The sequence below is a fragment of the Candidatus Binatia bacterium genome (assembly GCA_023150935.1).
Classification (GTDB): domain Bacteria; phylum Desulfobacterota; class Binatia; order HRBIN30; family HRBIN30; genus JAKLJW01.
This window is the reverse complement of sequence record JAKLJW010000011.1, coordinates 1-113,869: the sequence shown is the minus strand read 5'-3', so window position 1 is coordinate 113,869 and position 113,869 is coordinate 1. Positions and strand designations below refer to the sequence as shown.

General features: G+C 66.9%; 106 protein-coding genes and 1 pseudogene (1 of these 107 cut by a window edge). 73 read left to right on the top strand and 34 right to left on the bottom strand.

The genetic code is table 11. The features are described 5' to 3' along the window. Positions 1-464: the 3' portion of a lipo-like protein gene (locus tag L6Q96_09175; protein ID MCK6554735.1), read on the top strand. 385 nt of this gene lie to the left of the window's left edge; 464 of the gene's 849 nt are visible here — the last part of the coding sequence; its start codon lies beyond the left edge, outside the window; it ends in the stop codon at positions 462-464. 86 nt (positions 465-550) lie between these two features. Here the strand turns inward: L6Q96_09175 and L6Q96_09170 are convergent, their stop codons facing one another. After that, a complete protein-coding gene (locus L6Q96_09170) occupies positions 551-889 on the bottom strand; it encodes a helix-hairpin-helix domain-containing protein (protein MCK6554734.1) in 339 nt (112 codons plus the stop codon). 252 nt (positions 890-1,141) lie between these two features. On the opposite strand from L6Q96_09170, the gene L6Q96_09165 reads away from it, so the two are divergent. Next, the gene (locus tag L6Q96_09165) at positions 1,142-2,944 is read left to right on the top strand and encodes a DUF1302 domain-containing protein (GenBank protein ID MCK6554733.1); all 1,803 of its coding nucleotides are present in this window, start codon (positions 1,142-1,144) and stop codon (positions 2,942-2,944) included. An 18-nt stretch (positions 2,945-2,962) separates the two neighbouring features. Here L6Q96_09165 and L6Q96_09160 read toward each other — a convergent pair whose 3' ends face one another. From L6Q96_09160 to L6Q96_09135, 6 genes are all read right to left on the bottom strand, one after another. Beyond that, on the bottom strand, positions 2,963-3,337 hold the full coding sequence (locus L6Q96_09160; GenBank protein ID MCK6554732.1) for a cupin domain-containing protein: 375 nt from the start codon (positions 3,335-3,337) through the stop codon (positions 2,963-2,965). After that, positions 3,334-4,251 carry a decaprenyl-phosphate phosphoribosyltransferase gene (locus L6Q96_09155; protein MCK6554731.1) on the bottom strand — a complete coding sequence of 306 codons (918 nt, stop codon included), beginning with the start codon at positions 4,249-4,251 and terminating at the stop codon, positions 3,334-3,336. The genes L6Q96_09160 and L6Q96_09155 overlap by 4 nt, the downstream gene beginning before the upstream one ends. 127 nt (positions 4,252-4,378) lie before the next feature. Further along, positions 4,379-5,233, bottom strand: a complete 855-nt coding sequence (trxA, locus tag L6Q96_09150; GenBank protein ID MCK6554730.1) for a thioredoxin — start codon at positions 5,231-5,233, stop codon at positions 4,379-4,381. 125 nt (positions 5,234-5,358) lie between these two features. Further along, on the bottom strand, positions 5,359-6,162 hold the full coding sequence (locus L6Q96_09145; protein MCK6554729.1) for a methyltransferase domain-containing protein: 804 nt from the start codon (positions 6,160-6,162) through the stop codon (positions 5,359-5,361). Positions 6,163-6,178: 16 nt separating this feature from the next. Beyond that, positions 6,179-6,640 carry a DUF3237 domain-containing protein gene (locus L6Q96_09140; GenBank protein ID MCK6554728.1) on the bottom strand — a complete coding sequence of 154 codons (462 nt, stop codon included), beginning with the start codon at positions 6,638-6,640 and terminating at the stop codon, positions 6,179-6,181. 41 nt (positions 6,641-6,681) lie between these two features. Further along, complete coding sequence (locus tag L6Q96_09135) at positions 6,682-7,710, bottom strand: LLM class flavin-dependent oxidoreductase (GenBank protein MCK6554727.1); 1,029 nt, start codon at positions 7,708-7,710, stop codon at positions 6,682-6,684. A gap of 174 nt (positions 7,711-7,884) precedes the next feature. Here L6Q96_09135 and L6Q96_09130 point away from each other — a divergent pair, with 174 nt between their 5' ends. The 4 genes from L6Q96_09130 to L6Q96_09115 all read left to right on the top strand — a co-directional run bounded on the left by L6Q96_09130 (position 7,885) and on the right by L6Q96_09115 (position 11,965). Beyond that, entirely contained in the window at positions 7,885-9,729 is a 1,845-nt protein-coding gene (locus L6Q96_09130; protein ID MCK6554726.1) for a hypothetical protein, read from the top strand. A 120-nt stretch (positions 9,730-9,849) separates the two neighbouring features. Further along, complete coding sequence (locus L6Q96_09125) at positions 9,850-10,878, top strand: hypothetical protein (protein MCK6554725.1); 1,029 nt, start codon at positions 9,850-9,852, stop codon at positions 10,876-10,878. A gap of 113 nt (positions 10,879-10,991) precedes the next feature. Next, a complete protein-coding gene (locus L6Q96_09120; protein ID MCK6554724.1) occupies positions 10,992-11,480 on the top strand; it encodes a DUF2269 domain-containing protein in 489 nt (162 codons plus the stop codon). Next, complete coding sequence (locus tag L6Q96_09115; protein MCK6554723.1) at positions 11,480-11,965, top strand: nitroreductase family deazaflavin-dependent oxidoreductase; 486 nt, start codon at positions 11,480-11,482, stop codon at positions 11,963-11,965. The genes L6Q96_09120 and L6Q96_09115 overlap by 1 nt, the downstream gene beginning before the upstream one ends. Before the next feature lie 108 nt (positions 11,966-12,073). Here L6Q96_09115 and L6Q96_09110 read toward each other — a convergent pair whose 3' ends face one another. From L6Q96_09110 to L6Q96_09095, 4 genes are read right to left on the bottom strand one after another with little or no spacing between them, the layout of a single operon-like run. Further along, a complete protein-coding gene (locus tag L6Q96_09110; GenBank protein MCK6554722.1) occupies positions 12,074-13,222 on the bottom strand; it encodes an acyl-CoA dehydrogenase family protein in 1,149 nt (382 codons plus the stop codon). Continuing rightward, positions 13,215-13,991, bottom strand: coding sequence for an enoyl-CoA hydratase-related protein (locus L6Q96_09105; protein MCK6554721.1), 777 nt, complete (start codon positions 13,989-13,991; stop codon positions 13,215-13,217). The genes L6Q96_09110 and L6Q96_09105 overlap by 8 nt, the downstream gene beginning before the upstream one ends. Positions 13,992-14,024: 33 nt before the next feature. Continuing rightward, positions 14,025-15,173 (bottom strand): acyl-CoA/acyl-ACP dehydrogenase, encoded by a 1,149-nt coding sequence (locus tag L6Q96_09100; protein ID MCK6554720.1) that lies wholly within the window; start codon positions 15,171-15,173, stop codon positions 14,025-14,027. A 1-nt stretch (position 15,174) separates the two neighbouring features. Next, positions 15,175-16,047 carry an amidohydrolase family protein gene (locus L6Q96_09095; protein ID MCK6554719.1) on the bottom strand — a complete coding sequence of 291 codons (873 nt, stop codon included), beginning with the start codon at positions 16,045-16,047 and terminating at the stop codon, positions 15,175-15,177. A gap of 139 nt (positions 16,048-16,186) precedes the next feature. Here L6Q96_09095 and L6Q96_09090 point away from each other — a divergent pair, with 139 nt between their 5' ends. From L6Q96_09090 to L6Q96_09070, 5 genes are all read left to right on the top strand, one after another. Continuing rightward, positions 16,187-16,810 carry a TetR/AcrR family transcriptional regulator gene (locus L6Q96_09090; GenBank protein MCK6554718.1) on the top strand — a complete coding sequence of 208 codons (624 nt, stop codon included), beginning with the start codon at positions 16,187-16,189 and terminating at the stop codon, positions 16,808-16,810. A gap of 189 nt (positions 16,811-16,999) precedes the next feature. Continuing rightward, positions 17,000-17,245: an AbrB/MazE/SpoVT family DNA-binding domain-containing protein gene (locus L6Q96_09085; protein MCK6554717.1), complete on the top strand. Its 246-nt coding sequence runs from the start codon at positions 17,000-17,002 to the stop codon at positions 17,243-17,245. A gap of 246 nt (positions 17,246-17,491) precedes the next feature. Next, positions 17,492-18,067, top strand: coding sequence for a hypothetical protein (locus tag L6Q96_09080; protein ID MCK6554716.1), 576 nt, complete (start codon positions 17,492-17,494; stop codon positions 18,065-18,067). Positions 18,068-18,314: 247 nt separating this feature from the next. Further along, the gene (locus tag L6Q96_09075) at positions 18,315-18,899 is read left to right on the top strand and encodes a hypothetical protein (protein MCK6554715.1); all 585 of its coding nucleotides are present in this window, start codon (positions 18,315-18,317) and stop codon (positions 18,897-18,899) included. 193 nt (positions 18,900-19,092) lie between these two features. Continuing rightward, positions 19,093-21,864 carry a molybdopterin-dependent oxidoreductase gene (locus L6Q96_09070; GenBank protein ID MCK6554714.1) on the top strand — a complete coding sequence of 924 codons (2,772 nt, stop codon included), beginning with the start codon at positions 19,093-19,095 and terminating at the stop codon, positions 21,862-21,864. 200 nt (positions 21,865-22,064) lie between these two features. Here L6Q96_09070 and L6Q96_09065 read toward each other — a convergent pair whose 3' ends face one another. After that, on the bottom strand, positions 22,065-22,556 hold the full coding sequence (locus L6Q96_09065) for a methylated-DNA--[protein]-cysteine S-methyltransferase (protein MCK6554713.1): 492 nt from the start codon (positions 22,554-22,556) through the stop codon (positions 22,065-22,067). A gap of 230 nt (positions 22,557-22,786) precedes the next feature. Between L6Q96_09065 and L6Q96_09060 the strand changes: the two genes are divergently transcribed. Continuing rightward, entirely contained in the window at positions 22,787-23,626 is an 840-nt protein-coding gene (locus L6Q96_09060) for a transferase (protein ID MCK6554712.1), read from the top strand. Positions 23,627-23,681: 55 nt separating this feature from the next. On the opposite strand, the gene L6Q96_09055 is transcribed toward L6Q96_09060, so the two are convergent. Further along, complete coding sequence (locus tag L6Q96_09055) at positions 23,682-24,728, bottom strand: hypothetical protein (GenBank protein MCK6554711.1); 1,047 nt, start codon at positions 24,726-24,728, stop codon at positions 23,682-23,684. A gap of 251 nt (positions 24,729-24,979) precedes the next feature. Here L6Q96_09055 and L6Q96_09050 point away from each other — a divergent pair, with 251 nt between their 5' ends. From L6Q96_09050 to menE, 9 genes are all read left to right on the top strand, one after another. Next, a complete protein-coding gene (locus L6Q96_09050) occupies positions 24,980-25,735 on the top strand; it encodes a MerR family transcriptional regulator (protein MCK6554710.1) in 756 nt (251 codons plus the stop codon). Further along, positions 25,726-26,424: a ubiquinone/menaquinone biosynthesis methyltransferase gene (locus L6Q96_09045; GenBank protein ID MCK6554709.1), complete on the top strand. Its 699-nt coding sequence runs from the start codon at positions 25,726-25,728 to the stop codon at positions 26,422-26,424. Before L6Q96_09050 ends, L6Q96_09045 begins: the two co-directional genes overlap by 10 nt. Continuing rightward, the gene (locus L6Q96_09040) at positions 26,421-27,863 is read left to right on the top strand and encodes an isochorismate synthase (protein ID MCK6554708.1); all 1,443 of its coding nucleotides are present in this window, start codon (positions 26,421-26,423) and stop codon (positions 27,861-27,863) included. The genes L6Q96_09045 and L6Q96_09040 overlap by 4 nt, the downstream gene beginning before the upstream one ends. A 133-nt stretch (positions 27,864-27,996) precedes the next feature. Next, the gene (menD, locus tag L6Q96_09035; GenBank protein ID MCK6554707.1) at positions 27,997-29,790 is read left to right on the top strand and encodes a 2-succinyl-5-enolpyruvyl-6-hydroxy-3-cyclohexene-1-carboxylic-acid synthase; all 1,794 of its coding nucleotides are present in this window, start codon (positions 27,997-27,999) and stop codon (positions 29,788-29,790) included. Beyond that, positions 29,790-30,641 (top strand): 2-succinyl-6-hydroxy-2,4-cyclohexadiene-1-carboxylate synthase, encoded by an 852-nt coding sequence (gene menH, locus L6Q96_09030; protein ID MCK6554706.1) that lies wholly within the window; start codon positions 29,790-29,792, stop codon positions 30,639-30,641. Before menD ends, menH begins: the two co-directional genes overlap by 1 nt. A 19-nt stretch (positions 30,642-30,660) precedes the next feature. Continuing rightward, positions 30,661-31,479 carry a 1,4-dihydroxy-2-naphthoyl-CoA synthase gene (gene menB / locus L6Q96_09025; protein MCK6554705.1) on the top strand — a complete coding sequence of 273 codons (819 nt, stop codon included), beginning with the start codon at positions 30,661-30,663 and terminating at the stop codon, positions 31,477-31,479. Between the two features lie 172 nt (positions 31,480-31,651). After that, positions 31,652-32,530, top strand: coding sequence for a 1,4-dihydroxy-2-naphthoate polyprenyltransferase (locus tag L6Q96_09020; protein ID MCK6554704.1), 879 nt, complete (start codon positions 31,652-31,654; stop codon positions 32,528-32,530). Further along, positions 32,527-33,642: a mandelate racemase/muconate lactonizing enzyme family protein gene (locus L6Q96_09015; protein ID MCK6554703.1), complete on the top strand. Its 1,116-nt coding sequence runs from the start codon at positions 32,527-32,529 to the stop codon at positions 33,640-33,642. The genes L6Q96_09020 and L6Q96_09015 overlap by 4 nt, the downstream gene beginning before the upstream one ends. 11 nt (positions 33,643-33,653) lie before the next feature. Next, complete coding sequence (gene menE / locus L6Q96_09010) at positions 33,654-35,138, top strand: o-succinylbenzoate--CoA ligase (GenBank protein MCK6554702.1); 1,485 nt, start codon at positions 33,654-33,656, stop codon at positions 35,136-35,138. Between the two features lie 283 nt (positions 35,139-35,421). On the opposite strand, the gene L6Q96_09005 is transcribed toward menE, so the two are convergent. Next, positions 35,422-36,096, bottom strand: a complete 675-nt coding sequence (locus L6Q96_09005) for a class I SAM-dependent methyltransferase (protein MCK6554701.1) — start codon at positions 36,094-36,096, stop codon at positions 35,422-35,424. Positions 36,097-36,450: 354 nt separating this feature from the next. On the opposite strand from L6Q96_09005, the gene L6Q96_09000 reads away from it, so the two are divergent. Further along, positions 36,451-36,702 carry a hypothetical protein gene (locus tag L6Q96_09000; protein MCK6554700.1) on the top strand — a complete coding sequence of 84 codons (252 nt, stop codon included), beginning with the start codon at positions 36,451-36,453 and terminating at the stop codon, positions 36,700-36,702. A gap of 124 nt (positions 36,703-36,826) precedes the next feature. Here the strand turns inward: L6Q96_09000 and L6Q96_08995 are convergent, their stop codons facing one another. Next, positions 36,827-37,981: an ATP-binding protein gene (locus L6Q96_08995; GenBank protein MCK6554699.1), complete on the bottom strand. Its 1,155-nt coding sequence runs from the start codon at positions 37,979-37,981 to the stop codon at positions 36,827-36,829. A gap of 131 nt (positions 37,982-38,112) precedes the next feature. Here L6Q96_08995 and L6Q96_08990 point away from each other — a divergent pair, with 131 nt between their 5' ends. The 3 genes from L6Q96_08990 to L6Q96_08980 all read left to right on the top strand — a co-directional run bounded on the left by L6Q96_08990 (position 38,113) and on the right by L6Q96_08980 (position 39,329). After that, positions 38,113-38,613, top strand: a complete 501-nt coding sequence (locus L6Q96_08990; protein ID MCK6554698.1) for a hypothetical protein — start codon at positions 38,113-38,115, stop codon at positions 38,611-38,613. Further along, positions 38,610-38,795, top strand: coding sequence for a hypothetical protein (locus L6Q96_08985; protein ID MCK6554697.1), 186 nt, complete (start codon positions 38,610-38,612; stop codon positions 38,793-38,795). Before L6Q96_08990 ends, L6Q96_08985 begins: the two co-directional genes overlap by 4 nt. Positions 38,796-39,179: 384 nt before the next feature. Next, entirely contained in the window at positions 39,180-39,329 is a 150-nt protein-coding gene (locus L6Q96_08980; GenBank protein ID MCK6554696.1) for a hypothetical protein, read from the top strand. 87 nt (positions 39,330-39,416) lie between these two features. On the opposite strand, the gene L6Q96_08975 is transcribed toward L6Q96_08980, so the two are convergent. Then, positions 39,417-39,920 carry an SMP-30/gluconolactonase/LRE family protein gene (locus L6Q96_08975; protein MCK6554695.1) on the bottom strand — a complete coding sequence of 168 codons (504 nt, stop codon included), beginning with the start codon at positions 39,918-39,920 and terminating at the stop codon, positions 39,417-39,419. 213 nt (positions 39,921-40,133) lie between these two features. On the opposite strand from L6Q96_08975, the gene L6Q96_08970 reads away from it, so the two are divergent. After that, positions 40,134-40,703 carry a Uma2 family endonuclease gene (locus tag L6Q96_08970; GenBank protein MCK6554694.1) on the top strand — a complete coding sequence of 190 codons (570 nt, stop codon included), beginning with the start codon at positions 40,134-40,136 and terminating at the stop codon, positions 40,701-40,703. A gap of 100 nt (positions 40,704-40,803) precedes the next feature. On the opposite strand, the gene L6Q96_08965 is transcribed toward L6Q96_08970, so the two are convergent. Continuing rightward, positions 40,804-42,312, bottom strand: coding sequence for a prolyl oligopeptidase family serine peptidase (locus L6Q96_08965; GenBank protein ID MCK6554693.1), 1,509 nt, complete (start codon positions 42,310-42,312; stop codon positions 40,804-40,806). Between the two features lie 689 nt (positions 42,313-43,001). On the opposite strand from L6Q96_08965, the gene L6Q96_08960 reads away from it, so the two are divergent. Beyond that, positions 43,002-43,310 carry a type II toxin-antitoxin system prevent-host-death family antitoxin gene (locus L6Q96_08960; protein MCK6554692.1) on the top strand — a complete coding sequence of 103 codons (309 nt, stop codon included), beginning with the start codon at positions 43,002-43,004 and terminating at the stop codon, positions 43,308-43,310. Next, on the top strand, positions 43,307-43,675 hold the full coding sequence (locus tag L6Q96_08955) for a type II toxin-antitoxin system VapC family toxin (protein MCK6554691.1): 369 nt from the start codon (positions 43,307-43,309) through the stop codon (positions 43,673-43,675). The genes L6Q96_08960 and L6Q96_08955 overlap by 4 nt, the downstream gene beginning before the upstream one ends. Before the next feature lie 168 nt (positions 43,676-43,843). Here the strand turns inward: L6Q96_08955 and L6Q96_08950 are convergent, their stop codons facing one another. The 4 genes from L6Q96_08950 to L6Q96_08935 form a co-directional block, all read right to left on the bottom strand. Further along, positions 43,844-48,433, bottom strand: a complete 4,590-nt coding sequence (locus L6Q96_08950) for a DUF4215 domain-containing protein (GenBank protein ID MCK6554690.1) — start codon at positions 48,431-48,433, stop codon at positions 43,844-43,846. A 544-nt stretch (positions 48,434-48,977) separates the two neighbouring features. Further along, on the bottom strand, positions 48,978-49,280 hold the full coding sequence (locus tag L6Q96_08945; protein ID MCK6554689.1) for a DUF86 domain-containing protein: 303 nt from the start codon (positions 49,278-49,280) through the stop codon (positions 48,978-48,980). A 134-nt stretch (positions 49,281-49,414) separates the two neighbouring features. Next, positions 49,415-49,819, bottom strand: coding sequence for a nucleotidyltransferase domain-containing protein (locus tag L6Q96_08940; protein MCK6554688.1), 405 nt, complete (start codon positions 49,817-49,819; stop codon positions 49,415-49,417). Between the two features lie 946 nt (positions 49,820-50,765). Further along, the gene (locus tag L6Q96_08935) at positions 50,766-51,206 is read right to left on the bottom strand and encodes a dienelactone hydrolase family protein (protein MCK6554687.1); all 441 of its coding nucleotides are present in this window, start codon (positions 51,204-51,206) and stop codon (positions 50,766-50,768) included. Between the two features lie 92 nt (positions 51,207-51,298). Between L6Q96_08935 and L6Q96_08930 the strand changes: the two genes are divergently transcribed. From L6Q96_08930 to L6Q96_08905, 6 genes are all read left to right on the top strand, one after another. Further along, positions 51,299-51,550: a hypothetical protein gene (locus tag L6Q96_08930; protein ID MCK6554686.1), complete on the top strand. Its 252-nt coding sequence runs from the start codon at positions 51,299-51,301 to the stop codon at positions 51,548-51,550. 386 nt (positions 51,551-51,936) lie between these two features. Next, positions 51,937-52,605 carry a hypothetical protein gene (locus tag L6Q96_08925; GenBank protein ID MCK6554685.1) on the top strand — a complete coding sequence of 223 codons (669 nt, stop codon included), beginning with the start codon at positions 51,937-51,939 and terminating at the stop codon, positions 52,603-52,605. Between the two features lie 207 nt (positions 52,606-52,812). Beyond that, positions 52,813-53,325, top strand: coding sequence for a hypothetical protein (locus L6Q96_08920; protein MCK6554684.1), 513 nt, complete (start codon positions 52,813-52,815; stop codon positions 53,323-53,325). Positions 53,326-53,657: 332 nt separating this feature from the next. Continuing rightward, positions 53,658-54,143 (top strand): type II toxin-antitoxin system VapC family toxin, encoded by a 486-nt coding sequence (locus tag L6Q96_08915; GenBank protein MCK6554683.1) that lies wholly within the window; start codon positions 53,658-53,660, stop codon positions 54,141-54,143. Further along, entirely contained in the window at positions 54,140-54,337 is a 198-nt protein-coding gene (locus L6Q96_08910) for a hypothetical protein (protein ID MCK6554682.1), read from the top strand. Before L6Q96_08915 ends, L6Q96_08910 begins: the two co-directional genes overlap by 4 nt. 52 nt (positions 54,338-54,389) lie before the next feature. Beyond that, positions 54,390-54,578, top strand: a complete 189-nt coding sequence (locus L6Q96_08905) for a hypothetical protein (protein ID MCK6554681.1) — start codon at positions 54,390-54,392, stop codon at positions 54,576-54,578. 880 nt (positions 54,579-55,458) lie between these two features. On the opposite strand, the gene L6Q96_08900 is transcribed toward L6Q96_08905, so the two are convergent. Together L6Q96_08900 and L6Q96_08895 are read right to left on the bottom strand one after the other, a co-directional pair. Continuing rightward, positions 55,459-57,093: a DUF3459 domain-containing protein gene (locus tag L6Q96_08900; protein MCK6554680.1), complete on the bottom strand. Its 1,635-nt coding sequence runs from the start codon at positions 57,091-57,093 to the stop codon at positions 55,459-55,461. Position 57,094: 1 nt separating this feature from the next. Beyond that, positions 57,095-57,355 (bottom strand): hypothetical protein, encoded by a 261-nt coding sequence (locus L6Q96_08895; protein ID MCK6554679.1) that lies wholly within the window; start codon positions 57,353-57,355, stop codon positions 57,095-57,097. Between the two features lie 118 nt (positions 57,356-57,473). Here L6Q96_08895 and L6Q96_08890 point away from each other — a divergent pair, with 118 nt between their 5' ends. Both L6Q96_08890 and L6Q96_08885 read left to right on the top strand, forming a co-directional pair. Further along, complete coding sequence (locus L6Q96_08890; protein MCK6554678.1) at positions 57,474-57,923, top strand: Csp1 family four helix bundle copper storage protein; 450 nt, start codon at positions 57,474-57,476, stop codon at positions 57,921-57,923. A gap of 69 nt (positions 57,924-57,992) precedes the next feature. Next, positions 57,993-58,919 carry a lytic murein transglycosylase gene (locus L6Q96_08885; protein MCK6554677.1) on the top strand — a complete coding sequence of 309 codons (927 nt, stop codon included), beginning with the start codon at positions 57,993-57,995 and terminating at the stop codon, positions 58,917-58,919. A gap of 34 nt (positions 58,920-58,953) precedes the next feature. Here the strand turns inward: L6Q96_08885 and L6Q96_08880 are convergent, their stop codons facing one another. Both L6Q96_08880 and clcA read right to left on the bottom strand, forming a co-directional pair. After that, the gene (locus tag L6Q96_08880; GenBank protein MCK6554676.1) at positions 58,954-59,763 is read right to left on the bottom strand and encodes a hypothetical protein; all 810 of its coding nucleotides are present in this window, start codon (positions 59,761-59,763) and stop codon (positions 58,954-58,956) included. Continuing rightward, the gene (gene clcA / locus L6Q96_08875) at positions 59,760-61,097 is read right to left on the bottom strand and encodes a H(+)/Cl(-) exchange transporter ClcA (GenBank protein ID MCK6554675.1); all 1,338 of its coding nucleotides are present in this window, start codon (positions 61,095-61,097) and stop codon (positions 59,760-59,762) included. Before clcA ends, L6Q96_08880 begins: the two co-directional genes overlap by 4 nt. 68 nt (positions 61,098-61,165) lie before the next feature. On the opposite strand from clcA, the gene L6Q96_08870 reads away from it, so the two are divergent. The 6 genes from L6Q96_08870 to L6Q96_08845 all read left to right on the top strand — a co-directional run bounded on the left by L6Q96_08870 (position 61,166) and on the right by L6Q96_08845 (position 68,551). Then, entirely contained in the window at positions 61,166-64,885 is a 3,720-nt protein-coding gene (locus L6Q96_08870; GenBank protein MCK6554674.1) for a nitrate reductase subunit alpha, read from the top strand. Further along, positions 64,882-66,402 carry a nitrate reductase subunit beta gene (gene narH / locus L6Q96_08865; GenBank protein ID MCK6554673.1) on the top strand — a complete coding sequence of 507 codons (1,521 nt, stop codon included), beginning with the start codon at positions 64,882-64,884 and terminating at the stop codon, positions 66,400-66,402. Before L6Q96_08870 ends, narH begins: the two co-directional genes overlap by 4 nt. Beyond that, entirely contained in the window at positions 66,399-67,064 is a 666-nt protein-coding gene (gene narJ / locus L6Q96_08860) for a nitrate reductase molybdenum cofactor assembly chaperone (GenBank protein ID MCK6554672.1), read from the top strand. Before narH ends, narJ begins: the two co-directional genes overlap by 4 nt. After that, positions 67,064-67,801, top strand: coding sequence for a respiratory nitrate reductase subunit gamma (narI, locus tag L6Q96_08855; protein ID MCK6554671.1), 738 nt, complete (start codon positions 67,064-67,066; stop codon positions 67,799-67,801). The genes narJ and narI overlap by 1 nt, the downstream gene beginning before the upstream one ends. A gap of 150 nt (positions 67,802-67,951) precedes the next feature. Next, complete coding sequence (locus L6Q96_08850; GenBank protein ID MCK6554670.1) at positions 67,952-68,110, top strand: hypothetical protein; 159 nt, start codon at positions 67,952-67,954, stop codon at positions 68,108-68,110. Next, the gene (locus L6Q96_08845; GenBank protein ID MCK6554669.1) at positions 68,111-68,551 is read left to right on the top strand and encodes a PIN domain-containing protein; all 441 of its coding nucleotides are present in this window, start codon (positions 68,111-68,113) and stop codon (positions 68,549-68,551) included. A gap of 844 nt (positions 68,552-69,395) precedes the next feature. Here the strand turns inward: L6Q96_08845 and L6Q96_08840 are convergent. Both L6Q96_08840 and L6Q96_08835 read right to left on the bottom strand, forming a co-directional pair. Continuing rightward, complete coding sequence (locus tag L6Q96_08840; GenBank protein MCK6554668.1) at positions 69,396-69,614, bottom strand: BrnA antitoxin family protein; 219 nt, start codon at positions 69,612-69,614, stop codon at positions 69,396-69,398. Then, positions 69,611-69,907 carry a BrnT family toxin gene (locus tag L6Q96_08835; protein MCK6554667.1) on the bottom strand — a complete coding sequence of 99 codons (297 nt, stop codon included), beginning with the start codon at positions 69,905-69,907 and terminating at the stop codon, positions 69,611-69,613. The genes L6Q96_08840 and L6Q96_08835 overlap by 4 nt, the downstream gene beginning before the upstream one ends. A gap of 612 nt (positions 69,908-70,519) precedes the next feature. Here L6Q96_08835 and L6Q96_08830 point away from each other — a divergent pair. The 13 genes from L6Q96_08830 (at position 70,520) to L6Q96_08770 (ending at position 82,802) form a co-directional block, all read left to right on the top strand. After that, positions 70,520-71,014: a hypothetical protein gene (locus L6Q96_08830; protein ID MCK6554666.1), complete on the top strand. Its 495-nt coding sequence runs from the start codon at positions 70,520-70,522 to the stop codon at positions 71,012-71,014. 118 nt (positions 71,015-71,132) lie between these two features. Beyond that, positions 71,133-72,002: a hypothetical protein gene (locus L6Q96_08825; GenBank protein MCK6554665.1), complete on the top strand. Its 870-nt coding sequence runs from the start codon at positions 71,133-71,135 to the stop codon at positions 72,000-72,002. A gap of 17 nt (positions 72,003-72,019) precedes the next feature. Next, a complete protein-coding gene (locus L6Q96_08820) occupies positions 72,020-73,594 on the top strand; it encodes a phage tail sheath subtilisin-like domain-containing protein (protein MCK6554664.1) in 1,575 nt (524 codons plus the stop codon). A 13-nt stretch (positions 73,595-73,607) separates the two neighbouring features. After that, positions 73,608-74,135: a phage tail protein gene (locus L6Q96_08815; protein MCK6554663.1), complete on the top strand. Its 528-nt coding sequence runs from the start codon at positions 73,608-73,610 to the stop codon at positions 74,133-74,135. 471 nt (positions 74,136-74,606) lie between these two features. Then, positions 74,607-75,365 carry a phage baseplate protein gene (locus tag L6Q96_08810; protein MCK6554662.1) on the top strand — a complete coding sequence of 253 codons (759 nt, stop codon included), beginning with the start codon at positions 74,607-74,609 and terminating at the stop codon, positions 75,363-75,365. Then, positions 75,362-76,231 carry a hypothetical protein gene (locus tag L6Q96_08805; GenBank protein ID MCK6554661.1) on the top strand — a complete coding sequence of 290 codons (870 nt, stop codon included), beginning with the start codon at positions 75,362-75,364 and terminating at the stop codon, positions 76,229-76,231. The genes L6Q96_08810 and L6Q96_08805 overlap by 4 nt, the downstream gene beginning before the upstream one ends. Then, on the top strand, positions 76,228-77,439 hold the full coding sequence (locus L6Q96_08800) for a DUF4255 domain-containing protein (protein MCK6554660.1): 1,212 nt from the start codon (positions 76,228-76,230) through the stop codon (positions 77,437-77,439). Before L6Q96_08805 ends, L6Q96_08800 begins: the two co-directional genes overlap by 4 nt. Continuing rightward, positions 77,436-79,547 carry an ATP-binding protein gene (locus L6Q96_08795; GenBank protein MCK6554659.1) on the top strand — a complete coding sequence of 704 codons (2,112 nt, stop codon included), beginning with the start codon at positions 77,436-77,438 and terminating at the stop codon, positions 79,545-79,547. The genes L6Q96_08800 and L6Q96_08795 overlap by 4 nt, the downstream gene beginning before the upstream one ends. Next, entirely contained in the window at positions 79,544-79,834 is a 291-nt protein-coding gene (locus tag L6Q96_08790) for a hypothetical protein (GenBank protein MCK6554658.1), read from the top strand. The genes L6Q96_08795 and L6Q96_08790 overlap by 4 nt, the downstream gene beginning before the upstream one ends. Next, positions 79,831-80,337 (top strand): hypothetical protein, encoded by a 507-nt coding sequence (locus tag L6Q96_08785; protein MCK6554657.1) that lies wholly within the window; start codon positions 79,831-79,833, stop codon positions 80,335-80,337. The genes L6Q96_08790 and L6Q96_08785 overlap by 4 nt, the downstream gene beginning before the upstream one ends. A 100-nt stretch (positions 80,338-80,437) precedes the next feature. Next, on the top strand, positions 80,438-81,424 hold the full coding sequence (locus tag L6Q96_08780) for a DUF4157 domain-containing protein (GenBank protein ID MCK6554656.1): 987 nt from the start codon (positions 80,438-80,440) through the stop codon (positions 81,422-81,424). A gap of 42 nt (positions 81,425-81,466) precedes the next feature. Then, the gene (locus L6Q96_08775; protein MCK6554655.1) at positions 81,467-81,994 is read left to right on the top strand and encodes a hypothetical protein; all 528 of its coding nucleotides are present in this window, start codon (positions 81,467-81,469) and stop codon (positions 81,992-81,994) included. A 154-nt stretch (positions 81,995-82,148) separates the two neighbouring features. Then, a complete protein-coding gene (locus L6Q96_08770) occupies positions 82,149-82,802 on the top strand; it encodes a hypothetical protein (protein ID MCK6554654.1) in 654 nt (217 codons plus the stop codon). A 389-nt stretch (positions 82,803-83,191) separates the two neighbouring features. Here L6Q96_08770 and L6Q96_08765 read toward each other — a convergent pair whose 3' ends face one another. After that, positions 83,192-83,638: a transposase gene (locus tag L6Q96_08765; GenBank protein ID MCK6554653.1), complete on the bottom strand. Its 447-nt coding sequence runs from the start codon at positions 83,636-83,638 to the stop codon at positions 83,192-83,194. 261 nt (positions 83,639-83,899) lie between these two features. Between L6Q96_08765 and L6Q96_08760 the strand changes: the two genes are divergently transcribed. Both L6Q96_08760 and L6Q96_08755 read left to right on the top strand, forming a co-directional pair. Beyond that, positions 83,900-84,190, top strand: coding sequence for a LysM peptidoglycan-binding domain-containing protein (locus L6Q96_08760; protein MCK6554652.1), 291 nt, complete (start codon positions 83,900-83,902; stop codon positions 84,188-84,190). 72 nt (positions 84,191-84,262) lie between these two features. Further along, on the top strand, positions 84,263-85,309 hold the full coding sequence (locus L6Q96_08755; GenBank protein MCK6554651.1) for a hypothetical protein: 1,047 nt from the start codon (positions 84,263-84,265) through the stop codon (positions 85,307-85,309). A gap of 131 nt (positions 85,310-85,440) precedes the next feature. On the opposite strand, the gene L6Q96_08750 is transcribed toward L6Q96_08755, so the two are convergent. Further along, a complete protein-coding gene (locus L6Q96_08750) occupies positions 85,441-85,887 on the bottom strand; it encodes a transposase (protein ID MCK6554650.1) in 447 nt (148 codons plus the stop codon). A gap of 173 nt (positions 85,888-86,060) precedes the next feature. Between L6Q96_08750 and L6Q96_08745 the strand changes: the two genes are divergently transcribed. From L6Q96_08745 to L6Q96_08710, 8 genes and pseudogenes are all read left to right on the top strand, one after another. After that, positions 86,061-86,576, top strand: a complete 516-nt coding sequence (locus tag L6Q96_08745) for a phage baseplate assembly protein V (GenBank protein ID MCK6554649.1) — start codon at positions 86,061-86,063, stop codon at positions 86,574-86,576. Then, complete coding sequence (locus tag L6Q96_08740; GenBank protein MCK6554648.1) at positions 86,576-86,890, top strand: hypothetical protein; 315 nt, start codon at positions 86,576-86,578, stop codon at positions 86,888-86,890. Before L6Q96_08745 ends, L6Q96_08740 begins: the two co-directional genes overlap by 1 nt. Next, positions 86,887-87,249: a GPW/gp25 family protein gene (locus L6Q96_08735; GenBank protein ID MCK6554647.1), complete on the top strand. Its 363-nt coding sequence runs from the start codon at positions 86,887-86,889 to the stop codon at positions 87,247-87,249. The genes L6Q96_08740 and L6Q96_08735 overlap by 4 nt, the downstream gene beginning before the upstream one ends. Next, positions 87,246-89,858, top strand: a complete 2,613-nt coding sequence (locus L6Q96_08730) for a putative baseplate assembly protein (protein ID MCK6554646.1) — start codon at positions 87,246-87,248, stop codon at positions 89,856-89,858. Before L6Q96_08735 ends, L6Q96_08730 begins: the two co-directional genes overlap by 4 nt. After that, positions 89,855-92,722 (top strand): putative baseplate assembly protein, encoded by a 2,868-nt coding sequence (locus L6Q96_08725; GenBank protein MCK6554645.1) that lies wholly within the window; start codon positions 89,855-89,857, stop codon positions 92,720-92,722. The genes L6Q96_08730 and L6Q96_08725 overlap by 4 nt, the downstream gene beginning before the upstream one ends. 2 nt (positions 92,723-92,724) lie before the next feature. Further along, positions 92,725-95,037, top strand: a pseudogene (locus L6Q96_08720) (hypothetical protein). 9 nt (positions 95,038-95,046) lie between these two features. Further along, a complete protein-coding gene (locus L6Q96_08715; GenBank protein MCK6554644.1) occupies positions 95,047-96,420 on the top strand; it encodes a DUF6519 domain-containing protein in 1,374 nt (457 codons plus the stop codon). Between the two features lie 111 nt (positions 96,421-96,531). Further along, positions 96,532-97,017: a hypothetical protein gene (locus L6Q96_08710; protein MCK6554643.1), complete on the top strand. Its 486-nt coding sequence runs from the start codon at positions 96,532-96,534 to the stop codon at positions 97,015-97,017. A gap of 977 nt (positions 97,018-97,994) precedes the next feature. On the opposite strand, the gene L6Q96_08705 is transcribed toward L6Q96_08710, so the two are convergent. From L6Q96_08705 to L6Q96_08695, 3 genes are all read right to left on the bottom strand, one after another. Next, positions 97,995-98,243, bottom strand: a complete 249-nt coding sequence (locus L6Q96_08705) for a hypothetical protein (protein MCK6554642.1) — start codon at positions 98,241-98,243, stop codon at positions 97,995-97,997. A gap of 238 nt (positions 98,244-98,481) precedes the next feature. Continuing rightward, positions 98,482-98,718: a YgiT-type zinc finger protein gene (locus tag L6Q96_08700; GenBank protein MCK6554641.1), complete on the bottom strand. Its 237-nt coding sequence runs from the start codon at positions 98,716-98,718 to the stop codon at positions 98,482-98,484. A gap of 360 nt (positions 98,719-99,078) precedes the next feature. Next, on the bottom strand, positions 99,079-99,540 hold the full coding sequence (locus L6Q96_08695; GenBank protein ID MCK6554640.1) for a hypothetical protein: 462 nt from the start codon (positions 99,538-99,540) through the stop codon (positions 99,079-99,081). A gap of 265 nt (positions 99,541-99,805) precedes the next feature. Between L6Q96_08695 and L6Q96_08690 the strand changes: the two genes are divergently transcribed. Next, complete coding sequence (locus L6Q96_08690; GenBank protein ID MCK6554639.1) at positions 99,806-100,891, top strand: tellurite resistance/C4-dicarboxylate transporter family protein; 1,086 nt, start codon at positions 99,806-99,808, stop codon at positions 100,889-100,891. 157 nt (positions 100,892-101,048) lie between these two features. Here L6Q96_08690 and L6Q96_08685 read toward each other — a convergent pair whose 3' ends face one another. Next, positions 101,049-102,461, bottom strand: a complete 1,413-nt coding sequence (locus L6Q96_08685) for an MFS transporter (GenBank protein ID MCK6554638.1) — start codon at positions 102,459-102,461, stop codon at positions 101,049-101,051. Positions 102,462-102,702: 241 nt separating this feature from the next. Between L6Q96_08685 and L6Q96_08680 the strand changes: the two genes are divergently transcribed. Together L6Q96_08680 and amrS are read left to right on the top strand one after the other, a co-directional pair. Continuing rightward, positions 102,703-104,208 (top strand): alginate export family protein, encoded by a 1,506-nt coding sequence (locus tag L6Q96_08680; protein MCK6554637.1) that lies wholly within the window; start codon positions 102,703-102,705, stop codon positions 104,206-104,208. 570 nt (positions 104,209-104,778) lie between these two features. Then, positions 104,779-105,867, top strand: coding sequence for an AmmeMemoRadiSam system radical SAM enzyme (amrS, locus tag L6Q96_08675; GenBank protein ID MCK6554636.1), 1,089 nt, complete (start codon positions 104,779-104,781; stop codon positions 105,865-105,867). Positions 105,868-105,932: 65 nt separating this feature from the next. Here amrS and recQ read toward each other — a convergent pair whose 3' ends face one another. Further along, positions 105,933-107,837 (bottom strand): DNA helicase RecQ, encoded by a 1,905-nt coding sequence (recQ, locus tag L6Q96_08670; GenBank protein ID MCK6554635.1) that lies wholly within the window; start codon positions 107,835-107,837, stop codon positions 105,933-105,935. 233 nt (positions 107,838-108,070) lie between these two features. Between recQ and tilS the strand changes: the two genes are divergently transcribed. From tilS to glmM, 5 genes are all read left to right on the top strand, one after another. Further along, complete coding sequence (gene tilS, locus L6Q96_08665; protein ID MCK6554634.1) at positions 108,071-109,090, top strand: tRNA lysidine(34) synthetase TilS; 1,020 nt, start codon at positions 108,071-108,073, stop codon at positions 109,088-109,090. Positions 109,091-109,137: 47 nt separating this feature from the next. Then, positions 109,138-110,976 (top strand): ATP-dependent zinc metalloprotease FtsH, encoded by a 1,839-nt coding sequence (gene ftsH / locus L6Q96_08660; protein ID MCK6554633.1) that lies wholly within the window; start codon positions 109,138-109,140, stop codon positions 110,974-110,976. 241 nt (positions 110,977-111,217) lie between these two features. Next, positions 111,218-111,967, top strand: coding sequence for a diadenylate cyclase CdaA (gene cdaA / locus L6Q96_08655; GenBank protein ID MCK6554632.1), 750 nt, complete (start codon positions 111,218-111,220; stop codon positions 111,965-111,967). Continuing rightward, entirely contained in the window at positions 111,964-112,971 is a 1,008-nt protein-coding gene (locus L6Q96_08650; protein ID MCK6554631.1) for a hypothetical protein, read from the top strand. Before cdaA ends, L6Q96_08650 begins: the two co-directional genes overlap by 4 nt. 152 nt (positions 112,972-113,123) lie before the next feature. Next, positions 113,124-113,869: phosphoglucosamine mutase (gene glmM, locus L6Q96_08645; protein MCK6554630.1), on the top strand; the 746-nt coding region annotated here is incomplete at its 3' end.

The following is a 113,869-nucleotide window of genomic DNA, read 5'->3' as shown; positions in this document are numbered from 1 at the left end:
TGGTCGCTCAGCTCGGCCGTCCTTACAGCATTCGTCACGTCGTCGCTTTGGCACTGTATTTCTTCCCCGTCAGCCTGATCCCGGGGCGCTTTCGACGTACCGCGCTTAACTTCAAACCCGACCAAACGCTGGTATGTTCGACCATGCTGGCTCGCGCCTTCGCCAGAGTCGGATATCCGGTTCTACCCCGGGTGACGCTTGCGGATAGCCCCGTCGGCATCGGGTGGGTGGACCGGGTGCTGCGGCGCAACGGCAACGGCCGCCGCGCCGTCTACGAACCCGAGGATCCGGCACTCATTACCCCGCGCGACTTCGACCTGTCCCCGTATTTCGACGTCCTCAAGCTCCACCTCGCGGCCACTACCGGATTCGACTACCGCCGCATCGAATGGACGAACGGAAACCACCCGAGCGCCGGGACCGCCGAAGAGCCGGGGCGCGAAGACCTGCGCCACGCCAGCTAGCAGGACTCGCAATTCCGGTGCGGAGCGCAATAACCGTGCGGACGCGGGTCTGTGCCGGCCGGGTCCGCCTGATGGGTTGAACGGGGTTACTTCTTTCCAGCCGCCGCCGGAGCCCCGGGCGCCAGCGCGGCCGCAGCAGGCCCGACCGTAATCTGCGGGCGCAGCGTGGCGAGCAACTTCTCTCCGATCCCGCTTACCTGCTGCAGATCGTCTACCGACTTGAACGGCCCGCTCTTGTCGCGAAAGGCCACAATGGCCTCGGCCTTGGCGGGTCCGATGCCCTTCAGTTCGGCCAATTGCCCGACCGAAGCGCTGTTGATGTCGACGAGTCTTTCCTCCGCCATCGCGACGGATACCGGCGCCGTGGCAACGGCCGCCAGCAACATCGCTCCCACGATGGCCACTATTGTCTTGCTCCTGGTCATCTTCATCCTCCTTCTGCGCCCCGAGGGGCGCTGCCGTCACCGGCGTCCCCGACCGACACGATACGATCCTATACAGGATTTGTGTAATAAAGCAAGTTAAGGACTTATTCCGTTGTGACGGCTTGCGGCGGCAGTTGCGCGGCGGACACCGTGGCTTGACAGCGGCGTGCGCCCGCGACACAAGACGCCCCGGCAGCTCGCACTACCCGCTGCCCGGCAACCGCGTTAACCCGGCGAAACGGAAGGCAGGGCGTGAACGACTTGCGACAGCGCACAACGATCATTCCAGCGCGCCGGATCGGCGTCGTACTGGTCGTCATCGTCGCTCTCCTTGCGCTGGCTCCGGCCGCCGGGGCCCTCTATCTGGACGACGCGCAGAATTGGGTCCTTCGCGCCCGGGTGTACAGCCAATTCGGCGTGCGTACTCTCGACTCGGAAGGCGACACTCAACCGGTCACCAAGGCGGGCCAACTGGTTCAGAATCGCAATTTCTACAACCCCGAGCTCGACGCCAAACTGACGCCATACTTAACCGGTCTCCGCGGCACCTTCCTCGCCTGGATCGTCCCCGACGAATTCTCCGGTCGGCTGGCGGCGTGGGGTTTCTATGACGGCGTCTACGACTACGGTGCCGCCGAATTCGCCACCGCCGCCAGCCAGACCAACAAGACCTTCGACGACTTCACCGCGAGGCCGCGGCGCGCGTGGTTCATAGAAGGATCCAGCTTCCGGTGCCCCGTCCGCGCCGGCCGCAATCAAATCTGCATGCCGGCCCCCGGTAAGCGCTTCGAGTCGATTTACGATGTCTACCCCGGCCTCGAGGTCAAGAACGCACGCAGCGTTTATTCGAACCGACAACGCATCAACGAGCTCTACCTGAGCTACAGCAAGGGACCGGTGTTCGTCCGCATCGGCCGCCAGGCGATCTCCTGGGGCGAGTCGGACACGATTGCGCTGCTCGACCAGAACAACCCCTTCGACCTGACACTGGCCGTGCCAGGCATCTTTCAGGGCCTCGACGAAGCGCGCATCCCGCTCTGGACGTTGCGGACGAGCGTCAACCTGTTCAGCACCCTGGGGCCGCTTTCCAGCGGGTTCGTCGAGGCTTACTGGGTACCCGGCGATCTCGACACGAATACGGGAATAACGCCCATTCTGGGCGCCAGTCCGTACTCGCCACCGGGCCAGGACCCGCAGTCGTTTATTCCTTCCATCGTCAACGGGCAGTTCGTCCTGCTCGACCGGCAGCCTTCCAAGAACATCGAGAACAGCCGCTGGGGCGTGCGCCTACAAAGCGTCGTCGCCCGCGATTACACGGTCAGCGCCTGGTACTACACGACCTTCCCGAACGTCCCGGTGCCGCAAGCCCTTGGCCTTGCCGCCACCACCCAGGGAAACGTCTTCACGGTACAAACGGTGCACAAGCTCGCCGACGTCGTCGGCCTGGGAGCGACGTTCTTCTTCGAACCCGCCGACGGCATTGTGCGTCTGAACGCCGTCGGGTTTCTGAACGAGGCGGCGTTCGTCCCCGAGAAGAACCTCTCCATCCCCGAGAACGACCCGGCCTCGCTGCAGCCGTTCACCAAACCCGGCACCGTGCCGCGCGCCGACTTCTTCCGCTGGGAGGTCGGCTTCGACCGCTTCTTCTTCATCCGCCCGCTCAATCCGTCCAACAGCTTTACGCTCATCAGTGCCGTCGTCGGGTCGTGGAACATCTCCGAGTCGAGCACGGGACAGGACTTTCGTTACAATGGCCAGCTCAAACCCGGCCGGAGCGGAACCTCGCCCGGCGATTACGTCGACTTGCCAACCGTGCAGGCCTTCGGCCAATTCAGCCTGCAGACGGATTACCTGCACGGTCGCCTGACGCCGCGCCTGACCTACATTCAGTACGTCAGCGGCACCTACGCCGTCGTTCCTACAGTGACCTATCGCTGGCGGGACTGGCTCCTGCTCGGTCTCGACGTCGTCCAGATCGGCGGGGCATTTCAGGGGCCGGGTTTCTTCGGCGATCGGGGCCAAATCTCGGCCCGATTGACGTATCAGCTCAACTAGTCTCGCCGGCGCCGTCGTTCATCCGCCGGCCCGACCGTAGCGGTCTTCGAGGCGCACGACGTCGTCTAGCTCGGGCGTGGATACTTCTAATACGACGCAGTCTTCCACTGCGGTCATTCGGTGCCGCAGGCCCGGCGGTATGTGATAACTGTCGCCCGGCGCGAGCTGTATCTGCTGCCTTTCCTCGTCCCCCGTTGCCACCTCCAGCGCCAGTGCGCCGCTGAGCAGGTAGATGGTTTCCTCCTTGCAGCGGTGGTATTGGAAACTGAGCTGACAACCGCGCTTGATGTGCAGCAACTTGCCGGCGTATCGCGTCCCTTCGGCCCAGATAAGCTCGTGGCCCCACGGTTTCTCGACGCGCCGCCCGCGCGATATGCGAGCGAGGTCGCTCATACCTGGGCGTACAGCAACACGGCCGCCGTCACGATCCACAGCACCACGTCCACCTGCAGCGGCCGATCGCTCAACAGCAACTGCGTCGGATTCCCGCCTTCCTCCTTTTGGTGCACCAGGTAGAGGTAGCGGAATATGCCGAACAAGACGAAAGGGATGGTGAGGTAGAGTTTCTCCGTGCCGAGCTTCTCGCGCACTTCCGGCGAGACGGTGTATATCGCGTAGGCCACCACCGTCGACGCCGTGACCACGGCGATCATCTGATCGAGAAAGTACGGACTGTACTCGCGCAGGCTGGTGCGGTGTTCGATGGCGCGGTCGTCAAGCAGGATGAGCTCGTGGCGCCGCTTCGAAAAGCCGAGGAACAGCGCCAGCAGGAACGTGCAGATGATCAGCCACGGAGACACCGGCACGTGGATCAGCACCCCCCCGGCGACCGCACGGATGACGAAGCCGCTGGCGATCGCCATCACGTCGAGGATGACGGCTTCCTTCAGCCAGAACGTGTAGGCCACTTGCAGGATCACATAGAGCAGCGTCAAACCGGCGAAGGCGGGATCCAGTAGCGCCGCGCCGAGAAGTCCGCCGGCAGCGAGCGCCAGGGCGAGAAAGACCGCCGCACGCTGACTCACGCGGCCGGCCGGCAGCGGCCGCAAGCACTTCAAGGGGTGTTGCCGGTCGCGCTCGCAATCGCGCAGGTCGTTCATGACGTACGCGCCGCTGGAAACGCCGCAGAAAGCGAAAAATCCCAGCACCGTCACCAGAACGTCCCACGGGACGAACAGATGCTTCGAAAATATCAGCGCCGCAAACAGGACGGCATTCTTCGCCCATTGCGTCGGCCGCAGGAGTTTGACGACGTCGCGCAGGGTTGCGGCGCCGGTAGCCGCCAGGGGCGCAGTATTCGCTGTCACTTGGTCCATCGGTGGCCGAACGATAGGCGGTCCACAGTCGTTTTTCCACACCGACCTCGCGGCGGACGGCGGGCGCGTACGGTCTTCGCCGCCACGCAGCACCCCCTTGACCCGGCGATGCCGCGGTTCAACTAAACAGGATCTTCGCCAGTTCCGACCGGTACCTGCCGGTCAGCGGGTCGTCACCTCCGAGAAGATCGAAGATGTCGATCATGGCCTTACGTGCCGCGCCGTCATGCCAGGCGCGGTCGCGGCGCACGATCTCGAGGTATTCCCGCAAGGCCGCTTCGTACTGCCTGCCGCTCCCCAGCGCCTGCGCCAGGGAGAAACGCGCCTCGAAATCGGCCGGCGCCACCGCGACCCGCGCGCGCAACGCCGCGAGATCGGCTCCGCCGCCCGATTGCCGCACCCGGATTTCTGCCGCCAGACGGTCGGCCTCGTGGCGCAACCATCCGAGGGTGACGCGCTCCAGCACGTCCAATGCCTCGACGTACTCGCCACGATCGCGGAGGAGGGCGGCCAGTCCGACGCGCGCCCGATCGCAACGCGCATCCAACTCAAGGGCGTGCCGGAACTGCATTTCGGCCTCCGCGTTCCGGCCCGCCGCCAACGCCTCGGCCGCGGCCGCGGCCGCCCGATCGGCCTCGCCGGGCAGCACCTGCTCCAGAAACTGCCGGATGACACTTTCCGGTTGCGCGCCGACGAATTCGGCAACGACCTGACGATCGCGAAATCCGAGAACGGTCGGGATGCTCTGAATGCCCAGCGCCGACGCAACCGCCGGGTTCTGATCGATGTTGCACTTCGCGAGCACGAAGGCCCCGCGATGCTCATCCGCCAGCCGTTCGAGCATGGGAGCCAACTGCCGGCACGGCGCACACCACTCCGCCCAGAAATCGACGACGATCGGAACCGCGCTCGAACGCTCGACGACTGCCGTCTCGAAGTCCGCGTCGCCCACGTCGATCTGCCATTGCGTCATCTCTTCGTGTCCTATCCGCAACCCACCGCCCGCGCGGGCCGCGGGCGCAGCCTAACTGGGCCAGGGTCGTGCCTGCAAGCCGATCTCCGGCCAGCCGGACCTTCCCCGGTCGCCGGAACGCCGCTTCAGACACTGCGGCGCGCGGCCACCAGGACGAAGTAATGGTCGAGGTAGGGCTCGCCGTCCACGTCGCACAGGTTCAGGGCAACGCGCTCCTCCGCGGTGAGCGCGTCGAGCAGAGCATGAATGCCCGCAACATTGGCCGCCGAGACCCCGTTCGTGAGGGCCGTGAGCGGGCGGTGTTTACGATACGGCTCCGAGACCTCGACGACGAAACCGGCGCTTTCGAGCATCTGTACCCACTCGTCGGCGCGATACTCGCGGACGTGCGACTCGTCGTGGTACACATCGAGCCGATTCATACAGGCGTCGACGAAATCGTCGGACGGAACACTGCGATCGTCGATGACCAGACGACCCCCCGGCCGCAGCACGCGGTGCATCTCTCCGATGGCGCGTGCGATGTCGGAGAAATGGTGCGCCGCCCGTCGGCAGGTGACCAGCGCGAAGGTGGCGGCGGGAAACGGCAGCGCGTGCACGTCGGCAACCACGAAGCGGACGTTCGAACGGCCCGACGCCGCGCGGAGCCGCGTCGCTTCGGCAAGCATGGCCGGGGTGAGGTCCGTGCCCACTGCGTCGCGGACGTGGGGGGCCAGAGCGAAAGCCGTGTGCCCCGAGCCGGTGGCAACGTCGAGCACTGACCAATCCGGCGCCGGCTCTGCCAGCGCAACGACGCGGGCGAGAACCTGCGGATCCGTGTGCGCCACGCTGGTGGTATAGAACGCGGCCCGCTCGGCGAAAATGCGCCGCGCCGTCTCCTCGATCGAGGGGGTTCCCTTGCGCTTCTCTTGCTTGACTTTCCTCGCCATCGACGGCCCCCGGAAGTCACTTCACCTCGAACATCCGGTACTCCACGCGACCGGGTCCGACCCTGCCCTGGTTGAGAAGGAAGGCCCCATTGAGCCAGGCGTAGCGCGGATCGCCGGTTTCGACACGCGGATTCACGTAGAAGATCGTCTCGCCGAACTCCGTCATTCGGCCCGCCGCCATCGCCGCCATGGTCGCCTCGTTGAGGTGCAATACCCCGACGTAGTGCACGTAAAGCACGGCGCCGTCGTGCGTCTCCATGGCGGCACGAACGTCCAGCCGGCCAACCCCGTCGGCACCCAGCAGAATCCAATCCGCACCGCTCGGGAGCACCCGACCGCGCAGCCTCGGACCGGTCACCTCCCCGCCGGTAACGTGGAAGATCTGCCGCATCCCGTAGGGGCCGTTACCGACCACCAGCGGTTCGGCAAGCGTGGCGTAGTATTCGCAGAGGAGCTCCAGTTGCGGTGGGTTTCGCATCGCATCGCCTCCATCCTGGGTGCAGCCGCAGACCGTGTCGATCACGAACCGTACATCGCCGCGGCGACAGCGGCGCCGTACGCCATCACCTTTTCCGGGGGTAGCGTGTAAACCGGCGGCACGATGCAGAGGGAGTCGGCAAACTCGGCAATCGGCGCGAAATGAGCACGGATCTCCTCCGGGCCGCCGATCGCGACGAACGTACGGACCATCTCGTCGGGAACCAGTTGCGCGGCCTTCCGATAGTCCCCCTGCTGCACGGCGACCTGCAGCTTGCGCGCCACCTCGGCAAAGCCGTGCGCGGCAAAAAACGGCTCGTACTGCGCGACACCGCCGTAAAAGGCCATCGTCGGCCGCGAGTCGTCGAGCGCCTGGCGAATGTCGGACCCCGGGGCCGCCCAGTACCAGAGGTTCACTTCGACGTCGGCGCGGCGACGTCCGGCCTTCGCCAGCGCCGTCTCGAATGCCGGCCGCATGTGCTCGATCGTCCACGGCACGGACCACATCGGATGGCCCATCAGGCCGTCGCCGACCTCGGCGGCAAGCTGCACCATCCGGGAGCGCAGCGCAGCGATCCAGATCGGAATTCGGTCCCGCACGGGCGGCGCCGTCGGCTGCAACTCGCGGAAATCGGCACGGTAGAACTCGCCCTCGAAGGGCGCCAGACCGCAGTGGGCGCCGGCGACGATGTGACGTATGGCGTCTACCGTCTCGCGCAGGTGGGAAACCTGCTTTTCGACGGTGGAGCCGAAGATGCCACGGGTCCACGCCAGCACACTCGTACCCAGGCCGAGGACGAAGCGGCCGCCGCTGAGCCGATCCATATCGATCGCGGCCATCGCGGTTTCGAACGGGCTGCGGGCGGCCGCGATGGCGATGCCACTGGCGAGAAGGATGCGCTCGGTGGCGGCCGCCGCCGCTGCCAGCGGAATCCACGGCGGTCCGAGCACCTGCGGGGCGAACACACCGTGGATGCCGGCGGCCTCGAGCATTCGGCACATGCCGGTGAGCTCGGCAACGGGCGCGGGACCGATAACCGACCAGTGACGGGGCCGCCTGGATGTCATCATGCGCGCACTACGCCACGCCTCGCCAGGCATTGGCAAGAGGCACCCGGACGGCCCCACGCGCCGGCGGAAGATGCGACAATTTGCCTCGTCCCGCTAATCTCGTCCGACTGGTACGGTTGCCGCCACTAACGACGAGGCGGATCGCGATCGATTCCGCCCCGAGGAGGTGATGCGATGGAGAGAACTACGGCGTGGCGGCGCGCCGCAAGATGGCCCGGCCTGACGATGGCACTGACGCTGGCGATCGCCACGGCGGCTGGTTGCGGGGGCGACGGTAACGGCAGCAAAACGGACCCGACCCCAACCCGCCCACCCGCCCCGACGGCGACCGCCTCGCCGCTGCCCTCGGCGACAGAGACCTCGCCTCCCGTTTCTTCGCCCACTCCTACGCCGACCCTGGTGCCCGTCGGTGGCGTGGTGAGCTTCTCGTTTGCGCACGTGGTCGGACTCACCGGACCGGTGGTTATCGGGCCCGACACGCCATACACCAATGCCGCCGGCAATCGTTACGGGGTGATGCGACTGCAGTACTTCGTCTCCGATTTCGTGCTCGAGCGCGAGGGCATGGATCCCGTGCGGCTCGACGACATCCACTACGTGGACCTCGCGGAGCCGGCCACGCTGCAGTACACGCCGTCGACACCGATTCCACCCGGCTCGTACACGGGCGTGTCGTTCGTGTTCGGTATCCCCAGGGCCAAGAACGTCAGCAACGCCTTCGTGCGACCGCCCGAATCGCTGATGGAGTGGCCGGACATGATGGGCGGCGGCTACCACTATATGAAGCTCGAAGGCCGGTTCGTCGACCGCCAGCAGCAAATCGCCAACTACAAGCTCCACACCGGCATGCTGATGGGCATGGACTACTCGGTGCCGGTGGCACTGCCCGATCTCGCCATCGACGTGGACGACGACGAAGTCGAGGTCGAAATCGCGATGGACATCGCGGAGTGGCTGCAGGACCCGAACGTCTACGACTTCAACGACTACATGCCGGGCATGATGGGCAATGCCCCGGCGCAGCGGACCGCCCAACAGAACGGCTGGAACGTCTTTGCGCTCGGCTACGTCGGTCCGCCGGAACAGCGTCCCCCGGCGGTCGTGCCCGAGCCCTACGTCATCGAGTTGCCCGCCAACGTGCCCATACCGATGATCGTGCCGGCCGACAACCCGACCACCGTCGAAGGCGTGGCCCTCGGGCGCCGGCTGTACTACGACAGCCGACTCGACGGCATCGGAAACCGCGCCTGTGCAACCTGCCACCTGCAGCAAACGGCGTTCACGTCGAACCGAACCACGGGGATCCTGGCGCACATCAACCTGGCGTTCGCCGACGCCTTCCTGTGGGACGGGAAAGTCCAGGGCACGCTCGAGGAAGTCATGCGCTTCGAGGTCGAGGAGTTTTTCGAAGCGGACATGAGTCGGGTGGCGGCCGATCCGGTGTACCTCGATATGTTCACGCGGGCTTTCGGGCCGGGTCCGATCACGACCCGGAAGGCGGCCTACGCCCTCGCCCAGTTCCAGCGCACGCTGGTTTCGTTCGACTCGAAGCTCGACCGCTACCTGCGCGGAGAGGAGTCGTTGACCGACGCCGAGCGGCGTGGGGCCATGCTGTTCTACAGCGAGACCGGCGACTGCTTTCACTGTCACGGCACGACGCTATTTACGGATAACCGGTTTCACAACACCGGGCTCGATACCGAGCCGCCACGCAAGGGGCTGGCCGACATAACCGGCGACGCGGCCGACAACGGCAAGTTCAAGACGCCGACATTGCGCAATATCGCCCTCACGGCCCCCTACATGCACGACGATCGCTATGCGACGCTGGCGGAAGTGATCGACTTCTACAGCGAAGGGCTGCAGTACTCCGCAACCGTGGACCCGCTGATGAAGAACGTGGCGCAGGGCGGGGTTCGCCTCACCACGGAGGAAAAAGCCGACCTCCTCGCCTTCCTTCTCACCCTCACCGACCTCTCGTTCACGACCAATCCCGCACTCGCCTCGCCGTTCGAGTGAGGTCGACAGGATCGCGGTAGAAACCCGTTGACGGTGTGCGCCCTCGGGGCGCATAATCCGCCGCCGATAGCGGATGATGATCGGTGGTGTGGATGTGAAGCAGCCGACAGGGGGTCTGCGATGAAAGCTTTCTTTGTCCGTGGTGCGTTGCTCATCGGTGCATTCGTGCTGGTGACGAGCGGGACGGCGCGAAGCGCGTCGGCTCAGATTACCGGCTGCTGCATCGGCACGGCCTGCACCAACAAGACGGCGCGGAGTTGCACCGCGTCTGGCGGCACGGCGCTCGCCAGCACCTGCACGTCGTCGCAGGACCCGCGTTGCAGTGGCGGCGGGGGCGGCGGCGAGTGCGCGGGCCTTTCTGGTGCGGCGGCCGGCCTGTGCAGGGCCTACTGCAACGGCCTTCGGTGTGCGGACGGTCATCCGGGCCGCGCCTGCGACGCGCTGCGCGAGAACTGGCGCAGGGCAACCGGCCTGCCGTACTTCCCGTGCGATCCGGTGTGTTGCGAGTGCCCGGACGGTGCCCGGCAGTGCGCCTCGGCACGGCGCTGCGAGCGGGCCGGCTGCGCCGTGGTCGACCGCTGCGTGAACGGCCAGTGCCCCGAGCCGGTGTGCTGCCAGTGTGCCGGCGGATGCGCGATGGAGACACCGCGGCAGTGTTGGCGCCATGGTTGCGCGGCCGCGCCCGGGGCCATGTGCACGACGGCCGGAACCTGCGAACGGCCGTGCGGCCCGATCGGCTTCCACCAGTGCGGCGGAACCTGTCCGAATCCGGGCGAGGCGTGCCAGCCCGACGCCGCCGATCAGGGGTGCGTGTGCGTGTCGGATTGCCCGTGCGGGGCGACCTGCACGGATCAGGCGAGCGGCGCAACGGGACTGTGCAAGCAGATCGACCCGGCGAGTCCCGCGTGTTCGTGCGTGGTGACGCCGCCGGAACCCGACTGCCCGTGCGGCACTCCGTGTCAGGTGGGCGGCGCTGTCGGCGTCTGCCAGCCGACAGCCGCAAATCCGAATGCTTGCACGTGTGTGTTTATCGTCCCGCCGGTGTGCCCCTGCGGCGCGTCGTGCCAGATTAACGGCGCTCTCGGTGTGTGCCGGCCGGAGGATCCCTCCGTTCCGAACGATTGCAGCTGCGGGTTGCTCGAAGAGTGAGGCGTTGACCAGCCCGGCCCCGCCCTGAGGAGACTGCGGCACGCCGCAGCCCTCTCTCAGGGTGGGCTGGCGCCCGCAGCAACCGCGCGGGCTGCCCCCTGCGGCGCCCAGCCATGACAACTTTCCTTGTGCTGCGGCTCGTGCACCTGCTGGCCATGGCGCTGTATGTCGGTGTCTCGCTGGCCAACGGATACGCCAAGACGCGCGCCGATCGCAGCCGTAACGTGGCCGAAATCGTCTCGGCACTGACCTGGATCGCTCGCTTCGATCGCGTCTTTCTGATCCCCGCCTCGGTGATCCTCCCGGTGACCGGCCTCTGGATGGCCCACCTTCAGGGCCGCGCGTGGAACGACCCGTTCGTCCTGACTGCCCTGTTTCTGTTCGCTCTGCTGTCGGCGATCCTGATCTTCGCGATCGTCCTGGAGGATCGGCTGCACGCCCTGGCCGTCGGTGCCGCAACGACGGCCACGCGTCTGCCCGGCGCCTACCGGCGGCTTTCCCGTATTTGGGCCGCCACCGGCGCCGTCGCGACGGCGTTGATCGTGCTCACGCTCGTGGTGATGGTCGCCAAGCGGCCGCTGTTGTTCGGGAGCCCGGATTGATGCGGCAGGTACGGCCCCAGGCGCCGCCGCGCGGCCTCGTGCGGAGCATCTACCGCGTGCCGATATGGGTCTTCCGGCTGGGATTCGGGTCTCTTCTCAGCCGCCGATTCCTGCTCCTGCGGCACCGGGGCCGGCGTTCCGGCAGACCGCGTGAAACAGTGCTCGAAGTGATCGACCGCGATCCGGCGACCGGAACCGTCATTGTCGCGGCGGGCTTTGGCCAGCGCGCCGACTGGCTGCAAAACCTCGCCGCCAGGCCCGCCTGCGAGGTAAGGATCGGACGACGTGATTTTCCCGCTCGCGCCCGACGCCTCGATCCCGGTCAAGCGGCGGACGTGTTGGTCGAATATGGCCGCCGCCACCCCCGTGCCGTGCGGGTCGTCGCCCGCATGTGCGGCTTCGAGGTGGACGGCAGCGACGAGGACCTGCGATCGCTGGCTTGCCACCTGCCGATGGTGGCACTCGAGCCGCAGGTGCGCGCGTAACGCGTTTCCCACGTTACACGCGGGAAACGCGCCGTCGCACCGTCGCTTCCGGGCCCGCCTCGGAGGGTATCCGTGCTCGGCAACCGCCGCGAACCGCCTGACGCGCGGTCACGGGCGATGGCCGGCAACGGCGGCGCTGAAGATCATTTCGCGCTGCACCTCGTTGGCGCCTTCGCCCCACTCGAAGACCTTGCTGTCGCGATAGTATCGCTGCACGGCGCTCTCGATCATGAAACCCTGGGCACCGTGCAGGTGGAGAGCCCGCTCGACCAGCCGCGTCGCGGTCTCTGACGCGACCAGCTTGGCGATCGAGGCTTCGACATCGAACTTCCGCCGTGCAACGACCCGCGCCGCAGCGGCGTAGACCAGTGTTCGCGCGGCGGTGAGCTGCGCCGTCATATCGGCGATCGAAAACCGCACCGCCTGCAGTGCGGCGAGCGGCGCACCGAATTGCTCGCGCACCTGCACATGCGCCAGCGCCGCGTCGAGCGCTGCCCGGGCGAGTCCGCAGGCGAGCGCGGCGCCGTAGATGCGTCCCTGCGACAGCACGGCCAGAGCGGCGCGGAAGCCCTCGTGTTCGGCTCCGATCAGCCGTGCACTCGGTACCCCGCAGTCGGTGAAGTGCAGTTCGCCCATGTCCGAGGCCCGCATGCCCAGCTTACGCATCGGCGTGCGGGCCAGACCCGGGGCATCGCCGTCGACCAGGAACAGAGAAAGACCCTTCAGGCGACCCGGCTCTCCCCCGGTTCTGGCCACGACGACGATGCGGTCCGCGATCGTACCGTTGGTGATGTACAGCTTGGTGCCGTTGAGCACGTAGCGGTCACCGTCGCGGCGCGCGCTCAGCCGAGCCCGTGTCACATCGGCGCCGGCGTCGGGCTCGGCGTACGCCCACGCACCGATGCGCTCGCCGCGCAGCAGGGGGGGCAGCTCCTCGCCCGTCAGGGACGGCGCGGCGAGGGTCGCGAGCGCGCCCGCCGCAAGCACGGAATGGACGTAGACTCCAAGAGCCACGGCGGCCGAGGCGCGGGCGAGTTCCTCGAGCAGAAGCGCCCGTTCGATCGCGCTGCCCCCGGCGCCGCCAAGTTCCTCGGGGATGCCGACGCCGAGCCAACCGAGTTCGCCAAGCGCCTCGAACACCGCCCGCGGGAAGCGTTCGGCTTCGTCCCATTGGCGCGCGTAGGGCGCGATCTCGCGCGTCGCGTAACGCTCCACTGCGGCGCGCAGTGCGCGCTGAGCCTCGTCCGGCTCAAACACCGCGGAACTCCGGAGCGCGTTTCTCCCGAAAAGCGCGCACACCCTCGGCATGGTCCTCGCTCAGAATGCAGTGCACTTGGGCAAAGATCTCGAACTCGAACTCCTCGTCCATGCTCGCACTCAGCGACCGGTGAAGCGCCCGCTTGGTCCACCGGTGCGCGATCGGTGGGCCGACGGCGAGCTGCTGCGCCCACCGGGTTACCTCGTCGTGGAACTCCACGTCCGGCACCACACGATGGACGAGCCCGAGGGAGCGGGCTTCCGCGGCGGTGACGAGACGTCCGGTGAACATCAGTTCGGCGGCGGCGCCGAGGCCGATCAGTCGCGGCAGGAACCAGCCCGTCGCCATATCGCAGCCGGCGAGGCCGATACGCGTGAACGGAGCGCCCATCCGCGTGCGCTCGGCGGCAAGGCGCAGGTCGCAGGCCATCGCCAGTCCGAAGCCGCCGCCAACGGCGTCGCCGTGCAACGCGGCGATGACCGGCTTCTCCATGGCGACGATTGCGCGGATGGGGTCCAGATAGCGGCGGACGATCGGCTCCCAGTCGGTCGCCGCGCGCGACACCATCTCTGCCTGATCCGCACCGGCACAGAAGACGCGCCCGGCCCCCGCCAGAACCACGACGCGGGCGGGCGAGCGAGCTGCCTCGTCGAGGCGGGTGACGAGCCGATCGATCGTGTCGATGGCCAGAGTGTTGAGCCGTTCCGGTCGGTTGAGCGTGATCGTGGCGACCCGGTCGTTGACTTCGAGCAGCACCGCTTCGGTCATGGTGGTACGTCTCCTCTGCTGATTACGGACGCCTCATCCCAGTCCGAGACGCCGGGCGATGATGTTGCGCTGGATCTGGCTGGTGCCGCCCCCCAGCTCGCCGCCCCGCGCTTCGAGCAGGCGGCGCACGAAGTGCGACTCGGCCTCGTAGCCGACCGCACCCGCGGTCTGCATGGCCGCCGTGGCCACCCGCGCCGCCATGTTGGTGGCGAACAGCTTGGCCATCGACGCCTCCAGCGGACACGGGCCTTCGAGGTCGCGCTTGCGGGCGGCCGACCAGATCAGCATGCGTGACGCGTTGATGTCGGTGAGAGCGTCGGCGAGCGGATGGGCGATGCCCTGGAAGCCGCCGATCGGCTTGCCGTACTGCCGGCGCTGCTGTGCATAGGCAACCGCATCGTCGAGGGCGGCCTGCGCCACACCGACCATCTGTGCCGACGCCGCCGTACGTTCGATGTCCATGAGCCGTGCGAGATTGAGCCAGCCCTCGTCGAGCGGGCCGAGCCGAGTGCTGTCCTCGACGCGAACGCCGTCGAAGGCGACGTTCGCCACCCAGAGCGCTTTCATCGCGGCAAAGTGGCGGCGTTGAAAGGTAACGCCCGGCGTGTCGCGCTCGACCAGGAAGAGCGTGATGCCGTGCTGGCGAGAGGCGCCGCCGCTCGACGTGCGGGCCGCGGTGATCAGCACGTCCGCGCGTTCGGCGCCGGAGATCGGCCCCTTCAGACCATCGATGCGCCAGGCGTCGCCGTCACGTTGCGCCGTGGCGAGCATACCGGCAAAGTCGGAGCCGGCGGCCGGTTCGGACATCGCCAGCGCGAAACGGGTCTCGCCGCGGGCGATGCGCGGCAGCAGTCGCTTGCGCTGCTCCGGCGTCCCGCAGATGTGCAGGGCGTGGCTGCCGAAGATCGTGCCCGCGATGTACAGGGTCGAGAGCGAAATGCAGGTCCTGGCGACTTCCTCGACGAACACGCAGAGGTCGAGCACGCCGCCGCCACGGCCACCGTACTCGATGGGAACGGGAAGACCGGTCCAGCCACGCCGGCCGCACTCGTGCCAGAACTCCTCGGGGAATTCCCGGTCGCGCTCGATCTGCAGCACGCGCTCGGGCGGGTAGGCACCGTCGAGGTACTCGCGCACCTCGGCCTTGAGGGCGCGCTGTTCCGGGCTGAGGAAGATGTCCATATCAGGCCTCGCTGCGTGGCGCGATCTTGAACACGCGCAACGCGTTGTCGCGCAGGATCTTGCGGGTTGCCGCCGGCGAGAAGCCGCAGGCGTGCACGTCGTCCACCGTGCGTTTGAAAGGCAGCAGCGGATAGTCGGTGGCCCAGACGACCTTGTCCTGACCGTAGCCGCCGGCGAATTCGCGCAGGCGCTGCGGCCAGTGCCGGGCGGGCCGCGCGGAGGTTTCTACGTAGACGTTCGGGTGCTTCCAGGCGAGGATCATCATCTCCTCCTCCCACGGATTCCCTACGTGCGTGCCGAGAATCCGCAATTCGGGAAAGGTGAGCGCGACCTCGTCGAGATAGATCGGGCGGCCGCACTCGGAGGGTAGGAGGGGACCGGTGTGACCGACCTGGATGGCGACCGGTATGTCGTACTCGCAACAGGCGACGTAAAAGGGCCAGTACATGCGATGGGTGGGGGGCGGCGCCGTCGTGCGCCCGTCGCCATACTGGTAGGGTTCCAGGCGGAAGGCGCGCATTCCGAGTTCCTCGACGCAGCGGCGAAACTCGCGCATCGCGGGCATGGGATCGCGAATGTCGACGGTGAAGCAGCCGAAGAAGCGATCCGGAGCCTGCGCCACGTAGCGTGCGTTTTCGTCGTTGGAGACAATCCAGGTGTCGAGGAACTTGAACGACGAAATCACCGCGAGGTCGACATCGGCTTCGTCCATTTCGCGGAGCACCTCGTCGACGCTGAACCCGCGGCGGAAACGCTGCTCGACGCCGTACTTCCGGAAGATGTGCCAGAACGAGTCGGGCCACCGTGCTGCCGTCTCGGGGGCCATGATCGACGCCCAGGCGTCGACGGCTCCAATGCGCGTGCTCCCTGCCATGAGACCTCCGTTGGGTTCAGCTTCGGGTTGCCGCCGACCTTCCGGGACGATTGGCCGGCCACGACCCACCCGATAATTGACCAGAATGCTAGATTGGTCAATGGTCGACTTGTAAGAATTTCAGGGATATGCTGCGGCCATGGCCGAGGTCCAGTCAGAGACCCCATCATTAGATGCGCGGGCGCGGTTGCTGAAAGCCGCCGAGGCCCGTTTCCGGCGCTTCGGGTTCAAGCGCACCACGGTCGAGGACATCACCCTCGACGCGGGCACCGGCAAGGGCAGTCTCTACCTCCACTTCCCATCGAAGCAGGCGATCTACCTTGCCGTGGTCGAGGCGTCGCTGGAAGCTTTCGTAGAGAAGGCGACCGCGGCGGTGCGCGGCGCCGGCGACGCGCCGCAACGCCTGCGCCGTCTCGTCGAGGTCACGGCCGAGCACTACGGCAACGACGAACTGCTGCACGCATCGTTGTTCGGCGGCGACGAACTCGTGGAGGGCGAGGTCTCGCGCCGCGCCGCGGCGCTCCAGCGCACGCGCATGCGGGCCCTGCTTGCCGAAGCGCTGCGCGCCGGACAGCGCGAGGGCAGTGTGCGAACCACGATCGATGCCGACACGGCAGCGGCGGTGCTGTTCGAGATCGGCTGGGCGGTCGTACGCGCCGAGTTGGAGGGCGAAGGTGATTTGCCGCTGGCTGTGGCCCTGCACAGCCTCAACGAAATCGTCGGCCTCGGGTTGCTTGCGCGTGCCGGTGGCGGGGTGGATTGAGGGCCGGCGCCCGCAACCCAAAGCGAACAACCAGCCCGTTCGTGCGGGCGCTGCCGATCCATCGTGCCTTCGCCCTCGACGCCCACTTCGCCATGGCGGGCTTTGTCGGGATTCCGCGCGACGTCATCCCTTCGGGACTCAAGCCCAACATCTTGTTTTGCCGGGGCGTAAAGAAGTCAAGAAGCGTCAATGATTCGGAGCCGAATATCTCCGAAGGGACAGATTACGTTGCCGAAGGCGGTCCGCAAGGCGATCGGAGCCGGTCCCGGCGATACGCCGCTGGCGGACCACGCCGAGGCGGGACTGCCGACCGCGAGCACGGTACGACTCAAGCTGTTCACGCTCGATAACCGACTCGTTACCAGAATTGCCGGCCGGCTCTCCTCCCGCGACCGCAAACGCGTTGCGGAACAACTGGGTCCCCTTCTGACGTGATGACCCACCCGCCGTAACCGCACGAGCCCGCTCAACGGGCGCGGAGAGCGCGCGTCGACCACGGTGGCAGGTGGAACGTGCGCGCCCACGGTCCTGGCAACATGCGGCACCCAGCAGCGCATCACGGGCGTGATATTGCGTGCTACATCATTTCACGAATTACTGTTCACGAATTACTTGACACGTCGCTCGCGAAGGTGGTACGGCGCGATCATCCCAGATAGGCACGGCGAAGGGAGAACTTCGATGTCCGCTATTTTTTGCAACTGTCGGATGCAGGTGCTTCGGACGATTTTGCTGGGAACGGGGGCAGCGCTGCTCTTCTTGCCAACTGTCGCCGGTGCCACCACCTGGAACCAGGTCGCCTCGTACTACGACGGAGGCACCTACGTGTGGGGCAAGTTCAAGTTGATGTCGAACACGTCAGGCTCCGTGAAGAAGCTCAAGTATAAGGTCAAGAGTGACGTCATCCCATTGTCGGACGGGCTTCCATGCACGCTCGACGAAGTCGTCTGCGAGACTTCGGCGCTCTTCAACTTCAGCGGTACGCCCAGGTGGATCGACATTATCACTCGTCCCGACAGCGGCTCCGCACCGTGGATGTGGAGGGTTGTCGACCTCTGCGTGGAGATGCCCGCCCTGTGCGCGCCGGGTGTCACAGTCATCGGCGGGGTGACGACCTTGTGTTACGCCCCCGATCCCTTGAACCTTCCGCCACCGGCGTTCACGTACCCGATGACGACCTCCACCTGCGAAGGAGCGTACGACCGGCCCCTGCTGACCTTGCCATTGATCCCGTCGACGCTGCTGATCATTTACTAGGATTCCCGCCGGCCGGTGGGTGTCGGAGGCCGCGGGGCCGGCACTCACCGGGCACGGGCACGGCCACAGCGTGCTGGCGATGATTACGACGAAGGTCGCCCAGCCTGGCCCGGCGATACGCCGCTTGCGGAGCGCGCGCGCAACTGTGGGGCGGCGCGCATGCGATGCCGCATGCTACTTGACAATAGAGCCGAGGGAGTGGTAGGGCGCGATCATCCCACATAGGCACGGCGAAAGGAGAACGTCGATGTTAGCCATTCTTCGCAACCGTCGGGTGTCCGCGCTTCGAAGGGTTCTGCTGGGAACGGTGGCGGCGCTGCTCGTCTTGCCCGCGGCGGCGCAAGCCATCAGTTGGACACAAGTCCCGTCGTATTACGACGGGGGGACTTTTGTGAAGGGCAAATTCATCTTGTCCTCGAATGCTTCGGGATCGGCGAAAAAACTCCGGTATAAGATCAAGAGCGACGTTATCCCCCCGACCGACGGACTTCCGTGCACCGGCGACGAAATCGTGTGCGTAAGCACCGCGCTCTTCAATTTCAGCGGTACGCCCACATGGGTCGACTTCGTCACCCGGCCGGGTCCCGGGCCCGGGTATGCCTACCGGTATATCAACATTTGCATGGAGTTCCCCGCCCTGTGCGTACCGGGCGTAACCGTCATCGGCGCGTTCATGAACTTCTGCTACATGCCCGACCCGACGACGCTGCCGCCGCCTGCGTTCACGTATCCGATGGCGGTGACAGTCTGCCCCTTAGAGGGGGCGTACACGCGCCCGTTGATACCCTTCACGCCGCCGCCGTCCCCAGTGTCACCGCTGATCATCTACTGAGACCAACCCCCGCACACGGCGGGTGTCTCGCGCGACCCGTAAGGCCCCCCGCGCAGGTCGCGCGCGCGCACGCCGGCCCTGGACCGTCCCCGGTCCACGACCGGCGTGCGCACCGTTTCTCGCCCCGGGCCCACTTGACCCTCGCAGCCGTCCGTAGTTCTACATCCTCATCCCAGACGCCGGAGGGTCATCCATGACCGACGCCGAACAGAACCCGACCCGTGCCGCGTGGGCCGACGCCTACCGCGACAAATTCAAGTGGGACCGCATCGCCTGGGGCACCCACTGCGTCGACTGCTATCCGGCGAACTGCCCGTACCGTGTCTACGTTCGCGACGGCCGCGTCGTGCGCGAGGAGCCGGCCGGTAACTTCGAGACCGTCGAACCCGGCGTGCCCGACATGAATCCCGCCGGATGCCAGAAGGGCGCCGCCTGGAGTCAGATGCTCTACGGCAAGGAACGTGTCCTTCATCCCCTGCGTCGCGCCGGCGAACGTGGCGAAGGCCGCTGGCAACGCATCTCCTGGGACGAAGCCCTGACCGAAATCGCCGACGCCATGCTCGACGCCGCCGAGGAGGCGGGCCCGCGCTCCATAGTGCGCCTCGGCTCCCCCGAAGGCGGCACGCAGGCCATCACCCTCGCCAGTAACCTCTTCATGCGGCTCGGCATCACCTCGACCGACGTCCAGTCCGAAATTAACGACTTCAACCCTGGACTCTACACCACCTTCGGGCGCTTCGATCCCGTTCCCAGCAGTGACGACTGGTTCCACTCCGAGCTCCTGCTGATCTGGGCGAACAACCCCGCCTACAGTGCCATTCCCTGGTACCACTACATCGTCGAGGCCCGGTACAACGGCGGCGAAGTCGTGACCATCGCCCCCGACTACAGCCCATCGGCGATCCACGGTGACGCCTTCGTCCCCGTCGTCATCGGCTCGGACGCCGCCCTCGCTCTGTCGATGTGCCGGGTAATTATCGAAGAGGGCCTCACCGACGAGCCGTTCGTGCGCGAGCAAACCGATCTCGGACTCCTCGTGCGCACGGACAACGGGCGCTTCCTGCGCCAGTCGGACGTTCAAGAGGGCGGCGCCGCCGACATCTTCTATTTGTTCGACGAGCGCGACCGCCGCATCGCCGAGGCGCCGCGCACTCTCGCGCTCGGTGGGATCGAGCCGGCGCTGCGCGGGGCCTACCGCGCCCGGCTGCACGATGGCGCCGAGGTCGAGGTGGAACCGGCCTTCATGCGCCTCCTCCGTCGGCTCGACGCCTACGCCCCCGAAGACGCCGCGAAGGTTTGCGGCGTTCATCCGGACATCATCCGCCAGCTTGCCCGCAAGGTGGCGCGGAAGCGCACCCGCGTCCTTCTCGGTTGGACCACCGGCAAGGCGTACCACGGCGATCTGATGGAACGGGCGATCTGTCTCGTCCTGGCCCTCACCGGCAACTGGGGCAAGAAAGGCGCCGGCATCCGCAGTTGGGCAGTGGGCATGTTCGACGGCCCGTTTCTCCTACCCTTGAAGTCCGCGCCCGGGCAGGAAGTCACCGCCGCGATGGCGGAAGGCCAGCGAGCGATGGTCGAGGCACTGCTCGCCGAGGACCCGACGTTGACCGAGGAGATCCTCATCGCGCGCCTGAGCAGTGGCGGCGCTCTGCCCGTCGGCATGAGTCCGTCGGCGTTCTTCTGGTACTACCACTGCGGCTACCGTGAACTCTGGAACAACGCGGCGTGGAGCGACCCCGCGATGAAACGCACCTTCGACGAGTATGTCGAGGAAGCCATGACACGCGGCTGGTGGAACGGACAGGCATTGCCACCGCCCGACCAACCGCCGCGTGTCCTCATCGAGATCGCCGGCAACCTCCTCCGCCGCCAGCGTGGCGGCCAGCGCATGCTGCTCGAGCACCTCTGGCCGAAGCTGCGCCTCGTCGTCTCGATCGACTGGAGGATGTCGACCACAGGCCTGTATTCGGACATTGTTCTTCCCGCCGCGCAGCACTACGAGAAGCCGAACTTCCCCTACACGACTCCGGACGTGATGAACCTGACGTTCTCGGATCGTGTCGTCGACCCACCCGAGGACGCCCGTTCGGAGTGGCAGATCGTGCTCATGCTCGCCCGCAAGCTCGCCGAGCGCGCGCAAGCGCGTGGCCGCACCGAATGGCGCAGAGAGGACGGCTCGACGGTTCGACTGGACACCCTGTACGACGACATGACCCTTGGCGGCGCGGTTGCCGACGACGATGCCGTAATTGACGAGGTCGTCCGCGATTCGGCCGTACTCGGGACCCTGCCCCCCGGGACGACGCTGGCAACGCTACGCGAGAAGGGCTGGGTGCGTTTCACGGGTTGGGGACGCTCGCCCATGGCCCTGGCGCAGGCGTCCGATTTGCTCCCGAACGAGACGCACTCTCCGTTCCGCTGGCAGACGGAAAAGAAGCAGCCGTTCCCCACTCTCACGCGCCGTGCCCAGTTCTACATCGACCACGACTGGTTCCTCGAAGCGGGCGAGGAATTGCCCGTCCACAAGAACCCCCCTCCCCATGGCGGCGATTACCCGCTGCAGATCACCAGCGGCCACCCGCGCTGGAGCGTGAACTCCATGAACAGCACGAGTTCGATCATCCTCGGTACGATCCGGGGCGAGCCGGTGGTGCATTTGAACGACCGCGACGCTGCCGCCCGCGGCATCGGTAACGGCGACTCCGTGCGCGTGTTCAACGATCTTGCGTCGATTGAAATGCAGGCCCGCGTGACCCCGACGGTCCAGCCTGGACAGTTGGTGATCTACAACGGCTTCGAGCCCTATCAGTTCCCCGGCTGGCGGGACGTTTCTAACGTCGAGCCGGGAATGGTGAAATGGCTCCACTTCGCCGGCGGTTACGGCCATCTTCAGTACCGCAACCTGCACTGGCAGCCAGTGCAAATCGACCGCGGCGTCCGCGCCGATGTGGAACTCAGTTAACCGGGCCGGCAATAAGCGCTGATTTACGATTTCCGCGTTTGTATGCACGGTGCGGAGAAATCGGATAGGGAGGGCGAGCCGCGTCGGCTTGAGGACGGCTCGGCGGGAGCCTCGTCCTCCCACCGTAGCCTCGCCCTCTCAAAGGTACGTCCGATCAGGTGGGCGTCAGCCCGCGCTGAGCGGTACCGCGTCGAAGGGGGTCACATCCGGTGCTTCCGGCGTTCGTGCGCGAGCAACCACCGCTTCCGTTCCAAACCGCCGCCATAGCCGGTCAGCGCGCCGTCGGCGCCGATCACGCGATGGCAGGGTACGACGATCGAGATCGGATTGCGTCCGTTCGCCGCGCCGACGGCGCGCGCCGCCGCGGGATTGCCGGCGCGCCGCGCCTGGTCGCCGTAACTGATCGTCTCGCCGTAGGGAATCGTACACAGCGCCCGCCATACGCGCCGCTGGAAGTCGGTGCCGATGGGTTCGAGCGGCAGCTCGAATGCGAACAACTCGCCGGCGAAGTACGCCCGCAATTGCTGCCCCGCCGCGCGCAGGGCGGCAGAGTCGCGCCGCCAGTCCTCCGCCGGCTGCGGGCCGCGGCGGTGTGGGTCCATGTAAAGCCCGGTGAGCGCACGTCCATTAGATGTCAGCAAGAGCTCGCCAAGCGGGCTATCGAGCAAATCGTACCTGACACGATCCGTCATCGGCGTTCCTCCTCCGTCGGTGGGAGTGCGTCTGCGTTTCGACGTTCGGTGGCACTCGCCTGGCCGCTACCGCCTCCCGACCGATAAGCGTGCAGCTATTCTATTGCACCACCCGGCGGATACTCGCCAGATTCGGCCCTGAATTCGCCCCGCGGCAACCGGTCGACGTCCCCTTGAGAGCGGCCGCCAAAGGGCGGAGAATTCGGCGGCAATCCCGAACGACGGCGCTCATGTCAGACCACCCGTCAATATGCGCTTTCACCGGCACCCCGGTGCTCACGGAAGAAGACGACGGGCTGGTCCTGCGTTTCGACGACGGCACCTTGCACAGCCGGATGCTGCGCAACGACCCGGTGCGACTGGTGCTGGAATACACGCGCCTGGCGATGGGCTTTCTCCTGTTCCAGCCCGCGCCGGCGCGGATCGCGATGATCGGCCTGGGCGGCGGATCGCTCGCCAAGTACTGCGCTCACTATCTCCCGGACGCCAACTTCACGGCCGTCGAGATCTCCCCGGCGGTAATCGCCCTGCGCGACGCCTTCGGGGTTCCACCCGATGGCCCGCACTTCCGCGTTCTGTGCGAAGATGGTGCGGAGTTCGTTCGGCGGCACTTCGATCCGCTCGACGTGTTGCTGGTCGACGGGTTCGACGTCGGCGGACACGCGGAAAACCTGTGCGCACAGGCATTCTATGACCGCTGCCACGACCGCCTCGCGTACGGTGGTGTCCTGGTGGTCAATCTATACGCCGACGACCCGGCGTTCGGTCTGCGGGTCGACCGAATTTGGAACGCCTTCGCCGGAAAGATCGTTGTCGTCGAGGCCGGGGAGAGCCAGAACGCCATCGTCTTTGCCGGCACCCGATCTCCGTTCCCGCCGTCGGTCGACGAACTTGCGGCACGACGTCGCGTGCTCGAAGCGTCCCACCCGGTCGATCTCGAAATAACGCTGCGAAAGATTCTGGCCTATGAAGGCCGGCGCGACGGGGCGGGCCGCGATCTCTACGGTTCGCCCACCCGGCGGAAGCGAAGCCGCCGGCGCGGAGCCTCGCCCTCCCGGAGGCTTGGCTGATCAGGGCACGAGTTGCGGATAGCGGCCCGTGCCGAGAGAGCGACTCTTCGTCCGCTCAGGACCCACCAGATTTCCGTGCGCGCGCCGCGCGCCGGCCGGCGGCGGCGAGCAGCGCCATCGTCGGCTGTACCAGTGCGACGTTGGCGATGTGTGCGACGCTGGTGCGTCCGGCACCGAGTAGCCGCTCGCGCAGCGGACGCCCCTCGAAATCGAGCGACAGGCCCCCCGCGCCCTCGATGACGGCGACGGCGGGGATCAGGTTGGGCAGGTTCTCGTTGATGACGACAAACGCCACCCCCTGCGACTCGTGCCACACCGGCGCTTCCCGCCAACCGAGCATCGTACGCTGTAACGCACTCAGGCTCCCAAACTGCCGAACGACGTCGAAGGCACCCCCCTCGTGGCGATTGATCAAGCCGCGATACACCTCGATAGCCAACTCCTCGTCGCCCGGAGCGCGCGTGTCACGGTCGAAGGCCTGAAACGCATCGAAGTAGGCCCAGCCGTGAGCCAGCGTGGAGGCCGATGTCGTGAACACCCGCCGCCGCCGATCGCCGCCGACGTCGAACGCGCACGGGCGCCCGGTCGCGTCCGGCAGGGCGATAACCTCCTGCGGGTACGTCTCGAAGCGGGCCGGGTTGCCGTCGACAATGGCTGCGACCACGAAGTCGCCGATCAGCAGCTCGCCGAGTCGTTTGCGGGTCGGCAGCGTGAACGCCAGCGTCGCTCCCCAGCAGCCGTCGTTAGCGGCGGCCAGACGGCGCGGATCGTAGGGCTCGATGCCGGCGACCTTCTTCGTACCGTCGATGGCGTCGAGCACGGCCCATATGATCGCCGCGGAAGGCGAGCCGAAGGCCTGGAACGTCCCGGCCGCGTCGAGAACGAGATGAAGACGCTGGTCCACGGTCATGGCCAGCCGTTCGAGGTGTTCGAGCCCGATCTGCTCGCCGAGTTCGTCGGCGCGCACGTTAACGCGCTTAAGGGTCGAACTGCACGGCTGCGCCCGTTCCCCGAGTGCCATCGCGTGGACGGCCTCGCGAATGGCACGCCCCGCCGCGATGCCGGCCCGTGCGCACGCCGCCGCGATGTCGTCCGTGGTCATACTCGCACCGCCACCCGCGTCATCCATCCCGACATCGACCCACTTTCGCTTCGGAAGTTCCCGCTGGCAACCGCGAAAACCGCCCGCCCCCGACCGGGTCGGACTTTTCCGGCGGCCGCCACCCGGCAACCCCGCTCGCAGGCTCGTCCCAACCTCGTCATCCGGGGTGTGCGTCCCCGGGCGATCGCCTGCGCAATTCGCCGCTCAACCGGGGTTGATTCCGTGAGCGATTACTCTAAGAGTCATCGGTAATGGATTATCGGATCGAGGCACTGGCGGCGGCCGCGGGCGTATCGGTCGACACGGTTCGCTTTTACCAGGCCAGGGGTTTGCTGCCGCGGCCGCGCCGGGTGGGACGCACTGCCGTTTACGGACGCGGTCATCTCGACCGCCTGCAGCGCATCCGCAAGCTACAGGGCCAGGGGTTCAACCTCGCCGCCATCCGGCAGATGCTGGCGGCCGCACCGCGCTCGAAACGCGCGTCTCTGCTGGCCGCGGTGGCCGAACAGCGCGGCGCGCCCGCGTTTACCCGTGCGCAACTCGCTGCGGAGTCCGGCGTACCCGAGCCCCTCCTCGCCTCGCTCGAAGCCGCCGGTCTGCTTGGCGGTAGTGCGCCCGGAGCCGACGCCCGGCGCTATACCGCGGCGGACGCCCAGCTTCTGCGCACCGGGCTGTCGCTGCTCGAACACGGCCTGCCGTTGCCCGACCTGCTCGCGCTGGCCGCGCAACACGACCGTAACACCCGCTCGGTCGTAGATGCCGCGGTAGACCTCTTCGATCGCTTCGTCCGCCGCATCGACGGTGACCCGGCGGCCTCCGGGCAGGTCGCCGAGACCTTTCGGCAGATGCTTCCGGCGGTCACCGGTCTCGTCGCTCTTCATTTCCAACGCACCTTGCTCGCGCGCGCCATGCAGCGCTTGCGTGAGCGCGGCGACCAGGAGGCGTATTCGGTCGCCGAAAAAGTGCTGCGGTCGGGTCGCCTGGACCTCGACATCTCATGGCGATGACCTCTCGTCTGCCGGCGCCTCCCGATAAGGCAGCCGCGGTACAGGCGATGTTCGACCGCATCGCTCCGCGCTACGACCTGCTCAACCGATTGCTCACCTTTCGTCTCGATCGGCGCTGGCGGCGACTGGCGCTGCGGCTGATCGCCGTCGGCCCGGCAGATGTGGTCGTCGACATCGGCTGCGGTACCGGGGACATGTGCGCCCTCGCGGCCGCCGCCGGGGCCCGCGTCATTGGCGTCGACTTCTCGGGCCGTATGCTCGCCGGCGCCCGTGCCCGCGGCGTACCTGCCGCCTTCGTGCGGGCCGACGGCACCGCCGTGCCGCTGCGGGCCGGCAGCGCCAGCGTCGTGACCTCCGCCTTCGTCATGCGCAACGTCGTCAGCATCCCCCACCTGCTCGACGAAGCGGCGCGCCTGCTGGCTTCCGGCGGGCGTCTCGCCCTGCTCGAGGTCGACGCGCCGCGCTCGTCATTGCTACGCCTCGGCCACGCCTTCTATTTCCACCGCGTGGTGCCTGCGATCGGGGGCTTGATCTCGGATCGCGACGCTTACCGATACCTCCCGGACTCGACCGCCTACCTGCCCGACGAACGAGCTTTGCACGCCATGCTCGCCGCCGCCGGCTTCGGCGCGATCGTGAAGCGCCGCCTCGGCGGCGGCGCCGCCCAACTGCTTTTGGCCCGAAGATGACCATACCGACCCGAGCCCTGGAGGAGGTATTGGATTCGTTGCACGGGGCGGCCACCCGCGCGGGGGAGCGTGCCGCCCGGCGCGGCCGGCCCGTGCTGGCGGTTGCGAGTGCGCACACGACCGCTCCGGAGGACCTGTTGTCGCTGACCTCGCGGTGGCGCCAGGGGGCGACGACGTTCTTCTGGGAACGGCCGGCGGAAGCGGCGGCTGTCCTTGGCCTGGGCGCGGCGATCGAACTGCAGGCGGCAGGGAAAGACCGCTTTGCCCGCCTGCGCGAGGACGTGAAGCGGTTGACGGATGCCGCAGTGATGGTCGGCGAGACGCCGCCCGAAACGCCGCTACTGGTCGGCGGCTTCGGGTTTGCGTCGCAGCCGTCGCCGGGCGGCGTCTGGAGTCCATTCCCGCCGGCACTGTTCTCGATCCCGGAGGTGCTGGTCGCCCGCCGCGCCGGGCATTGTATCGTCAGGCTGGGGCTGGCCGTGGAGTCCGACACCGACGTCGCCGGTCGGATCGCCGGCATCCGGCGGGACCTCGCACGTCTCATCGCCGCCGGCGAACCGCCGCCGCCCGAGCCGTCGCCGCCAGCAGCGTACACACTGGCGCCGTGGCCTCCGGTGGACGAGTGGGTGCGGAGGGCGCGCGCGGTCGTCGACGACATTCGTGCGGGCCACTTCGAAAAGGCGGTCCTCGCCCGCACGTGCGCCGTGGACGCCGATCGCGACTTCGACGCGGCGATCGTTGTCCGTCGGGTACGCCGGTCGTACCCGACGTGCACGACGTTCTGGCTGGACCGTGAAGGGAGCCACTTCGCCGGCGCCAGTCCGGAGATGCTGGTAACGCTGCGCAACCGGCAGGTGGAGACCAGCGCCGTCGCCGGCTCGGCCCCGCGCGGACACTCGCCGGAAAGCGATCGTATCGAGCGGCGCGGTCTCCGCGACAGCGCCAAGGACCGCCGCGAGCACAGCCTCGTCGTCGACGGTATTTCCGGCGCGTTACGGCCGCTGTGCGAGGCGGTGACCGCGATGCCAGAGGCCGAGGTGATGACCCTCGAAAACGTGCACCACCTGCGCACTCCCGTCACCGCCCGAGCGCGTGCCGGCGTACACCTGCTCGATCTCGTCGAGGCCCTGCACCCGACCCCCGCCGTCGCCGGCCATCCGCGCGCCGCGGCCCTTGCGGCGCTGCAACGCCTCGAGCCCTTCGATCGCGGCTGGTACGCGGCGCCCGTCGGCTGGATCGGCGCCGACGGCGGCGGCCAGATCGCCGTGGCGATTCGCTGCGCTCTGATGCACGGGAGACAAGCCCTGCTCTACGCCGGCGCCGGACTGGTGCACGGCTCGGAACCCGAAGCCGAACTGGCAGAGACACAGACGAAGTTGGAACCGCTCCTGCACGCGCTGACGGAGAGTGATTGGGGGCCTGGGGGCGTGAGGGCGTGAAGGATGAGCGTTACGCGGTGAAACTTGCAAACAAGCAGATCCAGGGTCACCCACACTTCACGTCATCGCCATCCAGATCCCCCGGATCCTCACGCCCTCACGCCCCCAGGCCCCCGAGCCCTCAGGCCGCGAAATGGTCTTCACCCAACACCACGCTGTTGCCGCCTTTGTCGATGCGCTTGCGCGCGCCGGGGTGACGCACGCATGCGTGGCGCCCGGAGCACGGTCAACGCCATTGACGCTGTGTCTGGCAGCGCATCCTCACGTGCGGGTGTGGTCGCACGTGGACGAACGCAGCGCCGCCTTCTTTGCCCTGGGCTTCGCCAAACGTACGCGCCGTCCGGTGGCGCTGGTGTGTACCTCCGGCACCGCCGCGGCCAACTTCTTTCCCGCGATCGTCGAGGCGGCATACGCGCGCGTGCCGCTGGTCGTCGTTACCGCCGACCGGCCACCCGAACTGCGTGACTGCGGCGCCCCGCAAACGATCGATCAGGTCAAGCTTTACGGTACCCTCGTCAAATGGTTCGTCGAAGTCGGCGATCCCGCCTCCGGCGAACCGTACTTCCGGTCGATCGCCACCCGCGCCGCCGCCGTCAGCGCGGCGGTGCCCCCCGGTCCGGTTCACCTCAACGTACCGTTACGAGAGCCGCTGACCCCGCCGGCGGAAGTCCTCGCGGCACTGCGGCGACCTGCGGAGGCGAAGGAAAGCGGCAGCGGGGAAGCGCAACACGGACGGGACGGAGGTAACTGCTGCCACGGACCCTTCGCCGCGGCTCAGGACCGGCTTCCCACCCACGAGGCGGTCGCGGCGGCTGCGCGGCTGCTGCACGAGCGGCGGCGCGGACTCGTCCTTTGCGGGCCGCGCGACACGCTGCCGGGAGAGGCCGCCGCCATCCTGCGCTGCGCCGAAGTTCTCGGCTACCCGGTGCTCGCCGATCCGAGCGCGAACGTTGGCGGCGGCGCGAACGACGGGCGGGTTGATGCCTACGACGTCGTGCTTCGCGATGCGCGTACCGTTGAGCCGCTGCGGCCCGACGTGGTGCTCCGCATCGGCGCGCTGCCGACGTCGAAGGCGCTCACCCTGCTGTTGCGCGATCGCTGGGACTGTCCCCACGTCGTGCTCGATCCGCTGGGTACGTGGGACGACCCGCTCCGCGCGCGCGGGGCGCGGGTTCACGCCGACGTCGCCCCGACGTGTCTGAGGCTGGCCGAGGCGATGCACCGCGGCGGCGACGAACCGGACCCGGCCTGGCGGCGCCTGTGGATGGGCGCGGGCGCCCGTGCGCGCGCGTCTCTCGCCGCCCGTTTCGGCGCAATGAACGATCTGTTCGAGGGCAAGGCGGTTAGCGTTCTTGCCGAGTGCCTGCCCGGGGACGCTTGTCTCTACGTTGGCAACAGCATGCCGGTGCGCGACGTCGAGGCGTTCTGGCCGCTGGCCGGCGCGCCGCGGCGGGTGCTGACAAACCGCGGCGTCAACGGGATCGACGGTTTCGTGTCGAGCGTGCTCGGCGCCGCGGCGGCGGGGCCGGATGTTCCCGTGATCGGTCTTACCGGTGACCTCGGCTTCTACCACGATCTGAACGGCCTGCTCGCAGCCAGGCGTGCCGGCGTGCGGGCTACCCTGATCGTGTTCAACAACGACGGCGGCGGCATCTTCTCGTACCTGCCGCAGGCCGAGTGCGGGGCCGATTTCGAGGAGCTGTTCCTGACGCCGCACGGCCTCGACTTCCGCGGCGCGGTAGAGATGTACGGCTGCCGCTTCGTACGCATCGCATCGTGGGACCAGTTTCGGAGCGAGGTGACGGCGAGTCTGACGGCGCCGCAAACGACTGTCATCGAGGTCCCGATCGATCGTATCCGCAGCGTCGCCCTGCACCGCGAACTGTTTCACGAGGCGGGCGCGGCCGCGCGAGAGGGAATGAACTGATGCCGCGGGTCATCGTCGGCGACGTGGCCCTGCACGCCGACGTGCACGGTACGGGGCCGCCACTGCTCCTCCTGCACGGATTTACGGGCAGCGTCGCCAGTTGGCGCCCGCTGCTGCCGGTGCTGGCGCGGCGGTACACCACGATCGGCGTGGATCTCGTCGGTCACGGGCGTTCGGACGCACCCTCGGATCCGGCGCGCTACGCCTTCAGGGCATGCATCGACGATCTCGCTCGCTTGCTCGACCGCCTCGACGTAGAGCGCTGCGGCTGCCTCGGCTACTCGATGGGAGGTCGGATCGCTCTCGGACTGGCGCTGACACACCCATCGCGCGTTGCCACCCTGACCCTGGAAAGCGCGTCGCCCGGCCTGGTCGACGACACGGAACGCGCGGCGCGGCGGGCCGCCGATACGATGCTCGCGGCGCGCATCGAGGGCGACGGCGTGGCAGCATTCGTCGATGCGTGGATCGCGCAGCCGCTGTTTGCGTCGCAGGCACGGCTCGACCCGGCAACGCGAGCACGCCAACGCGAGGAACGCTTGCGGCACTCCGCGCACGGACTGGCACACAGCCTGCGCGGAATGGGTACGGGCGCGCAGCCGTCCCTGTGGGCGGCACTGCCGGCGCTGACTCCGCCGGTGCTGCTGGTCGCGGGCGCAGAGGACGACAAGTTCCGGCGCATCGCAACAGAGATGCAAGCGCACATGCCGCAAGCCGAGTTGGCGGTGATCCCCGAGGCCGGACACACGACGCATTTGGAACAGCCGGCGGCGTTCCTGGAGGCGGTGATGACTTTCTTGAACGCAAACCTCGGCCCGAGCCTCTCCGAAAGAGGCCGAGGCGAAGGCTAAGGGAGAATGGAGGAGTGAGATGATTCCCGACTGGAAGGCGACGCGAACCTACACCGACATCCTTTACGAGACCGCGGACGGGATGGCGAAGATCACCATCAACCGGCCGGAGGTGCGCAACGCCTTCCGTCCGCAAACGGTCATGGAACTCACCGACGCCTTTGCGGCGGCGCGCGAGGATCGCAACGTCGGCGTCGTGATCTTCACCGGAGCCGGCCCCGAGGCGTTCTGTTCGGGCGGCGATCAGCGGGTGCGCGGCGAGGCGGGATACGTCGGCGGCGACGGAGTACCACGGCTCAACGTGCTCGATCTGCAGCGGCAGATTCGCACGCTGCCGAAGCCGGTGGTGGCGATGGTGGCCGGCTACGCGATCGGTGGCGGGCACGTGCTGCACCTCGTCTGCGATCTCACTATCGCCGCGGACAATGCCGTCTTCGGGCAGACGGGCCCCCGCGTGGGCAGTTTCGACGGCGGGTACGGTGCGACGTACATGGCGCGCGTGATCGGCCATAAGAAGGCGCGCGAGGTCTGGTACCTCTGCCGGCGCTACACGGCGCAGCAGGCGCTCGACATGGGACTTGTAAACACAGTGGTCCCGCTGGATCGGCTCGAGGCGGAGACGGTGCACTGGTGCCGCGAGATGCTGGCCAACAGCCCGATGGCACTGCGCTGCCTGAAGGCGGCGTTCAACGCCGACACCGACGGACTCGCCGGCATTCAGGAACTGGCGGGCAACACGACGCTGCTCTTCTACATGTCGGAGGAAGCTCAGGAGGGCCGCGACGCGTTTCTGGAGAAACGGCCGCCGGATTTCTCGAAGTTTCCGCGGCTGCCGTAAGCCGAGTTACTCATGAACCCAACGCGTGCCTCGATACGCGCCGGAAGGGACGGCGCTACTCGGCACGAACGGAAACAGCCTGTATGGGAGCAACTCCACCCGTTCGCCCCGAGTAGGCCCCAGGCCGTATCGAGGGGCGGCGTCAGATTTGCGAACAACCTGGGGTAGGCGCATGCGGAAGGTCGACGCGTGGTGGCTGGCTATCCGGCCACCGACATTAACGGCAGCGCTGGCGCCCGTTGCCGTGGGAACGGCGCTGGCGTGGCACGACAGCGCGTTCGCCGCACTGCCGGCGCTGGCGGCGCTCGCCGGCGCGCTGCTGATTCAGATCGGCACCAACCTCGCCAACGACGTGGCCGACTTCGAGCGCGGCGCCGACACCGCCACGCGGCTCGGCCCGCAACGCGCGACGCAGAGCGGCCTGCTCGCGGCGGACCAGGTCCGCCGCGGCTCGTGGATGGCGTTCGGCGGTGCCGCACTCGCCGGTCTCTATCTGGTAGCCCACGCGGGCTGGCCGATCGCTGTCCTCGGGGTCGCGTCGATCCTCTCCGGCTGGGCGTACACCGGCGGCCCGTGGCCACTCGGGTACCACGGCCTCGGCGACGTCTTCGTATTCCTCTTCTTCGGCGTCGCGGCGGTGGCCGGCACGTACTACGTGCAGGCCGGACATCTTAGCGCCGCAACACTGGCGGCGTCGGTGCCCATTGGAGCGTTGGCGACCGCGATTCTCGTGGTCAACAACGTCCGCGACCGCGTTACCGACGCCGCCGCGGGTAAACGCACGCTCGCGGTGCGCATCGGCGAGAGCGCGGCGCGGGGACAGTACATCGTATTGCTGGCAATAACCTTCGCCGTACCCGTCGGGCTCGTCTTCGCCGGCGCGGCCGGGGCCTGGGTGTTGCTCCCGTGGGCGACGGTGCCTGAGGCCGTCGCGCTCGGGCGTGCCATGCTGCACACGACTGAACCCGGCACGTTCAACGCGTTGCTGCGCCGGACCGCGCGGTTGCAACTTGGCTTCGGGGTGCTGTTCGCCTTGGGATTGCTGCCATGAAGATCGTTGGGGCCGATGCGACGCCGTTCGCGATTCCGTTCCGGGCACCGCTGCTCGTGTCGGGCCGGAGCGTCGGTGCGTACACCGGCGTCCTCGTGCGTGTTCGCGACACCGATGGCCGGCGCGGCTGCGGCGAAGTTGCGTTGGCCGCGCAGATGCAGAGCGGCGCGATCTCGCGTGCCGCGGACACGGCGCGGGCGCGTCTTCGGCGAGCCGGCGAATCGACCCTAACGGCACTGGTGGCGGCGCTGGGCGAACCGGAAGGCGAGCCGTTACGAGCGGGGTTTGAGGCCGCGCTCTACGATCTGGCGGCCCGGATCGAAGGGAAGCCGCTGGCAGCATTGCTCGGTCCGGTCCGCCGGCATCGTGTGCCGGTCAACGCCTTGCTCGATCGTACGGACCCCGCCGAGGCGGCGGAGCGGGCGCGGGCCCTCGTGGCTCATGGGTACGGGTGTATTAAGCTGAAGTTGACGCCGGCGGAGCTCGACGGCGACACGGCACGTCTGGCGGCGATTCGCGCCGCCGTGGGTCGAACGGTGGCCCTGCGGCTCGACGCCAACGCCGGCTGGACGGTGCCGCAGGCCATTCGCACCTTGCCGCGTCTCGGTGCGCTCGGCGTCGAGTACGTCGAGCAGCCGGTGCCGGACATCGAAGGGCTGGCGGCGGTGCGCGCCGCGGTCGGCGTTGCGCTCGCGGCCGACGAGAGCGTGTCGGGAGTCGACGCGGTGGATCGGATCGGACGACTGGGTGCGGCAGAGATCGTCGTGATCAAACCGGGACGACTCGGTCTGGGGGCGAGTACGGCGATTGCCGCGGCGGCCCGACGCCACGGGCTTGAAGTGGTGGTTACCTCGGTCCTCGACACCAGCGTGGGAATAGCTACGGCATTGCACTTCGCCTGCACGTTGTCGGGGGCGATGCGGCCCTGCGGGTTGGCGACCGGCGAGTTGCTGGCGACCGATCTTGTGCGGCGGCGTCTCCTGCCGGCCGGCGGTACGCTCGTGCAACCGTCAGGGCCGGGCCTGGGAGTCGAGGTCGACGGCGTCGCACTGCGTACAGCGACAGCGATGTGGAACGAGCTCCAGCCGGCAGCCCAATCGGGGCCGGCGTGAGGGAGCCACGGATGACGATCGGAACCCCGTCCTGGCTCGAACGCGCGGCGGTGCTGCGGCCGTCGCACGTGGCGCTGCTTGCCGGCGATCGCAGGGTGACGTTCGCGGACGCCGCCGAGGCCGTGCGCCAGCGGGCAGGGCAGTTGGTGCGGCTGGGAGTGCGCCCCGGCGATCATGTCGGGATCCTCTTGCCGGTCGGTATCGACTTCGTCACGATCCTGCACGCCGTGACGCGCGTCGGGGCGGTGGCGGTGCCGCTCGGCCCGCGCGCCACCGCCACCGAGGTGGCGACCCAGCTCGCGGCCGCCCGCTGCGCGTGGCTGTGTTACGATGCTCGCGGCGCCGGTGCAGATGTCGTGACCGCGGCGCCGGTACCGGCGGTTGGCGTGACCGAGGGGCGTCCCGGAGATCCGGTCCTCGATCGCCTCGACCCGGAGCCGGACTTGCCCGACTCGGGGGTCGACCCTGGCGCGGCGCACGGTATTGTCTTCACGTCCGGCAGCAGCGGGACGCCGCGGGGCGCCGTATTGACCGCCGGCAATCACTACTGGAATGCGTCGGCTTCCGCTCTCCTGCTGGGCGTGCGAGCCGACGACCGTTGGTTAGCGTGCCTGCCGCTGCACCATGTCGGGGGGTTGGCGATCTTGATGCGCAGCGTGCTCGCGGCAACGACGGTCGTGCTGCACGACCGCTTCGATGCGGAGCGCGTCAACCGCGCCATCGATACCGAGGGGGTGACGATGGTGTCGGTGGTGGCGAACATGCTGCACCGGATGCTGGAGGCGCGCGGTCCGCGTCCGTATCCGCCATCGCTCCGGTGCGTGCTGGTGGGGGGCGGGCCGGTACCGGAGGCGCTGCTGGTGCGCGCGATCGAGCATGGAGTGCCGGCAGCGCCCACGTACGGGCTGACGGAAGCCGCGTCGCAGGTGGCGACGTTGTTACCGGCGCTGCTCCCGGTGAAACGAGGCAGTGTGGGTCTGCCGCTCCTGCCCACACAGGTACGGATCGTGGTGGGCGAACGTACGGCGCTGCCCGAAGAGGTTGGCGAGATCAGACTGACCGGGCCAACGCTGACCCCGGGATACGTAAACGCCGCGCTCGACCTCGACGAGTCGGGCTGGTTGCGCACGCGAGATCTGGGTTGGTGCGACAGCAATGGATTTCTACACATCGTCGGGCGTGCCGACGACACGATCGTTTCCGGGGGCGAGAACGTGCATCCGCGCGAGGTCGAGAGTGCGCTGGAGTCGCACCCGGCGGTCGCCGAGGCGTGCGTATTCGGAATGCCGGATGCCGAGTGGGGTGAACGCATTACGGCGTGGGTGCAACCGCGCGCCGGGGCCGTGGTGACGGCGGCGGAGCTGACGGCGCACGTGCGTCAGCGGATAGCGGGGTTCAAGGTGCCGCGGCGGATTCGTGTCGTGGCCGACCTGCCGCGGTCGCCGGCGGGCAAACCGCTACGGCGCGAAGCCCGGCGCACGGAATCGGCGTCGTAGAGTCTGTGGAAAAATCACATGACGGATCGCCACGCCGTTCGTCCCGAGTAGCGCCCGTTCTCTAAGGGCGTGTATCGAGGGACGCCAAGCGGCTGATCCGCCTGGCAAAACGCCCCTCGATACGCGGCCCGAGAGAAGGGCCGCTACTCGGGGTGAACGGGATCAGCGCCTTGCCGGGAGAGCTTTTCACAAACTCGTAGGGACAGGGCATGTACCGGTGCGGTGCCGGCCGTTGCCCGAGGCAGGTCCCGACCACCCGCCGGCGCCCTCCCTGCCCGCAACGTCACGCAGGCTTGGCCAGCTCCACCCGCCGGTAGATGCCGAACGGGGCGATGTTTGCCTCCCCGAAGCGAGACTGTCTGACGGCGTCCGGCACGTAGGTCTCCCACTGCGTATTCGAGAACCCGTGAATGCCGAGGATCCCGCGCATGATCCCCAGGACGAAGCCGGGTGGGCGGCGATCGCCGAAAAGGGTGAACCCTCTGACGTCGTCCGGGGAGAAATCGTTGCGGCCGTCGAAGATCCACGCGCGCCCTCCCGGCCGGAGCACGCGATGGATCTCGTCGAGAACTCGCACCGGCTCGCGCCAGTGGTGCATCGACTCGGCCGACACCAGCATATCGGCCGCGCCGTCGTCCAACGACATTGCCGCGCCGCTCTCGCAGCGCACGTCGACGTTGTTCTGACGGCGCGCGTGGTGCCGGGCGATGCGCACCATCGTGGGCGAGAGGTCGATGGCGACCACGCGGAGCGCGGGCCGCATGCGGGCAAGCTCGATCGCCAACCAGCCGGGTCCGCAGCCCAGATCGACGACCACACCGGCCCCCGGTGGCAGGGCTTCGTGCGTCGCGCCCGCCAGGCGGCGCTGCGCGGGACGACCCAGATTGCCGGGCACGAGGCTGTACCAGACGGCAATCAGACCGGGAATGCCTTCCGGCAGGTACGCGCTCAGTCGCATCGGTCACCTCCCCCGGCGCACAGCACGCACAGACGGTCGACTTGACGTAACCTCCAGTATCGAAAATGCTCCCAGCCCCCTCCGCATCCGCCCCCAGAGCCCCAGGCTCGCCTGCGCCCGGCTTATAAGGGGTGGACCGATGGCGGGTCAAGGGTTTCTTGAACGCAGCGGAGCGCGAGGAGGGGGCCCGGAGCGGCGGGTCCATGTCGCGCATGAATCGGGGTCTCCGCCGCCGATTTCGCGCAAAGTTCGTCCGGCACCGGCGCGTGGACGACGGCGTCGATGCCCGGGCGCCCGTCGACGCGCGGGATGCCTATGCTGACATGTGGGCAGATTACGCGGCATTGTGCTCGCATGATCTCCCGACCTCTGAACGCCGTCCTGCGGCGGTCCGCGACGAGCGACCTGCTTCTCGGTCCGCGACGAACGGGCAAATGGACGTTGATGGCGCAGCTCGAGGCGGACTTGCGAGGTTTGCGCGTGTTTGCCGATTTCTTCGGCAAGCGACATCGCGCACTCGTGCTTTGTCTCGGCGCCGAGCGGCGTCGGATCGAGGGGATCGACGTCCTGCCGTGGCAGGAAGGGTTGCGGGCCCTCGGCCTGTGAAGGTGGACGATGCTTGAAGGTGCCGCGGCTACGTCGAAGGAGGTGCCCGCGGGGCGAGGATCCTCGACGGCAAGCAATGGCCATAGGCGGGTTCAGCCGCATCGGAGAAAGTCGGTTGACGGGCTCAGCGGGGCAGCAGGGTGTCTGCCCAGAGCTGGCGCACGAAGGCGCCCCACGGCAGGCAGCGGACCCCGTCGCGAACCGCCTCGGTGGCGTCGTCGGTGACGAGCAGCAGGGACCGAAAGGCGCGCTCTTCGGCAAGGGCACGCAGTCCGCGCAGGTCGCGCGGCGCCACGCGGCGGGTCGCCTTCACTTCGATGGCCGTGTGGTCACCGACGAGGAAGTCGACCTCGTGGCCGTGCGTCGATCGCCAGTATGCCAGTCGATCCGGCCGCCGTCGGTAGGCGAGGTACGCTCGCAGCTCGAGACCGATCCATTGCTCGAAGCTGCGGCCCCACAGATCGGAGTTGCGGTCCAGCGTCCGGGTACCGCTGAGCGCGTGCGTGACCCCCGGGTCGAATAGGTATAGCTTCGCCGTGGCGATGGCTTTCCGCCGGCGGGATCCCGTCCAGGCTTCGAGCAAGAACCCAACCAGCGTATCCTCCAGAATGGCAACGTACTCTCTGACCGTCGATGCCGGGACTGCCGCGTCGCTGGCGATCTGCTCGAAGTTGACCATCTGGCCGTTGGCTAGGGCGGCAACGGTCAGGAACCGTGCGAAGGGCGGCAAGCGGCGCACCAGCCCCTCGGCAAGAATCTCCTCTTGCAGGTACGTGCGCGCGTACGCGCCGAGCTCTTCGTCCGCATCGTCGCTCGGCACCACGCTCGGCAATCCACCCCATCGCAGGTGGCGGGCCAGGTCGAAGTCGGGGATCTCGGGCCAGACGAGCGGGAACAACGATGCGGGCCACGCCCGTCCGGCGAGGAGGTTGGCTCGACCCCGCCGCAGTTTCCGTGCGCTGCTGCCCGTCAGCAGGAAGCGAATACGACGTTCCTCGATGAGCCGATGCACCTCGTCGAGCAGCTCGGGGATCTTCTGGATCTCGTCGATCACGACCCACGTCGACGGGCCCCGCCGCGCCCCCACGATCGCTTCGAGCTCCGTCGGGTTCGCCGACAGGCGCAGGAACGTATCTGCGCGAAGCAGGTCGACGACAATCGCGCGCGACGCGAGTTGCTCGCGGATCAGGTAGCTCTTCCCGGTCGCTCGCGGACCGAAGAGAAAGCACGATTTCTTCGCCAGCAGCCCGGGAAGGTCCAGAATTCTCTCGTACCGCACGTGGCGCATCTTAACCGCCGATTATCCGGATTACCAGCAAGACATCCGCGGCAGGTTGCCCGCGGCGCGAGCGCACGCGCCGTCGATAGACATATGGCGAGACCCGTCACGCTGCGTCATACTGCCCGCGGATGTCACCGCTCGAGTCCATCTTCGACGCCCTGAACCGTGCGGCGGTCCGCTACGTCGTCGTCGGCGGCGTCGCCGTCGTACTGCACGGATTCGCGCGCGTCACCGGCGACCTCGACCTGATCGTCGATCTTGCACCGCCCGCCGCACGGCGTGCCGTCGAGGCGCTCTTGGCGCTCGGGCTTTGCCCCCGCGTTCCGGTCGACCCGCTGTCCTTTGCCGACCCCGCGACCCGGGCCCTCTGGGCGCGCGACAAACACATGCGGGTCTTCACGCTGCTCGACCCCGGTAACCCGCTCCGACAGGTCGATCTCCTGGTGGAGCATCCGATTCCGTTCGACGAGCTCTGGACCCGTGCCGGCGTCATGACCACCACCGCCACCACGGTGCGTGTGGCGGCGATCGTCGACTTGATCGCGATGAAGGAACTGGCGGGGCGGCCGCGCGACCTGGCCGACATCGCCGCCCTGCGGGAGATCCAGCGGCGCAAGGGGGCCGGATGAGCCAACCGCTCTCTCCGTTCGTGTCGGGCGACGACTGGGAAGCCGACTGGGAGGGCCAGGCCCGCTGGCAACAGGTGGCGGGACTCGCCGCGACGCCCGCTCAGCGCCTGGCGTGGCTCGAGGACATGCGAGCCCTCGCCCTCGCCGCCGGGGCCCTGCCGCGTCCGCCGTCAGACGACTGAACGCGGACAAATTGCCGCTGGTGGACACCCACGCATGTGTCCAGACTCCGCTTGGCGGTCGCGCCGTGACGAAGTCCGGGCGAAGCGTCGGAGGCGTTCACGGTGAGCACGGGCGCCGGTTTCTGGGTCCGCTTGCCCGGCGGCAGCCTTCCCAAACGGGAGACCGCACGCGACCCTGAGACAGGACGCGGCGCGAGGAGTCCGGCAACCCGGCGCCGCGTTGCGGGCATTGCGGCTTCCCGTTCACCCCTGTGAGGAGCGGATGCGCTGTGCCGGCAGAAACTCGGGGTGGGTGCAGTCTCGTTCGGGAGTCGAATTGCAGTTCGGCGGGCTCTCCGTACTCGTACTCGTACACGTACTCGAACGAAGGACACGGGGAACCTGATGGATCTCGATAGGGTGCGCGAGGAAGTGGCCGAGTACGAGTACGAGTACGGAGGAGAGGCCGGTTCGGCGGCGCCCGCAGATGGAGTGCTGAACAAACCCATGCGCGCGACGCGCAAGAGCGCGCACGCCAGTGATGGCTGGCGTTGAACTACCGCTCTTGCGGAGGTGTCACCCTCGCGGGCCTCTCAAACGCCCCATTTGTCGTAACCATCCGACCCAACCCCAGATTGCCGATCACTTACGACCAGTCGGCAACATCTCCCATTCCCGGCCGGGATGTTTCGCCCGGAAAGACTCCAGGCATCCTCGGTCCTGCATGGTAACGTAGGCGGTGCGGCCGTCCGGACCGCCGAACGCGATGTTCGACGGCACCTTGCCGGTCAGCTCAATATCACGCACCACTTCCCCCGTCCGGGACACCATGGCTACCGTTCCCTTGCCCGGGCGGGTGATATACAGATTTCCCCGGCTGTCGCAGCGCATACCGTCCACGTAGAAATCGGGAAACTGCAGCAGCAGGCGCTTGTTGCCGATATTTCCCTCGGGCGACAGGTCGTAAGCCCAGACGTTACGCTGCACACTTTCGTTCACGTAAAGCGTCCGTTCGTCCCGGCTGATCTCGATGCCATTGGTGGTGCCCATATCGGCTTCCAGCAGATCTACCTCACCGTTCGTGTCAATGCGCCGGTGATATCGTTCGCGCCTTTCCGCGGCGGCACGGTCCTTCGGTCGCGTCACGTAAGTACTACCGTGTACATGAGTACCAGGTTTGGGTCATCGTGTTGATCGGACTCGGTGGAGCGGGCGCTCCGCGCGCGCTCCCTTCCTTGCTCATGGCGCCTGCGACGCGAGACGACGGGGAGCGACGGGGCCACGCCCTTCCGGGCGGTTCGATCGCGAGGCCGTCGTTCGCGGTGTAGGGAACGAATCGCGCGGGCTACAGCCGGCGGTATGGAACCCGCGCGGCACCGCGCTGCGTGCGACGATGTACTTACTCTGCCGGAACACCTCGTGGGTGAGATCGTCGACGGCGAGCTGTACGCCTCGCCGCGGCCGGGTTCGCCGCAGGCGCTGGCCGCTTCCGGAATCGGCAGTGACGTGTTCGGCCGCTTCAACCGCCCGCCGAACGGCCCCGATGCGCCCGGCGGGTGGTGGATTCTGTACGAGCCGGAGATCCATCTCGGTCCCGACGCGATGGTTCCCGACGTCGCCGGCTGGCGCCGTGAGCGCATGCCGGCGATCCCGAACGTCGCCTACTTCGAGCTCGCACCGGACTGGGTCTGCGAGGTGGTGTCCCCGAAGACCGCGATTCTCGACCGCCGCCGCAAGATGCCGATCTACGCCTGCGAAGGCGTGTCGCACCTGTGGATCGCCGACCCGATCCTGAAGACGCTCGAGGTGCATCGCCACGAGGGCGGGCGCTGGATCGTCGCCAGAACCCACGGCGGCGATGAACAGGTCCGCGCCGAGCCCTTCGACGCCGTCGAGATCGACCTCGCCCGGTGGTGGTTGAAAACCTGACCGCGCTTCGCACCCGACCGTACCGGCGTTTCGTTGCCGACCCACAGCGGCGGAGAGGGTCGGAAGGGCCGCGGCGGATCGCAACATCACGCCTCCTTGCTCACTCCTCCGGCAAGCGGAACTGCGACAGGAACGTCCACGCCGTACGCGCGACGTCGATTACGGGATTCAGGTACGTCTGGTGCCCCGGGTCGGTGCTGTCCGTGCGCGCCGTGTCGCTGGCGAGAACGCTGCACAGGCCGACGCGTACGCCGCCGTTGCAGTTGGTGTAGGCCTCGCAGGCGCTCGCACCGCTCTCGACCCGCTCGTCGGGCATGGTGCCGGCACAGCCGTTCGTGTCGCGCCAGAAGGCGAAAGTTTCCGCCGCCGACTTGAACAGGGCGTTGCCGTCGTACGGCACCTCCGTATCGTTGATCCCGGCGAAGTCGATGACGGCGATCGGCCGCGTTGGCTGGCAGGGCAGGCTTCTCGGAAGCGTGATCCGTCCCGCCACCGGCGCGACCGCGGCAAAGACGTCCGTCGCCTGACACGCGAGACGATGACTCAGCATGCCGCCGTTCGAATGCCCCGTCGCGTACACGCGACGCCGATCGATGTTCGCCTCGGTCGCGACCGCCGCCACGATGGCGCGCGCGAAGCCAAGGTCATCGGCCCGCTTCGTTGCCGCGTCGCCGCAACACCAGCCGGCATTGAACGACGGCCCCTGCGCCGCCTCACCTTCGGGCACGCTCGCCTGGCCATAGAGACCCAGCGGATAGGCAACGAGGAATCCCTCGGCGTCGGCACGAGCGCGGAAGCCGCTCACGCCGGCAAACCGGGTGAGATTGTTCTGTCCGCCGTGGAAGTCGAGCACGAGCGGCACGGCTGTCGCACCATCGTAGCCCGGTGGGACGTGCAGATCGTAGAGCCGCCGCTGGCCGCCAACGACGAGCAGGCGCCTGTGATCGCCGGGCGTCAGCGGGTCGATGCACCCGTTCAGCGCGTTGCCGACGCCGGCGATCAGCTCCTCGACCGTCACGGTCAGGTCCTGGCTCGGGTCGAGCATCTCGCACGCCGACAGCGGCGCGCTACCGTTGGCGATGTTCACGCCCGTGACCAGCTCGTCGATCGTCACATCGACGCTGAGATCGCAATCGCCGGCGCAGCGCACGATCGGCGCCATCGAGCCCTCGCCGGTGCTGAAGACGAGGAGCGCATTGTACGATTGTGCCGGCACGTAGAGGTGCCGGCCATCCGGGCTCGTCGCGAACAGCCGGAGCAAGCCAAGGCCGATCCACCCGGGCACGACGTCGCCACGGGCCTCGACGAACGTGAGCCGCCCCGTGTCGGCGGCGCGCGCAAAGACGTCGACCGACTTGCCGTGATCCGCCGTGGTGTACACGTGCGTGCCGTGCGGGCTGACGACCACGCCGCGGGTCCCGGCGAGCCCGAGGACGCCGTCGACGTGGTCGTGCAGCACCTGCGCCACCCGGAGCCGCCCGGCGGTGCCGTCACTCGCCTTCGCGGGCAGGGCGAACAGCAGCGAGAGCAGCAGCAGCGCGATTGCCTGCGCTGTTGGCGTACCGGCGTGCCAGCCGGCGTTTCGTGCGGAACCCCTCCCGAGAAGCAACCGTCCGTTCCAAGCGGGCGCCCCTCGATACACCGGCCCCAGGAGAGGGGCCGGCACTCGGGGCGAACGGGTGGTGGCCCCGCTCGTTTGAGATTCGGACCGATGGATCCGTTCGCCCCGAGTAGGTCCGGTCCTTTCACGGGCCGTATCGAGGGGCCGCGTCGGCCCGGCAAACCCCAGTTTCTTTCGGACAGACGGCGGCCACCGCCTTTCGGTACTACTCCGGACGAACGTGTGTGTCATGACACACCTCGTTACCAGTGATCACTGCTCGCTGCGGCAGGCCGTGTCTCCGACTGGAACTTTCGCTGCCGCTTCGAATCGGAAAGAACTGGCGGTTCGGGAAGGGCGCCGATGCTCGGCCGCTACCGCGGCGGGCCCCTATGAGCTGGACGATCGTTGCGGCCGAACTGCGGCAGCCCATGATCAGTCTCCCCCATCGGGTATCCCACCCCTCAGGCAAGCAAGATCGTAACCAGTAGGCCACCGTCGGCTAATGGAGCGGCTCGCTCGTCCTGCTACGGCCGGTGTTTGCCGCGGCCGCGAACACTTCTCGGGGAAGGGAAGGACTTCGGCCTTCGCCGAGGTAACGCCGGGACGGCCATTCTCAATGGGTTGCTGAACGCGAGCCGTAAGCCTGCTGAGCGAAGGACTGCGGCCGCTGGCGGCAACGTGCGGGGGTGACGGACATGGCCGGTTATCCCGGGTCCAAAGTTGACCAGATTGGTCGCCCCGGTTACGTTGGGCCGGTGAAATGCGTCAACATCGCCGAGGCTAAGGCGCACCTTTCAGAACTGGTGGAACGGGCCGCGCACGGGGAGGAGATCGTTCTGGCGCGCTCGGGAAGGCCCCGGGCCAAGCTGGTGGCCTGGCAGCCGCCCCGGGCCGAGCGCAAGATGCCCTCTCGCCCCCGAGGGCGCTTCCGCGTTCGCGAGGGCTTTGACGCGCCTCTTCCGGAGTCGGTGCTTCGGCTCTTCGAGGGCAAAGTTCGCCGGTGAGGCTGCTGCTCGACACCCACACCTTCGTGTGGTGGGACGAGGCTGCTCTGCCGCCCACTGTCGCTCGCCGAATCGAACGGGCGGACGCGGTGTTTGTGAGTGCGGTGTGTGCCTGGGAAATCGCCATCAAAGCCGCGTTGGGCAAGATCGACACGAAGGCCTCGGTGGAGGAGGCCCTCGCCGACTATGGGTTCGTTGAACTGCCGGTGCGAGTCCGACACGCAGACGCGGTGCGCGCTCTGCCTTCCCACCATCGAGATCCCTTCGACCGCCTCCTGGTTGCGCAGGCGTTGGTCGAGGACCTGGTCATCGTATCGAACGACCGATTCCTTCGCAGGTATCCGGCCCAAGTCGTCTGGGATTGACCGAGCCCAGCCTCCATCACGACCGGCCGACGCTCGCGGCCGCAGTGCTATTTGCGCAGCAAGCCGGTGTTGAATCCGCGGGAGCGCGGGACTGGCGCGCTCTACATGCCGGCGTATGAAGTTCACCTGGCGGCGCGCGGCCCAACCCGCAGGCATTTCGCGGTCCGGTCATCGGCTGCCCACCTGCGGTGTGACGGTCGGGGCGGGGGGCGTGTTCGTCGCCGTCGGCCACGGGCGCGGCGTCGGCGTCGCCGGGTACGCGCATCCCTCCAGCGCATCGCGCACCGCCGCAACGATCTCGTCGATGGTGATCGCGCCGTCACCGTCGGCGTCGCCGTCACCGCAACTCTCAACCGATGCGAGGCCGAGGGCGATGTTCACCATGATTACCAGCTCGTCGACCGTGACCGTCCGGCCACCGTTGCAGTCCCCGACGCACAACCCCGGCCGGAGGTGGTGACAGCCGTCCACCGGGTCGCAGTAATCGAGCGTCTCCGGATTGCCGTCGTCGCAGTCCAGCGGCGTGCCCGTCTCGGGAATGCACTCGCCCTGAGCGTTGCACGTGCCCGGACCGTCACAGACGTCCCAGTCGGCGCACGTCGTGCCGGCCGCCACCGCGCGGCAGGTCGCCGAGCAGCAGTCGTTGCCGGAGACGTTACCGTCGTCGCACTCCTCCGGCGGCCCGACGACGCCGTTGCCGCAGAACGACATCGTGCAGTTGACGTCGCAGCCGTCGCCGTTGACGCTGTTACCGTCGTCGCACGCCTCGCCGAGTCCGGCTTGCCGCACGCCGTCGCCGCAGAATTCGTTGCGGCAGGCGGCGCTGCAGCCGTCCTCCGAGTCGCTGTTGCCGTCGTCGCACTCCTCGCCGGTGGTGAGGATGCCGTTGCCGCACTGTGTCCACGTGCAGTTGACGTCACAGCCGTCGCCGCTGAAGGCGTTGCCGTCGTCGCACTGTTCGTTCAGCCCGGCCTGGCGCACCCCGTCGCCGCAGAACTCGTTGCCGCAGGCACCGCTGCAGCCGTCTTCCCAGGTAGTGTTGCCGTCGTCGCACTGTTCGCCCGCCGTGACCACGCCGTTGCCGCACGCCGTCGGCGTGCAGTTCGAGTCGCAGCCGTCGCCGTCGGTCTGGTTGCCGTCGTCGCACTGCTCCGAGCCGGTCCGGATAATGCCGTCGCCGCAGACGTTCGCTTTGCAGTCGTTGCGGCAGGCGTCGTGGTCGTCGCTATTGGCGTCGTCGCACTCCTCTCCGGCGGTGCGGTTCACCGTACCGTCGCCGCAGGCAGCGAGGGTGCAGTCGTCGTCGCAGGTCGCCGACTCGCCGCCGTCGTCGCAGACCTCGCCGGGGTCAAGCGCGCCGTTGCCGCACTGGTTGGCAGCGAGGACGATGGTCGTAATCGTATCGTGGAGGCCCGGCAGATCGAGCCAGGGTGTGTTCCCCACCAGAGTACCGACGACGCTGTCCTGATCCAGGGCTGCGCAGCTCAACGGGCGGCCGGTGACGGTGCTCGTCAGCCGTCCGCTATAAATGTCGTCAACGTCGGCGATCTCCGTCGTCGCGCTGGCGGTTGTAAGAGCGACACGGAAATCCAGGGGCAGGAACCCGACGAAGTAGTAGAAGAGCTGGCCACCCGGAACGGGATCGTCGGACGTGCACGGGACACCGTCCCCGCCCTTCGCCGAGACGCAGTGGCCGCCGGGGCAGGTGCCGTCGCCGTCACACCACGCGCCGCTGTTGGCCGACTCGACGCAGATCTTCGAGTCGGTTTCCGTCTCGCAGTTGTAGAACTGCCGGGTCAGGAGCCGCAGGTCGAGACGGGCGGATCCCGCCGGACCGCTACCGGCCGCGGTCATCTCCTCGGGTCCGTTACAGACACCCTCGTGCGCGCCGCCGCAGTCGGCGTCCGCCCGGCAGGCACGGCCGGGATAGCTGCCGTCAACGCAGGCGGCATACTCGCAGCGGCCGGCTCGTTCCACCGTCCCCTCGGTGCACTGCGGGTCGGTGTCGTTGGTGTGGTGGTCGACGGTCGTGGTCAGGTTCACGCCGGACCGCGTCCCGCTGCACGTCACCGATCCGGCACCGGCCAGGCCTTCTCCGAGCTCGGGGTCCTCCATGCCGTGGATGCAAAGGCACGCATAAGAGCCGACGGGGATCGGCGCGATCGAAAGATCGCCGGGGCGCACGGCCAGCGGAATGGCGGGATCCCCGGAGCTCGGCCGGCTGCCTCCGACCCTGAGGATCATGTGCGCCCCCGAAAAGGGCATGGGAATCCGCTGTATGACCTCGGACTCGACGAGGGCGCCACTCGTGCCGGCCTGGAGGTTTCGATCATGCTCTACCCCGGGCTTCAGGGTGACCGGCACACTGCGCTCCGTGGTGCAGTTGACGGCGCAGTCATCGCCGCCGAAGGTCGTGCACTCGCCGTCCGGGCACTGCCGGTGCGCCGTGCAGAACGTGCCGGCGTTGGCGCCGCCGATGCAGATGCCGCCGTCGTCGCACTCCTCGTCGCCGTCGATGCGATTGTTGCCGCAGCCGGGGCCGAGGCAGTCGGCGTCGCAGCCGTCGCCATGGACCAGGTTGCCGTCGTCGCAGCCTTCCGGCGGCGTCACGACCTCGTTGCCGCAGATGGTGCAGCCGGTGGTGCAGCCGTCGTTCGGATTGGCGTTGCCGTCGTCGCACTCCTCCGGCGCGGTGGCGACGCCGTTGCCGCAGATCGTGCAGGCACCGGTGCAGCCGTCGAACGGGTAGCGGTTGCCGTCGTCGCACTGTTCGCCACAAAGCGGGTCGAGGTGCCCGTCGCCGCAGCTTTCCCCGCGCTGACAGGTCGCGGTGCAGCCGTCGCACGGGTCGATGTTGCCGTCGTCGCACTGCTCGCCCGCGGTCTTGATGCCGTTGCCGCAAGCCGTCGGTGTGCAGTTGGCGTCGCAGCCGTCGCCACTGGTCGTGTTGCCGTCGTCGCACGCCTCTGCAGCCGGGTTGCGCACGCCGTCGCCGCAGACGTTGAGGGTGCAGTTGGCGCGGCAGGCGTCGGCGTCGCTGGTGTTGCCGTCGTCGCAGGCCTCGCCGCAGTCGGTGCTGAGAACGCCGTCGCCGCAGCGGTAGCCCACGGGCTCGATCTGGCAGGTGGGCGAGCAGCCGTCGCAGGGATTGGTGTTACCGTCGTCGCACGGTTCGGCGGGGCTGCGGATGCCGTTGCCGCACGCGCTTAGCGTGCAGTTGGCGTCGCAGCCGTCGCCGCTGACGAGGTTACCGTCGTCGCAGGCCTCGATCAGCGCGCGGATGCCGTTGCCGCAGACCGAGCAGGCGTTCGTGCAGCCATCCGACGCGTTGGTGTTGCCGTCGTCGCACTCCTCGCCGGCGTCGAGCGCGCCGTTACCGCAATCGGTGACTTCCACTACCCCGTTGGGCCGGAAGTCCCCGCCACAGCCTCCGTAGCCGGATTCGAGGATGTCGTTCCACAGGCCGCTGTCCGGGGATATGTGGACATAGTCTTCGCCATCGCCGCAATCGTTGGGTTCACCCGGCGACCAATGCGTGTACGGTGACGCTTCGCCGCTCACCCAGACGAACCTGCCTTCCGAGGCGGCGTCGCTCAGCCCGATCCAAAGGTGCCGATCGACGTTGCCGAAATTCGAGAACTGGCTCCAGATCCAGTTCTCTTCGCTCTCGTTGTTGACGGTGACGAGATGGCCGCCGAGACAGACCGCCGCGCTTTCGGCGGTCGACCACGGGGCGAACTCCAGCAGGTAGTAGCGGTGATTGTTGGCCGGGTTGACGATCGGCCCGGCGAGGATAGCGGTCGGTCGCTGGCAGGTCGACGAGCAGCAGTCGCCGTCGAGCAGGTTGCCGTCGTCGCATTCCTCGTAGCCGGCGGTAACGCCGTTGCCGCACACGGTGCAGGCGAGCGTGCAACCGTCGGTGTCGTCGGTGTTACCGTCGTCGCACTCCTCGCCGGTGTCGACGGTGCCGTTGCCGCAAGTGTCGGGCGGTACGGAAACGAGGTAGAGATCAGCGGAACGCGTACCGGAGTTGTCGGGGAAGTACGGGTCCTCGTGGGTGATGCGGATCAGGTGGGTACCCGACGAAACCGCCATCAGGAACGGAGAACCCACGCGACCGAGGTGCAACTGCAGGCAGCCGATGCTGGAACCATCCTGGCTGACTCCAAAGCCACCCCCACCCGAGCCGAGGGCCGTGGCGTTTAGCAATGCGAACGCTTCGGCCGGAACCGACAGTTCTGCCGACACTGAATTCTCTTCGAGCGGCCCCGAAGAGATATGGAGGTCCGGTGCGGTGACTGGCCGCAGGATCGGTGTAGGGGAGTACGCGATGACTAAGCGGTCTCTTCCTGTGGGGCCACGGGGACTGGGGTTGTAGCCACCCAGAACGACGCGCGCACCGCCGCTTACGGGGAACTTGAATACGCGTTCCGAAACGCCAACAGCGTAGTCGGATGCGCCGAGGCACACTCCCCCTGTCCCGAGGGCGTTGAAGACCTCAGCGCTGAACAGGTGGGTTCCGTCTTCGCCGAACAGGTCGCAGTGGAGCATGCCGCCGGGACCGGAGTCCGGGTTGAGATAGCGAACTGTGACATGACCTGAACGCGGCGCCGTGACGGAGATCTCCGGCGGGCCGGTGGCGGCGTCGAACTCGGCCTCCCGAAGCACGGTTCCTGCGAACAGCGGCCCGGCCAACGAGGCCGCGGTGGCAATCACTGCGCCACCGATCAGGGCGTGGATGATGGCTGTCCGGTTCATGAGAGCCCTCCTCGGTCATGCCGGTCGCGGGCGTATGCGCCCGGGCGATGGTCCAGTTTGTCTGCGGATCGAGTCTGGAACAGGAGGTTCGGGAACGGCGGGAGCGCCCTGCGAGTACAGAAGCGGGCGCCCGGGAGCAGCACGATCGTTACGGCCACACAGCGCCGGCCCATGATCAGCCCCCCGTCACGTTCCTCACCACGAACGCATGCAATATGGCATCCCGCGAGGTGAAGACCGCGGCGCGAAGAATTCGGGGGGGCTCGCTGTCGGCCCCTATTCCGAGTGCCGCGAACGCTTCTCGCGGCGCGGAAAAAGCCGGCGGGTTTGGCGAGACACGCACGGCGGGTTAGGGCGTTTGGCGCCACCCAGCCGCGGTTCAACGGGAGTTTGGCGGGCCACCCAGCCGCGCCCGGCGGGCTCCGGCTGGGCACGAGTCCCGCCGGAAGTGCGGGCGCGAATTCACCCGCCGGTCGTGCAGCGCAGTGGGTGTCCTTCCAGCGGGCACTGAATCGCCGCGGTGAGTGAGGCTTGCCGATTGAGGTTACCGTGGCAGAGCCGCTACGCCTTGCAGGTGTCGCGCGACGTGCTCGGCAAACTCTCGGAACTGCCCCGGGCCGTCGTGTAGCATCTCCCAGACCACGCCGAGGTCGACGGCGAGATAGTCGTGCACAAGGATGTTGCGGAAGCCGGGCATGCCCCGCACCCGCTCGACGAATGACGCCGGGACGACGCCACGTTCACCGAGTATCTCGATGACCTCGCGGTACGACTCCGGCGCGCCCAGCGCTTGCCCGGCAATCAGGTGACTGCCGATGTCGAGAACGCATGCGATTGCCAGTTGCAAGCCGTGTTCGATGGTCCATTGCGTCTAAAGCTGCGCGTCGAACTCCGGGCGCGTGACCGTCGTCGCAAGCCGTTCGAGCTCCGCCACATAGGTTTCGAGGGCGTGGAGGCGGCTGCAGACGGAGGCGCGGTCGATCATGAGCGTTGCGCGTACCGCTCCAGCAGCGCCACGTCGAGGCGTTCGCGCAGCGGCTGCGTATCGAGGTATTCGCGCCGCGTCGCCACCTCGAAGCGCACGCGCGCGGCGTCGTCGCGACAGTAGAGGAGGCGCCCCCGCACGATCGCCCGTTCCCGCAAGAGGACCGAGGCGCGGTTCAACACGAGGACATCGACGTCGGACCGATGGAACACCAGCATGAGGTCCGAGATCAGCCGCGCCTGGATCATCCCCGGAGCAGGTGCGTTGGGCTCGAGCAGCACGGCAACATCGACGTCGCTCAACGCGGTGGCCTGTCCGCTCGCCTGCGATCCGAACAGATACGCGGCGACCACCGGGTAGCGGTCAAAGACGGCCGCGAGCCCACTCATATTCAGATCCATCAATTGTCATCCTCGCACCGCGACCGTGGCGCGGTCAACGCCGTGGGGCGGTGACCGTGGCACTGTAATAGGAAAGACATCCATCGAACCCATCGCAGAACTGCCGCCACGGTGAGACGACAACGGGGGCGTTGAACGGGGACTGACTGTGAAGCGGGGCGGTCTCGGCGCGGGCTGGGTGCAGCCAGTTCCCGGCGAGGTGTCCACTGTGACGGCCTTGCTTCCGGCGGCCGCCACGTACACGTGCTTCCCGTCGGGACTGATTGCCAGGCCGGGGGGTTGGACGAGGCCCTCGATCCCGCCGACCCGGTCACGTAGCACCTCGACGAAGCGCAAGCCGGCGTGGCTCGGCCCGGTCGGGAGTGCTTCGACTCGCATCGGGGTGAGTACGACGTTGCATAGCACGACTACGTAAGTGCATTGCCGGAGACGAATACGCCACGGATCGACTCGTGTCATGGGTGCCTCCATGGGCTTGGCGGCAGTAGCAAGGGGGGCTCATCGGCGGATCTTGACGCTGATCGTAGAGGAGCATTTCCAGGACGGCGCGGGAAAGGTTGTGGCGCAACCCTCCCGGCAAGCTCCACCGGTCGGCTCGGCGGGAGCCTCGCCCTCCCAAATGGGCGCCGTTTTCTCAGGCGCCGTATCGAGGGGCGGCCTGCGTTCGAATGCTCGCCAGTTTCTTCCCGACAGGCGGCGTGCACAACGCTTCAGGGCGCTACTCCGGACAACCCTCCATGTCATGGCACACCTCGTTGCTCCGTGATCGTGACCCGGTGCGGCACCGTCGAGTCGGCGCCGGTCAGTCATCGGGCGGCTCGACGGTATCGGCGGTGAAGACCGTCCCCGGCGCCGGCGAGAGATACGCGTCGAGGCGGCGGCCGCCCGCCACCCAGTGCAGGAAGAACGGCACCGCGTAGCGCAGACTGACCCGATGCGCTTCGTCCTAGGTCAGCGTCGTCGGGTCGTCGCAGGGATCGATCGGGCGGATGCACTCGTTCGAGAAGCCGAAGTGGCCCATGTTGAAGATCGCCACCAGGTACCGGGGTGGGTTAAGCGCCGCATAGTCGTGCTCGCCCCATTCTTCGATGGGGTTCAGTGTGTCGCGGCTTCCGCCAGGGATCATCATTGGGACCCGGATCCGCGCGATCTCCTCGGCAGGCACGATGGCGCCTGACGCCAGGGGCAGGCCGGCATCCACGCGCGGATCTCGGGCGCTCGCCATCAAGGTCGTGTCAGCACCGAACGAGTGGCCGGTGACCCCGATGCGCTCGCCGTCGATCGTTTGATGGAAGAACGAGTCGGATGCCTCGCTCAGGGCGAGCAACGAATCGATCACGAAGCTGACGTCTGCCGGCCGGTTCGCGTACAAGTCCTGTTTTGCCACATCGGTGCCGCACGTCGGCTCACCGAAGACATTGCCCGGATGCGTGCGGGTGTCCGACCACCCCTCCTTGGCCGAACGGATACCGCGGCTTCATGCGTATCCGTCACTACGGGCTGCTGGCCAACAGCCAGCGCCGCCACAAGCTCGCACCTAGCCGCACCCTGCTCGGCGTCGTCGATCTCGCCCCACCGACGGTCGACAACGAATCTACGGACGATGAACCCCGCGGCGAGCGTGACTACCACCGACTTTCGCATGATCGAGGACCGGGACCATGTCCGGTCTGCGGCAAGCCGATGCGTGTCATCGAGAACATTTCACCAGTGAAGCGCGACACCTCATGACCACACGCCTGCCTCCCTGCGAGCTCCTTTCCTTCCGGCGAGCCGCCGGCTCGCGACGCAGCCGTGTGCCCGTGACAGCGAGATCGCGCCTCGGAAGCTCACTGGCATCGGCATCGATGCGCCTATCCTTGCCGATCGCGATCCTCGGCCCCCCTCCCGACGCCACAATTCGAACCCCTGCTCGATTGCCATCGCCGCCCCACTTGCGATAGAGGCCCCATAGGGAGCAACAGCGGTGCAACGCGGTTCAGTTCAACGGGGGCTTTCCGCCATCCGGCCGTGGGTCCTCCTCTTTCAAGCAAACGATCGTACGGCCGGACGGCGGAAAAACCCTCTTCGTTAGGCAGGAAGCGGGTGTGAACCGGATGCGATTCGAGGGAACGGTCGTGCTACTCGTGATCGCACTATTGGAGATTGCGACCGTCGCGGAAGGGAAGTACGACCCACCGCAGTTCTTCGAGCTCGCGGGGCTCGCCGATTTGATTGTTCGCGGGGAAATCGTGACAGTGAACGAGAAAGCGTTCACTCTACGAGTTAGCGAGATCCTTGCCGGTCGAGAGGACACCACAGAACTCGACGTACTCAAGTTTGTCGACTGGACCTGCTCTCATCGCTGGAAACCGTACGCCGTTGGGCAAGAGGAGGTGGCGTTCCTTCTGCGGCTCGACGACAAAGAGATGCGCGAAACAGGCGCGCACTTCGCGCTGCTCAGTGCTGGTGACGAAGGGGAGTGGGAGATCGTCGGCAGTGAAATCTCGGTCCAAGGCTTTCGCGTACCCGGCGGGAGAATGGACGATCAGGGCGAGCATCCTGGTCAGTGGCTTCCTCTCGACGTTGTGTTGGACGCTATCCGGCACTATCGGAGGTGCTTCTCGGTTCACGGCAACGGTCGGAATCGGGAAGTTCGAAAGTTGTGTGCAACACGGGAACTGGACCAGTATCGGCGGCGGTCGACGGTCCACGACTATCTCGTACAAACATCAGAAGAAGAGATCGCGGCTTATGTTCCACCGCCAACGCCCGGACCGTTCCCACCCGAAAAGCTACGGCAATGACCGAGTCTGTGGGGATGAGCACCAACGAGAGCGCCGGAGCCAACGTCGCGCCTAACAAGCCGCTGCAGCCGACGCGGGCCGCGTGGCGGCTCAGACAACGGGAAGCGGCGCGTTGCGGCCCGCGCGGCTGAGCGTCAGGCGTTCGGCTTGTGCTGTGGACGGGGTCGGGGCTGAAAACGCCGATGCACAGATCAAGAGGAGGTGGGTATGCCACGCACTCGAACCGCGGCAATGACTCTGGCCGGGATAGCACTCGCGGTCCTGATAAACTCGGCGACGTTTGCCGGCATCGTCGACACGCCCCTGCCTATGCTGGTCGCCGGCAAGAATACGCTTCACGTGTATTCCGTCTCCGGGGTCAACGGCGGGGGCGGATACGCGTTGGGGACCTACTTCTCCTGCACCTCCACAGATGCAGCGACGATTCAGGTTGGGGTTGAGGTCTTCGCACCCTTCGGAGGTGCTCCGATCAACGACGGGGTCGCGACATCGCTCGCTGTGGTACCTGGCCAGACCGTATTGTTTGGAACGATGAGCGCTGCGGGCATCATACTAAACTCCGACCTGGGTGGAGGATTTGGGAACGCGGGCTCTGCGCGCATCATCGCCACGTCGAAGAAGCTGGTGTGCAGCGCCTTCCTGGCCGACCGATTTAGCACGCCGCCGGCATCGATGGTCCATCTGACCATTGTGAAGAAGGCGACGCAGAAGGGAGAGTAACAATCCTCGGCGCTAATGCTCGACGAACGTTGACGCCGCGGGTTGGAGCGTTGGTCTTTGCTATCGATGGGCCCACCCGTGCGGTCGCGCGCTGCGGGCGATTGACGCCTGACGTGGGCCGGACGTAGGCTGGACCCGATGACACTGGAACACGCTCGTGAGTCCCTTCGGGCAGCCGAACTCTGCCTCCGGGAGCGTCTCGTCAACTCGGCGACCGGCAGAGACGGGAAACCGGGGGACACAGGGCCGAGTAGGCCGACTGGAGAAGACGCGAAGCTTCGGACCAACGGGCCCGAGCCCACCGCGGACGCACAAGCCATGGTTTGAGTGCGATGGAGCCGAAGACGGTTTATGTGGAGACATCGGTCATCTCCTACCTCACCGCTCGGCCGACCAGTGATCTGTTGGCGGCAGCCTGGCAGAAGGCGACCGTCGATTGGTGGGATACTCAACGGAGTCGATTCTCTCTATACAGCTCCAGCGTCGTAACCGAAGAGGCTGGAAGGGGAAGTCCGGAGGCCGCGTCACGGAGACTCGAGGCGCTGTCCGGCATCCCATTGCTGGCGATCACGGACGAGGTTGTTGCATTGTCCAAGGTGCTCATCCGGGAGGGTGCACTTCCGGCGAACGCGATCGGCGATTCTCTCCACATCGCCATCGCAGCGGTGCACGCTATTGATTACTTGCTCACCTGGAATTACCGCCACATTGACAATGCCGAGATGAAACCTCTCGTGCGCGCTGTTTGCACGACGGGTGGCTACGTTTGCCCAGAAATATGCACGCCGCAGGAACTGATGGGAGCGAACCAGCAATGACTGACCCAATCATAGAAGAGCTCTGGAAGATCAAGGACGAAATCGCGCGTGAGTATCAAGGCGATGTCGATGCCTTCGTAGCCCAACTCAGGGCGCAGGGGCCAACCGCAGGACACGAAGTCGTGGATCTACGTGCGAAGCGGATTGCCGAACAGGGCCATGCACCCGACGCGCAAGAAGACGCGCGCGGGTGATGGCCGGCGTTCGGCTTGCAGGAACTGACAAGGGAGACGAGAGGGGGTAGCAATGACGAAGAGTTCTGTTGGGTCGTTCGCGTTGGCAATCGCCGTGGCATTGCTGGGTGCCGCGCCGACGGTAGCACAGGTCGCTGACTGCACGGGTCAGCCGTCGGGAGTTCCATGCACCGACACCGATAACAACCCTTGCACGAGTGCGGCGTGCGACGGGGCAGGCACGTGTGACCAGAGCGGATAGCCGGCATAAACGCCGTGTTTGACGTAAGATCAATTCTCGGGCGTTGCCCGCCATCCCCCTCGTCTTTACGATCGCCCCTTCACAGCCCGAATACAGCGCGGACAAAGCGCGTGTCGACAAGAGATTGCGCCCGCAGGCCGGCCGCACCCGGGCGCCGGCAGGACGGGTGCCGGCGAGGGCGCCGGCGCAGTCGGCAAGCCGAGATGGCGGAGGATCTTCTCGATCGCCGCGGTGGGGTCGCCGTTGGCGGAGCGAGGACGGTCCCGACGGCCTCCGGCAGCACCGGCGCTCCCCAAACACGGGCGAGGTCAGAAGAACGGAAAACGGGAGATAGGAAACCGGAGACGGGAAACCGGTCAGCAGATCGGATCGGCGCTCCCCGGTTGAGAGGAACGATCGATTACACCCATGTTCTGCGTGAGGACGCGGCGGTGTATCCGGCCAGTCTAGCCTTCGAAAACGACGGCATGGACGTGAAATCGGCCTGATCTGGTCACCGAAAGCCAGAGATTACCGCAGGTTGTCGTGGTCCGACCCCACCCCGTTTCTCGGACTTGCAGAGGTGCCACCCCGGGGCCTCGGTTTCCTGTTTCCGGTCTTCCATCTTCTTCGCTTTCGAGGATTGGGGTGAGTGGGACCGGAGGTGGGCAAGCGCAATGGCGACCGGCCATCGGGGTCGGTATCGGCAGCGGTATCGATCCGGTTCCCTCGATCCCGATAACGGTTCCGGCCCCGACCCCGCAGAGAGGACCGCGTTTTCATCGTCTTGCGACGACCGCCACGTCATGGGCACTCCCGAGAAAGTCCCCCAAGACCCCAAGACCTCAAGACCCCAAGACCCCAAGACCCCAAGACCCCAAGACCTCAAGACCCCAAGACCTCAAGACCCCAAACCCTCCTCCACCACCACCCCCTCGCACGGTCCGAGTCGCACCGCTGCGGCGCCGAGGGCGCCCTCGCTGCGATCCGGGTCGGTCGATAGCGACAAGCGCGCGCCGCCGAGGCCGGGGAGCTGCAAGGTGCGCCCCTCGCTGGCGAAGTTCAGCGCCACCACGCACCGGCTCGATCCGTGCTCCCGGCGGTAGATAAACGTGTCGGGCGGACCTTCCACGGGGGTGTACGTTCCGTGGGTCAGCGCCGCGGTCCGCTTTCGATACCAGATGGCGCGCCGGTAGAAACTCAGATGGGAGTGCGGGTCGCGGCGCTGGCGCTCGACGTTGATCGCGGCGTAGTCGTCGGCCAGCGGTAACCACGGCGTCGCGGCCGTGGTGAAGCCGGCGCCGGGGGCCGGACCCCACTGCATCGGCGTACGTTCCGGATCGCGTCCGAGGGCGGGTACGCGCTTGCCCACCGGATCGCAAATGCGGTCGAACGGAATGACGACGTCGTGCATGCCGATCTCTTCGCCGTAATACAGGAACGGGGTGCCGCGCAGGGTCAGCAGCATCAGCGCGGCGACCCGGGCGCGCGCCTCGCCCCACACCGGGTCGTCGAACCGAGTGCGATAGCGCGGCGCGTCGTGGCTCGACAGGACGTAGGTTGGTTGCGCGCCCGGCGGCAGCAGCGCTTCCATCTCGGCCACCTGGGCACGGAACGTCGCGGCATCCCACGGACTCCACAGAAAGCTGAAATTGAACGCGAGCGGCAGCTCGTCATGTCCGTTGCCGTGGTACCGGGCCAACCGCGGAGGATCGAACAGGTAGACCTCGCCGACCATCGTCCGATCGCCGTAGCGGTCGAGGATGCGCCGCCAGCTCCTGATGATGTCGTGCACCTCGGGTTGGTCTTCGTCGTAGACGTGCTTCTGCCCGCCATAGTGCTTGACCGGGTGGGCCTCTTCGGGCGCCGGCTCGGGGTTGTCCCGCAGCGCCGCGTCCTTGACGAGCTTGTGCATGACGTCGACGCGGAAGCCGTCGACGCCGCGATCCAGCCAGAACCGGATGACATCCTCCATGGCTGCCGCCACCGCGGGGTTACGGTAGTTCAGGTCGGGTTGTTCCGGGAGAAACGAGTGCAGGTAGTACTGGCCCGTGGCGGGGTCGAGGGTCCAGGCCGGCCCGCCGAAGGCGCTCGCCCAGTTGTTCGGGTACCCGCCGCCCGGCGCCGGGTCGCGCCAGACGTACCAGTCGCGGTGCGGATCGGTGCGCGACCGGCGTGCCGACTGGAACCAGGGGTGCAGGTGCGAGCTGTGGTTGGGAACGAGATCGAAGACGATGCGGATGTTGCGGCGGTGCGCTTCGGCGACGAGCCGGTCGAAATCGGCGAGGCTGCCGAACACCGGATCGACGCCGCGGTAGTCGCTGACGTCGTACCCGAAATCGAACATCGGCGACGGGTTTATCGGCGTTAGCCACAACGCATCGACCCCGAGTGACTTCGGTGTGCCGTCGTTCAGGTAGTCGAGCCGCTCGACGATTCCGGCCAGATCGCCGATCCCGTCGCCATTGGAGTCCTGGAAGCTGCGCACGTAGATCTCGTAGAACACCGCTTCCCGCCACCACTCCTGGCCGGTCATCTCACGCCTCGACCATGGCGTTGGGCGAACTCTTTCGGCCTTCCTCCCACTCGGCGCGGGCCTGATACGCCGTGGCGGCAAGGAGGTCGCCGGTCTGCCAGACCAGATCGCCGTGTGCGTGCTCCGCCGCGCAGCGCGGGTCGCCGCACTGGACGGTGGTGACGCGCACGTGCGCGTCGTCGATCTGCTCGACTACGCGCCCGTAGCGCGGATAGGGTGCGTAGCCGGGGTGCATCACCAGGTCGCCGATGTCGACTTGCATGGCGGTCTAGGTACGACGGCTGCTCTCGGCACGCAAGGTCTGTGGTTTGCCTCGTTGCCCACGCCGCTTGCGCGTGCTGAAATGAGAGCAGCGATAGAACGATCAGGAGGAGGACGGCATGGATCGACGCGATTTTCTGTTGGTGGGGGCGGGGGCAGTGGCCGGCGCCATGGTCGGGGCGGGGCCGGCGGCGGCCGACTCGCACGATCACTCCCACCACAAGCAGGCGGGGCCGCGCCCGAGCGCGGCTTTCACGGCGGCTCTCGCCGGGTGCTTCGACGCCGGCAACGTCTGTATGGATCACTGCCTGAAGGAGCTGGCGCGGGGCGACAAGTCGCTCGGCGATTGCGCCAGGTCCGTGCACGAGATGCTGGCGGTCTGCCAGGCAACGGCGGCGATTGCGCCGACGGATTCGAAGTACGCGAAGACGTTGATTCAGCTCTGCCGCGACGTCTGTGCCGATTGCGAGAAGGCCTGCCGCAAGCACGAGGACCATCATTCCGAGTGCAAGGCTTGCGCCGAGGCGTGTGCGGCAACGCAGCGCGAAGCGGCGAAGCTGCTGGCGTGAGGCACGGGCCGAGGGTGCGGGTGAAGAAGGCGATGCGGCCGTGGTTCGACATCGCGTGAGGTAAGGGCGATGGTGCCGAACATGATGTGGTGGTCGAGGTGGGTGCTGGCGCTCTGGGCGATTTTTTTCTGGGTGCGGCCAGCGGCCGCCGTGTACGGGGGCGACGACAGTTGGGATTATCTCGTCGATCGGCTGGTGGCGGATGGGCTTGACCCTTATCGGGTCAGGGCCGTGTTCGACGACCCGCGCATGCCGGTGTTTTCGGGGCTCGATTTTCAACTCGCTCCGCGCGAATCGCGAGGGCTGTATCGGGGGTTCCTGTCGGCCGACAGTGTCGCGCGCGCGCGGGCCTGCCGCATGGCGCACGACCGGGAGTTCCGCGTCGCCTCGGCGCGGAGCGGCGTGCCGGCGAGCGTGCTGGCGGCGATCATGCACGTCGAGACGCAATGCGGCCGCAACACCGGGCGGGAGATGGTGCTTTTCCGCCTGGCGCGACTGGCGATGGCGAACGAACCGCGCAATCTGGCGCGCAACATCGCCCGCCATACCCTCGATGCGCAGGGTGCGGAGGCGGCGGACATCGCGTCGCAAGCGCAGGCTCGAGCGCGGTATCTGGAGCAGCTTTTCTATCCCGAGGTGGTGGCCACGTTCCGCATGGCCGAGCGCCTGGGTATCGACCCGCTGGCCATCCGCGGCTCCGGCGCGGGTGCGTTCGGTCTGACGCAGTTCCTGCCCAGCAGTTATCTGAAGTTCGGCACCGACGGTAACGGCGACGAAAGGGTAAGTCTGTACGACCCGGCCGATGCCATCGCCTCGACGGCAAACTACCTGCGGAACCACGGCTGGCGCCGCGGTGCGAACCGCAGCGAGCGCCGCCAGGCGATCTGGTACTACAACCGTTCCGACGCCTACATCGACACCGTGCTTGCGCTGGCCGACCGGCTCGACGGTACGGCCCGCCGCCCGGCGGCCGGCGCCCGCATGGCGCGGCGCTGAGCGCGAGGCCGCGCGAGCGGTCGATGGCGTGGGGCTACTGTGCGACGAGCACTTTGCCCGCGGTCGTGTCGAGGTGGAATATCCAGAATGCGGCGACGTCTTCCTGCGCAACCATGGCCACCATGCCCACGCCGGGCGCGTACAGGGCCCATGACGTGTCCTCGACGTGCGCCGGTCCGACCTTGCCTGTGGCGTGCAGGCGCGTCAGGACGGCCGGGAAGGTTCCCGCGGGTACCGTCACCCGATACGTGCCGACGTAGGTGAACTCGCCGGCCATGCGACCGGCGTAATCGGTGTCGTACGGGTCGTCGAGGTAGTTCGCGGCTATCCGGTTGTCGACGCGTCTGGTCTCGCCGGGCTGCAAATTTGCCGGCAGGAACGGATTGGCCGGGTTCGCCACGATCACCAGACCCTCGGCGGTGTCGGTAACCGCCGGCATCGCCAGCCCGCCTTGTGCGTCCCTGACGATGAAACCCGCCAGCACCGGCGACAGGCCGAAACGCCAGGCCTGGGTCCCGATCGGCCGTTTCGCTTCGCGGAGCGCGAGGACCTCCGTCCGACCGGCGTTCGGTCCGGAGGTCCACTGGAACTTGCTGGCGCGCGCGTGCAGTGGGAACCACGTCGTCGGATCGCCGATCGGATCGCAAGGCAGCGCGGCGCCGACCACCCCGGGACCGAGGAAGCGGGACAGTTGCTCGCGATCGTGCTCGGGGAGCGGGAGCACGGGTCCATCGCCGCGCACCGGTTCGCCGGCCGCCATGACCATGACAACGAGCCCCGCGGCCGCGGCAACCAGGTGTTGGTGCCCGCGTTGGCGGCGGTCGGGAAAGCCCCTGCGTATCATGTCGTTCTACCCTCCTTTGCGGCCGCTGCCTCTCCGCTTCCTCCGGCGAGCGCCAGGGTGCGCTGGAGCAGCGTCTCGTAGATCGGTCTGCCTCCGAGGACGGTGGCCGTGCCGTCGGCGACCACCGACGCCAGCAGCGCCATCGGGATAAGCGGGTAATTCCCGGTCATCTCGACGACCAGCGCAAGGCCGGTCAGGGGCGCGCGCACCGTTGCGGTCAGCAGCGCCGCCATGCCGACCACGGCGTAGCGACCCGCCTCGATCTCCAGCTCGGGCGCCACCATGCCGATCGCGGCAGCATACAACAGGCCGAGGAGGGCGCCGAACGCGAGCTGCGGCGCGAAGATCCCCCCCGGCGTACCGCTGGCATAACTTATCGTGAATATGGGCGTGCGCAGCAGCAACAGCATGCCCAACCACAAGACGGCCCGCGGCGCCTCCAGCAACTCGACGCACAGCAGCTCGCCGCCCCCGGTCAGGTCCGGTACAAGTCGCACCAGGGCGCCGATCGCCGCCCCCGTGCACAACGCCGGCACGAACCAGCCGACGCGCGCCGTTAGCGCCCGCAGCGCATCGAGCGTGCGCACCAGAGCGCGGGTGAGAAAGACGCCGTAGGCCCCGACGGCGATCGCGAACGGTACTGCCAGCAGCAAGTCGGCCAGTGTCTGCCCGGCATAGACGGGAATCGGCAGCACCCGCCCGGTACCCGCTATCAGGTAACTCACCAGAACGGCGGTCACCGTCGCCAGCAATACGCAGTGGCCCGAGCGCAGTGTGAAGGCGAACTCGTTGCGCATCTCTTCCATGGCGAAGAGAGCCCCGCCGACCGGGGCGTTGAACGCCACTGCCAGACCGGCGGCGGACCCCGAGCCGATGAGGATATTCGTCGAACGGCGCGCCAGCCGTCCAACGCCCGCCAGTGCCGCCCCGACAGCCCCGCCGAGATGAATGGTCGGCCCCTCGCGGCCAAGGATCATTCCTGCCGACATGGCCAGCAGGCCGCCGACGAACTTGACCACCAGGATGGGCCCCCACCTCAGGGCCGGCCGCAACCCCGCCAGGGACCCTTCGATTTCCTGGATGCCGCTGCCCGCACCCTCGGGCGCCAACTGCCGCGTGAGCGCCACCGCCAGGGTAACGGCCAGAGCCCCGGTCAGGGCGCCGACGCCCCAGGCCGGAATCGGCTCGGCGGGAGCGGCGGCCAACCACTGCAAGTAGAAATCGTAACCGCGCTCGACGCCGACCCGAAAGACCGTCCCGACCAGTCCTACCCCGGCGCCGACCAGCACCGCGTATGCCCGTATCCGCACGCCGTCCCAGGATCCTCGGTCCACCGCTTCACCTCTGCGCCAACCTCTTATCATTCCGATTGAATTCTTCCCTCCAGTTTGTAGAGAGAGCCATGAGTCATCTACTCGACCGCCTGCTCTTCTTCCGCAAGAACGTCGGTACGTTCGCCGGCGACCTCGGGGTCGTCACCCGCGAGGATCGCACGTGGGAAGATGGTTACCGGGGGCGGTGGGAATACGACAAGGTGGTTCGTTCCACGCACGGTGTGAACTGCACCGGATCGTGCAGTTGGAACGTCTACGTCAAGAACGGCCTGATCGCCTGGGAAATGCAGGCGACGGACTATCCACGCACGCGTCCCGACCTGCCCAATCACGAGCCGCGCGGCTGTCCGCGCGGCGCCTCGGCGTCCTGGTACGTATACAGCAGCGCCCGCATCAAGTTCCCGCTCGTGCGCCGCCGGCTCATCGAGCGCTGGCGCGAGCTGCGAAAGACCCTCGCGCCCGTCGACGCGTGGGCGCAACTCGCCGGCGATCCCGTGGCCGTGGCCGACTACAAACGGGTGCGCGGCCGCGGCGGTTTCGTGCGCTTGTCGTGGACCGAAGCCGAAGAATTGATTGCCGCCGCCACGGTCCATACGGTGGCCACGCACGGCCCGGACCGCGTCGCCGGCTTTTCGCCCATCCCGGCCTTCTCGATGGTTTCCTACGCCGCGGGCACGCGCTTCCTTTCGCTGCTCGGCGGCACTTGCCTGAGCTTTTATGACTGGTACGCCGACCTGCCGCCCAGCTCGCCGATGACCTGGGGCGAGCAGACCGACGTTCCGGAGAGCGCGGCCTGGTTCGATGCCGCCTTTCTCCTCGTCTGGGGCTCGAACGTTCCGCAGACGCGTTCGCCGGACGCCCACTTCCTCGCCGAGGCCCGCTACAAGGGCACGAAGACGGTGGTCGTTGCCCCCGACTACAACGAGGCCGCCAAGTTCGCCGACCTGTGGGTGCGCCCTCGCCAGCGCACCGACGCCGCACTGGCGCTGGCGATGGGGCACGTCGTGCTCAAGGAGTTCTTCGTCGACCGGCAAGTGCCGTACTTTCAGGACTACGTGCGCCGCTACTCGGATCTGCCGCTGCTCGTGCGCCTGGTGCGCCACGGCGACGCGTGGGTGCCGGAGCGATTCGTGCGAGCTTCCGACTTCCCCGATGGCCTCGGCCAACGCAATCGTCCCGAGTGGAAGACCGTCGGCCTGGACGAGAAGGACGGTTCGCCGGTCGTGCCGCTCGGGGCGATCGGGTTCCGCTGGGGCGAGCCCGGCAAGTGGAACCTGGAGCAGCGCGACGGACGTGACGGCCGCGATATCCGGCTGGCTTTGAGCGTGCTCGATCGCCGCGACGACGCGCAGCCGGTTGCCTTCCCGGCGTTCGGAGACCCCACGGTCGATCCCGACGGCGCCGCCACGATCGTGCGCCACGTGCCGGTCTGTCACCTGGCGTTGCGCGATGGGCGAACGCCGGTGACGACGGTGTTCGACCTGATGCTCGCCCACTACGCCGTCGACCGCGGCGTCGGCGGCGGTAATGTCGCCGCCGGCTTCGACGACGACCTCGCGTACACGCCGGCCTGGCAGGAACGCATCACCGGCGTCGACCGCCAGGTCGCGATCGACGTCGCCCGCGAGTTTGCGCGCAGCGCCGAGCAGACCGCGGGACGGGCGACCGTGATCATCGGCTGCGGGGTCAACCAGGCCTACCACACCGACATGACTTACCGCGCGGTAATCAACCTGCTCGTGCTCTGCGGTTGTGTCGGCAAGGCCGGCGGTGGTTGGGCGCACTACGTCGGGCAGGAGAAGATCCGCCCGCTGGTCGGCTGGCAGACCCTCGCCTTCGCGCTGGACTGGTCACGCCCGCCACGCCAAATGAACTCGACATCGTACTTCTACGCGCACAGCGATCAGTTCCGTTACGAAACCGTGCGCCCGCGCGATCTGCTGTCGCCCACCGCGCCGGCCGGCGACTGGGACGCGAGTCTGATCGATTACAACGTGCGCGCCGAACGTATGGGCTGGCTGCCGTCTTCGCCGCAACTAGACATCAACCCGTTGCAAGTGGCGCGGGACGCGGCAGCTGCGGGGAAGGAGCCGGCGGCGTACGTGGTCGACGCGTTGCAGAGCGGCCGCGTGCGCTTCGCCTGCGAGGACCCGGACGACCCGAAGAACTTTCCACGCGTGCTCTTCGTCTGGCGCGCCAACCTGCTCGGTGCCAGCGGCAAGGGGCACGAGTATTTCCTGAAACACCTGCTCGGCGCCAGGAACGGCGTCGACGCCGACGATGTGGTCGCGCGCGGCGGGCCGCGGCCGCGCGAAGTCGTGTGGCACGACCGTGCCCCCGAAGGGAAACTCGACCTGCTCGTCGCGTTGGACTTCCGCATGTCGAGCACCTGCATGTACGCCGACATCGTCTTGCCGGCGGCCACCTGGTACGAGAAGCAGGACCTCAGTTCGACCGACCTGCACCCGTTCGTGCACCCGTTCGGCGCCGCCGTCGATCCGGTCTGGGAAGCGCGCACGGATTGGAACGTGTTCAAGGGCCTGGCACGGGCCGTGTCGGAGCAGTCCCAGGGCCGGCTCGGCGTCGAGAAGGATGTCCTGCTCGTGCCCATTCAACACGACACGGCGGGGGAACTGGCCCAGCCCTTCGAGGTGCGGGAGTGGAAGAAGGGCGAGTGCGAACCGGAACCCGGTAAGACGATGCCTGCGATCGTCGTGGTCGAGCGGGACTACCCGAATCTGTCCGCGCGCTTCGCCTCGCTGGGGCCCCTGGTCGCGCAACCGGGCATCGGCGGCAAGGGGATCGTGTGGTCGGCGGCGGAGGAAACCGATCTGTTGCGCGACCTCAACGGGACGGCCGGCGCCGGGCCGGGGCGCGGGTTGCCTCGCCTCGATACCGACGTGCACGCCTGCGAGGCGATTCTGGCGCTGGCGCCGGAGACGAACGGTGCCGTCGGGATGCGGTCGTTCGCGGCCCTCTCCGTACAGACCGGCCGCGACCACAGCCATCTCGCCCTGCCGCGTTCGGCGGAGAAGATCCGGTTCCGCGATCTCGCCGTGCAGCCCCGCAAGGTCATGACCTCGCCGACGTGGAGCGGTATCGATGCGGAGACAGTCAGCTACACCGCCTTCTATATTAACGTGCACGAACTGGTGCCGTGGCGCACGCTCTCCGGCCGCCAGCAACTTTATCAGGACCATGCCTGGATGCGCGCCTTCGGCGAGGCATTCCCCGTGTACCGGCCGCCGCTCGACACGCGGTCGATCGACGCCCTGCGCGAGGGCCGCCCCGGCGCCGGGGCGTTGATCGTGAACTTCCTGACGCCGCACCAGAAATGGTCGATCCACAGCACCTACACGGAAAACCTGCTGATGCAGACCCTCGGCCGCGGCGGGCCGGTGGTGTGGTTGAACGAGGAGGAGGCCCGCCGGGCCGGTATCGCCGACAACGACTGGATCGAAGTCTACAACGGCAACGGCGCGGTTGCCGCCCGCGCCATCGTCAGCCAGCGCGTCATGGCCGGCACCTGCATGATGTACCACGCGCAGGAAAAACTGGTGAACACGCCGGAGTCGCCGCGGACGAAAACTCGCGGCATCCACAATTCGGTGACCCGCGTGATTCCGAAGCCGACGCACATGATCGGCGGTTACGCGCAGCTCAGTTACGGGTTCAATTACTACGGCACCATCGGCGTCAACCGCGACGACCAGGTAGTGATCCGTAAGCTCGAGTCGCTCGATTGGCGCGAACGACCCGCCGGGGCAGAGAAGGAGCGGCGCGCATGAAGGTCCGTGCCCAGGTGATGATGGTGCTGCACCTCGACAAGTGCATCGGCTGCCATACCTGCTCGATCACCTGCAAGAACGTGTGGACGAACCGCGAGGGGGTGCAGTACGCCTGGTTCAACAACGTCGAAACCAAGCCCGGCGTCGGCTACCCGAAGGAGTGGGAGAACCAGCGGCGCTGGCGTGGCGGCTGGGTGCGCAAGGCCGACGGCAGGCTGGTGCCGCACCTCGGCAACCGGTGGCAGGCGCTGGCGAAGATCTTTGCCAACCCGCACATGCCCGAGGTCGACGACTACTACGAGCCCTACACGTTCGACTACGGGGTCTTGCAGGCGGCCGGGGAACGCGAGGACGTACCGGTGGCGCGGCCGCTGTCGTTGCTTACCGGCGAACCGATCGATCGGGTCAAGGGCAGTGCCAACTGGGAGGACGACCTCGGCGGCGCCGTTGCCGAGCGCCGGCGCGACGCCAACCTCGACGGCGTGGAGCAGGAGATCCTCGGCCACTTCGAGCAGACGTTCATGATGTACCTGCCGCGGTTGTGCGAGCACTGCCTCAATCCCGCCTGTGTCGCGACCTGTCCGTCGGGGTCGATCTACAAACGCGAAGAGGACGGCATCGTTCTCATCGATCAGGAGAAGTGCCGCGGCTGGCGCATGTGCCTGTCGGGCTGTCCGTACAAGAAGATCTATTACAACTGGAAGTCCGGCAAGGCGGAGAAGTGCATCTTCTGTTTCCCGCGTATCGAGGCGGGCTTGCCGACCATATGCTCGGAGACGTGCGTCGGGCGCATCCGCTACCTCGGGGTGATGCTGTACGACGCCGACCGGATCGGCGAGGCGGCGGCCGCGGAGAACCCCCGCGATCTGTACGACGCTCACCTCGGCATCTTCCTCGATCCGCACGATCCGGCGGTGCAGGCGGAGGCGCGGGCGGCGGGTATTGCCGACCCCTGGCTGGAGGCGGCTGGTCGCTCGCCGGTGTACAGGCTGGCCGTGGAGTGGCGCATCGCGTTCCCGCTGCACCCGGAGTTTCGCACGCTGCCCATGGTCTGGTACTGCCCGCCGCTGAGTCCGATTCAGGCGGCATCGGAGGCGGGCCGCATCGGGTTCGACGGCGAGATTCCCGACGTGCGGCGCTTGCGGATTCCCGTGCGCTACCTGGCAAACCTGCTGGCTGCCGGCGACGAGGAGGCGATCGTCCGTGCGCTCGAACGGATGTTCGCGATGCGGGTGTTCATGCGCGACCGGCACGTTGGCGGCAAGGAGCGGCCGGACGTGCTCGAGGCGGTGGGGCTCGCGGTCGAGCAGGTCGAGGCGATGTATCGTTTGCTGGCGATCGCCAACTACGAGGACCGCTTCGCGATTCCGACCGTACACCGAGAGATGGTCGAGGACGCATACGAGTTGCGCGGTGCGTGCGGGTTTTCGTTCGGCGAGGGTTGTCAGGCGACGGCGCGGCCGAACGTGTTCCTCGGTCCGACGCTGGGCGGGCGCGGTCCGTCGGAGGCGATGTGACGCCGCGGACGTTCAAGGCGCTGGGCGTGTTGGTACTGTATCCCGGCGACGATGTGGTCGAGGCGCTGGCCGACATCGAGGCGATCGTGGACGGCGAGGGCGCGCTGTCGCCGTCCACACGGGTCGGCGTGGGCGCCCTGGCGCGGAGCCTGCGGACCCGGAACCGGCTCGATCTGGAAGAGGAGTTCGTGAACCTGTTCGACCGCGATCGGGCGGTATCGTTGCACCTGTTCGAGCACACGTACGGGGATGCGCGCGAGCGTGGTGCGGCGATGGTGGCGTTGCGGGAGTTGTACGAGCGCCATGGGCTCGTGGCGACGAACGGGGAGTTGCCGGACTACGTGCCGGTGTTGTGCGAGTTCCTGTCGGAGGTGCCGGCGGACGTTGGCCGGCAGGTGCTGAGCGATGCCGCGCCGGTGTTGCGGCTGTTGCACCGGCGGCTCGGGGAGCGGGGCAGCGGCTATGCCGCGGTGTTCGCGGCGTTGCTGGAATTGGCCGGGGAGACGGTGGAGACGGTGCCGTGCGCTGTGCCGCTGCCGCTCGATTGGGACGAGGAGTTGGCGCGGCTCGACGCGGAGCGGCAGGAGGAGCCGGTGCCGTTGGGCGCTGCGGAACAAGGGGCGCCGATTCAGACGGGGTGCGCGGTCTCTCGGAGGGCGTGATGGAAGAAGTGGTCTACCGGTTCTTCTTCGGGCTCTATCCGTACATCTGTGTGACGGTGTTTCTGCTCGGGAGCTGGTTGCGGTTCGACCGCGAGCAGTACACGTGGCGCAGCGGGTCGAGCGAGATGTTGCGCAAGCGGCAGCTTGTCGTCGGCAGTTACGTCTTCCACGTTGCCGCGCTGGCGCTGGTGTTGGGGCATGTGGCGGGGATGCTGACGCCGGTGTGGGCGTACACGAGCCTCGGCTTCACGGTCGAGGAGCATGCCATTCTGGAAGTGATCGCCGGGGGCATTTCGGGTGCCGTGTGTTTCGTGGGGACGACGATCCTGCTGCACCGGCGGTTGTTCGACCGGCGCATTCTGCGCACGAGTAGTTGGTCCGATGTGCTCATTCTGGCGATCATCTGGGTGCAGCTCGGCATCGGGCTGGCGACGTTGCCGTATTCGTGGGAGGACCACACGACCGGTACCACGCTGCTGCTGGCGGCGTCGTGGGCGCAGCGGCTGGTGACGTTTCGCGGCGATGCCTGGCAGATGATTCCGCCGATTCCGTTCGTGTATCAGTTACACATCGTGTTGGGGCTGACGATCGTGCTGCTGGTGCCGTTCTCGCGGCTGGTGCACATCTGGAGCGCGCCGATCTGGTACCTCGCTCGCCCGTACCAGATCGTGCGCCGTCCGTTCCGCAAGCTCGCGAAGCGGGGCCCGGGCTGGAAGAACGTGACGGAGCCGTGGTGAGCATTCTGGGTTAACGGCAATGCCGGTCAGATAAGCGGTCCGTGCCCTTCCGTTTCAGGCGACCAGCTCGAGCGACCCGTGGTCGTGTGTGCAGCAGTGGAGCAGCGGAGCGAGTTGACTTCTCTCCTGCCGTTAGTGAGGATGCCGGCGATGCAGCTCAAGGACTTCGGAAAGTATTTGCGCGGAAAGCCGGTGACGAAACTCCTCCAGCGCGCGCGCAAGGAGAGCCTCAAGCGCATCCTGGCCAACGCCGAAGATATCGAGAGGCCGGCGAGGACGCCTCCGCTGAAACGAACAGGAACGCGCTAGGTGCTCTACGTCGACACCTCGGTGCTGCTTGTCTACACACTGACCCAGACCGTCGAACAGGAACGCTACCGGCCAACCGCCAGCTTCTTTGCTCGCGTTGCTTCCGGCTCGCTCGCCGCTGCCACCTCCTTCTACGCACTGCACGAGGTCCATGTATTTGCTATCGACAACGCCCCCGACTTCTCCACGGGTGCGGCATACGGGCGCGCGGCGCTCGTGCAGATTCTCTCCCTGCCGCTCCAGCTCATTCCTCTCGTTTCGCGTACCGAGCGGCGGCGTTACGCAGCGCGGTTTGCGGCGCTGCGTGATTCGAGCGACTTGCCTCACGCCGTCGTCGCCGCTGTTCATGGATGCGAGGCAATTGTCACGTACGACTCTCACTTCGACGCGACGACCGCAATCTTGCCCTGTCGCCGGCCCGAAGACTTCCTCGTTCGGTGAGTAGTCCTCTGGTCGATCCGCGCTCGCCACAAACGTGACGACCATCGCATTCGCGTCTCGTCTTGCCGCTATGGACGGACCCTCCGACCATCGAGCTGCGGACTGCTGAGACACCCACACCCTCGGGGTCGGTATCGCCCGGGCTACGGGCGAAGCCCGCGCTGAGCGACCAGGTTCTGGATTGCATGGCGCGAAGAATCCGGATGGGGAGGGCGAGGCTCCCGCCGAGCCGCGCCGGTGAGCCGTCGGCTCGGCCCCCCTCTGGGTGATGTTTGGTTATATCCTGGGTTGCGGGCGGCGGCATCCTGCCCAGTGTGGCGGTCATTAAGATTGGCCACGGGTGTATCTCGTGAGAGAACGCCTGTGTGTTACTGCGAGAAACAGTTGCTGGGGTGCTGGCGGCGCCGGCCGTGGCCGGGGCGCCCGTGCCGGAGGTGCCGCGCCGTCTGCTTCGTTCGCTGCGGCGTCCGGCCGGACATGCGCTCGTGCTTACCGGTATGCGGCGCTGCGGCAAGAGGACGCTGCAACAGCAGCTTCGGGGGCGCGAGCGCGGCGCGGCAGTATTCTGCAACCTGGAGGACACGCGGCTCTACGGTCTCGGGTCCGAGGATTTCCCGACGTTGCATTCGGTCCTTGACGAACATCGCCCGGGCGCGGCCGTGTATCTTGACGAGGTTCAGGATGTGCCCGAGTGGTACGTTTCACTACTGATTCGTGCCAATAGTACCATCGTCCTTGGATTCCCTCTCTCGCGAAGCGGGGTCCAGGATGGAAGAACGTTACCGAACCGTCCTGGAAGGCGCGGGCTGGGCGGACGCGGCGCCACCCGAGACCCGCTCGGCGGTTACGCTGCCGGTCTCCAATGCAGCGCTGGGCGCTTCCCTCTGGCGGCGCAGTCTCGCAGGTAGAGGTTGATCAGCGTCTGATAGGAGACGCCCATCTCGTCGGCGAGAGTCCTGAAGTAGCCTATCGTGCGCTCGTCAAGGCGAATGCTCACTCGCTTCTGCAGCCGTTTCGCGTAAGGGTTGGACTTCGCCTGAGAGAAGTCGTAGTTCTGCCTCATCGTTTCCACCTGCGGGTATACTGGCTGCGTTCCGACGCGTTGGCTTTCCGCGCGGAAATAATGCGGATCACGTCTTCACGCTTCCGGTAGCAATGGCACACCACGAGCGTCCGCAGCGCGGAACTCAATCCGAGAAGGATGAAACGATCCTCGTCCTCGGAGTGCTCTGGATCACTCATGAAAAGGCCGTGTTGGTCTGCGAAAGCACTCTCCGCTTCCTCGAAAGCCACCCCGTGCTTTCGCTGGTTCTGCTTGTTCTTCTCCGGATCCCATTCGAACCGAAGATCACCCATCCACGCGCACTATAGCGCCCTGTATTTTGCGACTCCACCGGTTTGAGATGGGGTGGCGCCACTGCCGGCCCGCGCCGCTGCCACGGGGCGAAGGCGAGAGCTGCGTGGGCTGACGCTTCACCAGCGTGACTTCTTGAAGGAAGATGGCCGGCGCGCTGCGGTACTGTGTGCGTGGATGCGGTTGGATCGACCTGCGCTCCGCGTGCAGGGCCGAGGGCCGGAGCGTACTTCACGGATTGACAGACGCGGCGTTGTCAGTTGCAGCGATCTTCCGCACGAATTCTTATTGACAGCCTTCCAGGGCCTGACGTAGAAGGGTCCCGTTCCTGCAGGACAGGGGGTTGCTCGTGATGGAACAGCGGCATCGTAGCGGGGGGGGCGATTTCGCTTCTCTTCCCACGCCATCCGGCGTGGCGCGATTCTTTCACACACACACACACTCTCTCTCTCTCTCTCTCGTCATCCGATAGACGCCTTCGCTGGCGTGCCGGTGCGGTGCTGCCGGGTCGCTCCTTCGCGCCCTCGTGGCAGAGCTGCGCGGAGGCCGTGTGTTCACCGATCATCAAACAAACGTCGCGGGCACGCGCCCGCGCGCATCAGGAGGAGAACGGTATGAAACGGATCGCTTCGCTGGCTCTGGGATCGGTCTTCGCCATGGTGCTGCTGGCGGGTGCCGCGCACGCGCAGATCAACTCGCCGGCCCCGGCCCTCCAGGGCCAACCGTCGTACCATCTCTACTCGGTGCCGGGGGTAGTGGAGGGGGGCGGGGTGGACACCTTCTTCGCATGCACCAACACGACGAGTGCCAGCATCCGCGTCGGGATCGAGATCTTTGGGGACTTCGGCGGGGCCGCAGCGAACAACCCGAGCGCTTCGTCGCTGGAGATATTTCCCGGAGGCTCGCGCCTGTTCGGCACCGGCGCGACCGTGTGGGTTGGGGTCGACAGCAACGTCGGTGGAGCCCTCGGAACAGGTTCGGCGCGCATCCTGGCGACAGAATCGAAGGGGATCATCTGGACCGCGTTCCTTGCCGATCCGGGCAACGCTCCGCCGACGTCGATGGCCCCACTGACCATCGTCAAGAAGACGAAACAGAAGGGGGATTGAAGGAGTAGACCTCGTGTCTTCGGCGATTCACACCGCGCCGCGGGTGGGACGCCCAGCCGGCGATGCCGCTGCCCGCGGCGCGCGTGGCCCGCGAGCGCATCACGAGGAGGAATGAGGCATGAGCACAGCTCAAACCATCGCTGCTGCGGAAACGGCATCCGGTGTGCCGGCCTCGAACGCGGGCGCGGACCGCGACGACAACGTCCCCGGCAATTTGCAGGGACTGCGCCGCCTCCTGCGGAATTCCCAAGACAACCTCGCTCTGGCGAACACGACCGTGGCGAGAGCACAGAAGGAGGTCGAACACCTCCAGAGAGAGATCGGCGAAATCGAGCCCACCGTCACCTCGTACAGAGCGGCCCACCCGGCACTCGCCAAAGACCTCAAGGAGATCGACGACTTCGTGCGCTGCAAGCTTGACGCCCTGCAGCGCGACCGACAAACGCCGAGCGATGCCAAGGCCATCGAAACAATCGTGAAAGGTGCCGCCGGGGAAATCGAAAGGAAACGACAAGCAGTGGACGAGCTACGCGGCCTGACCTGTGGTGCGAAGGAGGACTGCGACGTCGCAGCGGCCGAGCGCAGGCTGACCTGGCTGAAGGAAGCTCACACGCGCGTGCAGAGCGAGCTGGCCGGATGCAGCGGTCCGCGGTCACGAATCGAATCGCCCGACGCGGAGGCGCGCGAGTGCTACGCCTTGCTGATCGAGCTGCAGCGTCGCGTTCGGCTCCTGAAGACCTACGACTCGCAGACGGCGAATGAGTTGCAGCCCGATCCGGACAAGCTCGAGGCCGGTCTGGTGGCGGCGTCGGTGGCGCTGGACGATGCCACGAAGGCGCAGGGCGAGAAACGCGACGAGCTGGAAGACAACCGCCGCCGGCTGGCACAGGGGGAGAATGAATTGGCGGCTCTGATCGAGGACCTGGTCGAGCGCATTCTATCGCAAGTGAGCGGCCCTGGCTCCGCCGCGACCGCGCAAGCAGGCTGAGGAAGGAGGGCGTTTCCATGCCAGTGCAAGTGACGTATCCGGGCGTCTACATCGAGGAGATCCCGAGCGGCGTGCGGACGATCACGGGCGTCGCGACGTCCATTACCGCCTTCCTTGGCCGCGCCGTGCGCGGCCCGACAAACGACCCTACCGCGATCAACAACTTCGGCGACTTCGAGCGCTCTTTCGGCGGCCTGCACCCAGCTTACCCGATGGGCTACGCTGTTCGTGACTTCTTCCTGAACGGGGGCCGCCAGGCCCTGATCGTGCGGCTCTACAAGAAACCGCCGAGCGGCGAAGGCATCGCTGGCATCACTGTCGGAAGCATGAAGCTGGTTGCCCGGAGTCCGGGCGCTTGGGGAAACCGCCTCAAAGCCTCGGTCGAGACGGGCGGCATCACTGAGGAGGTAGCCAAGCTCTACGGCGTTACCAGCGGCGACCTGTTCAACCTTCGGGTGGCCGAAATCGTCGATGGCAAGGAGGTTCCCCGCGAGCGGATGCTCAATCTTTCGGTCAAGGATGCCGCGGGCGCCCGTCGCGTCGACCGCGCACTCGAAGCCGAATCCAGTCTCGTGCGTCTGGCGAAGAAGGCCACCGGCGAACCCGACCTGCCGACCGGCACCCCGTCCGGGGGTGGGCAGGGGCAGCGCGGCGACGACGGTCAGCCGTTGAAGACCAAGGACGACTATGTCGGCAGCCAGGCAACCCTCACCGGCCTGTACGCGCTGGACAAGGCCGATCTGGTCAATCTGCTCTGCATTCCGCCAGATGCTCGGGACGGCGACACGCCGATTGAGGCGTATAAAGATGCATTGAAATACTGCAAAGACAGGCGTTCGTTCCTCATCGTCGATCCTCCCGTCGCCTGGGGTACGAACCGCGAGAACGCGGCCGGGAATGCGAAGAAGGGACTGGCGGATCTCGGTATCACCGGCGAGGAGGCGCGCAACGCGGCGCTGTACTTTCCGCGTGTTGTCCAGGCCGATCCAATGCGCGAGGACCAACCCGACACCTTCGTACCCTGCGGCCTCGTTGCCGGTCTCATGGCGCGCACCGACGCGACACGGGGCGTGTGGAAGGCCCCCGCGGGCATCGACGCCGCGCTGACAGGCGTCCGCAGGCTGCAGGTCGACCTCAACAACGACGAAAATGGGCAACTCAACCCGCTCGGTATCAACTGCCTGCGCGCGTTTCCCGTCACCGGTCGTGTCGTCTGGGGTGCGCGCACGCTGCGCGGCGCCGATCAGCTCGCCGACGAGTACAAGTACGTTCCTGTCCGCCGTCTCGCCCTGTACATCGAAGAGAGCCTCTACCGCGGCACGCAGTGGGTGGTTTTCGAGCCCAACGACGAGCCGCTGTGGGCGCAGATCCGCCTCAACGTCGGCGCCTTCATGCACAACCTCTTTCGCCAGGGCGCCTTCCAGGGCCGCACACCGCGCGACGCCTACTTTGTGAAGTGCGACCGCGAGACGACCACGCAGAACGACATCAACCTCGGCATCGTCAACATCGTCGTCGGCTTCGCCCCGCTCAAGCCGGCTGAGTTCGTCATCATAAAGATCCAGCAGATGACCGGCGAGATCGAGACCTGAGAGGAGACCGGAGATGGCTCAGTTCAGCGTCAACGCGCAGCGTTTCGACCCGTACAAGAATTTCAAGTTCCGCGTGAAGTGGGACGGCCGCTACGTTGCCGGCATCAGCAAGGTCGGCGCGCTCAAGCGCACCACCGAGGTGGTCGAGCACCGCGAGGGCGGCGATCCGAGCACGAGCCGCAAGTCGCCCGGACGCACCAAGTACGAGGCCATCACCCTCGAACGGGGCGTCACCCACGACACCGAGTTCGAGAAGTGGGCCAACAAGGTGTGGAACCTCGGCGCCGGTCTCGGCGCGGAGGTTTCGCTGAAAGACTTTCGCAAGGACATCATCCTCGAAGTCTACAACGAATCCGGCCAGCTCGCGCTCGCTTACAAGATCTACCGCTGCTGGGTTTCGGAGTTTCAGGCGCTTCCCGACTGCGACGCCAACGCCAACGCCGTCGCGATTCAGCACATCAAGCTGGAGAACGAGGGCTGGGAACGTGACCAGGAAGTGCCGGAGCCGGCGGAGGAGACGTACACCAACCCGCCGGTGTGAGGAACGGACGAATGATCAATAGGATCTGTTCGTGCGGAGCGAGTCACGCCCTTTCAGGGCTCCGTGTTTACGTTCCGCACATTGTTCCCAGGGCGTTGCCCTGGGCTGGTGAATGGCCGCCCCTTCGGGGCTGTGCATCGGGTCGAACGCCGGCTGTTGCGCCCGCCCCGAAGGCCAAACGAGTTGACGCATTGGGGTCCGTCGCATTGAGTCGCGCCCTTTCAGGGCTCGGGTTGGATTCGGCTCGCCGATCGCCCAGGGCGTTGCCCTTTGCTGGTGAGTGGCTGCCCCTTCGGGGCTGTGCATCGGGTCGAACGCCGGCTGTTGCGCCCGCCCCGAAGGGGCATGATCCATCAGCCCAGGGCAACGCCCTGGGTGATTCGCCGGCACACCAACCAAGCCCTGAAAGGGCGTCATTCCGCCGCCGGGACGAGCAACAGTACGGGTCGACGGCCCAGCGAGGAGCAGGCGATGCCCGGCGTTCTTGACCTCGCAAGGATACAGCTCTTCTCCGCTGCCCAGCTGCTGGACGCTTGGGAGGCCGCATCCGCCGAGACGCCGCTTGCCCGCCCGCTGCGGCTGCTGGCCGCCGTTTCGCCGGATGCCGCTCCACCGCCATTCGACGAGATGAGCATCGGCGCCCGCGACGCGGCGCTACTCGCGCTGCGAGAGCGCACCTTTGGCCCCGAGCTGACATGCGTCGCCGCGTGCCCTCAGTGCAGCGAAACGTTGGAGCTGCAGTTCACCACGGACCACGTACGCGCAGCGGAACCGGTCGGGCTCTCGACGCTGAGCGCTGGCGACTACGAGGTTTCGTTTCGCCTGGCGACCACCTCCGATCTCGTGGCCGTCGCCGGCGAGCCTGATGTCGACACGGCGCGCCAGCGGCTGCTCGAACGCTGCATCCTGACACCGCGCGTCCGCGGTGAAGAGTGCTCGATGGAAGCCGTTCCAGACGAAGTGCTCTCGGCCGTGGTCGAGCGGATGGGAGAGATGGATTCCCAGGCGAACGTGGCGCTCTCGGTACGTTGCCCGCAGTGCAGCCACGAATGGCAGACGCCTGTCGACATCGCATCGTTCTTCTGGGCCGAGCTCGATGCCTGGGCGGTGCGTACGCTGAGCGAGGTGCACGCCCTGGCGTCCGCTTACGGCTGGCGCGAAGCGGACATTCTCACGATGAGCGCCCGCCGCCGGCAAGCCTACCTGAGTCTCATGGGTACGGTCGAATGAATGCGGCGCTCGGCATGGACTACCTGCACGCGCTCGCCGCCAGGAGTCTCGGCGTGTCGGACAGCATCCGGCCGCGACTGCCGTCGCTGTTCGAGCCGGTGAACACCGCGAGACCTGTCGACCTGGAGACACTTGATGCCCGGCCGCGGGCGCGGCGTATCGAAGCGGAGGCTGGCCCCACCTGCCGTCCGGCGGACATGCTTCGGAGCGATGCGGCTGCCGAATCGGTACGGCCGCGGGTGTTTGGCGACCCCTTCGCCGAGCACTCGCGCCGACCTCGGAACAATGCTCGGCCCGCAGTCAGCGAGCACGAGGTACTGACTCACGATCGGCTCGAAGACAGCGTGGCACAAAGGCCCGCCGCCAACACGGCTCAGCCGCGTGCGCAACCGGATCGGGGCCGAGAGCGACAGCGGGCAGTTCGCGCCGGGGTTGCCTCCTCCGAGCCGGACACCGGGGGGCCCGATCCCGCGCCGGTGCCAGGCGACCGCCGATGGGCTTCGCTCGGCTCCTCGCCGGCGGAACGGGACTCGACCAGCGCACGCATCGCACCGGCGGAGGAGCGGCCGACCTCGCAGCGGCGGGTTGACGCGAATGACGCCGGTGCTCGGCGCGCCACGCGAACATTGCCGTTGCCACGCTCGCCCGCCGACCCCGTGCGGGCCATATCCCGGCGGACCATTATGCCGGTTTCATCGCCGACCGCGGCCACACTGTCTTCGAAGGAGACGGTCGTGCAGGTGACCATCGGCCGCGTCGAGGTCAGGGCCGTGGCGCCGCCGGCGGCGCGCAAGCCGGTCCCCGCGCTGCCGGTGATGAGCCTGGACGAGTACCTGCGACGGCGCAGCGGTGGAGGCGCGCCATGAGCAATGCCTTGGCCATTGCCACGGTGACCACGGCCCTCGCCGACACTGTTCGAACCGCCGTGCAGGGTGCGGTGCCCGGCGCCGATGTGGTCACGGGCCGCCCGGATGCGACAACGGCCGCGGGCACACCGCAGCGCCGCGTGCATCTCTTTCTGTACCAGGTGGCACCGAATGCTGCGCTTTCCAATGCCGATCTGCCCATGCGCGGAGCGGATCGGCGATTCGTGCAGCGGCCGCGTGCGGCGCTGGACCTCGACTACCTGCTCGCCTTTTACGGCGACGATGCGCAACTCGAACCGCAGCGCATGCTGGGGGCGGTGGTACGCGATCTGCACGCCCACCCTGTGCTCACGCGGAAGGCGGTGGCGAATGCGGCCCGCAGCCAACCTTTCCTTGCCGCTTCGAACCTCGCCGAGGAGGTAGAGCCGGTGCGGTTCACCCCCGTCCCGCTGACGCTGGAGGAGCTGTCGAAGCTATGGTCGGTGTTCTTCCAGACGCCGTACGCCCTGACGGTGACCTATCGCGGCACGGTCGTGGTCATCGACGGGGACGAGACCGCAACGCCGCCGCTACCCGTGCGTGAACGAATCATCTACGTCCGGCCGTTCCGGCACCCGACGATCGAGGAGGTGCAGTCTGCGGACGGACCGCATGCGCCCATCATGGTCGGTGGCACGCTGGTGATCACGGGGAGACACTTGCGCAGCGACAAGGTTCAGGTGCGCGTCGGCGGTGATCTCGTCGAGGCGACTGAGGTTACTGACACCCGCGTCACTCTTCCGCTCACGTCGATACCTGCCAAAGCATTGCGCGCTGGCGTGCAGGCCATCCAGATCGTCCAGCCGATTATGCTCGGGCGCCCACCGAAGCCCCATGTCGGCGTGGAGTCGAACGTGGCGGCGTTCGTCTTGCGGCCCAAGATCACCCCACAACAAGCAACCCTTGCTGCCGTGACCATCAAGATCGATCCGCCCGTCGCGCCGGCACAGCGGGTGGTTCTCCTGCTCAACGAGAGAGCCGAACACGATTCCCTGGCATACTCGTTCGTCGCGCCTCAAGGGGACAAGGACACCGACGCGGTCACGGTCCCGATCAAGGGCGTCAAGCCCGCGCGCTACTGGGTACGGGTACAGGTCGACGGTGCCGAAAGCCTCCTCGATACCGATCCCGAGAGCCCGAAACGCGGTCCAGAGGTGGAAATCCGATGAGCGGCGACCACACTGGCAGCTGGGAGGAAGCCAACCAGCGGTATCTGAGCGCGTCCCTCGCGTGGCTGCGGTTGCGGCTCCTGCGCATGGCAGCCGACCCGGGACAAATTGGGGCGGCACGCGCCCCAGCGGCCAGTAGGCGCGGCTGGTGGCGACGATTGCTTGGATTGCCCCCCGCGCAGCAACCTTCGAGCACCGCGTCCCTTTCGAAAGCCGAGACCGTTGCCGACGCGCAGATCGCCGCCGCGGCCGAGGCGATGAACGCCGCCGCATCCACCCCAGAGCCGCCGCCCGCCTTGCTCATTGTCGGCGAGCGGCTGGGCCTGTCGCGCTTCGAGCGCGACGTCCTGCTGCTGTGCGCGGCCATGGACCTCGACACGCGGATCGCCGGACTCTGTGCGCGCGCGCAGGACGATCCCGCCCGGTCGTACCCCACCTTCGCGCTGGCCCTGGCGCTGTTCGAAGATCCGGCGTGGGACGTCCTCTCGCCGCAGCGGCCGTTGCGCTACTGGCGCCTCGTCGAGATCAACCAGCCGGGAGCCCAGCCGCTGACCGCCAGCGCCCTGCGCGCCGACGAGCGCATCGTCAACTACATCAAGGGGCTCAACCATCTTGACGATCGCCTTGGTCCGTTTCTGTCGCCTCTGCAGGACGCCGGTGAGGCCGGGCTACCGGGCTCGCAGCAGGAGCACGTGAAGTCGGTCACCGCGCGTCTGCGTACGGCAAGCGGCTCACCCTTGCCGATCATCCAATTGCTCGGGGCCGACGGCGCGAGCAACCGCCAGGTCGCGACGGCCGCGGCGGCAGCGCTCGGCCTGCAGCTCTACCGCTTGCCCGTCGAGCTGCTGCCGGCGCATCTCGGCGAGCTGGAGACGCTCATGCGGCTGTGGGAGCGCGAGGCGGTGCTGTCGCCGGCCGCTCTGTACGTCGATGTGTCGGGACTCGATACCGCGCCGCCCGAGACGCAGACAGCCGCACTGCAGCGTCTTCTCGGCCATTCTCGCGGCGTGCTCTTCCTCGATACACGCGAAATGTCCCCGCTCGTGGGCGCGCCGGCGATTGCCGTCGAAGTCCGCAAGCCGGCCGCGGTGGAGCAGGAGGCGACGTGGGCTGCGGTGCTGGGCGGAGCAGCGGACGGCGCCGCGGCACAGCTTGCCGCGCAATTCGACCTGAGCCTGCCGGCGATCGCGCAGATCGCCGCCGCGGCGCGCAACGGCGAGGGCGCTCCGGCAGACTTCGCCCGGCTGTGGCAGGCGTGCGTCGTTCACACGCGCCCGCAGATTGATCGGCTGGCGCAGCGCATCGGGCCGAAGGCGACCTGGGAAGGCCTCGTCCTGCCAGCGGAGGAGATCGAGCTGCTGCGGGCCGTCTGCGACCAGGTGCGCCGGCGCCACGGCGTGTACGAGCAGTGGGGATTCCGCCGGCGCATGAGCCGCGGGCTGGGCATCAGCGCACTCTTCGCCGGCGAGAGCGGCACCGGCAAGACGATGGCTGCCGAGGTCATCGCCAACGAGCTGCAGCTCGACTTGTACCGGATCGACCTGTCGGCGGTGGTGAGCAAGTACATCGGCGAGACGGAGAAGAACCTGCGCCGTCTATTCGATGCGGCCGAGGGTGGCGGCGCCATGCTCTTCTTCGACGAAGCGGACGCGCTCTTCGGCAAGCGCAGCGAGGTGAAGGACAGCCACGACCGCTACGCCAACATCGAGATTAACTACCTCTTGCAGCGCATGGAGGCGTACCGCGGCCTGGCGATCCTGGCGACGAACATGAAGAGCGCGCTCGACCCGGCGTTCCTGCGGCGGCTGCGCTTCATCGTGAATTTCCCGTACCCCGGGACGGCCGAGCGCAAGCTCATCTGGCAGAAGGCGTTCCCGCCCGAGACACCGGTAAGGGACATCGACTGCGAGCGGCTGGCGCGCCTCAATCTCACCGGCGGCAGCATCGCCAACATCGCGCTCAACGCCGCCTTTCTCGCCGCGCGCGCCGGCACGCCGGTGACCATGGCGCTGGTGCTGAACGCCGCGCGCGCCGAGTTCCGCAAGCTCGAGCGCTCGATCAACGAGGCCGACTTCCGCTACCTCGAAGCTGCCGCAGGGGGCGCATGAGGATCACCGTACACATCGAGCGGCTCATCCTCGACGGCGTGCAGCTCGCGCCCGCCGACGCGGCGCAGCTGCGCGAGGCGCTGGAACGGGACCTCGCGCGGCTCGTTCGCCGGCGCGGACTCGCGCCCGCGCTGCTGCACGGCGGCGCCTTCGCAATGCTCACCGGCCCTGCGATCACGCTGCAAAGGCCCCCCGAGGCACTGGCCGAGCAGGTCGCAGGCGCCGTGTCTGCGGCGATCGGCAAGACCAGACGTGAGACTCAATCGAAAAGGAGGACAGCCGAATGAAACCACGATTTGAAACGGTCCGATGGATCGTCGCGACCACCCTGGGATTGTCCCTGACCGCGGTGAGCACATGGGCCGGCATTGCCGACAGCCCGCTACCGGTGCTGGAAGCGGGGAAGACGACGCATCACGTCTACTCGGTGCCCGGAGTCCAACAGAACGGTGCCCTGGGAACGTTCTTCTCGTGCACATCAACCGACACGGCGACGATGCAAGTCAGTGTCGAAGGATTCGGGTCCGCGGGTGGGGGACCCGAGACCGACGCAGTGGCGAACTCGCTCGCTGTCGCCCCCGGTGCGACGGTCACCTTTGCGACTCAGAGCGCCGTAGGGATTGGGGTCAATATGATCATAGGCTTTACCAGCGCTAGGGGCTCGGCCCGTATCCTCGCCACATCGAAGAAGCTGGCCTGCACCGCGTTCGTTGCCGACCGATCCAACGATCCGGCGACAACATCCTGGCAGCTCAACATCATCAAGAAGAAGACGCAGAAGGGCGATTGACCGGGCGTGACGGGAGCGCCGGCAAGCCGCTCGCTCAAACGAGAGGTTGAAGGTGCGAAGTAGGACAAGCCAATTGCAGTCGCGGCCGCTGCCGGGGGCAATGCCGATCGCCGCCCTGCTGCAACGCAAATGCGCCTGTGGCACGCACACCGGCGGCCGAACGATGTGCAGCGCCTGCGCCGGGAAGGAGCATTCGCTCCAGCGCCGGGCGATCGACGTTCACGAGCCGACGGAAGTGCCACCGATCGTCTACGAGGTCCTGCGCTCGCCAGGCCAGCCGCTCGATCCCGAAGTCCGCGCCTACCTCGAGCCACGCTTCGGACAGGACTTCAGCGAGATACGGGTGCATACCGATGCTAAGGCGGCGGAGTCAGCCCGGGCGGTGAATGCACTGGCGTACACGGTGGGACGGGATATCGCTCTTGCATCCGGCCAGTATGCCCCTAACGCCCACGTCGGTCGTCGCCTGCTGGGGCACGAGTTGGCACATACGCTACAGCAAGCGTCGCCGGCACATTCGCAGAGATTGTGGCTCCATGATGTGCAGGTGCCCGGTGAAGGGGGGCGCAAGGAATCGGGACGTGGGACTGCTGCCGGCTACCACCTCTCGCCTGGTGATCGCCGTACGTTGAATGCGTTCGAACAAGGGGCGACGAGACTGGTGTTCGACAACAGTTTGGACCCGGCCAAGATAGTGGTGCAGGAATCTTCATTGATGACGGCTCCCCGGGGACAGTACTTTCGGACCCTGCCCAACGTCGTTTTCGTTCCACCTGGCAGCCTAAACAGTATCACCGCAAAGACGCTCGTCCACGAACTGACGCACTGCTGGCAGTACAACCGCGGCATGGGCATTGAGGTGATCATCACGGCGGGGCGGAACTACGACTACGGCGGAGAAGAGGGGCTGCGGAAGGCTTCCAGGGCGGGGAAACACTTCACGGAATTCAGTACCGAGCAACAAGGCGACATTCTCGCAGACTACTACGAAAGGCGCATGAACGGTAAAAGCGTCGATGCGTGGCTGCCGTTCGTCATCCAGGTCCAAGGGGCAGACAGGATGTCAGCAGCGGCAGAATGGCCGTAACGCAAGTGCGAGAGCGAAACACAACGAAAGGGAGGAATTCGCATGAAACGGTTTGCGCTTCTTCTGGTTCTACTATTGGCGGCCGGCGTCGCAGTAACGCCCGCCCTCGCCGGCATCGCCGATTGGCCTTTGCCCACGCTGGTTGCCGGCAAGAAGACGCTCCACGTCTATTCGGTCTCCGGCGTTGGCGGAGGAGCGGGAGGTCTCTTTGGGACCTACTTCTCGTGCACCTCGACTGACACAACGACCATCCAGGTCGGCGTGGAGGTCTTTAACTACGCAGGCGGTTGCCCCTCGCCACCCGGCTGCGCACCGGTCAATAACGCGGTCGCGACCTCACTTGCTGTCGACCCAGGTGAGACGGTGCTCTTTGCAGCAGGTGGTGGTGCCGCGGGCATCATCAACGTGCACTCTCTGCTTGGTGATGGGGGCGTGGTCCTCGGCTCGGCTCGCATCCTCTCCACGTCGAGGAAGCTCGTATGTAGCGCCTTCCTGGCCGACAGACTCAACGTGCCGCCATCAATGGTCTACCTGACCATCGTGAAGAAGACCACGCAGAAGGGCCAGTGAAGTGATGCGGGGCCAGTGTGTTCGATGGAACGGGTCGTCGTTGAGGACTCGGCGAGGAGTCGGCAGGACGTGAGCCCATGAGGGAGCGGACACCCGCGTGGCCCAATCCCTGCCACGCGGCAAGAGAGGCGGAATGTAGTCGTGAGGACCACCCATGACCTCCTCCCCCATCTCCCCGCGCCTGCTCAAGGGCGCCATCGTCGGGATGGACCCGATGAACCCGCTCGCGAGCGTGGTGGTGTTCCAGTACAACCCCGACACAATGACGCGCCGGTTGGAGGCGCGCGCGGCCGGCGGCGAGGACGGCGACCGTTCCGAGGCGTTCCGCCTCATGGGGCCGCCGAAGGAGACGATCACTCTCAACATCGAGGTCGATGCCGCCGATCAGCTCGAGCAGGCGAACCCTCTGACCGTGGCGTCGGGAGTGTCGCCGGCGCTCGCGGCGCTGGAGATGCTGCTTTACCCGAAGAGCGCCAAGGTCATCGCCGACGCGGTCCTCGCGCGCGCCGGCAACATCGAGATCATCCCGCCCGAGGCGCCGCTCACCCTCTTCGTCTGGGGCGCGACCCGCGTCCTCCCCGTTCGCCTGACCAGCCTCAGCATCACCGAGGAGGCGTATGACCCCCTGCTCAATCCGATCCGGGCTCGGGCCGACATCTCCCTCTACGTCCTCAGTTACGCCGATCTCAAGGTCGATCATCCCGGCTACACGCTCTTCCTGGCGCACCAGGTCGCCAAGGAGGCCCTTGCCACCGCCAATGTCGCCAACAACGCGCAGAACGCCGGCGCGGGGCTGAGGATCGTATGAGAGGCGACGGGGAAATGCAGCGGTCGTTGCCGCTTTCTGGCGAAGGGCGATCTGCCGTGCCGCGAACGTCACACTGCGGGGTGGCGCCCTTTCGGGGCTGCGTTCCTGTGATCCGGACGCAAGCCCCGGGGCGTTGCCCTGGGCTGGTGAATGGCCGCCCCTTCGGGGCTGTGCAATTGCGCTGGGCGGGTTCCCCGGGGGTGGTGCCCTCGGTTGGTGACTGGCCGTCGCTTCGGAGCGGGACCTCAGACCCGGGGTTGCGTGGTCCGACCGCCCTGAAGGGGCATAATCCGTCAGCCCAGGGCATCGCCCCGGGCATTCGGCAGTCCGCGATCCAAGCCCTGAAAGGGCGTCATTCAACAGCCCCGGGACGACCTCGAAGCCCCGCCTCAGTCCCACACGTACCGTTCGTCGTAGGCGATGCGATATCGATCCAGGAGTTTCCGCAACTCGTCCTGGAACGTGAGGCGCCGGTGGTGCTGCTCCTGCTTTTGGATGTACCGGACCACGGCCGCGACCTGAGACTCCCCCACCGAGAACGCACCATACCCCGCCTGCCACGTAAAGCCCTGGAGGCCGGGCCGCTTCATCCATTTCGAGGTGCTCTTCTTCACTTCTTCCACTACGCCAGCGACAGTGGCCGTTCGCGCCAGCGAAAACAGGACGTGAACGTGATCAGCCGCGCCGCCGACCTGCAAGGCCGGGCAGGTGTGATTGGCAAGGATGCCGACGATGTAGGCGTGGAGCTCAGGTCGTGTTGCGGCCGGGATGATCGGCTCTCGGTTCTTGGTGCTGAAAATGAGGTGGACGAGAATCTTCTCGAGGGATTGCGCCATGGCGCATTGAGTTACGCCCTTTCAGGGCTTGGTGTCCATGGCGGGAACGTTCACCCAGGGCGATGCCCTGACCCAGGGCGTCGCCCCGACCCAGGGCGTCGCCCTGGGCTGATGGATTCTGCCCCTTCGGGGCGTCCGGACCGGCCTGGCTTTAAGCCTAACCTTCCCGGCTGGAACTTGGCGCGCAGGCATGTAGGGGCGGTGATTCATGAACCCCGGGCGGCGCCTGGGGTCATGGCAACGCCCGCGGTGAGGTGAGCCATGTTTCCGCCGAACAGCCGCTACGCCGGGATTGAGATCGCCACCTTCGAGATCGCCCGCGGGCGTACCGTCGCCTATCTGCGCCGTCGCTTCGTGCCGAGCGGCGCGGGGATGTCAATTGTCGCCGAGCACACGGTGACGGAAGGCGACCGGCTCGACAACCTCGCCGCCCGCTACCTGGGCGATCCCGAGCAGTTCTGGCGCGTGTGCGACGCCAACGACGCGATGCGCCCGGACGATCTCCTCGAGGTCGGCCGGCGCCTCCGCATCGCCATGCCGCAGGCGGGGTAGACGATGCCGGATCTCGGCGTGCGCCTCCAGCTCCTCATCGGACCGACCGTACCCCTGCCGGCCCCGTTCGCCGTGGTCGATGCGCTGCGCGAGATCGAGATCATCAACACGGATGAAGGGCGCGACGGCTTCGAGATGAAGTTCGCCATCGGTAAAGACTCGCAGCTGAACTACGGCCTGCTCGCCGATGGGACGCTCGACCCGCCGAACCGGGTGATCGTCATGGTCATCGTCAACGCGCTGCCGCAGGTGCTCATCGACGGCATCGTCACTCAACACGAGGTGGTGCCGAGCAACGAGCCGGGACGGTCGATCCTCGACGTGAAGGGCGAGGACATGAGCGCCCGGCTCGATCTCGAAGAGAAGAAGAAGACGTTCTCCAATCAGAAGGATTCCGACATCGTCACCACTATCTTGCGGGAGTATGCCACGTACGGGCTGCAGCCGGACGTGAAGGAGACGGACAACACCCTGTCCGAGTCGGATGGCAAACGGACGCAACACGGCACCGATCTGGAGTATGTCCGGCGGCTGGCACGAAAGAACGGCTTTGTCTTCTACGTCGAGCCCACGGACATTCCCGGCTTCACGGCCGCACACTGGGGACCGGACCAGCGGCAGGGGCCGTCGCAGCCGGCGCTGACGATGAACATGGGCGCGCTGACCAATGTCGATCAGCCGATGGTCTTCCGCTTCAATGCGCTGGGCCCAACCTCACCCGAGTTCAGCATCATCGAACCCACGACGAAGCGCGCCATCCCCGTGCCGGTGCCGGCCAACCTGAATGCGAGCTTGGGCAGCCAAGCCGCAACACCATTGCGCAAGACGCAGTCGGGCGACACGGCGAACCTCAGCCTGACAGAGGCCATCCTGCAGGCGCTCAGCGCCTCGATGGCGTCCGCCGATGCCGTCGTCGCCACCGGCGAGGTCGACGCCGTGCGCTACGGGCGCGTCTTGCGCGCGCGCCGGCCCGTCGACGTGCGCGGCGCCGGGCGCACCCACGACGGCACCTACTACGTGCAACGCGTCACACACCGCATCCAGCGCGGGCGGTACAAGCAGAGCTTCACCCTCAAGCGCGAGGGCCGGGGCGCGAGGTTGAACATGGTGGCGATATGAGCCCTGGCGATTTCAGCCCTGAAGGGGCGGAAATTCGCCAGCCCAGGGCAACGCCCTGGGTGGTGGTCCCGCACGCCAGCCAAGCCCTGAAAGGGCGTTATTCAAACGCCCGGCGACATTCGACCCCCGCGTCAATCCCACACATATCGTTCGTCGTAGGAAGCGCCGTACCGATCAAGGAATCGCCGCAGCTCATCCTGGAAAGTGAGCCGCCGATGATGTTGTTCCTGCTGCTGGATGTAACGAACCAGGGCCGGCGCCTGCGACTGGCCGATGGAAAACGCACCGTAGCCGGCCTGCCAGGCGAAAGCCTGAACGCCCTGCCGTTTCATCCATTTCGACGAGCTTTTCCTGGCTTCTTCGACAACGTCGGCGACCGTTGTGGTCCGTCCCAGCGAGAACAGCGCGTGAACGTGATCGGCGGTGCCGCCGACCTGCAGGGCTGGGCAACCGAGGTTGACCAGAATGCCCACGAGGTAGGCGTGGAGTTGGGGCCGCGTTTCGGCGGGTATGATGGGGTCGCGGTTCTTGGTGCAGAAGATGAGGTGGACGAGGACTTTGGCGAGGGATTGGGCCATGCCGCATCGAGTTACGCCCTTTCAGGGCTGCATGTCTATGGTGGGCACGCCAACCCAGGGCGTTGCCCTGGGCTGGTGAATGGCCGCCCCTACGGGGCTGCCGGCCGACCGGCTCGCGAAGGAGCGAACGGCCCTTCGACCCGCCGCCCGACGGCCGGGAACGAGACCGGGCGATGAACGAACCGGACGGGCGCCGCTTTTACGGCAAGTACCGGGGCGTCGTGACGGAGAACGACGACAGCGACGCCAACAAGGGCAAGAAGCAAGGGCGCATCAAGGCCAGGGTGCCCGACGTCTTCGGCGAGGAGGAGAGCGGCTGGGCCATGCCATGCGTGCCGTACGCGGGCAAGAACGTGGGGATGTTCTTCATTCCCCCGAAGGATTCGTTCGTCTGGATCGAGTTCGAGCACGGCAATCCGGACCACCCGATCTGGTCAGGGTGCTTCTGGGGCGAGAACGAGGTGCCCGTGAGCCAGTACTCGCCGGATACGAAGGTGCTGAAGACCGGCATCGGCACCATCACCGTCAACGATGCCTCCGGTAAGGGCGGCGTCACCGTGGAGACGGCGAAGGGCATGAAGATCGTCATCGACGACAACGGCATCGAGATCAGCAACGGCAAAGACGCGAGTGTGAAGCTGAGCGGCAACAAGGTCTCGATCAACGGTGACGCGCTGGAGGTGCAGTGATGGCCGCGAACCTCCTTCACCAAGGGGCAACCGTCCAGTGCACCCACCGGGGGCAAGCACAGCCGATGACCACCAATCAGCGCGTGAAGGTCGGCGGGCAACCGGTCGTGACGCAGTCGAGCCAGTACAGCGTGTCGGGCTGCCCCAACCCGACTCAGTCGGGAGGCCCGTGCGTGAGTGCGAAATTTCTGACGGCTGCCACGCGCGTACGAGCCGGCCGCCAGTCGGTTCTGCTCAGCGAGAGCCAGGCTGTATCCACACCGACTGGCAACCTGAACATCATCAGCACGCAGACGCGGGTGAAGGGGACATGAGGCACATCGACTTCCCCTTCCATCTCGACAGCCGTGGCCGCACCGGCACCACCGACGACGCCGATCACATCCGCGACATGATCGAGCAGTTCCTGTTCACCGCGCCCGGCGAACGCGTGAACCGCCCCGACTTCGGCAGCGGCCTGCTGCAGATGGTCTTCGCCCCCAACAGCCAGGAGCTGGCCACGGCGCTGCAGTTCACCATCCAAGCCGGGCTGCAGCGCTGGCTCGGAGATTTGATCGAGGTACGGGCCGTGGAGGTGACCCCTGAAGAGGCAACGCTTTACGTGCTGGTACAGTACGCCGTGCTGCGTACGGGGGATGCGCGCCAGGAGCGCTTCGCGCGGAGGACGGCATGAGCGACGCGCCGTCGCTGAGCTGCCGGGACGACCGGCGCCGCCACGAAGTGCGCCGGCGGAACCTCAACGGCCTCGACTACGTCGAGGTCGAGCTGTTCGACCGGTCTGGGAAACCGAAGGAGCATCCGACACTCTGCGTGTACGCCTTGGGCCGAATTCCTACAGACGTTCGACCCGAAAACATCCTCATCGAAGGCGGGCGTCGAATCCCGGCGGGCGATATCGTGGTCCTGGACGTCGAGGCCAAGCAGTCGGACGACCCCGAGCGCGACGACTCCCTGTGCATTACACTCGACCGCGCCGGCGACTTCTCCCCTTATACGCTATCGCTCGTGCAGACCCGAACGGGCAGTGAGGGGCAGCGAATCCTCGACCCGTACCCGGAGTTCGATCAGCGTTACTACCGCGTCCAGTTCAGCTTCAAGGTCGACTGCCCGAGCGATCTCGACTGCAAGGTGGAGCCGGTTTGCCCACCGCCGGAGCGCACGGAACCCGACATCAGCTACCTGGCGAAGGACTACGCCAGCTTTCGCCAGCTCATCCTCGATCGGCTGGCGCTCATCATGCCGGAGTGGCAAGAGCGCCACGTACCCGACCTCGGCATCGCGCTCGTCGAGCTGCTCGCCTACGCGGGCGATCAACTCAGCTATGATCAGGACGCCGTCGCCACCGAGGCCTACCTCGACACGGCGCGCCAACGCGTCTCCGTCCGCCGTCACGTGCGCCTGATCGATTATCCCATGCACGACGGCTGCAACTCGCGCGCGTGGGTGTGCATCAAGACCGACACGCCACTGCCGCTCGATCCCAACGAGGTCTTCTTCATCACCGGCTACAACGACGCCCTGGGCGTCGGCGGCCGAACGCTCTCGGAGGAAGACCTGCGGCAGGTGGCAGCGGAGCGATACGAGGTCTTCGAGCCGATGACTGCGGCGTCCATCGAGCTGCGCCCGGCGCACAACGAGATTCATTTCTACACCTGGGGCGACCGGCAATGTTGCCTGCCGCGCGGCGCCACCGCGGCAACGCTACGGGACGAATGGGTGCAACCGGAGCAACCATCGCCGGGGCCGGAGCAGGAAGAAGTGAAGCAGGGCGTGACCGCTCCGGCTCATCCCCCGCGCCGGCGAGCGCTGGACGACCTGAGGGCGGGCGACATCCTCATCTTCGAGGAGGTGCTCGGCGCCAGAACCGGCAAGCCGGAAGACGCCGACCGCGCGCATCGGTACGCGGCACGGCTTACCAAGGTCACGCGCATCGAAGATCACCTGTACGGCGTCCCGGTAGTGGAGATCGAATGGGCGCCCGAAGACGCGCTGCCGTTCCCACTTTGCATATCGGCTCTGGGGTCGGCGCCAAAGTGCGAACTGATCGCCGACATCAGCGTGGCTCGCGGCAACGTGATTCTCGTCGATCACGGCCGCACGGTTGTCGAGCGGCTGCCCGGTGCCGTACCCGAGGAACAGAGCGAAGCGGTGTGCGAGGCGGAGGGTCGGCCCGCGGACATCACGAAGATCCCGGGGCGCTTCCGGCCGACGCTGAAAGCAGCACCCCTTACGTTCCACGAGCCCCTACCTGCGGCAGAGGCCCCGGCCTCCCGGAGGCTGGAGCAGGATGCTCGCCGGGCGCTCCCGCACGTGGAGCTGAGCGCGTCGGACGGAACCAGGTGGACGGCACAGCGCGACCTCCTGGGGAGCACGGGCGATGACCGCCACTTCGTCGCCGAGGTGGACGACACCGGCCGGGCCTGTCTGCGCTTTGGCGACGGCGAGCTGGGGCGGCAGCCGGATGCGGGAGCCACGTTCAAAGCCACCTACCGTATCGGCAACGGCGCCGCCGGCAACGTCGGTGCGGAAGCCATCTTCCACATCGTGTTCCGCGACAGGCGGAGCGGCGCGAGCCTGCGCGCACGCAATCCCCTGCCGGCTCGGGGCGGCGTCGATCCGGAGCCCCTGGCCGAGGTGAAGCTGCTAGCGCCGCACGCGTTCCGCAGCAGGCCGGAGCGCGCCATCACGGCGGACGACTACGCGCGCCTGGCCGAGCGCACGGCCGCCGACCACTTCGTCGGTGTCGAGCGCGCTGCAGCGGCACTGCGCTGGACCGGCAGTTGGTATGAAGCACAGGTCGCGATCGACCCTGCCGGTAGGCAAACGGCCGGTCCCGAAGTCGCGAACCGCATCGCCGGGTATCTGCACCGATACCGCCGCATGGGGCACGATCTCGTGGTTCAGCAGGCGCGCTACGTGCCCCTGGACATTCAGATGCACGTCTGTGTCCTCCCTCACTACCTGCGCGGTCATGTCGAGGCGGCGCTGCTCGACGTTTTCAGCAACCGGATCATGAACGACGGCCGGCGCGGCTTCTTCCACCCGGACAACCTCAGCTTCGGCGGCGGCATATTCTTGAGCCAGTTGGTCGCCGCGGCCCAAGCGGTGAGCGGCGTCGAGAGCGTGCAGGTCGTTAAGCTGGAGCGGCTGTATGAGGGAGACAACGGCGAGAAGGCAAACGGTGTCCTACCCCTGAGTCCGACGGAGATCGCGCAGTGCGACAACGATCCGAACTTCCCCGAGCATGGAAGGCTCCGGTTAGTAATGGGGGGCGGGCGATGACTGCACCGTGCGGCTGCTGTGAAGGCGTCGAGCGGGTGACCCCGATCGCCATCGCCAATCGGCCCGGGCTGCCCGCGCTCGCCTACCGCGTGGGCACGCACGCGGCGTTCTTCGAAACCATGCTCGCGCGCCTGCAGAGCATGCCTGTCGACGTCGAGGAGTCCGACGCACTGGGCAAGCCGAACGTCCTTGGGCGCTATCCGTTGTCGCGCCTGACGGCGCGCACTCCTGACGATGCGGCGATCGCCTTGCTCGACGCCTGGGCGATCGTGGCCGACGTGCTGACGTTCTACCAGGAGCGCATCGCCAACGAAGGCTACCTGCGCACCGCAACCGAGCGGCGGTCCATCCTCGAGCTGGCCCGGCTGGTCGGCTACCGGTTACGGCCCGGCGTCGCGTCGAGCGTCTACCTGGCCTACACGCTGGAGCCGGGCCGAGAAGTGGAGATCCCCGCCGGCAGCCGCGCGCAGAGCCTCCCAGGGCCGGGCGAGCTGCCGCAGTCGTTCGAGACCTCGGAGCCGCTTCACGCCCGCGCCGAGTGGAACAACCTGCAAGTGCGGCTGACGCGGCCGCAGCGGATTGTCCTGTCGGAAGACTCCAAGTCCATCGACAAGCAGGTGATCTACTTTGCCGGTACGGGAACCAACCTGCGGCCTGGTGATCCGCTGTTGTTCCTGTTCAGTCAACCGGCGAATGGTTGGATCGTGCGCCACGTGAAGAAGGTCGAGCCGAAGCCTGCGGCAGACCGAACAAGGGTCGAGCTGCAGGAAGCCGCGGCTTCGGGTTCCTCGCAGAACGGACCAGAAGAGGCTCCTAGTAGAGTCCACTTGAACGGCCTGATCGAACAGCTGACCGTCCGACCTGCGCGTCCCCCGACAAGCAGCATCCGCCTCACGCGTGATCTTCAGACGGCGGCAGGCCCTCACCGCGACCTTCTGCCGCAGCTGCTCACGACGTTACGACCGGACCTGCAAGGGACACTGCATCGGGTTTGGGAAAGTGCAAGCGTCACCGATTCGAGCACCGTTCAGGTGTACGCGTTCCGCGTGAAGGCATCGCTATTCGGGTACAACGCCGGCAAGCAGCCGGCTTGCGAGGGCAATAAGCTTCTTCCAACGGAGTACTGGCACGAGTGGCCGGCAGATGGCGAGCAAGAACGCGTCATCTACCTGGACAACGCGTACGACCAGATCGTCTCCGGCAGCCATATAGTTATTCAGCAACCTGGATCGGACCCGCGCGCCTTTACCGGCGTGACTGCAGATCCGATCAGCCGCGCGGCATACGGGATCACAGCGAAAACGACCCGGCTTACTCTGCGGGAGGGGGAGGACTGGCCGGCGCCCAATATGAAGACTGTTCGCGAGACGTCCGTGTATGCCCAAAGCGAAGAATTGACACTGGCGGAGGAGCCGTTGACGGATTGTGTTGGCACCCATTCAGACCGTCCCGACGGAGGCAAACGCATCGAGCTCGGCCATCTCTATGGCGGGCTGCAATCCGGCCGGTTGCTGATCGTTGCCGGTGAGCGTGCCGACTTGCACGTGCCGGCGAGTGAGCGTGCCATGATCGCCGCCGTGACGCAGGCAGTGCAGGTGCAGGACGGCGCCGATCTTCCCGATGACAGGACTCATAGCTTTATCGATCTCGCTACACCCCTCGCCCACTGCTACAAGCGCGACACCGTCACCATCTATGGCAACGTCGTCAAGGCCACGCACGGCGAGACGCGCGAGGAAGTCCTCGGCAGCGGCGACGGCGGCAAGGCACTGCAGGAGTTCGCGCTACGGCAGTCGCCGCTGACGCACTTGCCGGCTCCTACGCCAACGGGTGCCGCCAGTGCGCTGACCATTCGGGTCAATGGCGTCGAATGGGAAGAGGCGGGTGGGCCGGCGGGCCTGGGTCGCGCGGAGCGGAAGTTCATTACCAAGACCGACGATCAGAACAAGACGGCGATCGTCTTTGGCGACGGCGAACGCGGCGCGCGGTTGCCGACCGGCGTCGAGAACGTCAAGGCAGTGTACCGCACGGGCATCGGCAAGGCTGGCAACGTCAAGGAAGGCCAGATCAGCCAGCTTGCGACGCGTCCGCTCGGCGTGAAGGGCGTGATCAACCCGCAGCGCGCCTTGGGCGGGGCGGATCCAGACAGCCGTGACCAGGCGCGGCGCAAAGTCCCGCTGGGGGTGATGGCACTCGATCGCCTGGTGGCCGTCCAGGACTACGCCGACTTCGCGCGCTCCTTCGCCGGCATCGGCAAGGCCGCCGCGGCGCGGCTGACGGCCGGCCACCGGCAGCTTGTGCACGTCACGATCGCCGGCATCGACGACATCCCGATCGACGAGAGTTCCGACTTGTTCCGCAACCTCCTGCGAGCCTTGCACGACCGCGGTGATCCGTACCAGCCGATCCAGCTCGCCGTGCGTGAGCTGTCGCTCCTCGTCATCAGCGCCAACGTCCGAGTACTGCCCGAGTACGAGTGGGAGATGGTGGCAGCGCGCCTCCGTTCCGCCATGCTCGATGTTTTCGGCTTCGAGCGACGCGAGCTGGGGCAGGACGTTGTCCTCAGCGAGGTCGTCAGCACGATGCAAGCCGTGGAGGGCGTTGACTACGTCGATGTCGATGCCGTTGGCGCAATACCGGAGAAGGTGCCGGATACCATATTTCCTGGCCACCGCCGACTGGTGACGCCGGACGAGATCTCGAAGTGGGTCGAGGAACTGGTGGCCGAAAGCACGCAGAAAGGTGCGGCACCACGGGTCGCCGTCAACCGTGCCCAGCCCGACAGCGGCGTGCTTCGCCCGGCCCAGATCGCCTTCCTGACGCCCGATGTTCCCGACACACTGATCCTCAATCTCGTGGGATGACCATGAGCGCCGACCTCGACCCGCGCATCGACCGCCTCTACAACTTACTGCCGGCCGTCTACCGCCAGCGCGACGCCGAGAACGGCCACGTTCTGAAGGCTCTGCTGCGGGTGATCGCCGAGCAGGTGAACGTCGTCGAGGACGACATCACTCAGCTCCACGAGAACTGGTTCATCGAGACCTGCCAGGACTGGGTGGTACCATACATCGGCGACGTGATTGGCTACCGCTTCCTCCACGACGCAGGCGAGCCGGGCGATGTGGCGACTGTTCGCGGGCGGCAGCGCCACAAGATCCTCATCCCGCGCCGTGATGTCGCGAACACCATTCGCTACCGGTGCCGCAAGGGAACGCTCGCGCTCATCGAGTTGCTGGCCAACGATGTCGCCGGCTGGCCGGCGCGCGTTGTCGAGTTATTCCCGCTGCTGGGTTGGACCCAGCACGTCAACCACTCACGTCTGCCGCGCGGGCGCACGGCCGACTTACGGGACGGCGATGCGCTAGACCGGATCGACGGCCCGTTCGACACGCTGGCATACACGGTCGACGTCCGGAGCATCGCATCGCGCAAGAGTCAGGGGCGCTATAACATCCCCAGCGCCGGCGTCGTCGTCTGGCGGCTCAGATCCTATTCGGTGACCAAGGCGCCGGCCTACCGCCTCGACGAAACTTCGCACTGCTACACCTTCAGCATCCTGGGCAACGACACGCCGCTGTATACCCGCCCGCAGCCGGAGCCCGAGCCGACGCACATCGCCGAAGAGCTGAACCTGCCAACACCGCTTCGCCGGCCCGCGTTCGAGGACCGCATGGAGGACTACTACGGCGAGGGCAAGAGCCTGCAAATCTGGCTCGGCGCGCCGGAGTCAGAATGCCGGGCTGGTGATACGAAACTACGACCGATTGGGGCGCACGAGATCGTGGTCGCCGATCTGAAGGACTGGGTGTATCAGCCGCGCCGCGACCAGGTGGCCGTCGATCCGGAGCGCGGGCGCATCGCGTTTCCACCGGCGCATGCGCCGCGCGATCGGGCGGTATGGGTGTCGTACCAGTACGCCTTCAGCGCTGCCATCGGTGGCGGCGAGTACCGCCGGCCGTTGTCGCTGCCGGCCGAGCACGTCCTCTACCGCGTCGGCGAGGGGGAGAAGCATCCGACAATCAACAGCGCACTCGATCAATGGGAGCAAGACCAATCGCAGCAGGGGAAACGGTGGCAGCACGCCGTCATCGAGATCACCGACAGCGGCTTGTACGAGGAGGAGGACCTGAAGCTGCACCTCAAAGCGAACCAGAGCCTGCAGCTGCGCGCCAGCAGCGGCAAGCGGCCGGTCATCGGCTTGTCGAACCGGCACCGAGCGCTTGTCGATGCCCTCAGGATTTCGGGGGGCTTCGGCAGCCGCATCACGCTTGACGGCCTGCTGATCGTCGGCCGAGCGCTGCAGGTGACGGGCCCGGAAATGCCGCCTCCTTCTGCGTCGCAGTCAGGATGTGGTTGCGAGAACACGACGGAACCGCGCATCGGCGACCTCGCCGAGCTGACGATTCGCCACTGTACGCTGGTGCCGGGCTGGACGCTTGACGGTGATTGCGAGCCACAGCAGCCCGCCAAGCCGAGCCTGGAGCTGCACCGCACTCAAGCCCGCGCCACCATCGAGCACAGTATCCTCGGCTCTATTCAGGTGATCCAGGACGAGGTGACGACTGATCCAATCCGCATTCACATCAGCGACAGCATCCTCGACGCGACGAGCCCCGAGCGCGAAGCGCTGGACGCCCCGGGCTGCCCCGTAGCGCACGCCGTCCTCACGATCGCGCGCAGCACGGTGACCGGCCGCGTGCAGACGCACGCGATCGAGCTGGCCGAGAACTGCATCTTTCATGGATTCGTCCGCGTGGCGCGCCGCCAGCTCGGCTGCATGCGCTTCTGCTACGTACCTCACGAGTCACGTACCCCGCGGCGGTAGGAGTGCCAGCCGGACGGCGCTGTACGCCTTGTCCAAGAAACCTTGCGGCGGGAGGCAAAGGATGCGGTGCCGCCCCTTTCGCCGCAGGAGCTGGCGGCCGAGATCGACTCAGCGCGTGAACGAGAGCGGACACGCGTTCGCCCTCAATTCAACAGCATCCGCTACGGCACTCCCGCGTACTGTCAGCTCACGAGCGCCTGCGCCGAGGAGATCCGCCGCGGGGCGGATGATGAGTCGGAGATGGGCGTCTTCCACGATCTCTTCAACCCGCAGCGGGAAGCCAACCTGCGTGCCCGGCTGGACGAGTACGCGCCGGCCGACCTGGAGACCGGCATCATCTTCGCCAGCTAGGAAGACCGCATGGGCAACGAGTTTGAGTTCAGACCGACGCACGGCGAACTCCGCGGCGACTTCTCGCGCGACACGTTCGATCCGAGCCAGCACTTCCTGCGCGTCCTCATGCAGCAGGGCCGCGTACAGGTCGACGCGGATTGGAATGAGCAGGTCTCGATTCTGCTGCACTACCTGCAGACGCTGGCAAAGGATCTGATCGGACCGCACGGGGGGCCGAAAGGAGACGATCTGGGGTTTGAGATTAAGAAGCTGGATGGCGGATCGAAGAACTTCGGTATTGGTAAGGGACGCTATTACGTGGATGGTGTGCTGTGCGAGAACGCGCAGGAGCCCCTCTACACGGGGCAGAAGGGCTTCCCATTCCCCGATTCGGCAGCAGAGCTCCAAGACGGCAACAGCTACCTCGTCTACCTCGACGTCTGGGAACGCCACATTACGCATCTCCAGGATGATCGTCGCATCGAGGAAGGCAGCATCCGTGAAGTCGCCTTAGGCCTGCATGGCCCCGACACCGCCACGCGCAGCCAGGTTGTCTGGCAGGTTAAGGTGCTGCCGGCCCAGAAGGGCACTTGGGAAGCCGAGCTCAAGAAGCTGTCGGACCGCCCCAAGCCAATGCTAAAGGCCCAGGCGCATGTGGACCGCAAATCGACCGATCCCTGCACGACCCAGCCGGAAATGCGCTACCACGGCGCGGGCAATCAACTGTACCGAGTCGAGATCCACACGTCCGGCAGCGCCGGCACAGCGACGTTCAAGTGGTCGCGTGAGAACGGCTCGGTGGTCTTCCCGATCGTGGAACCGGTGACAGGAAACACGGTCACCCTGGCGCATTTCGGTCGAGACGATCGTTTAGGTCTGAAGCAGGGCGACTGGGTCGAGATTGTGGATGATGACTACGTCCTACAGAATCGGGCCGAGTCGTTGCTGCGAGTCGAGAGAATCGATCGCGACCTCCGGCAAGTGACCCTGTCTGGAGGGTCGCAATCCACCGTCGGCCAGGACCTGGCGAAACATCCGCAGCTGCGGCGCTGGGATCATCAGGCAGCTCGGAAATCGGCCGATGGTGCACTGCCCGTCAAAGAGAGCGAAGGAGAGCACGTTTGGCTGACGATCGAAGACGGCGTACAGATTCAGTTCCCGAAGCCGGAGAAGGGGAAGGAATACAAATACCGCACAGGCGACTACTGGCTCATTCCAGCGCGCACGGCCACCGGCGACGTGGAGTGGCCGCGGGACGAGAACCGAACGCCAGTCGCCTTGCCACCCCACGGCATCGATCATCACTACGCGCCGCTCTGGCTGGTCTCGGTCACGAAGGGGGGTGTCACGGCCGACGCGAAGGACGAGCTCCGCTGCAAGTTCGAAGCGAGTGCAAAGTGAAGGAAGTAGGCACGAGCCGCAGGGAGGCGGTCTCACTGGGGCTCGGTTTGCGGGTGACAGTAACGCGATCCGGCTTGAAAGGCATAGACAAGCGAAGAAGGAGGATTTGACATGAAGCGATTTGCATCTTTCGCGGCGGCGACCCTTTTCGGCCCCGTCCTGGCGACACCGGCGAACGCCGGCGTTGTCGACAGCCCACTTCCGGCGCCTTTTACCCAGCACATCTTCACCGTGCCGGGCTATGTCGACATGGGATTTCTCGCGGCCTTCCTCACCTGCACGAACCTCGACGCAGTTGCTGTCACCGTCGGCGTAGAAGTCTTCGGGGCTTCCGGTGGCGCGGCGGTCAACAACCCCGTGGCAACGTCTCTCAGCGTCGCCCCCGGAGCGACTGTGACTTTCGGGAGCGCGGCCGTTGGGATCTCGATCGACTCCGACCTGGCGGCGGGCTTCGTCAGCAAAGGCTCTGCGCGCGTCCTTGCCACGTCAAAGAAACTGACTTGCACGGCGTTTGTGGCGGATACCGGCAACGCACCGCCGACCAGCGCCTGGCAGCTGACGATCATAGCGAAGACGAAACAGAAGGCGGCGAACTGAGCGCACGAACCGCGGGGCGCCTGGCTGGCGCATGGGTAGCCGGCGCCGGCCGAGGCGCGGTCGCCGAGCCCGCCGCCGCGGCAAGGCCTGGTCCACAGGGCCATCACGACCCACAAGGCGTCGTTGATTCACCCGGAGTCTGGGGATTGGATTGGCCCGCCCGCTTCACGCCGATGATCCAGATGAGTTGCACTTGCGTGAGTTGATGGGAGCGAGTAGCCTCGCGGCACGGTCGTCAAGGCGATTGTGGATGGCAACCTCGTCCGAATCACCCTCTCGCGTGGGCTGGCGCAGGCGTGGCGACGCAACCGCGGCAAGAGGATGACTGAGCAGCAGGCGATCGAGTTCGTCGAGCGCGAACGCCGAGAGCACGCGTTGCGGTCCGCCAAGCCGTACCTTTTGGAAGCCACGAAGACCCTCCTCCGGAAATCGGCCGAATAGCCCTTGATTTACCTCGAAGAGGGGGCGGACATCGGCTCCGCGTCGAGGCCGCATCGCGCTCCTGACCGAATCGACATCGGTCCCCGTTCCACCTCAACTGGATCCCTCTCGCCGCCTCGTCGTTTGCCTCCTCCGATGAGGTGGGCTGACATGGAATGGGTCGTCGGCAAGTACGCGGCGCAGTGGCGGCCCATGCCGATCCAGAGCCGGCGGTCTTGTCGGCAGTCGCCCACGATGGGATGCGGACGGTCGCATGGACCCCTGGCCCGTGCCTCAAGCTGGAAAACGACGCTCGAAGTCCTGATGGTTGCCAATCCAGACCCAAACCTAATCATCACCGTGGCGCAGCGCGACGGCGCGATAGTTCAAGGTGATGCGTACAGACCACGCTCGCGGGTCACTCCGCAACCGTTCCAGGCGAAGACTGGGATGCGCCTGGTCTTCGCGAAACTTGCCGTAGGCCAGGCGCGCGGCGTCTTGGATGTTGCGCGGCAGCTCCCGGTACAATCGCCAGAACTCGGGTGTGCCCCCGGAGGTCACGAGCGACGGTCGAACTCGGTGTCGGAGGTCTCCGGGAATGCGGTGGGGTCACGCTGGTAGGCTTGCTCGACCGGATCGAGCAAGGCAGAGAGAGCAGGCCGCGGCCGCGTGTCGCGGATGATGCCTTCCCACAGCGCATCGCCGTCCAGCTCCGGTAACAAAGCGGGCAGAGAGGCGACAAGCTCCTTGCGTTCGGCTGGAGAGAGATCCTGAATCGCCGCTTTGATTTCCTGCACCGTGCTCACATCGCCAGGCTATCCGAGCACCGGTACGGGGGCAGCCATCTTCACCCTGTCGCTCGGGGGACCGGACGTAGGGCGACCTGAACGAGTTGAACGAGTGCCACCGAGCGGCATGAGTAAGGCCAAGAGAGCCGTGTAGAGGTTCGGCGAGAAAGGGGAGATGACTCAGCGAACGAGGCCCTCCCGGCGTCAAATCGTGCAATTCCCCCCAACGTCGATAGGGCCGACGGCCGCTTGCCGTTCATGCCGCGGCTTCGTACTCGCTGATGCTGACCTGCGTCCCGGCCTGGGCGGCGGCCTCGACGATCTGGCGAACGCGGGCGGCCTCGGCTTCCTCGAAATACTCCTCTCCACAGTTCCCGCAAACGAGCGCCGGAACCCCGCGGACAACAACGGTCGCACCCCGCAACTCGGCCGTGAAACCGATAGGGCGGCGCTGGATCAACCCCTCCTGCTTACACGAGATACACACCTTCATGATTTCCTCCGGGTCTTGCAGCCCGACTCCCAAATGGCGGAGTCCGGCTCGTAAGCCGTGATGACGTGCAGGTCGTTGCTGGTCGGGCCTCATCGCCGTTATCTCCGGCGACCGTTATCGCTCGGCCGGTACCTGCGGTGGATATGTGTTTGGCGGGCCGCTTACCCGAACGTCGGTGTGGCGGCTCGGCGGGAGCCTCGCCCGCCCACGGCATGCATGGTCAGACCGTGGGTTGCGGGCGCTTGCCCGCGATGTGTTCATCCGTGGTCATGATTCCCTGACAACAGGGTAACCGCCGCCTTCGCAGTGCTCTTGCGACCTCAAGGTCGCGATGTCTTGTCCAGGCTTCCGGACCGCGACCTATTTCTTCCGCTCGGTGCCAGCCTTTTCGATGACGAACTCGCCGAACGACACGCCCAACTCGATGCCCTGCCCCTTCCCCGATAGGGCCAGCGACACCGTGCCCTTGGTAACCACCTGCGCGCTCGCCGACTTCACCATTCCGGCGTCCGCTTCCATCGTCGCGTAACTGCCGAACAGGTCGCGGATGTCGGACACCTGCGAGAACCGCCCGTGGCCGTCGACGACGTTCATCTTGCCCACCGTCAGTCCGCCACCCTTGGCACGAATGTCCACCCGGGCCGACTGCCCGTTGTCGCAAGTGATCGTGCCCCGACCGCTGGCCGACTCGTAAAACGCCGACCAGCCCTCGAGCGAGAAGTCCATCCTGCAGGTGGTCATCGCGCCGAGCGCCGCCGGCGCGAAGCCGCAAACGACCGCTACACCAAGCATCGCTGCCCCGCCGACCCATCGCCCGTTCATCGCTTTCCTCCCTCGTCGTGTCATACCGGGGTCTCTACCACAGCGCGAGGCTCGGCCGAACCGGAGTTTTCGGCGCCGACCTCACCACACCCCGGGCAGCAGGCGCCATCGCACACGCGAGGCGTAAGCGCCGGATCCCGGCCCTGTCATGGCCGATCCGTTCCGGTTGCGCGTCCGTTCGTGGTACGGTGCCCCCCGGAGGCACGCGGGGACGTTGTAAACGCGCGCGACCGCGGAAATGGGCGGGGCCGGAGGAGGTGCGGCGGTGGCTGGCGGACGATCCGAAAGAATCGAATCGGTAACCGACACCGGCGGCGGGCTGGCGACACTCGACCCCGTCTACTTCGCTCTGGTCATGGCAACCGGCATCGTGTCGATTGCCAGTTGCCTGCTCGGGCTGACGGCCGTGGGCCTGGCCCTCCTCGCCGTCAACGCCGTGGCGTACGTGGTCCTGTGGGCGCTCTACCTGGCGCGGCTCGCTCGCTTTCCGCGGCGGGTGCTGTCCGACCTCACCGACCATGCGCGCGGCGCGGGCTATTTCACTGTCGTCGCCGGCACCTGCGTCCTCGGGGCGCAGTGCGTTGTGGTCGTCGACCAGCCGCGTATCGCCACGGCTCTCTGGGTGCTCGCGGCCGCGATCCACGTACCGCTGATCTACGCGGTGTTCGGCAGTTTCACGACCCGGCGCCGGAAGCCGGATGTGGAGCACGGTCTGAACGGAGGCTGGCTGGTGGCCGTGGTGGCGACTCAGGGCGTGTCGCTCCTCGGCGGGAAGATCGCCGGCCAGTTTCCCGGAGCAGCGCACGAGATTCTCTTTCTGACCCTCGTGTTCTGGCTCGCCGGCGGGATGCTCTACATCTGGATCATCTCCATGATCTTCGAGCGCTACATGTTCGTGGCGCTCGATCCGTCCGAGCTGAGCCCGCCGTACTGGATCGATATGGGGGCCGTGGCGATCTCGACCCTCGCCGGCGACGTGCTTATCGCCAACGCCGCGCACGATGCGCTGCTCGGACGCCTGCGACCGTTTCTGGAAGGGCTGACTCTGCTGTTCTGGGCAACCGCGACGGCATGGATACCCATGCTCGTCGTGCTCGGTGTCTGGCGGCACCTCGTGCGCCGCTTCCCGCTCGCGTACAACCCGGGCTTCTGGGGCATGGTCTTCCCGCTCGGGATGTACACGACCTGCACCATCGAGCTGGCGCAGGTCATCGACGAGCCGTTTCTGATGGCGATTCCACGGCTGTTCGTCTGGTTCGCGCTCGCCGCCTGGGCGGCGACGTTTGCCGGGCTGGTAGTCGAAGGCGGGTCCGCCGCAATGCGCAGAAGAACCTCGCCGCGGACCCGCTGAGGCACCGGACCGCGGGCAAGCAGACATCTGTAATCGGAAACCGCCGCGCGCACGAACGTCGCGATCTCGATCGGTTCGATGCCCGTACGCGTGTCCAACCTGTCGGCGGTCGCGGCGGCCCGCGTCTCCGCGGCCGGCGTTCTGCTTCGAACCGGGATCAACTCGCGCCGGCGGCGCGGCGCTGGGCGAGTGCGCTCAGAACCTCGCCGTGGCGGGCGCGCGTGAGGTCGTAACGCGACAGGCACGCCACCGCCAGAAGGTAGAGCAGCAGAAGTATCGGCCCGACCACGATGCCGAGGTCGACCAGTAGCTTTTCGGGGACGGCGCCGGGCTCTGCCCCGCGCGGGAATCCGATCGCATCGAGTGCCACGCCGGCGAGCAGGCCGCCCAGGCCCGACGTCGCCTTGCCGACGAACGAAATCGCCGCGACGAACATGCCCTCCTGCCGGCGGCCCGTGGCCAGTTCGTGCTCGTCGACCGTATCGGCGAGCATCGACGAGACACAGATGCCGATCGACACGATCGCGGTCACCATGCACAACGCATGGACGAACAACGTCGTCAGCAGCCACGGCGACCCGTTCGGAGGCATCAGGTCGAACAAGCGGAGGAACACGGGCAACGGGCCCAACACGAGGGCGCCGCCGGCGAGCCCGAGAAGCGTGCGTTTCTTGTCGAACCGGTGCGTGACCGGCCGTGCGAGGACTACCGCGAGCATGGCCCCGATGGCGAGCGCATACACCAGCACGGCGATCTGCGCCGTGCTCAGACCCCAGAAGTAGGTACTCATGTAAAGCCCGACGACGTCGTTGAAGCCGGCGGCGACGGCGGCGAACAGAGCGCCGAGCACCAGGGCCCGGTACGACCGATTGCGCAGCACCTCGCGGACCTCTCGCGCCAGACGTCGCAGGGAGAACGCGGTACGTGTTGCCGGTACTCTCAGCAGCGGAATGAGTCGGTGCGTGCCGAGCGCGGACGTCACGATTGCCGCCCCGATCAGTCCGGCGGCTGCCACCGCGAAGGCGCCATACGCGGCCGCGTCGAAACGCCCGTCGGCGAACGTGGCCGATGGCGCGAAGAAATACAGGTACCCCATCTGGGCGGTGGTCAATCCGCCGACCCAGCCGAAGAAGAAGCGATAGCTGACAAACGACGTGCGCTCGTCGTAGTCCGAGCTCAGCTCGGGCAGCATCGAGCTGCTGGGAATGATGTAGAGAGTGAGAAACGCCCTGACGCCGACCGCAAAGGTCAGCAGCCACGCAAACAGCGCTCCGGGCCCGAGACCGGCCGGCGGGTTGAAGAGCAGCACGAAACAGGCGGCCGTAGGTACCGCCGAGGCGTACATGAACGGGTGGCGCCGCCCCCAGCGGGAGTGCCAGTTGTCGGAGAGCGAGCCGACCAACGGGTCGGTGACGGCATCCACGCACAGGGCTACGAAAATCGCGGCACCGCCCAGCGTCGCCGGCAACCCCAGCACCTGGTTGTAGTAGAACAACAGGAAGACGTTGAAGGATGCCGTCTTGGCCCCGTCGGAGATCGACCCCACACCGAAGAACAGCTTCGTGGACAACTGCGGAGAAGACGAATTCGGCGGCGCGGACACCCCCCGTCAGTAACACATTGCCGCCCGGCTCCGCACCCCGCGGGCACGGATCCGCTGTCCTTCACGCGCGAGGCGACGCGTGCGGCTGCGCAACTCCGCCCGCGGTGCCGGGGATTAATCGCCCCCCCTCTGGCGGACCCCGCCTCGGGAGAGTAGACGGGCGCATGCGCCGCGCCGCGCAAGACGGGGTACGGAAAGGGGTTCGGACATGAAGCGAGGGATAGCGATTCTCGGAATGGCGCTGATGGCGATGGCGGCCGAGGCGCAGACGCCGGCGGCGCCCGCTCCGGCGGCAGCGCCGGCATCGGCGGCGCGCGGGCTCACGATCCCGAAGATGGAAATCGATGGACCGTGGGACAGTACGATTCGACTCGAGTTCTTCAACCGCCTGCGCGGCGAGTTCGTCAGTTGGTTCGAGCCGGCGCCGACTTCGGCCACCCCCGATTACCGTTACGATTTTCTGGCCAACAAGTTCCAACTCGGCCTGCGGGTGACGCGCGACCCCTACGAGGTGTTCCTGCAGTTCCAGAACACGACCCTTGCCGAGGTGCCGGCCAACGCCGTCGGCGTCGGCGGATCGTACTACCAGAATACGCCGGAGACCGACCAGAACGGCGCCTTCCTGCGGCAGGGCTGGATCCAGATCCGCAACCTCTTCGGCTTCAGCGGTCTGACGTTGAAAGGTGGCCGCCAGCTCTACCTCGACGGGTTCGATGCGCCCGCGAAGAACCCGAGCCTGCGGTGGATTCAGGCGCAGCGTTTTGCACAACGACTGCTCGGACCGTTCGACTACACCAACGTCGGCCGCAGCTTCACCGGCGGGCAGGTCTCCAAGGACTGGGACCTCTTCAATCTGACGGCGTTCGGGTTCACGCCCACCTGGGGCGGTTTCGAGGTCGACGGCAACCGCCAGCTCGACATCGCCGTCGGCGGCGCGGCCCTCTACCTCAAGGATGCGCCGGCTGTGGGCAATACGGTCGGCCGCTTCTTCGCCTTCTACTACGACGACCGGCGCGACATCGTCTATCTCGACAACCGTCCGCTGGCGCAGCGCAATAAGGATCGGGGCCGGCCGGCGAACATCTTCACGATCGGCGCCAACGCCGCGCACGTCCACGAACTCGGGCCCGGGCTCGCGGACGGCGCCCTCTACGCTTACGGGCAGTTGGGCAAATGGCAGAGCCTGACGCAGGAAGCCTGGGCCTATGGCGTCGAGGGCGGCTACCGCTTTCCGGAGGTGTGGGCGCAACCGTGGACCCGCATCGGCATCAACAGCGGCTCGGGCGACGGCGACCCCAACGACGACACCCACGGGACGTTCTACCAGATGCTACCCACGGCGTGGCTGTACGCGATGTTTCCCTTCTACAATATGATGAACAACCAGGACGTGTTCATCCAGAACATCCTCGATCCGCATCCGCGCGTCACGCTGCGCAGCGACTTCCACTGGCTGCGAGTGAACAGCGGCGACGACTTCGCGTACTTCGGCGGCGGTCCGACGCAGAATAAGATCTTCGGGTACGGCGGTACCGCGGCGAAGGGCCAGTACGAGCTCGCCTATCTGCTGCACTTCCTCCTCAGCGTCCGGCCGACCGACTTCTTCTCGATCAACGCGGTGTACGGCCATGCCTGGGGGCAGGGCGTGATCAACGAGAACTTCGCCGGCAACGGCGGCGATTACGGATTTCTCGAGGGAATCCTGGCGTTCTGACCGCCGGTCCGTAAGACCACGCCTCGGGGAGGGCGAGGCTTCAGCCGAGCCGCGACGAACTGAGGGCGGCTCGGCGGGAGCCTCGCCCTCCCAGGGTGCTTTCGGTTGGATCCCGGGCCGGGGGCGCGAACCCCGGCCGGGTCGGCCGCATCCTTTCAGCGGCCGGACCGAAGAGGGCGCCGGTCACGTGCGGCCTCCTTAACTCATCGGCATCGGTGCTAAGTACTCGTCGGCATAAGTATGGCAACGTATCCGCACCCGCTCACCCTTCGACAAGCTTAGCGCGGGCTACCGCCCGCAACCCAAAGCGAACAACCAGCCCGTTCGCCCCGAGTAGGAGCCCTTCCCCCGGGCTCCGTATCGAGGGGCGCGCCCCTGCCGAGCCTGTCCCTCGATACGCGCCAGAAGAAGGCGCTACTCGGGACGAACGGGAAGGCACTGCCGCTCCATGGCCTGAAGATTTCTTCGCGCCGTGCGCAGACTTTCGGCGATAGTAGTTTAGGGCGAGCGGGTCGCATCATGAAGAACACGTTGGCGAATCCATGAAGTCAGAGTACTAAGCTGGGTCGTATGGACGCTACCGTACCCACACGGTACTGGCATGCGCTCGAAGACGGGCGGGTGCAGTGCGATGTCTGCCCGCGCGCGTGCAGGTTGCACGAGGGGCAGCGCGGGATGTGTTTCGTGCGTGCCTGCCAGGGCGCACAGGTCGTTCTCACTACCTACGGGCGCTCGAGCGGCTTCTGTGTCGATCCCATCGAGAAGAAGCCGCTGAACCACTTCTTCCCCGGTTCGGCGGTGCTGTCTTTCGGTACCGCCGGCTGCAACCTGGCGTGCAAGTACTGTCAGAACTGGGACATCTCGAAGTCGCGCGAGGTCGATACGCTCGCCGACGTCGCGTCGCCGGCGACGATCGCGCGGGCGGCCGTGGCCCTCGGCTGCCGGAGCGTGGCGTTCACGTACAACGATCCGGTGATCTTCATGGAGTATGCAATTGACGTCGCGCGGGCCTGCCACGCCGTTGGCGTGCGGACGGTGGCGGTCACGGCGGGGTACATATGCGCCGATCCCCGGCGCGAGTTCTTCAGTTACATCGACGCCGCCAACGTCGACCTCAAGGCATTCACGGAGACGTTCTACCACGAGCTTACCGCCGGGCATCTCGCCCCCGTGCTCGAGACCCTGGAGTACCTGAAGCGAGAGACGGACGTTTGGCTCGAGCTCACGACGCTGCTCATCCCCGGGCACAACGACAGCGACGACGAACTCGACCGGATGACCCGGTGGGTCGTGGACCGTCTCGGTCCCGACGTGCCGATGCACTTCAGTGCGTTTCACCCGGACTACAAGATGCTCGATGTTCCGCCGACGCCGCCCGCAACGCTGACTCGCGCTCGGACGATCGCTCGGCGCAACGGGGTCCGCTACGCCTATACCGGCAACGTCCGCGACCCCGAGGGCGGCAGCACGTACTGCCACGCCTGCGGCAAGGTCACGATCGAGCGCGACTGGTACGACATCGGCGCCTGGGGGCTGACCGAAGACGGCCACTGCGGGTCATGCGGGGCGGCGTGCGCCGGACGGTTCGCCGCGCGCCCCGGCGGGTGGGGCGCGAAGCGTCTGCCGGTACGTTTGGCGGACTTCGAAGCGCGGGCCTGACCCGCGGCGCTGCGGCCGGCCGCCGGTGTCGCGCGGTGGTGCGGGGTCGGGAGTTCGAGTTGGTGTCAGCGGGGTGAGCGGTCCGCCGCGCCGGTCCGCCGGGGCGGGCTGCCCGCGGCGGTGTCGGTCGCGATCGCGTGCGCGTCGCAGTACGTTCGGATCTCGCGGATCAGCTCGTCGCCGAAGTCGGCGAGCTTGCGCTCGCCGATGCCGCGCACGGCGAGGAGTGCCCCGGGACTGCTCGGACGTGCGCGGGCCAGCTCGCGCAACGTCGTATCCGCGAAGATGACGAACGGCGGGACGCCGCGGCCGTCGGCTACCCGCCGCCGCCAGGCCCGCAGATGGTCGAACAGGCCGCGCTCCACGCCGGCCCAGGAGTCGGCATCGACCGGCGCCGTCTTGACGCCGTCGGCCTTCGGCTGAATCAACCGCACGGTTCGTTGTCCGCGCAGTACCGCCCATGACGCGTCGTTGAGGGTCAGTACCGGGCGGTCAGAGTTGGTGCGCGCCAGCAGGCCGGCGTCGAGGAGCTGGTAGGTCCAGTTCACCACCGCCTTGCGCGGGGTGTCCTTCAGCAGTCCGTACGTGGTCAGCTTGTCGTGTCCCCAGTTGCGAATCCGTTCGGTCTTGGCCCCGAGCAGGATGTCGGCGATGTGTTCGACACCGAAGCGTTGCTCGGCGCGGGCGACGCACGACAGGATTTTTTGCGCGATGACGGTGCCGTCGGCGACGCCCTCGACCTCGTCGAGGCACACGTCGCAGGCGCCGCAGTTGTCCCGCGGGTACGACTGTCCGAAGTACTCCGATAGCCGCGCGTGCCGGCAGCTCGCCGCGGTGGCGAAGCGTCGCATCTGCTCGAGCAGTTGCCGCGCCGCCGCCGCGGTCTCGGGTGGCGCCTCGGCCGCGGCGGCACTGCTCTCGATGAGCGACTCCCACTTGATGACGTCGGCGGCCGAGTACAGCAACACGCACTCCGCTTCGAGACCGTCGCGGCCGGCCCGGCCCGTCTCCTGCTGATAGTGCTCGATCGATTTCGGCATGCCGGCGTGCACCACGCAGCGGACGTCGCTGCGGTCGATGCCCATGCCGAAGGCCACGGTCGCGGCGATGACGTCGATCTGTTCCGCGGCAAACGCATCCTGCGTGCGCCGGCGCGCGTCGGGCGACATGCCGGCGTGATAGTGCGCCGCCCGGATGCCACGCGTGGCGAGGGCCGCGGCCATGGACTCGGCGTCCTTGCGGCTGATGCAGTAAACGATGCCGGCCTGGCCTGCATGCCGGCGAATTACCTCCAGTGTCTGCGCCGCGGCGTCCCGCCGCGGTAGCACGCGATAGACGAGGTTCGGCCGGTCGAACGTGCCGATCAGTACGGTCGGGTCCTGCAAACCGAGCTGCACGACGACGTCGTCGCGCACGCGCTGGGTGGCGGTGGCGGTATAGGCGTGGACGCTGGCCTGCGGGAAGCGCTCCTTGAGCTGGGTGAGCTGGCGGTATTCCGGACGGAAGTCGTGGCCCCAGTGGCTGATGCAGTGGGCCTCGTCGATGGCAAAAGCGCGCACGTCGACGCGGCCGAGGAGATCCAGCATGCGCGGCGTCAGCAATCGCTCGGGGGCCACGAAGACGAGGTGGACCCGACCGGTGGCGATGCGTTGCCGGGCATCCTGCAGGGCGTCGAAGTCCATGCCGCTGTGCAGGGCGGCGGCGGGATAGCCGCAGGCGCTCAGGGCGTCGACCTGGTCCTTCATCAGGGCGATGAGGGGCGAGACGACGATGTCGGTGCGTCCGGTGACGGCGGGCGGCACCTGGTAACAGAGCGACTTGCCGCCGCCGGTGGGCATCACGACGAGCGAATCGCGCTGCGCGAGGGCTGCCTGCATGGCCTCGTGCTGCAACGGCCGCAGGGTGTCGTAACCCCAATACCGCCGGACGACGGCGAGGATGCGGTCGGCGTTGGCGTTGGCGGATTCCATTGGCGGCGGCGGTGACTGGCCGACCGGGCGTAGCACGCGGCCGTGCCGATTTACAGCGTGGGCTCGGAGCGCGGACGGCCGCCGGCAGCCGAAATAGACGGTGCACGCCCTGCGAGGCTGCGCGCGGCGACGGCTTTGACGTTTGCCGCTACACCCCGCCCCGGTGGGCGGCGTTCGTCGGACCGTGGACCGCGGTTATTGTTCCGGAGGGCCGGGGGTGCGACACTGACCCTATGGGCCGCCGAGCGGACGAGCGATTTCTGGGGGTCGTCGGGCGCACACTTGCCCGCCACGGCATGGTCGCGCCGGGGGACCGGGTGCTCGTTGCCGTCTCCGGCGGAGCCGATTCGGTGGCGCTGCTGGGGGCCCTGGCCGCGATGGCGCCGCGACTCGAAGTGACGCTGCACGCCGCTCACCTGCACCACGGCGTGCGCGGAGCGGAGGCCGACCGCGACGCCGCCGTCGCTGCCACGGTTGCCGAGCGCTGCGGTGTCTCCTTTACGGTGGAACGCGCCACCGACCTGCCAGCCGGTGCCAACTTCGAGGCCCGCGCTCGGGCCCGCCGCTATGCGTTTCTGCGCCGGGTGGCTCGCATCGAGGGTTGCGCTCGCGTGGCGACGGGACACACGCGCGACGATCAGGCCGAGACGCTGCTCATGCGCCTGGTGCGCGGTGCCGGGCGCCGCGGTCTCGGGGGTATGGAACCGGTACGCGACGGGTGGCTTATCCGGCCACTGCTCGCGTGCAGCCGCGGCGACGTCCTCGCCTTTCTCGCGGCGCGCGGCCTGCCGTGGTGCGAGGACGCCAGCAACGACGACCGGCACTTCCTGCGCAATCGCGTTCGCCACGAAGTGCTGCCCCTGCTCCGTGCCTTGAACCCGTCGATCGATGCCGTTCTGGCCGCGACTGCCGGCGTGCTCGCCACCGAGGACCGCTGGCTCGACGATGTCGTCGAAAGCCGTGTCCCGCTCGGCGGGTCACTGCCGGTGGCGGGGATGGCAGGTCTGCCGCTTGCTCTGCGGGTGCGCGTCGTGCGCCTCTGGTTGCGGCGGCAGCGCGGGCACCTGCGCGGACTCGGTCGCGTTCATCTGGAGGATATGGCGGCGCTGGCGGTGGGGAGTCGCGGGCGGGCGCTGGTGCCCGTGCCGGGTGGCGGCGCGGTCGAGCGCCGGTCCGGCGCGTTGCGGTTTCGGTCCGATTTGCGGCTGGTTTCGAGCGCTCCGGCCCCCAAACGGCCCGTTGCTGGTGCATAGGGCGTGTGTTAGGGTCGCGTAACGCCGTTATTCTACTGAGGGATTAGGTGAATCAGGTTTCACGAAACATAGCCCTGTGGTTGGTCCTCGGGCTGATGTTCTTGCTGCTGTTCAATCTGTTCAACAAACAGCAGTCGAAGGAGCCCGAGGTGGTCTTCAGTGACTTCCTGTCGTCCGTCGAAAAGGGCGACGTGACGGAAGTTACCATCCAGGGCCAGAACATCCGCGGCAAGTACCAGAACGGGGAACGTTTCAAGACGTACGCTCCGGAGGATCCGGGGCTGGTCCAACTGCTGCGCGACAAGGCCGTGAAGATCGCCGCTAAACCGGAAGATGGCGATCCGTGGTACATCGTCCTGTTCGTGCAGTGGTTCCCGATGCTCTTGCTGATCGGCGTCTGGATCTTCTTCATGCGACAGATGCAGGTGGGCGGCGGCAAGGCGATGTCGTTCGGCAAGAGCCGCGCCAAGCTGCTCAACGAGAACACCCACAAGGTCACCTTCAACGACGTCTCGGGTATCGACGAGGCCAAGGAAGAGCTCGAGGAAATCATCGCGTTCCTTAAGGACCCGAAGAAGTTCACCAAGCTGGGCGGCCGGATCCCGAAAGGCGTCCTGCTGGTGGGGTCTCCGGGTACCGGCAAGACGCTGTTGGCGCGGGCGATCGCCGGCGAGGCCGGTGTGCCATTCTTCTCGATCAGCGGTTCGGACTTCGTCGAGATGTTCGTGGGCGTGGGCGCCTCGCGCGTGCGCGACCTGTTCGTGCAGGGCAAGAAGAACGCCCCCTGCATCATCTTCATCGACGAGATCGACGCGGTGGGCCGTCACCGGGGGGCGGGTCTCGGCGGGGGGCACGACGAGCGCGAGCAGACACTGAACCAGTTGCTAGTCGAGATGGACGGGTTCGAGGCCAATGAAGGTGTCATCCTGATCGCGGCAACCAACCGTCCCGACGTGCTGGATCCGGCCCTGTTGAGACCGGGCCGTTTCGACCGCCGCGTGGTCGTGCCGCGGCCCGACGTCAAGGGGCGCGAAGGTATCCTGCGCGTCCATACGCGGCGCGTGCCGCTCTCTCCCGACGTCGATCTCGGCCTGCTGGCTCGCGGGACACCGGGGTTTGCCGGCGCCGATCTGGAAAACCTCGTCAACGAAGCGGCGCTGCTCGCCGCCCGCCAGAACAAGGAGCGGGTGGACATGGCCGACTTCGACATCGCCAAGGACAAGGTCATGATGGGCGCCGAGCGCAAGAGCATGATCATGAGCCAGGAAGAGCGGCGCAACACGGCCTACCACGAGGCCGGGCATGCGCTGGTGGCGAAGCTCCTGCCGGGGGCGGACCCCGTGCACAAGGTGTCGATCATTCCGCGCGGGATGGCGCTCGGCGTGACTCAGCAGGTCCCGCTCGACGATCGTCACTCGTACACCCGCGAGTTTATCCTCAACAGTCTGACGATCCGCTTCGGCGGGCGGGCGGCCGAAGAGCTGATTCTCGGTCACATCACCACCGGCGCGGCCGACGACATCGAGAAGACCACCGACTGGGCGCGCAAGATGGTGTGCGAGTGGGGCATGAGCGACAGGCTCGGACCGATGACGTTCGGCAAGAAGGAGGAGCAAATCTTTCTCGGGCGCGACTTCACGCAACTGCAGGACTACTCGGATCAGACCGCGGTGGAGATCGACGCCGAGGTGCGCCGCATCGTTAGCGAGTGCTATCGGCAGGCGCGCGACCTGCTGGCCGCGAACATCGACATCCTGCACAAGATCGCCGAAGTACTGCTGGAGAAAGAGGTGCTCGACGGTGCGGAGATCGACGAGATCATCCGGGCCTGTCGCGCGGGGGGCGCGCCGCCACTGACGATGGCCGGTGCGGACGCACTGGCGTAAGTACATCCGGAACCGACAACCGGAGCGCGACCCGCACCGCAGACCCCGATTGTCGCCGGCGGGAAAGGGGCGTCCGCGCTTCCCGGTTCGATGCCTTGCGCTGGCAACGGCGCGGCAAAAAAGGTAAGGCGGAAGCGAACTTGCGGAGCTCAGGCGCGCGTGTGGTGGGCGGTCGCGGCCAGCCGGGATCGTTGGACTTTCGGGGCGCGGATCGGGGACTCCGCCGCGCCGGAACGGTTCGATGCTCGACTTGTTTGCAAATCTGCGTCTTCAGGATGCCATCGACATTCTGGTAATCGCGTTTGTGATCTACCGGCTGATGGACCTCATCCGCGGCACCCGTGCCGTGCAGATGCTCATCGGTCTCGGGGTCGTGTTCGTGCTGTTCCTGTCGTCGAGTTACTTCGAGCTCTACACCCTCAACTGGATCCTCGATAACTTCCTGAGCGCCTTCCTGCTCATCATCGTCGTCATCTTTCAGGACGACATCCGCCGTGCCCTGACTCAGGTCGGGGCGCAGCGCTTCTTTGCCGGCATGCCGGAGATGCAGCAGCAGGATCTCGAAGAGATCGTCCGCGCCGCGGTCTTGCTGGCCAGCCGCCGCATCGGAGCGTTACTCGTGCTGCAGCGCGAGGTCGGGCTGAACCAGTACGTCGAGGGCGGAACGACCCTCGACGCCCAGGTCAGCAAGGAGCTGATCACGAGTATCTTTCAGCCGGCCTCGCCGATCCATGACGGGGCGCTGATCGTCCACCGCGGCCGCATCATCGCGGCCGGCTGCTTTCTGCCGTTGACGCAGAACCCTCACGTCAGCAAGACCCTCGGGACCCGGCATCGGGCGGCGATCGGGCTCACCGAGGAAACCGACGCCGTGGTGATCGTCATTTCCGAGGAGGAAGGGGCCATTTCGCTGGTGCGCGAGGGCCGCCTGACGCGCGGGGTCGACGCCGGGACGCTGCGCGCTACCTTGCAGCAACTTTTGGTGCGATGAAGCTCGATCGCAAAGACCTGATGCACGCGTGGGCGCGGGTTCGTGAAACGGTCTTCGACCGCGAGCGCATCCGACAGGCCTTCACCCGTAATCTGAGTCTGAAGCTGCTGTCTCTGGCGATCGCCTTCGGTCTGTGGGCCTTCGTCAACTTCGGCGAGCGCGACGCGGAGGAGTCGTTCCGGGCCGCGCTCGAGCTGCGCAACATCCCGCCCAACCTCATGATCACCAGCCCCCGGGTCGACTTCATCGACGTGCGGCTCGTCGGCCCGCGCACGCTGCTCGGACGCGTCGATCGAACCCGACTGTCGATCGGTCTCGATCTGAACGGAATTCGCCCGGGCCCGGCCGTCTTCCGTCTCGGCGTCGAGTCGCTCAACCTGCCCCGCGGCGTGTCGGTGGCGCGCATCAATCCCGCTCAGGTGACGCTGGAGCTGGAACCCGTCGCGCAGAAGGTGGTGCCGGTCCGCTTGCGTCTGGCGGGCAAGATCTCCCCGGACTTGCAGGTCGTCGACACGCAACTCGCCCCCGAGACGATAGAGGTCACCGGGCCGGAGGCCCCCCTGCGTAAGGTTGACGCCGTGAGCACCGAGAAGCTGGACGTCAGCGCCGCGGGCGCGGGTACGGTGGAAACCGAACTCCTGCTGGAGCCGGTTGGCGATTACTTCACGTACAGCGCCGACCGCGTCGCCGTGCAGGTGCGCATCGCCGAAGTACAGGCGGCGCGCGAGATCGGTCGCGTTGCCGTCGATGTTCAGCGCACCGGCCTCAAGCATCGGGTGACGCCGGCGACCGTGCGGGTAATGGTGCGCGGCCCGCGGCGCCTGCTCGAAGACCTCGGTCCGTCGCGTATCCTGGTGCAGGTCGATGCCAACGGTCTGGGCGCCGGCACGCACCGACTGACGCCGCGGGTCGTGGTTCCGAACGGTCTCGAGGTCGTCGACCTCGATCCGGCGACGGTTGACCTGAAGCTCTGGACTGATAAGCGGAGCAGCCGTGGCCGATAGCGGCGCGCGCCCGAAAGCGAACGAACCAGCGGCATGGCGAAGTCGTTACACGCCCCTGCCCATCAGCCGCTATTGCGGGTTCATGGGCCCTTCGATCCGACTCGCGGCGGGCTCCCGGCGAATCACCGGGGCCCGGAGCTGGAGGACGTGACGTGACCCGGGCGCGGCGTTGGTTCGGCACCGACGGGATTCGCGGCACGGCGAACGTCGAGCCGATAACGGTGGAGACGATGGTGCGGGTCGGTCAGGCACTTGGCCACTGGACCCGGTCGGCATTGCGAGGGCAGCGGCGCGTGGTCATCGGCCGCGACACGCGCCGGTCGGGCGACATGCTCGAAAGCGCAGTGGCCGCGGGGTTATGTGCGGCGGGCGCCGAAGTGCTGCTCGCCGGGTTGCTGCCGACGCCCGCGGTGGCGCTGCTGACCCGCCGGCTCGGAGCCGCAGCGGGGGTGGTGGTTTCGGCCTCGCACAACCCCGCTGGCGACAACGGCGTCAAGCTCTTTGCCGGTGACGGCTTCAAACTCTCCGATGACGCCGAAGCGGAAATCGAGGCCACCCTGCTCGCGGCGGCCGACCACGCGCCGGCGTTGCCGACCGGGAGCGGCATCGGCACGGTGACCCGCGTCGAGGACGCGTCGGGCCGCTACGTCGACGCGGTGGTAGGTACGGTGCCCACGTCCGCGGCGTTACGAGGGGTGCGCATCGTCCTCGACTGCGCCCACGGCGCGACCTACCGGGTCGCGCCGGAGATCTTCCGTGCGCTCGGCGCCGCCGTTACGACCATCGGCGCCGCGCCCGACGGCGATAACATCAACCGTGACGCCGGGGCCCTGCACACGGCCGCGATGCAGGCGCGGGTGGTGGCCGAAGGGGCGCAAATCGGGATGGCGTTCGACGG

Excerpts from the sequence above, each read along its gene's own strand:
- L6Q96_08760 (MCK6554652.1), top strand. The coding sequence starts at position 83,900 with ATGTTTCCGCCGAACAGCCGCTACGCCGGGATTGAGATCGCCACCTTC.
- L6Q96_08915 (MCK6554683.1), top strand. The coding sequence starts at position 53,658 with ATGGAGCCGAAGACGGTTTATGTGGAGACATCGGTCATCTCCTACCTC.
- L6Q96_08725 (MCK6554645.1), top strand. The coding sequence starts at position 89,855 with ATGACTGCACCGTGCGGCTGCTGTGAAGGCGTCGAGCGGGTGACCCCG.
- L6Q96_09065 (MCK6554713.1), bottom strand. The coding sequence starts at position 22,556 with ATGACGGATCGTGTCAGGTACGATTTGCTCGATAGCCCGCTTGGCGAG.
- L6Q96_08745 (MCK6554649.1), top strand. The coding sequence starts at position 86,061 with ATGAACGAACCGGACGGGCGCCGCTTTTACGGCAAGTACCGGGGCGTC.
- L6Q96_09170 (MCK6554734.1), bottom strand. The coding sequence starts at position 889 with ATGACCAGGAGCAAGACAATAGTGGCCATCGTGGGAGCGATGTTGCTG.
- L6Q96_08765 (MCK6554653.1), bottom strand. The coding sequence starts at position 83,638 with ATGGCGCAATCCCTCGAGAAGATTCTCGTCCACCTCATTTTCAGCACC.
- L6Q96_08800 (MCK6554660.1), top strand. The coding sequence starts at position 76,228 with ATGAGCAATGCCTTGGCCATTGCCACGGTGACCACGGCCCTCGCCGAC.
- L6Q96_08880 (MCK6554676.1), bottom strand. The coding sequence starts at position 59,763 with ATGATACGCAGGGGCTTTCCCGACCGCCGCCAACGCGGGCACCAACAC.
- L6Q96_08795 (MCK6554659.1), top strand. The coding sequence starts at position 77,436 with ATGAGCGGCGACCACACTGGCAGCTGGGAGGAAGCCAACCAGCGGTAT.
- L6Q96_09080 (MCK6554716.1), top strand. The coding sequence starts at position 17,492 with ATGTCCGCTATTTTTTGCAACTGTCGGATGCAGGTGCTTCGGACGATT.
- tilS (MCK6554634.1), top strand. The coding sequence starts at position 108,071 with ATGGGCCGCCGAGCGGACGAGCGATTTCTGGGGGTCGTCGGGCGCACA.
- L6Q96_08960 (MCK6554692.1), top strand. The coding sequence starts at position 43,002 with ATGGCCGGTTATCCCGGGTCCAAAGTTGACCAGATTGGTCGCCCCGGT.
- L6Q96_08750 (MCK6554650.1), bottom strand. The coding sequence starts at position 85,887 with ATGGCCCAATCCCTCGCCAAAGTCCTCGTCCACCTCATCTTCTGCACC.
- L6Q96_08680 (MCK6554637.1), top strand. The coding sequence starts at position 102,703 with ATGAAGCGAGGGATAGCGATTCTCGGAATGGCGCTGATGGCGATGGCG.
- L6Q96_08710 (MCK6554643.1), top strand. The coding sequence starts at position 96,532 with ATGAAGCGATTTGCATCTTTCGCGGCGGCGACCCTTTTCGGCCCCGTC.
- L6Q96_08780 (MCK6554656.1), top strand. The coding sequence starts at position 80,438 with ATGCCGATCGCCGCCCTGCTGCAACGCAAATGCGCCTGTGGCACGCAC.
- L6Q96_09070 (MCK6554714.1), top strand. The coding sequence starts at position 19,093 with ATGACCGACGCCGAACAGAACCCGACCCGTGCCGCGTGGGCCGACGCC.
- L6Q96_09055 (MCK6554711.1), bottom strand. The coding sequence starts at position 24,728 with ATGACCACGGACGACATCGCGGCGGCGTGCGCACGGGCCGGCATCGCG.
- L6Q96_09060 (MCK6554712.1), top strand. The coding sequence starts at position 22,787 with ATGTCAGACCACCCGTCAATATGCGCTTTCACCGGCACCCCGGTGCTC.
- L6Q96_09000 (MCK6554700.1), top strand. The coding sequence starts at position 36,451 with ATGATCTCCCGACCTCTGAACGCCGTCCTGCGGCGGTCCGCGACGAGC.
- trxA (MCK6554730.1), bottom strand. The coding sequence starts at position 5,233 with ATGACGCAATGGCAGATCGACGTGGGCGACGCGGACTTCGAGACGGCA.
- L6Q96_09100 (MCK6554720.1), bottom strand. The coding sequence starts at position 15,173 with ATGGACATCTTCCTCAGCCCGGAACAGCGCGCCCTCAAGGCCGAGGTG.
- L6Q96_08820 (MCK6554664.1), top strand. The coding sequence starts at position 72,020 with ATGCCAGTGCAAGTGACGTATCCGGGCGTCTACATCGAGGAGATCCCG.
- L6Q96_08870 (MCK6554674.1), top strand. The coding sequence starts at position 61,166 with ATGAGTCATCTACTCGACCGCCTGCTCTTCTTCCGCAAGAACGTCGGT.
- L6Q96_08785 (MCK6554657.1), top strand. The coding sequence starts at position 79,831 with ATGAAACCACGATTTGAAACGGTCCGATGGATCGTCGCGACCACCCTG.
- L6Q96_08905 (MCK6554681.1), top strand. The coding sequence starts at position 54,390 with ATGACGAAGAGTTCTGTTGGGTCGTTCGCGTTGGCAATCGCCGTGGCA.
- menD (MCK6554707.1), top strand. The coding sequence starts at position 27,997 with ATGGTCTTCACCCAACACCACGCTGTTGCCGCCTTTGTCGATGCGCTT.
- L6Q96_08830 (MCK6554666.1), top strand. The coding sequence starts at position 70,520 with ATGAAACGGATCGCTTCGCTGGCTCTGGGATCGGTCTTCGCCATGGTG.
- menE (MCK6554702.1), top strand. The coding sequence starts at position 33,654 with ATGACGATCGGAACCCCGTCCTGGCTCGAACGCGCGGCGGTGCTGCGG.
- recQ (MCK6554635.1), bottom strand. The coding sequence starts at position 107,837 with ATGGAATCCGCCAACGCCAACGCCGACCGCATCCTCGCCGTCGTCCGG.
- L6Q96_08895 (MCK6554679.1), bottom strand. The coding sequence starts at position 57,355 with ATGCAAGTCGACATCGGCGACCTGGTGATGCACCCCGGCTACGCACCC.
- L6Q96_09050 (MCK6554710.1), top strand. The coding sequence starts at position 24,980 with ATGGATTATCGGATCGAGGCACTGGCGGCGGCCGCGGGCGTATCGGTC.
- L6Q96_09125 (MCK6554725.1), top strand. The coding sequence starts at position 9,850 with ATGAAAGCTTTCTTTGTCCGTGGTGCGTTGCTCATCGGTGCATTCGTG.
- L6Q96_09160 (MCK6554732.1), bottom strand. The coding sequence starts at position 3,337 with ATGAGCGACCTCGCTCGCATATCGCGCGGGCGGCGCGTCGAGAAACCG.
- L6Q96_09095 (MCK6554719.1), bottom strand. The coding sequence starts at position 16,047 with ATGGCAGGGAGCACGCGCATTGGAGCCGTCGACGCCTGGGCGTCGATC.
- L6Q96_08770 (MCK6554654.1), top strand. The coding sequence starts at position 82,149 with ATGACCTCCTCCCCCATCTCCCCGCGCCTGCTCAAGGGCGCCATCGTC.
- L6Q96_08735 (MCK6554647.1), top strand. The coding sequence starts at position 86,887 with ATGAGGCACATCGACTTCCCCTTCCATCTCGACAGCCGTGGCCGCACC.
- L6Q96_09085 (MCK6554717.1), top strand. The coding sequence starts at position 17,000 with ATGATTCGGAGCCGAATATCTCCGAAGGGACAGATTACGTTGCCGAAG.
- L6Q96_09020 (MCK6554704.1), top strand. The coding sequence starts at position 31,652 with ATGCGGAAGGTCGACGCGTGGTGGCTGGCTATCCGGCCACCGACATTA.
- L6Q96_09040 (MCK6554708.1), top strand. The coding sequence starts at position 26,421 with ATGACCATACCGACCCGAGCCCTGGAGGAGGTATTGGATTCGTTGCAC.
- L6Q96_09115 (MCK6554723.1), top strand. The coding sequence starts at position 11,480 with ATGCGGCAGGTACGGCCCCAGGCGCCGCCGCGCGGCCTCGTGCGGAGC.
- L6Q96_08900 (MCK6554680.1), bottom strand. The coding sequence starts at position 57,093 with ATGACCGGCCAGGAGTGGTGGCGGGAAGCGGTGTTCTACGAGATCTAC.
- narH (MCK6554673.1), top strand. The coding sequence starts at position 64,882 with ATGAAGGTCCGTGCCCAGGTGATGATGGTGCTGCACCTCGACAAGTGC.
- L6Q96_08815 (MCK6554663.1), top strand. The coding sequence starts at position 73,608 with ATGGCTCAGTTCAGCGTCAACGCGCAGCGTTTCGACCCGTACAAGAAT.
- L6Q96_08920 (MCK6554684.1), top strand. The coding sequence starts at position 52,813 with ATGCCACGCACTCGAACCGCGGCAATGACTCTGGCCGGGATAGCACTC.
- L6Q96_09045 (MCK6554709.1), top strand. The coding sequence starts at position 25,726 with ATGGCGATGACCTCTCGTCTGCCGGCGCCTCCCGATAAGGCAGCCGCG.
- L6Q96_08970 (MCK6554694.1), top strand. The coding sequence starts at position 40,134 with ATGGAACCCGCGCGGCACCGCGCTGCGTGCGACGATGTACTTACTCTG.
- L6Q96_08825 (MCK6554665.1), top strand. The coding sequence starts at position 71,133 with ATGAGCACAGCTCAAACCATCGCTGCTGCGGAAACGGCATCCGGTGTG.
- L6Q96_08985 (MCK6554697.1), top strand. The coding sequence starts at position 38,610 with ATGAGCCAACCGCTCTCTCCGTTCGTGTCGGGCGACGACTGGGAAGCC.
- L6Q96_09090 (MCK6554718.1), top strand. The coding sequence starts at position 16,187 with ATGGCCGAGGTCCAGTCAGAGACCCCATCATTAGATGCGCGGGCGCGG.
- L6Q96_08930 (MCK6554686.1), top strand. The coding sequence starts at position 51,299 with ATGCGTATCCGTCACTACGGGCTGCTGGCCAACAGCCAGCGCCGCCAC.
- menH (MCK6554706.1), top strand. The coding sequence starts at position 29,790 with ATGCCGCGGGTCATCGTCGGCGACGTGGCCCTGCACGCCGACGTGCAC.
- L6Q96_09145 (MCK6554729.1), bottom strand. The coding sequence starts at position 6,162 with ATGGCGAGGAAAGTCAAGCAAGAGAAGCGCAAGGGAACCCCCTCGATC.
- L6Q96_08810 (MCK6554662.1), top strand. The coding sequence starts at position 74,607 with ATGCCCGGCGTTCTTGACCTCGCAAGGATACAGCTCTTCTCCGCTGCC.
- menB (MCK6554705.1), top strand. The coding sequence starts at position 30,661 with ATGATTCCCGACTGGAAGGCGACGCGAACCTACACCGACATCCTTTAC.
- L6Q96_08850 (MCK6554670.1), top strand. The coding sequence starts at position 67,952 with ATGCAGCTCAAGGACTTCGGAAAGTATTTGCGCGGAAAGCCGGTGACG.
- L6Q96_08910 (MCK6554682.1), top strand. The coding sequence starts at position 54,140 with ATGACTGACCCAATCATAGAAGAGCTCTGGAAGATCAAGGACGAAATC.
- L6Q96_09015 (MCK6554703.1), top strand. The coding sequence starts at position 32,527 with ATGAAGATCGTTGGGGCCGATGCGACGCCGTTCGCGATTCCGTTCCGG.
- narI (MCK6554671.1), top strand. The coding sequence starts at position 67,064 with ATGGAAGAAGTGGTCTACCGGTTCTTCTTCGGGCTCTATCCGTACATC.
- L6Q96_09005 (MCK6554701.1), bottom strand. The coding sequence starts at position 36,096 with ATGCGACTGAGCGCGTACCTGCCGGAAGGCATTCCCGGTCTGATTGCC.
- L6Q96_08715 (MCK6554644.1), top strand. The coding sequence starts at position 95,047 with ATGGGCAACGAGTTTGAGTTCAGACCGACGCACGGCGAACTCCGCGGC.
- L6Q96_09135 (MCK6554727.1), bottom strand. The coding sequence starts at position 7,710 with ATGATGACATCCAGGCGGCCCCGTCACTGGTCGGTTATCGGTCCCGCG.
- L6Q96_08885 (MCK6554677.1), top strand. The coding sequence starts at position 57,993 with ATGGTGCCGAACATGATGTGGTGGTCGAGGTGGGTGCTGGCGCTCTGG.
- L6Q96_08980 (MCK6554696.1), top strand. The coding sequence starts at position 39,180 with ATGGATCTCGATAGGGTGCGCGAGGAAGTGGCCGAGTACGAGTACGAG.
- L6Q96_08990 (MCK6554698.1), top strand. The coding sequence starts at position 38,113 with ATGTCACCGCTCGAGTCCATCTTCGACGCCCTGAACCGTGCGGCGGTC.
- L6Q96_09105 (MCK6554721.1), bottom strand. The coding sequence starts at position 13,991 with ATGACCGAAGCGGTGCTGCTCGAAGTCAACGACCGGGTCGCCACGATC.
- L6Q96_09075 (MCK6554715.1), top strand. The coding sequence starts at position 18,315 with ATGTTAGCCATTCTTCGCAACCGTCGGGTGTCCGCGCTTCGAAGGGTT.
- L6Q96_08730 (MCK6554646.1), top strand. The coding sequence starts at position 87,246 with ATGAGCGACGCGCCGTCGCTGAGCTGCCGGGACGACCGGCGCCGCCAC.
- L6Q96_09130 (MCK6554726.1), top strand. The coding sequence starts at position 7,885 with ATGGAGAGAACTACGGCGTGGCGGCGCGCCGCAAGATGGCCCGGCCTG.
- L6Q96_08775 (MCK6554655.1), top strand. The coding sequence starts at position 81,467 with ATGAAACGGTTTGCGCTTCTTCTGGTTCTACTATTGGCGGCCGGCGTC.
- L6Q96_09140 (MCK6554728.1), bottom strand. The coding sequence starts at position 6,640 with ATGCGAAACCCACCGCAACTGGAGCTCCTCTGCGAATACTACGCCACG.
- L6Q96_08790 (MCK6554658.1), top strand. The coding sequence starts at position 79,544 with ATGAGGATCACCGTACACATCGAGCGGCTCATCCTCGACGGCGTGCAG.
- L6Q96_08840 (MCK6554668.1), bottom strand. The coding sequence starts at position 69,614 with ATGAGGCAGAACTACGACTTCTCTCAGGCGAAGTCCAACCCTTACGCG.
- amrS (MCK6554636.1), top strand. The coding sequence starts at position 104,779 with ATGGACGCTACCGTACCCACACGGTACTGGCATGCGCTCGAAGACGGG.
- L6Q96_08650 (MCK6554631.1), top strand. The coding sequence starts at position 111,964 with ATGAAGCTCGATCGCAAAGACCTGATGCACGCGTGGGCGCGGGTTCGT.
- L6Q96_08695 (MCK6554640.1), bottom strand. The coding sequence starts at position 99,540 with ATGAACGGGCGATGGGTCGGCGGGGCAGCGATGCTTGGTGTAGCGGTC.
- L6Q96_08950 (MCK6554690.1), bottom strand. The coding sequence starts at position 48,433 with ATGAACCGGACAGCCATCATCCACGCCCTGATCGGTGGCGCAGTGATT.
- L6Q96_08805 (MCK6554661.1), top strand. The coding sequence starts at position 75,362 with ATGAATGCGGCGCTCGGCATGGACTACCTGCACGCGCTCGCCGCCAGG.
- L6Q96_08940 (MCK6554688.1), bottom strand. The coding sequence starts at position 49,819 with ATGGATCTGAATATGAGTGGGCTCGCGGCCGTCTTTGACCGCTACCCG.
- L6Q96_08740 (MCK6554648.1), top strand. The coding sequence starts at position 86,576 with ATGGCCGCGAACCTCCTTCACCAAGGGGCAACCGTCCAGTGCACCCAC.
- cdaA (MCK6554632.1), top strand. The coding sequence starts at position 111,218 with ATGCTCGACTTGTTTGCAAATCTGCGTCTTCAGGATGCCATCGACATT.
- L6Q96_09120 (MCK6554724.1), top strand. The coding sequence starts at position 10,992 with ATGACAACTTTCCTTGTGCTGCGGCTCGTGCACCTGCTGGCCATGGCG.
- L6Q96_08835 (MCK6554667.1), bottom strand. The coding sequence starts at position 69,907 with ATGGGTGATCTTCGGTTCGAATGGGATCCGGAGAAGAACAAGCAGAAC.
- L6Q96_08890 (MCK6554678.1), top strand. The coding sequence starts at position 57,474 with ATGGATCGACGCGATTTTCTGTTGGTGGGGGCGGGGGCAGTGGCCGGC.
- L6Q96_08700 (MCK6554641.1), bottom strand. The coding sequence starts at position 98,718 with ATGAAGGTGTGTATCTCGTGTAAGCAGGAGGGGTTGATCCAGCGCCGC.